The 112,312-nt window shown below is 56.4% G+C and carries 114 protein-coding genes (2 of these 114 cut by a window edge); 67 read left to right on the top strand and 47 right to left on the bottom strand.

The features are described from left to right. A protein-coding gene (locus ACGYLO_RS18480) for a type IV secretory system conjugative DNA transfer family protein (RefSeq protein WP_394377128.1) crosses the window boundary here: on the bottom strand, positions 1-858 show its 5' portion. The gene continues 99 nt to the left of window position 1, outside the view; 858 of the gene's 957 nt are visible here — the first part of the coding sequence; the start codon lies at positions 856-858; the stop codon falls past the left edge of the window. Positions 859-861: 3 nt separating this feature from the next. Next, on the bottom strand, positions 862-1,347 hold the full coding sequence (locus ACGYLO_RS18475; RefSeq protein ID WP_394377127.1) for a DotD/TraH family lipoprotein: 486 nt from the start codon (positions 1,345-1,347) through the stop codon (positions 862-864). A gap of 441 nt (positions 1,348-1,788) precedes the next feature. Between ACGYLO_RS18475 and ACGYLO_RS18470 the strand changes: the two genes are divergently transcribed. From ACGYLO_RS18470 to ACGYLO_RS18455, 4 genes are all read left to right on the top strand, one after another. Further along, the gene (locus ACGYLO_RS18470; protein ID WP_394377126.1) at positions 1,789-3,216 is read left to right on the top strand and encodes a hypothetical protein; all 1,428 of its coding nucleotides are present in this window, start codon (positions 1,789-1,791) and stop codon (positions 3,214-3,216) included. 156 nt (positions 3,217-3,372) lie between these two features. Beyond that, positions 3,373-3,813 (top strand): hypothetical protein, encoded by a 441-nt coding sequence (locus ACGYLO_RS18465; protein WP_394377125.1) that lies wholly within the window; start codon positions 3,373-3,375, stop codon positions 3,811-3,813. A gap of 17 nt (positions 3,814-3,830) precedes the next feature. Further along, positions 3,831-4,253, top strand: a complete 423-nt coding sequence (locus ACGYLO_RS18460; protein ID WP_394377124.1) for a hypothetical protein — start codon at positions 3,831-3,833, stop codon at positions 4,251-4,253. Positions 4,254-4,257: 4 nt separating this feature from the next. Next, positions 4,258-4,974: a hypothetical protein gene (locus tag ACGYLO_RS18455; RefSeq protein ID WP_394377123.1), complete on the top strand. Its 717-nt coding sequence runs from the start codon at positions 4,258-4,260 to the stop codon at positions 4,972-4,974. Between the two features lie 10 nt (positions 4,975-4,984). Here the strand turns inward: ACGYLO_RS18455 and ACGYLO_RS18450 are convergent, their stop codons facing one another. The 3 genes from ACGYLO_RS18450 to ACGYLO_RS18440 all read right to left on the bottom strand — a co-directional run bounded on the left by ACGYLO_RS18450 (position 4,985) and on the right by ACGYLO_RS18440 (position 8,182). Further along, on the bottom strand, positions 4,985-6,124 hold the full coding sequence (locus ACGYLO_RS18450; RefSeq protein WP_394377122.1) for a hypothetical protein: 1,140 nt from the start codon (positions 6,122-6,124) through the stop codon (positions 4,985-4,987). 77 nt (positions 6,125-6,201) lie between these two features. Then, positions 6,202-6,657, bottom strand: a complete 456-nt coding sequence (locus ACGYLO_RS18445; RefSeq protein ID WP_394377121.1) for a GNAT family N-acetyltransferase — start codon at positions 6,655-6,657, stop codon at positions 6,202-6,204. Between the two features lie 4 nt (positions 6,658-6,661). After that, positions 6,662-8,182: a YqaJ viral recombinase family protein gene (locus ACGYLO_RS18440; protein ID WP_394377120.1), complete on the bottom strand. Its 1,521-nt coding sequence runs from the start codon at positions 8,180-8,182 to the stop codon at positions 6,662-6,664. A 292-nt stretch (positions 8,183-8,474) separates the two neighbouring features. Between ACGYLO_RS18440 and ACGYLO_RS18435 the strand changes: the two genes are divergently transcribed. Next, on the top strand, positions 8,475-9,224 hold the full coding sequence (locus ACGYLO_RS18435) for a helix-turn-helix domain-containing protein (RefSeq protein WP_394377119.1): 750 nt from the start codon (positions 8,475-8,477) through the stop codon (positions 9,222-9,224). Between the two features lie 76 nt (positions 9,225-9,300). Here ACGYLO_RS18435 and ACGYLO_RS18430 read toward each other — a convergent pair whose 3' ends face one another. From ACGYLO_RS18430 to ACGYLO_RS18420, 3 genes are all read right to left on the bottom strand, one after another. Next, positions 9,301-10,512: a hypothetical protein gene (locus ACGYLO_RS18430; RefSeq protein WP_394377118.1), complete on the bottom strand. Its 1,212-nt coding sequence runs from the start codon at positions 10,510-10,512 to the stop codon at positions 9,301-9,303. A 115-nt stretch (positions 10,513-10,627) separates the two neighbouring features. Then, positions 10,628-12,223 (bottom strand): hypothetical protein, encoded by a 1,596-nt coding sequence (locus ACGYLO_RS18425; RefSeq protein ID WP_394377117.1) that lies wholly within the window; start codon positions 12,221-12,223, stop codon positions 10,628-10,630. Positions 12,224-12,256: 33 nt separating this feature from the next. After that, positions 12,257-14,905, bottom strand: coding sequence for an ATP-dependent helicase (locus ACGYLO_RS18420; RefSeq protein WP_394377116.1), 2,649 nt, complete (start codon positions 14,903-14,905; stop codon positions 12,257-12,259). Between the two features lie 226 nt (positions 14,906-15,131). Here ACGYLO_RS18420 and ACGYLO_RS18415 point away from each other — a divergent pair, with 226 nt between their 5' ends. The 3 genes from ACGYLO_RS18415 (at position 15,132) to ACGYLO_RS18405 (ending at position 18,392) form a co-directional block, all read left to right on the top strand. Continuing rightward, positions 15,132-15,395 (top strand): HU family DNA-binding protein, encoded by a 264-nt coding sequence (locus tag ACGYLO_RS18415; RefSeq protein WP_394377115.1) that lies wholly within the window; start codon positions 15,132-15,134, stop codon positions 15,393-15,395. Between the two features lie 56 nt (positions 15,396-15,451). Next, the gene (locus ACGYLO_RS18410) at positions 15,452-15,853 is read left to right on the top strand and encodes a hypothetical protein (RefSeq protein ID WP_394377114.1); all 402 of its coding nucleotides are present in this window, start codon (positions 15,452-15,454) and stop codon (positions 15,851-15,853) included. Between the two features lie 250 nt (positions 15,854-16,103). After that, positions 16,104-18,392, top strand: a complete 2,289-nt coding sequence (locus tag ACGYLO_RS18405) for a transglycosylase domain-containing protein (protein ID WP_394377113.1) — start codon at positions 16,104-16,106, stop codon at positions 18,390-18,392. Positions 18,393-18,469: 77 nt separating this feature from the next. On the opposite strand, the gene ACGYLO_RS18400 is transcribed toward ACGYLO_RS18405, so the two are convergent. The 8 genes from ACGYLO_RS18400 to ACGYLO_RS18365 all read right to left on the bottom strand — a co-directional run bounded on the left by ACGYLO_RS18400 (position 18,470) and on the right by ACGYLO_RS18365 (position 27,434). Then, positions 18,470-19,009: a hypothetical protein gene (locus tag ACGYLO_RS18400; protein ID WP_394377112.1), complete on the bottom strand. Its 540-nt coding sequence runs from the start codon at positions 19,007-19,009 to the stop codon at positions 18,470-18,472. 109 nt (positions 19,010-19,118) lie between these two features. After that, positions 19,119-20,603, bottom strand: coding sequence for a hypothetical protein (locus tag ACGYLO_RS18395; RefSeq protein WP_394377111.1), 1,485 nt, complete (start codon positions 20,601-20,603; stop codon positions 19,119-19,121). A 38-nt stretch (positions 20,604-20,641) separates the two neighbouring features. Next, on the bottom strand, positions 20,642-23,701 hold the full coding sequence (locus ACGYLO_RS18390; protein ID WP_394377110.1) for a hypothetical protein: 3,060 nt from the start codon (positions 23,699-23,701) through the stop codon (positions 20,642-20,644). An 11-nt stretch (positions 23,702-23,712) separates the two neighbouring features. Then, positions 23,713-25,167, bottom strand: coding sequence for a hypothetical protein (locus tag ACGYLO_RS18385; RefSeq protein ID WP_394377109.1), 1,455 nt, complete (start codon positions 25,165-25,167; stop codon positions 23,713-23,715). A 157-nt stretch (positions 25,168-25,324) separates the two neighbouring features. After that, on the bottom strand, positions 25,325-26,023 hold the full coding sequence (locus ACGYLO_RS18380) for an HNH endonuclease signature motif containing protein (protein WP_394377108.1): 699 nt from the start codon (positions 26,021-26,023) through the stop codon (positions 25,325-25,327). Positions 26,024-26,123: 100 nt separating this feature from the next. After that, positions 26,124-26,516 carry a hypothetical protein gene (locus ACGYLO_RS18375; RefSeq protein ID WP_394377107.1) on the bottom strand — a complete coding sequence of 131 codons (393 nt, stop codon included), beginning with the start codon at positions 26,514-26,516 and terminating at the stop codon, positions 26,124-26,126. 71 nt (positions 26,517-26,587) lie between these two features. Beyond that, positions 26,588-26,980 (bottom strand): hypothetical protein, encoded by a 393-nt coding sequence (locus tag ACGYLO_RS18370; RefSeq protein ID WP_394377106.1) that lies wholly within the window; start codon positions 26,978-26,980, stop codon positions 26,588-26,590. Positions 26,981-27,041: 61 nt separating this feature from the next. Next, positions 27,042-27,434 carry a hypothetical protein gene (locus tag ACGYLO_RS18365; RefSeq protein ID WP_394377105.1) on the bottom strand — a complete coding sequence of 131 codons (393 nt, stop codon included), beginning with the start codon at positions 27,432-27,434 and terminating at the stop codon, positions 27,042-27,044. Positions 27,435-28,271: 837 nt separating this feature from the next. Between ACGYLO_RS18365 and ACGYLO_RS18360 the strand changes: the two genes are divergently transcribed. The 7 genes from ACGYLO_RS18360 (at position 28,272) to ACGYLO_RS18330 (ending at position 38,590) form a co-directional block, all read left to right on the top strand. Then, a complete protein-coding gene (locus ACGYLO_RS18360; protein WP_394377104.1) occupies positions 28,272-28,631 on the top strand; it encodes a GcrA family cell cycle regulator in 360 nt (119 codons plus the stop codon). Between the two features lie 3 nt (positions 28,632-28,634). Beyond that, on the top strand, positions 28,635-32,048 hold the full coding sequence (locus tag ACGYLO_RS18355) for a CHC2 zinc finger domain-containing protein (protein ID WP_394377103.1): 3,414 nt from the start codon (positions 28,635-28,637) through the stop codon (positions 32,046-32,048). A gap of 19 nt (positions 32,049-32,067) precedes the next feature. Next, positions 32,068-32,700: a type IVB secretion system apparatus protein IcmL/DotI gene (locus ACGYLO_RS18350; protein ID WP_394377102.1), complete on the top strand. Its 633-nt coding sequence runs from the start codon at positions 32,068-32,070 to the stop codon at positions 32,698-32,700. 261 nt (positions 32,701-32,961) lie between these two features. Further along, on the top strand, positions 32,962-33,783 hold the full coding sequence (locus ACGYLO_RS18345) for a DotH/IcmK family type IV secretion protein (RefSeq protein ID WP_394377101.1): 822 nt from the start codon (positions 32,962-32,964) through the stop codon (positions 33,781-33,783). A 12-nt stretch (positions 33,784-33,795) separates the two neighbouring features. Next, entirely contained in the window at positions 33,796-35,073 is a 1,278-nt protein-coding gene (locus ACGYLO_RS18340; RefSeq protein ID WP_394377100.1) for a DotG/IcmE/VirB10 family protein, read from the top strand. Positions 35,074-35,115: 42 nt separating this feature from the next. Next, positions 35,116-37,950, top strand: a complete 2,835-nt coding sequence (locus tag ACGYLO_RS18335; protein ID WP_394377099.1) for a hypothetical protein — start codon at positions 35,116-35,118, stop codon at positions 37,948-37,950. A gap of 103 nt (positions 37,951-38,053) precedes the next feature. After that, positions 38,054-38,590: a hypothetical protein gene (locus ACGYLO_RS18330; RefSeq protein ID WP_394377098.1), complete on the top strand. Its 537-nt coding sequence runs from the start codon at positions 38,054-38,056 to the stop codon at positions 38,588-38,590. Between the two features lie 90 nt (positions 38,591-38,680). Here the strand turns inward: ACGYLO_RS18330 and ACGYLO_RS18325 are convergent, their stop codons facing one another. After that, positions 38,681-40,276 carry a UvrD-helicase domain-containing protein gene (locus tag ACGYLO_RS18325; RefSeq protein ID WP_394377097.1) on the bottom strand — a complete coding sequence of 532 codons (1,596 nt, stop codon included), beginning with the start codon at positions 40,274-40,276 and terminating at the stop codon, positions 38,681-38,683. 218 nt (positions 40,277-40,494) lie between these two features. Here ACGYLO_RS18325 and ACGYLO_RS18320 point away from each other — a divergent pair, with 218 nt between their 5' ends. From ACGYLO_RS18320 to ACGYLO_RS18310, 3 genes are all read left to right on the top strand, one after another. Continuing rightward, positions 40,495-41,907, top strand: a complete 1,413-nt coding sequence (locus tag ACGYLO_RS18320; protein ID WP_394377096.1) for a hypothetical protein — start codon at positions 40,495-40,497, stop codon at positions 41,905-41,907. A 76-nt stretch (positions 41,908-41,983) separates the two neighbouring features. Then, complete coding sequence (locus tag ACGYLO_RS18315; RefSeq protein WP_394377095.1) at positions 41,984-44,278, top strand: hypothetical protein; 2,295 nt, start codon at positions 41,984-41,986, stop codon at positions 44,276-44,278. Between the two features lie 124 nt (positions 44,279-44,402). After that, positions 44,403-46,232 carry a DNA topoisomerase gene (locus ACGYLO_RS18310; RefSeq protein WP_394377094.1) on the top strand — a complete coding sequence of 610 codons (1,830 nt, stop codon included), beginning with the start codon at positions 44,403-44,405 and terminating at the stop codon, positions 46,230-46,232. Here ACGYLO_RS18310 and ACGYLO_RS18305 read toward each other — a convergent pair. Continuing rightward, positions 46,227-46,802 (bottom strand): YcbK family protein, encoded by a 576-nt coding sequence (locus ACGYLO_RS18305; protein WP_394377093.1) that lies wholly within the window; start codon positions 46,800-46,802, stop codon positions 46,227-46,229. The two genes, ACGYLO_RS18310 and ACGYLO_RS18305, sit on opposite strands and share 6 nt — an antisense overlap. 188 nt (positions 46,803-46,990) lie before the next feature. Between ACGYLO_RS18305 and ACGYLO_RS18300 the strand changes: the two genes are divergently transcribed. The 7 genes from ACGYLO_RS18300 to ACGYLO_RS18270 all read left to right on the top strand — a co-directional run bounded on the left by ACGYLO_RS18300 (position 46,991) and on the right by ACGYLO_RS18270 (position 52,161). Continuing rightward, the gene (locus tag ACGYLO_RS18300) at positions 46,991-47,521 is read left to right on the top strand and encodes a hypothetical protein (protein ID WP_394377092.1); all 531 of its coding nucleotides are present in this window, start codon (positions 46,991-46,993) and stop codon (positions 47,519-47,521) included. Continuing rightward, entirely contained in the window at positions 47,496-48,023 is a 528-nt protein-coding gene (locus ACGYLO_RS18295; RefSeq protein WP_394377091.1) for a thermonuclease family protein, read from the top strand. Before ACGYLO_RS18300 ends, ACGYLO_RS18295 begins: the two co-directional genes overlap by 26 nt. Before the next feature lie 63 nt (positions 48,024-48,086). Further along, positions 48,087-48,620: a hypothetical protein gene (locus tag ACGYLO_RS18290; protein ID WP_394377090.1), complete on the top strand. Its 534-nt coding sequence runs from the start codon at positions 48,087-48,089 to the stop codon at positions 48,618-48,620. A 212-nt stretch (positions 48,621-48,832) separates the two neighbouring features. Further along, the gene (locus ACGYLO_RS18285) at positions 48,833-49,453 is read left to right on the top strand and encodes a hypothetical protein (RefSeq protein WP_394377089.1); all 621 of its coding nucleotides are present in this window, start codon (positions 48,833-48,835) and stop codon (positions 49,451-49,453) included. A gap of 204 nt (positions 49,454-49,657) precedes the next feature. Beyond that, positions 49,658-50,380 carry a hypothetical protein gene (locus tag ACGYLO_RS18280; RefSeq protein ID WP_394377088.1) on the top strand — a complete coding sequence of 241 codons (723 nt, stop codon included), beginning with the start codon at positions 49,658-49,660 and terminating at the stop codon, positions 50,378-50,380. A gap of 289 nt (positions 50,381-50,669) precedes the next feature. Then, complete coding sequence (locus ACGYLO_RS18275; protein WP_394377087.1) at positions 50,670-51,098, top strand: hypothetical protein; 429 nt, start codon at positions 50,670-50,672, stop codon at positions 51,096-51,098. Between the two features lie 7 nt (positions 51,099-51,105). Further along, a complete protein-coding gene (locus ACGYLO_RS18270) occupies positions 51,106-52,161 on the top strand; it encodes a hypothetical protein (RefSeq protein WP_394377086.1) in 1,056 nt (351 codons plus the stop codon). A 5-nt stretch (positions 52,162-52,166) separates the two neighbouring features. On the opposite strand, the gene ACGYLO_RS18265 is transcribed toward ACGYLO_RS18270, so the two are convergent. Next, positions 52,167-52,634 carry a hypothetical protein gene (locus ACGYLO_RS18265; RefSeq protein WP_394377085.1) on the bottom strand — a complete coding sequence of 156 codons (468 nt, stop codon included), beginning with the start codon at positions 52,632-52,634 and terminating at the stop codon, positions 52,167-52,169. A gap of 65 nt (positions 52,635-52,699) precedes the next feature. Continuing rightward, on the bottom strand, positions 52,700-53,074 hold the full coding sequence (locus ACGYLO_RS18260) for a hypothetical protein (protein ID WP_394377084.1): 375 nt from the start codon (positions 53,072-53,074) through the stop codon (positions 52,700-52,702). Between the two features lie 124 nt (positions 53,075-53,198). Between ACGYLO_RS18260 and ACGYLO_RS18255 the strand changes: the two genes are divergently transcribed. The 12 genes from ACGYLO_RS18255 to ACGYLO_RS18200 all read left to right on the top strand — a co-directional run bounded on the left by ACGYLO_RS18255 (position 53,199) and on the right by ACGYLO_RS18200 (position 61,254). Further along, positions 53,199-54,029 carry a hypothetical protein gene (locus ACGYLO_RS18255; RefSeq protein WP_394377083.1) on the top strand — a complete coding sequence of 277 codons (831 nt, stop codon included), beginning with the start codon at positions 53,199-53,201 and terminating at the stop codon, positions 54,027-54,029. Continuing rightward, on the top strand, positions 54,022-54,498 hold the full coding sequence (locus tag ACGYLO_RS18250) for a thermonuclease family protein (protein ID WP_394377082.1): 477 nt from the start codon (positions 54,022-54,024) through the stop codon (positions 54,496-54,498). Before ACGYLO_RS18255 ends, ACGYLO_RS18250 begins: the two co-directional genes overlap by 8 nt. After that, a complete protein-coding gene (locus tag ACGYLO_RS18245) occupies positions 54,498-54,698 on the top strand; it encodes a hypothetical protein (RefSeq protein ID WP_394377081.1) in 201 nt (66 codons plus the stop codon). The genes ACGYLO_RS18250 and ACGYLO_RS18245 overlap by 1 nt, the downstream gene beginning before the upstream one ends. Then, the gene (locus ACGYLO_RS18240) at positions 54,695-55,516 is read left to right on the top strand and encodes a metallophosphoesterase (protein ID WP_394377080.1); all 822 of its coding nucleotides are present in this window, start codon (positions 54,695-54,697) and stop codon (positions 55,514-55,516) included. Before ACGYLO_RS18245 ends, ACGYLO_RS18240 begins: the two co-directional genes overlap by 4 nt. Beyond that, complete coding sequence (locus tag ACGYLO_RS18235; protein ID WP_394377079.1) at positions 55,507-56,157, top strand: hypothetical protein; 651 nt, start codon at positions 55,507-55,509, stop codon at positions 56,155-56,157. Before ACGYLO_RS18240 ends, ACGYLO_RS18235 begins: the two co-directional genes overlap by 10 nt. Continuing rightward, entirely contained in the window at positions 56,154-57,641 is a 1,488-nt protein-coding gene (locus ACGYLO_RS18230) for an FAD-binding oxidoreductase (RefSeq protein WP_394377078.1), read from the top strand. The genes ACGYLO_RS18235 and ACGYLO_RS18230 overlap by 4 nt, the downstream gene beginning before the upstream one ends. After that, positions 57,638-58,045: a hypothetical protein gene (locus ACGYLO_RS18225; RefSeq protein ID WP_394377077.1), complete on the top strand. Its 408-nt coding sequence runs from the start codon at positions 57,638-57,640 to the stop codon at positions 58,043-58,045. The genes ACGYLO_RS18230 and ACGYLO_RS18225 overlap by 4 nt, the downstream gene beginning before the upstream one ends. Beyond that, positions 58,042-59,103: a hypothetical protein gene (locus tag ACGYLO_RS18220; protein ID WP_394377076.1), complete on the top strand. Its 1,062-nt coding sequence runs from the start codon at positions 58,042-58,044 to the stop codon at positions 59,101-59,103. The genes ACGYLO_RS18225 and ACGYLO_RS18220 overlap by 4 nt, the downstream gene beginning before the upstream one ends. 10 nt (positions 59,104-59,113) lie before the next feature. Next, a complete protein-coding gene (locus tag ACGYLO_RS18215; protein WP_394377075.1) occupies positions 59,114-59,404 on the top strand; it encodes a hypothetical protein in 291 nt (96 codons plus the stop codon). 132 nt (positions 59,405-59,536) lie between these two features. Further along, positions 59,537-60,349 (top strand): AIM24 family protein, encoded by an 813-nt coding sequence (locus ACGYLO_RS18210; RefSeq protein ID WP_394377074.1) that lies wholly within the window; start codon positions 59,537-59,539, stop codon positions 60,347-60,349. Between the two features lie 54 nt (positions 60,350-60,403). Next, entirely contained in the window at positions 60,404-60,772 is a 369-nt protein-coding gene (locus ACGYLO_RS18205) for a hypothetical protein (protein ID WP_394377073.1), read from the top strand. Next, the gene (locus tag ACGYLO_RS18200) at positions 60,772-61,254 is read left to right on the top strand and encodes a disulfide bond formation protein B (RefSeq protein WP_394377072.1); all 483 of its coding nucleotides are present in this window, start codon (positions 60,772-60,774) and stop codon (positions 61,252-61,254) included. Before ACGYLO_RS18205 ends, ACGYLO_RS18200 begins: the two co-directional genes overlap by 1 nt. Positions 61,255-61,289: 35 nt before the next feature. On the opposite strand, the gene ACGYLO_RS18195 is transcribed toward ACGYLO_RS18200, so the two are convergent. Both ACGYLO_RS18195 and ACGYLO_RS18190 read right to left on the bottom strand, forming a co-directional pair. Beyond that, positions 61,290-61,598 (bottom strand): nucleotidyltransferase domain-containing protein, encoded by a 309-nt coding sequence (locus ACGYLO_RS18195; RefSeq protein ID WP_394377071.1) that lies wholly within the window; start codon positions 61,596-61,598, stop codon positions 61,290-61,292. A gap of 149 nt (positions 61,599-61,747) precedes the next feature. Continuing rightward, on the bottom strand, positions 61,748-63,601 hold the full coding sequence (locus ACGYLO_RS18190) for a hypothetical protein (protein WP_394377070.1): 1,854 nt from the start codon (positions 63,599-63,601) through the stop codon (positions 61,748-61,750). A gap of 329 nt (positions 63,602-63,930) precedes the next feature. Here ACGYLO_RS18190 and ACGYLO_RS18185 point away from each other — a divergent pair, with 329 nt between their 5' ends. The 10 genes from ACGYLO_RS18185 to ACGYLO_RS18140 all read left to right on the top strand — a co-directional run bounded on the left by ACGYLO_RS18185 (position 63,931) and on the right by ACGYLO_RS18140 (position 71,150). After that, the gene (locus tag ACGYLO_RS18185) at positions 63,931-64,542 is read left to right on the top strand and encodes a hypothetical protein (protein WP_394377069.1); all 612 of its coding nucleotides are present in this window, start codon (positions 63,931-63,933) and stop codon (positions 64,540-64,542) included. 11 nt (positions 64,543-64,553) lie between these two features. Then, positions 64,554-65,429, top strand: coding sequence for a metallophosphoesterase (locus ACGYLO_RS18180; protein ID WP_394377068.1), 876 nt, complete (start codon positions 64,554-64,556; stop codon positions 65,427-65,429). Positions 65,430-65,442: 13 nt separating this feature from the next. Beyond that, a complete protein-coding gene (locus ACGYLO_RS18175) occupies positions 65,443-66,081 on the top strand; it encodes a hypothetical protein (RefSeq protein WP_394377067.1) in 639 nt (212 codons plus the stop codon). Beyond that, a complete protein-coding gene (locus ACGYLO_RS18170) occupies positions 66,074-66,814 on the top strand; it encodes a hypothetical protein (RefSeq protein WP_394377066.1) in 741 nt (246 codons plus the stop codon). Before ACGYLO_RS18175 ends, ACGYLO_RS18170 begins: the two co-directional genes overlap by 8 nt. 79 nt (positions 66,815-66,893) lie before the next feature. After that, complete coding sequence (locus ACGYLO_RS18165; protein WP_394377065.1) at positions 66,894-67,520, top strand: hypothetical protein; 627 nt, start codon at positions 66,894-66,896, stop codon at positions 67,518-67,520. After that, positions 67,520-68,008, top strand: coding sequence for a 3-hydroxyacyl-ACP dehydratase FabZ (fabZ, locus tag ACGYLO_RS18160; RefSeq protein ID WP_394377064.1), 489 nt, complete (start codon positions 67,520-67,522; stop codon positions 68,006-68,008). The genes ACGYLO_RS18165 and fabZ overlap by 1 nt, the downstream gene beginning before the upstream one ends. A gap of 93 nt (positions 68,009-68,101) precedes the next feature. Continuing rightward, on the top strand, positions 68,102-68,683 hold the full coding sequence (abiEi, locus tag ACGYLO_RS18155; RefSeq protein WP_394377063.1) for a type IV toxin-antitoxin system AbiEi family antitoxin: 582 nt from the start codon (positions 68,102-68,104) through the stop codon (positions 68,681-68,683). Beyond that, on the top strand, positions 68,667-69,566 hold the full coding sequence (locus ACGYLO_RS18150) for a nucleotidyl transferase AbiEii/AbiGii toxin family protein (protein ID WP_394377062.1): 900 nt from the start codon (positions 68,667-68,669) through the stop codon (positions 69,564-69,566). The genes abiEi and ACGYLO_RS18150 overlap by 17 nt, the downstream gene beginning before the upstream one ends. 98 nt (positions 69,567-69,664) lie before the next feature. Next, positions 69,665-70,423: a hypothetical protein gene (locus tag ACGYLO_RS18145; protein ID WP_394377061.1), complete on the top strand. Its 759-nt coding sequence runs from the start codon at positions 69,665-69,667 to the stop codon at positions 70,421-70,423. Between the two features lie 106 nt (positions 70,424-70,529). Next, positions 70,530-71,150 carry an OmpA family protein gene (locus ACGYLO_RS18140; protein ID WP_394377060.1) on the top strand — a complete coding sequence of 207 codons (621 nt, stop codon included), beginning with the start codon at positions 70,530-70,532 and terminating at the stop codon, positions 71,148-71,150. A 61-nt stretch (positions 71,151-71,211) separates the two neighbouring features. Here the strand turns inward: ACGYLO_RS18140 and tnpA are convergent, their stop codons facing one another. Next, positions 71,212-71,610: an IS200/IS605 family transposase gene (gene tnpA / locus ACGYLO_RS18135; RefSeq protein WP_394377059.1), complete on the bottom strand. Its 399-nt coding sequence runs from the start codon at positions 71,608-71,610 to the stop codon at positions 71,212-71,214. Between the two features lie 36 nt (positions 71,611-71,646). Between tnpA and ACGYLO_RS18130 the strand changes: the two genes are divergently transcribed. After that, positions 71,647-72,975, top strand: coding sequence for an RNA-guided endonuclease InsQ/TnpB family protein (locus ACGYLO_RS18130; protein WP_394377058.1), 1,329 nt, complete (start codon positions 71,647-71,649; stop codon positions 72,973-72,975). A gap of 127 nt (positions 72,976-73,102) precedes the next feature. Beyond that, positions 73,103-73,621, top strand: coding sequence for a hypothetical protein (locus tag ACGYLO_RS18125; RefSeq protein WP_394377057.1), 519 nt, complete (start codon positions 73,103-73,105; stop codon positions 73,619-73,621). A 43-nt stretch (positions 73,622-73,664) separates the two neighbouring features. Here ACGYLO_RS18125 and ACGYLO_RS18120 read toward each other — a convergent pair whose 3' ends face one another. From ACGYLO_RS18120 to ACGYLO_RS18110, 3 genes are all read right to left on the bottom strand, one after another. After that, on the bottom strand, positions 73,665-74,582 hold the full coding sequence (locus tag ACGYLO_RS18120; RefSeq protein ID WP_394377056.1) for a hypothetical protein: 918 nt from the start codon (positions 74,580-74,582) through the stop codon (positions 73,665-73,667). 175 nt (positions 74,583-74,757) lie between these two features. Then, positions 74,758-76,248 (bottom strand): hypothetical protein, encoded by a 1,491-nt coding sequence (locus ACGYLO_RS18115; protein ID WP_394377055.1) that lies wholly within the window; start codon positions 76,246-76,248, stop codon positions 74,758-74,760. Beyond that, complete coding sequence (locus tag ACGYLO_RS18110) at positions 76,248-76,820, bottom strand: LysM peptidoglycan-binding domain-containing protein (protein WP_394377054.1); 573 nt, start codon at positions 76,818-76,820, stop codon at positions 76,248-76,250. Before ACGYLO_RS18110 ends, ACGYLO_RS18115 begins: the two co-directional genes overlap by 1 nt. 287 nt (positions 76,821-77,107) lie before the next feature. On the opposite strand from ACGYLO_RS18110, the gene ACGYLO_RS18105 reads away from it, so the two are divergent. Next, complete coding sequence (locus ACGYLO_RS18105) at positions 77,108-78,268, top strand: hypothetical protein (protein WP_394377053.1); 1,161 nt, start codon at positions 77,108-77,110, stop codon at positions 78,266-78,268. A 64-nt stretch (positions 78,269-78,332) separates the two neighbouring features. On the opposite strand, the gene ACGYLO_RS18100 is transcribed toward ACGYLO_RS18105, so the two are convergent. The 9 genes from ACGYLO_RS18100 to ACGYLO_RS18060 all read right to left on the bottom strand — a co-directional run bounded on the left by ACGYLO_RS18100 (position 78,333) and on the right by ACGYLO_RS18060 (position 87,807). Beyond that, positions 78,333-79,301 (bottom strand): hypothetical protein, encoded by a 969-nt coding sequence (locus ACGYLO_RS18100; protein ID WP_394377052.1) that lies wholly within the window; start codon positions 79,299-79,301, stop codon positions 78,333-78,335. 330 nt (positions 79,302-79,631) lie between these two features. Further along, a complete protein-coding gene (locus ACGYLO_RS18095) occupies positions 79,632-80,099 on the bottom strand; it encodes a hypothetical protein (RefSeq protein ID WP_394377051.1) in 468 nt (155 codons plus the stop codon). A 3-nt stretch (positions 80,100-80,102) separates the two neighbouring features. Then, entirely contained in the window at positions 80,103-80,576 is a 474-nt protein-coding gene (locus ACGYLO_RS18090) for a hypothetical protein (protein ID WP_394377050.1), read from the bottom strand. Further along, positions 80,576-81,661 (bottom strand): hypothetical protein, encoded by a 1,086-nt coding sequence (locus ACGYLO_RS18085; RefSeq protein WP_394377049.1) that lies wholly within the window; start codon positions 81,659-81,661, stop codon positions 80,576-80,578. Before ACGYLO_RS18085 ends, ACGYLO_RS18090 begins: the two co-directional genes overlap by 1 nt. Positions 81,662-81,675: 14 nt before the next feature. Further along, the gene (locus ACGYLO_RS18080) at positions 81,676-83,727 is read right to left on the bottom strand and encodes a hypothetical protein (protein WP_394377048.1); all 2,052 of its coding nucleotides are present in this window, start codon (positions 83,725-83,727) and stop codon (positions 81,676-81,678) included. Next, the gene (locus tag ACGYLO_RS18075; protein ID WP_394377047.1) at positions 83,727-84,335 is read right to left on the bottom strand and encodes a hypothetical protein; all 609 of its coding nucleotides are present in this window, start codon (positions 84,333-84,335) and stop codon (positions 83,727-83,729) included. The genes ACGYLO_RS18080 and ACGYLO_RS18075 overlap by 1 nt, the downstream gene beginning before the upstream one ends. Before the next feature lie 37 nt (positions 84,336-84,372). Beyond that, positions 84,373-85,392, bottom strand: a complete 1,020-nt coding sequence (locus tag ACGYLO_RS18070; RefSeq protein WP_394377046.1) for a hypothetical protein — start codon at positions 85,390-85,392, stop codon at positions 84,373-84,375. Further along, positions 85,389-86,981, bottom strand: a complete 1,593-nt coding sequence (locus tag ACGYLO_RS18065) for an ATPase, T2SS/T4P/T4SS family (protein ID WP_394377045.1) — start codon at positions 86,979-86,981, stop codon at positions 85,389-85,391. The genes ACGYLO_RS18070 and ACGYLO_RS18065 overlap by 4 nt, the downstream gene beginning before the upstream one ends. A 4-nt stretch (positions 86,982-86,985) precedes the next feature. Further along, positions 86,986-87,807 carry a hypothetical protein gene (locus tag ACGYLO_RS18060; RefSeq protein WP_394377044.1) on the bottom strand — a complete coding sequence of 274 codons (822 nt, stop codon included), beginning with the start codon at positions 87,805-87,807 and terminating at the stop codon, positions 86,986-86,988. Positions 87,808-88,027: 220 nt separating this feature from the next. Between ACGYLO_RS18060 and ACGYLO_RS18055 the strand changes: the two genes are divergently transcribed. The 3 genes from ACGYLO_RS18055 (at position 88,028) to ACGYLO_RS18045 (ending at position 92,032) form a co-directional block, all read left to right on the top strand. After that, positions 88,028-90,385: a Hint domain-containing protein gene (locus tag ACGYLO_RS18055; RefSeq protein ID WP_394377043.1), complete on the top strand. Its 2,358-nt coding sequence runs from the start codon at positions 88,028-88,030 to the stop codon at positions 90,383-90,385. A gap of 70 nt (positions 90,386-90,455) precedes the next feature. Beyond that, a complete protein-coding gene (locus ACGYLO_RS18050; RefSeq protein ID WP_394377042.1) occupies positions 90,456-91,628 on the top strand; it encodes a hypothetical protein in 1,173 nt (390 codons plus the stop codon). Further along, positions 91,613-92,032, top strand: a complete 420-nt coding sequence (locus ACGYLO_RS18045; protein ID WP_394377041.1) for a hypothetical protein — start codon at positions 91,613-91,615, stop codon at positions 92,030-92,032. Before ACGYLO_RS18050 ends, ACGYLO_RS18045 begins: the two co-directional genes overlap by 16 nt. On the opposite strand, the gene ACGYLO_RS18040 is transcribed toward ACGYLO_RS18045, so the two are convergent. After that, positions 92,029-93,138 (bottom strand): beta-ketoacyl synthase N-terminal-like domain-containing protein, encoded by a 1,110-nt coding sequence (locus tag ACGYLO_RS18040; protein WP_394377040.1) that lies wholly within the window; start codon positions 93,136-93,138, stop codon positions 92,029-92,031. The genes ACGYLO_RS18045 and ACGYLO_RS18040 overlap by 4 nt on opposite strands. After that, complete coding sequence (locus tag ACGYLO_RS18035) at positions 93,135-93,425, bottom strand: hypothetical protein (RefSeq protein ID WP_394377039.1); 291 nt, start codon at positions 93,423-93,425, stop codon at positions 93,135-93,137. The genes ACGYLO_RS18040 and ACGYLO_RS18035 overlap by 4 nt, the downstream gene beginning before the upstream one ends. 257 nt (positions 93,426-93,682) lie before the next feature. On the opposite strand from ACGYLO_RS18035, the gene ACGYLO_RS18030 reads away from it, so the two are divergent. The 4 genes from ACGYLO_RS18030 to ACGYLO_RS18015 all read left to right on the top strand — a co-directional run bounded on the left by ACGYLO_RS18030 (position 93,683) and on the right by ACGYLO_RS18015 (position 98,649). After that, on the top strand, positions 93,683-94,471 hold the full coding sequence (locus ACGYLO_RS18030) for a hypothetical protein (protein WP_394377038.1): 789 nt from the start codon (positions 93,683-93,685) through the stop codon (positions 94,469-94,471). Between the two features lie 234 nt (positions 94,472-94,705). Beyond that, complete coding sequence (locus ACGYLO_RS18025) at positions 94,706-96,667, top strand: hypothetical protein (RefSeq protein WP_394377037.1); 1,962 nt, start codon at positions 94,706-94,708, stop codon at positions 96,665-96,667. Positions 96,668-96,856: 189 nt separating this feature from the next. Then, complete coding sequence (locus ACGYLO_RS18020; protein ID WP_394377036.1) at positions 96,857-97,624, top strand: hypothetical protein; 768 nt, start codon at positions 96,857-96,859, stop codon at positions 97,622-97,624. A 245-nt stretch (positions 97,625-97,869) separates the two neighbouring features. Further along, complete coding sequence (locus ACGYLO_RS18015; protein ID WP_394377035.1) at positions 97,870-98,649, top strand: hypothetical protein; 780 nt, start codon at positions 97,870-97,872, stop codon at positions 98,647-98,649. A gap of 46 nt (positions 98,650-98,695) precedes the next feature. Here the strand turns inward: ACGYLO_RS18015 and ACGYLO_RS18010 are convergent, their stop codons facing one another. Genes ACGYLO_RS18010 through ACGYLO_RS18000 form a run of 3 tightly spaced genes read right to left on the bottom strand, consistent with a single transcriptional unit; the run spans position 98,696 to position 100,566 of the window. Then, complete coding sequence (locus ACGYLO_RS18010) at positions 98,696-99,541, bottom strand: metallophosphoesterase (RefSeq protein WP_394377034.1); 846 nt, start codon at positions 99,539-99,541, stop codon at positions 98,696-98,698. A gap of 1 nt (position 99,542) precedes the next feature. Then, positions 99,543-100,202, bottom strand: a complete 660-nt coding sequence (locus tag ACGYLO_RS18005; RefSeq protein ID WP_394377033.1) for a hypothetical protein — start codon at positions 100,200-100,202, stop codon at positions 99,543-99,545. Positions 100,203-100,233: 31 nt separating this feature from the next. Beyond that, a complete protein-coding gene (locus ACGYLO_RS18000) occupies positions 100,234-100,566 on the bottom strand; it encodes a hypothetical protein (protein WP_394377032.1) in 333 nt (110 codons plus the stop codon). 217 nt (positions 100,567-100,783) lie between these two features. Between ACGYLO_RS18000 and ACGYLO_RS17995 the strand changes: the two genes are divergently transcribed. The 5 genes from ACGYLO_RS17995 to ACGYLO_RS17975 all read left to right on the top strand — a co-directional run bounded on the left by ACGYLO_RS17995 (position 100,784) and on the right by ACGYLO_RS17975 (position 104,850). Next, complete coding sequence (locus ACGYLO_RS17995) at positions 100,784-101,401, top strand: hypothetical protein (RefSeq protein ID WP_394377031.1); 618 nt, start codon at positions 100,784-100,786, stop codon at positions 101,399-101,401. 91 nt (positions 101,402-101,492) lie between these two features. After that, positions 101,493-102,002, top strand: a complete 510-nt coding sequence (locus ACGYLO_RS17990; protein ID WP_394377030.1) for a hypothetical protein — start codon at positions 101,493-101,495, stop codon at positions 102,000-102,002. 210 nt (positions 102,003-102,212) lie between these two features. Continuing rightward, complete coding sequence (locus tag ACGYLO_RS17985) at positions 102,213-102,416, top strand: hypothetical protein (protein WP_394377029.1); 204 nt, start codon at positions 102,213-102,215, stop codon at positions 102,414-102,416. Positions 102,417-102,442: 26 nt separating this feature from the next. Continuing rightward, on the top strand, positions 102,443-104,560 hold the full coding sequence (gene ligA, locus ACGYLO_RS17980) for an NAD-dependent DNA ligase LigA (protein WP_394377028.1): 2,118 nt from the start codon (positions 102,443-102,445) through the stop codon (positions 104,558-104,560). Further along, entirely contained in the window at positions 104,557-104,850 is a 294-nt protein-coding gene (locus tag ACGYLO_RS17975; RefSeq protein WP_394377027.1) for a hypothetical protein, read from the top strand. The genes ligA and ACGYLO_RS17975 overlap by 4 nt, the downstream gene beginning before the upstream one ends. An 11-nt stretch (positions 104,851-104,861) precedes the next feature. On the opposite strand, the gene ACGYLO_RS17970 is transcribed toward ACGYLO_RS17975, so the two are convergent. Continuing rightward, the gene (locus ACGYLO_RS17970) at positions 104,862-105,200 is read right to left on the bottom strand and encodes a hypothetical protein (protein WP_394377026.1); all 339 of its coding nucleotides are present in this window, start codon (positions 105,198-105,200) and stop codon (positions 104,862-104,864) included. 291 nt (positions 105,201-105,491) lie between these two features. On the opposite strand from ACGYLO_RS17970, the gene ACGYLO_RS17965 reads away from it, so the two are divergent. Further along, the gene (locus ACGYLO_RS17965; protein ID WP_394377025.1) at positions 105,492-105,800 is read left to right on the top strand and encodes a hypothetical protein; all 309 of its coding nucleotides are present in this window, start codon (positions 105,492-105,494) and stop codon (positions 105,798-105,800) included. 3 nt (positions 105,801-105,803) lie between these two features. On the opposite strand, the gene ACGYLO_RS17960 is transcribed toward ACGYLO_RS17965, so the two are convergent. Genes ACGYLO_RS17960 through ACGYLO_RS17950 form a run of 3 tightly spaced genes read right to left on the bottom strand, consistent with a single transcriptional unit; the run spans position 105,804 to position 106,911 of the window. Beyond that, the gene (locus tag ACGYLO_RS17960; RefSeq protein WP_394377024.1) at positions 105,804-106,115 is read right to left on the bottom strand and encodes a hypothetical protein; all 312 of its coding nucleotides are present in this window, start codon (positions 106,113-106,115) and stop codon (positions 105,804-105,806) included. 14 nt (positions 106,116-106,129) lie between these two features. After that, entirely contained in the window at positions 106,130-106,390 is a 261-nt protein-coding gene (locus tag ACGYLO_RS17955) for a hypothetical protein (protein ID WP_394377023.1), read from the bottom strand. After that, positions 106,387-106,911: a hypothetical protein gene (locus ACGYLO_RS17950; protein WP_394377022.1), complete on the bottom strand. Its 525-nt coding sequence runs from the start codon at positions 106,909-106,911 to the stop codon at positions 106,387-106,389. The genes ACGYLO_RS17955 and ACGYLO_RS17950 overlap by 4 nt, the downstream gene beginning before the upstream one ends. A gap of 205 nt (positions 106,912-107,116) precedes the next feature. On the opposite strand from ACGYLO_RS17950, the gene ACGYLO_RS17945 reads away from it, so the two are divergent. Beyond that, positions 107,117-107,287 carry a hypothetical protein gene (locus ACGYLO_RS17945; RefSeq protein ID WP_394377021.1) on the top strand — a complete coding sequence of 57 codons (171 nt, stop codon included), beginning with the start codon at positions 107,117-107,119 and terminating at the stop codon, positions 107,285-107,287. Between the two features lie 77 nt (positions 107,288-107,364). Here ACGYLO_RS17945 and ACGYLO_RS17940 read toward each other — a convergent pair whose 3' ends face one another. Continuing rightward, the gene (locus ACGYLO_RS17940) at positions 107,365-108,504 is read right to left on the bottom strand and encodes a hypothetical protein (RefSeq protein ID WP_394377020.1); all 1,140 of its coding nucleotides are present in this window, start codon (positions 108,502-108,504) and stop codon (positions 107,365-107,367) included. Positions 108,505-108,750: 246 nt separating this feature from the next. Between ACGYLO_RS17940 and ACGYLO_RS17935 the strand changes: the two genes are divergently transcribed. From ACGYLO_RS17935 to ACGYLO_RS17925, 3 genes are read left to right on the top strand one after another with little or no spacing between them, the layout of a single operon-like run. Beyond that, positions 108,751-110,493: an NAD+ synthase gene (locus ACGYLO_RS17935; RefSeq protein WP_394377019.1), complete on the top strand. Its 1,743-nt coding sequence runs from the start codon at positions 108,751-108,753 to the stop codon at positions 110,491-110,493. A gap of 5 nt (positions 110,494-110,498) precedes the next feature. Then, positions 110,499-110,837, top strand: a complete 339-nt coding sequence (locus tag ACGYLO_RS17930; RefSeq protein ID WP_394377018.1) for a hypothetical protein — start codon at positions 110,499-110,501, stop codon at positions 110,835-110,837. A gap of 53 nt (positions 110,838-110,890) precedes the next feature. Next, positions 110,891-111,181, top strand: a complete 291-nt coding sequence (locus ACGYLO_RS17925; RefSeq protein ID WP_394377017.1) for an HU family DNA-binding protein — start codon at positions 110,891-110,893, stop codon at positions 111,179-111,181. A 3-nt stretch (positions 111,182-111,184) separates the two neighbouring features. Here ACGYLO_RS17925 and ACGYLO_RS17920 read toward each other — a convergent pair whose 3' ends face one another. Together ACGYLO_RS17920 and ACGYLO_RS17915 are read right to left on the bottom strand one after the other, a co-directional pair. Further along, positions 111,185-111,898 carry a hypothetical protein gene (locus ACGYLO_RS17920; RefSeq protein WP_394377016.1) on the bottom strand — a complete coding sequence of 238 codons (714 nt, stop codon included), beginning with the start codon at positions 111,896-111,898 and terminating at the stop codon, positions 111,185-111,187. 18 nt (positions 111,899-111,916) lie between these two features. Beyond that, positions 111,917-112,312, bottom strand: the 3' portion of a protein-coding gene (locus tag ACGYLO_RS17915) for a hypothetical protein (RefSeq protein ID WP_394377015.1). 327 nt of this gene lie beyond the right edge of the window; the window shows 396 of its 723 coding nt (coding positions 328-723); its start codon lies beyond the right edge, outside the window; the stop codon is at positions 111,917-111,919.

Below are 112,312 nucleotides of genomic sequence, written 5' to 3'. Positions count from 1 at the left end.
CGGATTGGTCTCAAACTCGGCATCCGAGACAACCTTGACGGTCCGCGAACCGATGCGCATCTCATCGCCGCTGCCGGTGACGCCGAAGTCCGCATCCTGCAGAACCATACGGTCCATCATGCCCATCGACACAAGACGACGGTACTGAAGCATGCCCTCGTAGTCGCGGCGCAAACGGTCCAGGCGCGAGCCGATCTCTGCATCCGCCAGGCTCACACCTGCAGACCAACCCTCTTGGAAGGAGGTTTCAAACAGATCCTTTTCCGCGGCGCTGCGCGGATAGAGCGATTTGGCGGGCTCTTCTGGCGCGCCGGGCGCGAACAGCAGGTAGTCACGCCATGTCGGCTGAACCGGACGGATCTTGCCGGGCTCGATGATGGTCAGGTATTCATCTGCAACCGAGGCTTCGCGGCCTTCTGCGTCGCTTTGGAAAGCATCGAAAGAACGCGACACGATGGGCGGCAGCACATATCCGGCCTTTACCGGCGCTTCGCTGACGACACGCGAGAAGTCGAAGACCTGGCTGAGTTGCATGGAGCGTTTCTCGAGAAGCTTCTCGATCTCCCAGCCGCGGCGGGCGTAGCCCATCTGTGAGCCGTAGCCCTGTGCTGCTTCGAGAATGGCACGGCGACGGATTTCTGTGATCTCGCTATCCTCGTCGTCCGGATCATAGAGACCGATCTTTACGTCATTGGGCGAAGCCACAGGCTCAGCGCCTACACGCAGATTATCAAGCTCACCGATCTTGGCGGGCGCAGGCGCTGCTGGCGCATGATCGGCACCGGGGTATTGCGCACAGCCTGCCAGCAAGGTGATCCCTGCGACCGACATCATGAGAAGCATTTTTGTCGCGTTCATTGCTTAGCCCCCGTAACGGAGTTCAATTTTCTTGGAACCCGGATTGAAGCCAATGTCGGCATAACCGTGAACCATGTTCCCGGCGCGGCGCACGACACCAAAGAGCGGCTCGTTGTTTGCATTGATCGAAATCATCACCTGGTTGGCAGGAGCGCGACCGGTCACGACCAGCTCATAGCCCGCACGCTGCGAGATATCTTCAAGGAAGCTCTCGACGGGGCCGTTCCAGTCGACGGTGATCGGCTGAATGGATTCAGGTGGCAAAACCACATTGGCCGGGATCTCTGCGCCGGGTGCGGCGCGGACCGGCGCTGCCGTCGCAACTTCAACTTCCGCGATGGCCGTGTTTGCATTGGACGCCTTATCGACGGCTTCAGCGATCTTTTCTTCGACTTCGACGATCTGAGGAATATCCTCGGTCTGCTGGGTTGCACAGGCGGACACGGCCGCGGCTGCCATAAGGGATAGGATGAGGGCTTTTTTTGACATCGCTGTTTTCCGCTTGCTCGTTTGAATGAGTGGTGTTCCAGACAGACACTATCAATCTAACGCGTTGCGAAAAAGCTAACCTTTTGCCCAGCGGCCCCTTTTATGTGGATAAGCGGATATAGGCTCTCCCCATGCCGCGCCCTATCGCAGATGCTGCAAACGCCCCTGACTTTGCAGCTTCTACCGGACACATAATCAATGTGGACTGATTCATAATCAGGTTTGCCAGTTTCATAATAGGCGCCTATCTTGACCGAGAGGTAAGAAATTCAGGTCCAGGGTGCCACGGTCAGACAAACAAGCGGGCGCCGTCAGGATTTGAGAAAACGAAAGAAACGGTCAGGTTCGGGATGCGGGCCGCCAAGATCGACATGTATATATGCCCTGAGAGCGATCGTTATGACGTGTCGTTTAATAAGGGAAAAGGGAAGCGAGTATCATATGAACGACGTAGCAACCGACGACATTCGCGAGATCAGCGACGTCTATATCAATGACTTCAACCGCATTGCGAAAAGCGTAGATGCGCGCTGTGAACTCACCGGTGAACAGCCCTCCATCGGCGAGCTGGAAACCCAGATTGCTTTGAGGGCTTCTATCATGAAGATCTCCTCGCTGCGCCGCGAGATGACCTCCATGCGGGCCGTTGCCTCCTACTTCCTTGAGCAGGAAGCCTGGCCGGATGGGATCGATGAACGCGACTGGATCATGTCCGCCACGATGGAGGATGCCGGTCAGCTTCATACTGCCCTGATCCGCACCGCAAGCGAATTTGTCATCCTCGGTCGTGAGGTTTCAGAACGCCTTGTCGAAACCGCAATGCGCATGAACTTCCCCGGCTCCGAAGAAGATGCCGCCCGGGCCCTTTCAGGCATGAGCCCGGAGCGCGCGCAACGCAAGACACGCGACAAGAAGTTCATGCAGCCGATCACCGATCGGGACTTCATGGAGCTCGAGTTGCATCTGACCGACCACCCACATCAGAATGCCTTGAAGACCCTCAGCATGAGGCGCACGGACAGCAAAGCCCTGCTCCGGATTTTCATGCGCACAATCCGCCTGACCGGTATCCGTCCCGTGGAGGTCTTCAATTGCCGCATTCTGGTCGGCGATGAGAAGGCAACCTACACACCGGAAATGATCAACGACATCTATGAAGCGCCCTACCTCACAGCCCTTAAGGGGATCTTGATACCAATCGATGCGCTCTCACCAGAGCCGGGCAAGTCGCTCGCGGAAATGGTGCGCGATGCCGAGGCCGCCACCGGTGTGCCGGCCATCCTTATGATCGAGGCGGCCAAGACGACCAATGCCAATCCCGATCTTTTGAGGCCCTTCCGCGCACAGATCCTGACGGGCATCGAGGATGATGACCTCGAGGTGCTTTGCCTTGCGGCCCACCTTCATCACTTCAAGATGGACAGGAAGAAGTATTCGAACCTCATCACCACCATGACGCGCAACCTCACGGCCGCGGCCAGGGTCGTGTTGCCCAACCGCAAGGACGCGCTGAACCTCTATTCATTCCGCCATGATTTCGCGACCCGTGCGCGGCGCATGCTGCAGGTGTGGGAGGTCGCAGCCCTGATGGGGCATACAGCAAAAGCATCGACCTATGCCTATGGCAAGCGTGGCACCCGGAAGACCTCCTCTACGGACGGCGTAAAAAAGGCCAAAGGTGAGGACGGAAGAGCGCGCGTGGCAGCTGGAGGTTGGATGCCCACCCATGACGCAGAGTTCGCCGAGGCAATCCGCGAAAAATGGGGCGCCTCGTCCGATGGGGCCACTCAGGTCAACCCCCGCCAGGACCTCGCCACCGCCCTTGGTATTGATCTGCCGGACGCAACCCCGTTCCCAAGTCCATCTTAAGACGAAAAAAGACATTCGTTTTCCACAGGGAAGTATATCCTACCCCTCAAGAAGACCTCATGTGTGATTGTGAAAAACCTCGATGCTGCTAGTATCTCAAGTTATGATCGCGCCAGTACAACCGGATTTTATCCAAACTGACCCCAGGAGACCCCGATGATCGGATATTACGACCCAGACAGCCTCAAGGTTGGAGAGACTGACGGCGTCATCTCCTTCATCAACGCCTCGGACGCCAATGATGTGAAGGAAGTTCAGATCAACACGCCGAAGGTTGCGAAAAACGTCGTTGCTGCCCTGAAAGACCAAATGGCCCATGGCCTCGCCGGTCTGAACGGTCGGTTCCGCAAGGTCCAGGGCACCTTCACCCGCGTACCAGGCAGCATGACCGAAGGCATTATCGTGGACGCATCGGCGGGCAAGGAAGTCCCCGTTCGCATGGGCTTTGATGTCAAACCCGGTGATGTGCCGGCGCGCGGCGTCTGTATTGCCATTGGCGAAATGGTCGACGGCGCCCTGATGGTGGACCGGCTGACCCTCGCACCGATCGCGCCGATGCCCATGCCAAACCCGGGCATGCAAACCCCCGACAGCTGAGCTGAGTTGGACAAACGATGATCTTCAAGCTGCTCAAGAATATCATTAAGCTGACATGCAAGACGGTCATCAAGTTCATTGGTTTGATCGTCGGCATGGCCCTCGGGCCTGGCCTTCTGCTTCTCATGTTTCTCTATGAGCCGCATCGTCCGCTGCCCGCTATCCTGACAGATTTGCCGCAGGATGAGCTCGAAGCCTCTCATGTCATGCAAGGACGCGTAGATCGGGTCTTTGCTCTAAATACGGACGCCAGGATCGTTCGGGAATACTTCAACGATCTTGAGTTCACCGTGACCCCTCTTGAGCGCCATGCTGTCTATAAGCGACGCCAGCTGAACTGCATCGAGCACTACACTGTCGTTTGGACCGAAGAACGCCAGCGCCTTGAAAAGATCGCCTCCCTTGTTGAGCGGAAATGCTCACCTCTCTGGAAAATTTGACCCTATGAAAATCAAGCACCTCCTTGGCGCCGGCGCCCTGTCTTTGGCTGCGCTCGCCACGACCTGGGTGGTTTGGGACCCTGTGGTGACAATCGAGATACCGCATGAGCGCATTAATGCAGCACTGGACGAACAGCTGCCGCGTCAGGAGGAGCTCTCCGGCGCCAGGGTCACCATCAATGAGGCAAGCCTATTCACAGCCGAGAACGGCCGTCTGAATGTCGAGATACTCGCTGATCTGGATCTCAGCGGTATGGCGGGTGAAATCGAGATCACCACCTCAGGTATACCCGACTACAAGGACCTCAAAATATTCTTTCTGGATCCCGTAATTGAGAACCTGGAGTACGAATTTCCTAGCATGAATGTCTCTTCTCGAAGCGAGACTGCGGGCAGCGCCAATGCGCTGGTAACCTATATGCTGCCCTCGATTACGTCAAAGGCCGTAACACGCCTGCAAAGTGCCCCGATTGCGGATCTGACCCAGGATGGATGGAAGCAGCGCGCCGCGGCCGCGGTATTATCAGGCATTAAGGTCAAGAACGATGGATTTGATGTGATGCTGCACCCCGCGCGCATCGTGCCCCATACGCTCACCAGCCGACATACGCCTGTGATTCTGAGTATCATCTTGCTCTGCGGCTTTCTCGTCTATGGATATCGCTCAACCCAAGGGTCTGCTTATGGCAAATTGCGCAAGCCGCAGAACGGTCAGGTCTGATCAAGGCCGATTATCCGTCACGTTCAAGACGAATTGTACCGCCGGTGTTGCGTGGACAGCCGCCTCTGACTTTATTGGGCCCCCAGCTGCCCTCCAACACGGGAACTGACCCACTCTCATCGAGATTGAGAACCCCTGCAGCCATGCAGAAGGCTCCGTTCCCAGAGGTTTTCCAAATCGTTCCGTTCCAGGACATCGCCCTCCCATCCAGATGTCCCAAGAAGGCATAGCGAGACCATTTACCCTCATCTTTCATCTTGATGGAGATCGTCCCTTCGACACAGCTGCCCTGTTGGTCGATATCCCAGCTGTAATCCAGCTTTTGTGACCCGGCCAAAGCATATCCCGACCATGTGCCCGTAAGGCTGGTAAACTTGTCAGGCGTGGGCGCAACACTCTCTTCCATGTCACTTTTGAGCCGCCTCAATGCAGAACGCACATTCGCGCGGTTTTCCTCGCGTAGCGTGTTGGCCTCATAAGAAAGACGCATCATTTCATAGAAAATATCGCTGGTCATACGGGCGTCGGGCCGAAAGGGCATATAACTCTTGGGCGCCAAATCACCAACCATCATGATATACCCTGAGCTTGCGTCAAACCTCACCAGATTATCTTTTTTGCTCATGCGCAGGATGTCTTCGTGCGATAGCTCAAACGGGTAGGCCCGAGCCGTGCGATAGGCCACCTTTTGAAAAGCCATCCCTTTCTCATTAAGCATATCGGCCCACATCTTGATGGATATCTCGATAGGGAGCGCCGCCAATCCAGCAACGCTATTGGCCCCTTTCATGGCCTTGATAGGTGCGGACTTAGCTAAGATGCTCATGGATACGTATTTGGACAGCTTGCCGAAGGCATCCGTGTAATTCTGTGCCTTCAGGTCATGGAGAACCTCTTCTGCGGCCATGGCCGCCCCAAAGACATTCCACCACCGGACGCCGTGATAGGTGGAAATGCGATCGAGCATATCTTCTGTGAACGCATCAAGGCCCTCGGAAGTCGTTTTGAAGCGATTGAGGTAGATGAGGATCTCTTGGCGCTCAAATGCAGAAAGCCCAGATAGAGATATCTCTCCCTTGCTGCATGCGGCGCTCAGCGGCGCGGCCAAAGGTACCGCAAGAACGGCAGCTAAAATTGCTCTGAACAACATAAAACGCCCCCTTCAATCCCGCCATAGAACGAAGTGAACCAGTATCGGTCAAGAAAAACGATGAGAGCTGGGATGTCCTATTTCAGAGACTTGGAGAACCTTGGCCCCACCACATGATACCCCTGATCATTATAGAAAGCCGCTGTGCCGGGGTGCTTTGCGGCATCCGGCGCGCCGATCTCGATGGCACTGGCACCTTCTATGGCAGCGCGATCTTCAATGTATTTCAAGAGTTTTCGGGCCACACCCCTCCGGCGCGCCTCGGGCTGTACGAATAGTTCGGTGACCTGCAGAAAGGAGCCACCAGCATAGATGGCGAAGCGCTCGTCGATGCCGATATAACCCTGCAGACCGCCCTTCTGCCCGTAAGCGATGAAGCCCCGGTAGGCGGCGTGATCCAGGGCCAGGGTCAAAACTTCGGCGACCTCATCGGTCGAGCAGACGACCTTGCCATTCATTGCAGTCCTGAGATTGCGGATCAGCATCGCTGCATCCAAAACCGTCGACCGGGAAAGCGGCAGGATCGTCGTCATGTCTTCAGGGCTCCATCATCATGTCATCATCAGCCATCTCGGCTGGATCACGCAAGAGGTCGGCGGAGCCCTGCTCGACAACTTCCTCGATGGTGTCGGACAGACGTACCGCCTCATGCTTGATCTGGCTGACTTTCTCGGCATTCTTTTTCGCACGCGACAAGGAGAACTTCTCGCCGATGCCCGCAGCCGGGGTCACATCAACGCCGATCGCTTCAAGTGCCGCAATCAAATCGTCGACATTGAGCGCTTTCTTCTGCGGCACACCACCGGCGACCGCCATGTCTGCGACGAGATCCGGAATAACCGAGGGGTCTTCGCCATGGGCCTCAAAAATCTGCTTCAGAAGGCCCTCACCCTGATCGGCGTCGAATTTGCCGTTGCTCTGCATGAAGTCCTCAATCTCAAGACCGGCGGCCGTGGCCAGCTGCCCAAGCACCTCTTCATCCCATTGGCGTTTGCGATCGAAGGAGGCAAAGCCCAGGTCGATCTTACCCTCATTGAGCGCATGAGCGTCTTTGCCAATTGCCTGAATGCGCGAGAGAAGCTCTTTTTGACGGGTGGTCAGCTCATCGCCAATGACCTTCATCACGGCGGCCTGAAGCGTCAGGTTTTCCATCAAGCTGCGCGTCTCTTCATCATCGGTGTCCAGTGTGCCAAGGCCAGGCACCTCAGGGACCACGCCTTTCATAACGAACTCGTTCCACAGCGTGTCAGCGCCAGCGATCATTTCCTCTTCGAGGTCCGGATCATAGACGATCTCATAGGTAACCAGTTTGAAGTAGCGCGGATCGAAGCATTCGATGTCCATGCCATCAAACTCGATCCCGGACTCGCGCGAGAAAATGCCGTACTGGTGGACTTGGCAGACGTAGTCAAAGGAGACCATGCCCTTCTTCTCGTATTCCTCGTTTACCGCGGCCGAAGGGCATTTGTAGTCGATGATGCGACGGCGGCCGTTCTTGTAGAGGATCAGGTCATCAGGTGTGCCCACGATCTGCGGAGCTTTTTCCCAGCGAAACCCCTTCAAGACATCAAGAGCGCCCTCATCGGACACGCAGTCATGCTCCTCAAGATACATACGCTGCAGCCAGGGCTCCGCGCGCACGCCGCGGTTCATGGCTTCATCGCCTGCCTGGGGTGCCATGATCAGCAGCTTCTCAAGGGTAAGGTTGCGGGCGTTGGAGAAACCGCCGCGCTCGCCGCGGAAGTGACGCACAACGGTGCCGATTTCCGAACCGCCAATGGCCGAGGCCCGGCGGACGTGCCACAGGACATGTTCATGTACCGATGCGATCGTCGCTTTACCTTCGCCATGCTCAAGCTCCATGCGGGTGATTGCCATTTCGACACAGCGGTTCACCCAGCGCTCTGCATGCTTGTCTTCGATGACAGGACGCTGAGGCAAAAGGTCAATCAGCGCGCTGAGGCGGCGGATGGATTCCGTGAAATTTGCCGGGGCGGGCCTTTCGGCTTCCGCAATCGCTGCAGCATCGAACCGGTTGAAGACTTTAATGTCAGGCATGTGGTTTCCAATTCCTTGAAGTGTTGTTCAGAAGATATGCGTGAATTGCGAAAAACACCACTGCCGACCTTATCCAAAAAGAAGAACCGTAATAAAATATGTTTCCCGGACAAAATCCCGGACAGACCTTAATCCCCAACTGTTCAGCGTTATCCCCAAGACCCTTCAAAGCCTGAAGAAAACAACGCTTAATTGAAAAGAAGGTTCAAATATTTATTCGCAATATTGAATAGTAAGATCCCGGCCCGTAGTTTTGCGAAAAGGCTAATAAAAACCCCTCCAGGAGAACCAGATGCAAGCCCTCGCTCAAACCTACAAAGACGGCCCCTACGGAAACGCAGATACGATCGTGAACACCCGCGCAGTTTTCACCCTGCGCAAGAATGCCCGCCTCGAAGAAACACGCGACGTCTGTCTCGACATCCGCAGCGGCAAGGAACTGGTCGCCGTGGCGCGCGACACGGACGATCTGATGTCCTATGCCGTGGGCTCGATGATCGCCAAACTCGCAGACCGCGGCCTTGTCAAAGATGAGATGGAGGTCTTCGATACGCTCTCCTCCACATTCACCAAAGACAGTTTTAATCAGGCTGATGAGAAAAGGTTCAACCGCAGGACCGTATTTGAACATCTTTCCCTGAACGGCCTTGTCGGTAAGGGTCTTTCGATCCGCGAAGCAAAGCCCGCCGGCACCCTTCCGACCATCTCCGAGATCTCCAGGATCGTCGAGAACTACCGCAAAATCTCACTCGATCAGATCCAGTCCGCCGCGCGTTCGCGTGACATCGTCGACGCCCGCTTCATTGCCATATGGGCCATGCGCTATGTCTGTGGTCACTCTCTGACCTATATTGGCGAACAGCTGGGCAACAGGGACCACACCTCCGTCCTGAATGGCGTCAACCGCATCGTGGCCATCCGCGCCGGCGATGTTGGCAAGCGTCATGAAATCGACAACATCTGTGACGAGTCCGATGTCCTCGCGCTGCGGCGCCACCATGCCATTCTGATCAATCAGTCCAACGTCCGCCGCCTGTTCTGATAGACCTTGCGAAAAACATGACATGGAACGAAATAGGGCCGCGTCAGCGGCCCTTTCCACGTCTATGTGATCTGGTTCAGTCGAACCGAACCCTTTCAATGTCCTGATCCATGTCCGTGAGGTTCACGGCCTCGAGTTGACCCAGAACCTGGCTCAAACGTTCGATTTCATCCTCACCCGGGTCCTCTTCAGGAGACACATTAAGAACACGGCCTGCGTCTACATCCATTACCGGAATGCGCTCCGCGGTCGGCCAGGAGTAAACGAAGGCCACATTGTTCTTCTGTCCGACGTTATCTGAGATCGTCAGGTAATCTCGGCCATCCTCTGAGAAGACATCCATCTCGAAGCGATACCCCGGCATGCCACTTTGTGTGATCTTCTTTGCGCGCGCGCCGACCTGTTCGATCCACTCCCCGGACAGCTTGCGGTTGGATTTGTTTGTGCGCAGCTGGTCGAGACTGTCGAGGGGGATCATTGCGGCCGATAGCTCGCCCACAGGGGTGGCGGTCATCGCGCCAAACACATCCCGGCACATCCGCTCATTCGCCAGAACAATGCGCCGGATCGCTTCTTCATTGATCCGGGCCATCGCCGGGCTGCGTATTTCTGCGCCAACGCCGCTCTCACCGACCTCGATGCCGGCTGCGCTCAAGAGATCGCGCAGCGGGCGCGCGCTGGATATACCGTCCGGATGACGTGCATCGAGCATGCCAATCCGGGCGCGCAAGAGATCAGCTCTGGATTTGCGAACAAAGCCTTCCTCATCGATGGGCATATCAACCTCACCGAAGGCGTCTACCATTGAGGCCAGGTAAGACTGCGCGATGAGCCCTGCCGGGAAGCGATCGGTGTCCGGTGCAGAGGCGACCATCTCGAAGATCTCCTGTATCCCTTCGAGGGCCTTAGCCTGATCTTTGTCCAGGGTATCGCCTTTACGGGTGAGTGCGACCATCTCTTCTCGGAGTGGCAACATGCCAGCCGCGGAGAGGCACATCTCCTTACCTGCAACATCAATATAGAAAGGTGCATACTCACCGGGTGTGAAGACCCGGCCAGACGACGCGCCATCGGCACCACGCGAGACCGATACTATGGCGCCATAGGTGACATCGGGGTCGCCCTCACCGGATTTCATCGCCTCGTTGGACCGTCCAAGAAGGCGTGCCGCATCTACGGTGCTGCCGGTGACATAAGCAATCCTTGCTGGATGCGATACACCCTCATCGTCCTTGCGTATGCACCTTATGCCACTCTTCTCAAAGAGTGCCCTCACGCTTACTTTCATCTGGCTCTGCTCCCTTGTGGGTTTCTCAAGAACCCATCTGTTATTCTCTTATTTTTGTAAGCCCGCCCCATGAAAACACAAAGCGGGCTTGAGGTTAGTCAGCGCGACAGGCAGATCAAGCGTTCTCTGGCAGGCCCTGCTCTGCCGCTTCGCGTTCACGCAGTTTGCGCAGCGCCTCATCGTCCTTCGGGTCCTCATCAAAGGGGTCGGAGATGGAATCCGCCTTGGGTTCTTCAGCCGTTTCCGATGTCCGTTCCTTCGCGACCTCAGCACCCCCTTTACCAGGCGCCTGAAGCGGTCGACGCTGACCTTCCGGAGCGCCTTCTTTGCCTTTGTCGCTCATCAGCTCCCTATGCGCATCTTGTGTCTTCTCGGCTTCCGTTCTGAAGCCAGCAAGTTTGGGTGGGTTCGGCATGATGAATTCCGGGCGAGCGCTTTTCGAAAATCCATATTGCGTGGTGAGCTTGGCGCCCAGACCCGCAGCTAATGCGGCCTTTCGCGCGCCCTCGATGAACTCCTCACTGCCGGAGATGTTGATCGAAGTCCAACCACGTTCAATTGCTTCTTGAACAGCCATCTCGCCGGCCATCGTGCTGCCGTCGTCACCAAATGGGACGTGCATTCCCTCATCATTGGCAAAGAGCTTACCGCCGTCGATCAACTCGACGCAGTTATGCCCCCAGCGCCCGACATTGGTGAACCTTGGATCATCTGGCGAGGCATGGGGATCCAGTAGGGTGGCCCATTTGATATCCTTGAAGGGGTCTTCGGCGATCTTGATCCCCTTCCCCTTTTTGATGGAGGCAGCGTTCACCTTTTCAGCTTTGGCACGGTTCTTTTCGATGAGCTTCAGTTCACGCTTCACCAGAGGCTTGAAGATCAATTTGATCCGCTTCTCCTGAGCCATGATCTGCTCATTCTCTTCCATGATCCATGCATCAAGCTGGGCGGCCCGCGCCTGCATCAGTTCGCTTTGCTTCGCGAAGTTGGCGTTGAACTCTTCCTTGACCTCATCAGTCAAGCCTCCCTGCTCTTCGGCGTAGCGAATGGCGTCGAGATCTTTCTTCCGGGGAAACTTCATGAACTTCGGCCAAACTTCCGGGACTTCGATCCATTCCGGCAGGTTTTCGGCTCTCTTTTCCTGATGGATGGCGAGATGATCCTCGGCCTCCTTCTTGAAGGCCTCCTCATCCGCGATCTGCGTTACGCTGTTCACGACCCGTCCGCTGTCGACCTCGGAGATATGCCGATCCTCATAGCTCAGCCTGATCGCCTGCCCCTTAGGAAGGTCGAAATAAGATGCAGGCACCTGAGGGATATATGGGCTCAACGCTGAAGCCGTCTGCACAGGTCCGGCGCCTTGCTCTACAGCGGGTGCAGTACCCTTTACCGCCGCCGGGGCTGGCTCGAGGGGCGTTTCGACGGTTGGCGCAGCGGCTTTCACCACTTCGGGCGCCGGTTTATTGGCCGGCTTATCGTTCTTGGCATCCACAGGCGTATCTCCCTTATTTGCTTTGCTTTGCGCCGCATTTTCATTGGGCAGTGGCGCTGTATTGGTAGCCACGGGGGCCGGTTTCTGTTCCGGTTCTGCGACCTCCTTTGGCAGCGCCTCATCGGGGATATCCGCGACGTCCACATCTTCCTTACGGCCCGATGTATCAAGCCGAGGATCATCGTCTTCAGCCGTCTGGAAGGTTGGGAATATACTCATGTCTTACCTGCTCAATCTTGCTTTTCGTTGCGCTTAAAAGGGGGCCGGGCTGTCATCTTCGACAGGCTCGCGCTCAAACCCATCGAACATATCCTGCTCATAGGCTTCCATTGGCGGCATATCGTCGAACCGGGGATCATAGCCAGGATCACCATCAAAGGCGCCGCGGGGATCATCAGGCACCATATCCCCGTAATCCTCGGGCATGGGGGGTGGGGCATCTTGGAAGCGCTCATCGTAGGACACGCTCTCGCCATAAGGCCCCTGATCGCGAGGGAATTGGACTGGAATGGCTTTGCGCTCAACCGCATCTTCCTGCTTGGCGATCGGGGCTGCGAGATAACCGAAGCCCTCTGTCAGCTTGGCGTGACGCGCATGCTTATTGCCGGCGGCTGAAAGCTCATCGACGAAGCGGCTGATTTTCGCAAAGCGCTGCCGGATGAACGGACAGGCCGCAACTTCCTTGGGCCGCGAGATTTCTACAGTCTTGCGCGCGCGGGTGATGGCCACATAGCCCAGCCGGCGCTCCTCTTCGACCTCAAAATCACCGGCATCTACGGCACGGCCGTGGGGCATCACACCTTCCACCCAGAAGGGCAGACGAACGTGATCGAACTCGAGGCCTTTTGACCCGTGGATGGTCATGATCTGGATGCCCGCGGGTACTTGGCCGGGGCTCATCTCAAGCACGGATTCCTGAGCGAAGGCTTCGAGGCTGTCAAAGCCCTCACATTCATCCAGCAGCAAAGCGATATTGCCGATGCGGCGCACCGCCTCGGAGACCTGGCTGGCACGATCTGCAAGATCCTCACCCTCGAGCAGGCTGTCCTGCTTCTTTTCGTTGTTCGAGGAGTCTTTGTTGTTCTGCAAGACCCACATCAGGAAGGCTTTAGGATCGAGCTGGCGCACCTCACCCTCCTGTCGGCCAAGACCGGTCGACTTCAGGGCGTTATGATACATGTCATCAAGATATCCGGTCTGGCGCAGGACCTCCATAAGAGCGGCCTTGGCATCCGGCGCCGCGCGCACAGAGCTGGATAGCTCTGACATCATGTGACCAAAAGCCTTGGCAGATTTCACGAAGGCAGGCTTATAGGCTTCCCCCTCTTCAGGCAGGTCGATCCGGTCACGCAGAACAGTGTTTAGCTCTTCGAGAAATGTAGAGTCTTTCAACCGGGCGTTCTGCATGACTTTACGCAGAGAGGTCGGGCCAAGGCCGCGCGACGGCTTGTTGATGATCCGGCGCAATGGGACTTCGGCTTCTGGATTTGACAGATAGGTGACAAAGCCCATCACGTCTTTCACTTCCGCGGTCTTGCGCAGATCTGAGGATTTACCCTCCACAACCGGAAGCCCGGCTGCGCGGAAAGATTTGGCCACAGCCTTGGCGAGATCCCGTGTCCGGGTCAGAACAGCAAATTCAGATGGGTTGCCGCCGTCAGCCATATAGGCTTCAGCCTCGGTACGGATACGGACAATTTCTTCATCCGGGTTTTTCGCATGGAACATGCGGATCGGGCCCATGTGCTGAGCAGCGTCCGTCGGCACCAGGTCCTTGCCGTAGCGGTTCTGGTTGTTGGCCACCAAGCCATTCGATGCCGCGAGGATCGCAGGCTGACAGCGGTAGGAGGTTTTGAGGAAGCGCTTTTCCAGTCCTGGGAAACGCTGCTCGAGGCCACGCATGACTTCAACTTCAGAACCGCGGAATGCATAGATCGACTGATCATCGTCCCCGACGAAAGCGATGGTTGGCCGCGGGAATTTGCGCAGCCGGTAGGTGTTGATCTCATGGCCACCATTGGCAGCTTCACTATGCTCACTGGTCCGGGCATTTTCAGGGATCTCGAATTCACGACCACCGTCAGTCATGGCGGTAAGCCACGCGACCTGAGCCCGGTTAATATCTTGCACCTCATCAACCATGAAATGGCGGAAAGACGAGCGCCAGGAATTCCGAACCTCTTCGGATTGCTGCATCAGGCGCGTGGTGCGATTCAACAGATCATTGAAGTCGACAGCGTTCTGCTCCTGCAACGCACCTTGATAGCGGCCGTAGATCTCGATGAAGTTCTCGGAGGTGAAATGCCCAAGGATCTTCTTCCAGCGATTGATATCAGCTGAATTTGCATTGGGTGTGTCTTTGGCCGCATCGACCTTCTTCTTGCCGGCCGCCAAGAATGCAGGATCGAGCATACGCGCCTTTGCGGTCTCGATGTCGCGGAAGAACTCATCGATATCGAAGCTTTCGATGCCCATTTCCTCAATGACATCATTGGCCAGGGAGCGGGAGTCGGACTCGTCGAAGATCGAGAAGTTACGGCCCAAGCCCGCCTTGTCAGCCTCGATACGCAGGATGCGCAGAGACAACCCGTGGAAGGTCCCGATCCAAGGCTCGCCCTGGAAGGCGCCATTGTTGAGCTCACGCAGCTCTTCCAATAGGGGCTGGATGCGCTCGCGCATTTCGCGCGCCGCTTTATTGGTGAAGGTCACCATCATGATAGAGCCAGGATCCGCACCAAGACCACCCTGGTCGGTCGGCCCCACAAGATAGGCAAAGCGGCCCATCAGCATGCGGGTTTTGCCAGACCCAGCACCTGCGAGAGCGAGGACAGGCTCCTGCGTGAAGCGTGCCGCGGCCGCCTGCTCGTCTGAAAGACCGTCGATGAAGTCGCGAATTGCCATGAGTGGCCCCTGATTGATTTATGTCGATAGTCTGACAGTAAACCTCAGTTGCGAAAATTACGAATGCCTCATTTTATTTAGACAAACAGATCTGAAGGGTGGTTATCCCCAACTATCCAGCCCTGAAAGCGCGCCAAGCCCGCGACAATGGCCCAGTAATGTTGTAAGGATTTCATATTGTTTTCTGCTATGAAAACGATCCGACCCTTAACAAGAGAGTTTATACATGAACAAGAAAGACTTCACCGCGCGCGTCGCAGAAAAATCCGGCCTGTCCCAGGCTGACGCAGATGCAGCGCTGAAAGCCATGATCGACACCATCGTTGAGGTTGGCTCGGCTGAAGACAAGATCAACCTTCCCGGTCTTGGTACATTCGAGGGCAAGATGCGTGATGAGCGCCAGGCCCGCAATCCTTCCACCGGCGAGGCGATCACAGTCCCGGCCAAGAAGGTTCTCAAATTCAAGGCCTCCACGGCCCTTTCCCTGTGAAACCACGGGCAGGGGTCTTCGGCCCCTGCCCTCACCCTTGCATTGGAGATGCACTGATGAATATTCCGTCGTCCGTTAAACAAGCCAGCCCCGCCGGCGGCAGCCGCCCCATCATGCGCTCCGTCAATATCCTTATGACGTCCCAAATTATTGATGCGCTTGAGAGCGATGGTCCGGACTCCCGCTCCGCAGCCGTGCGCGATGCCGCCGAAGTGGTGATCCGCGCCTATGCCAAAGGTCATGAATGGGTCGTTGGTGTGGTCAAAGACCGCGTCGATGAAACCTCCCCGCGCAGGCGTCGTGAAGATGAAGAAGCTGGCATGAAATGGGAGAAGGCCATCGTCTGGATCCCGGAAACCATGTTGCGAGAAATCGAACGCTTGGGAAAGCCGAACGGCCTGCGGGTCTCGGAATTCCTCCGCGGTGTCGTGGTCTACGCAACTGAGACTTGCGAATAACCAAGTTTGATTCTTATCGCCCTCAAAGGGGAACGTAATGTCTGATATCGGGCTCTACGCGCTGACGAAGGTATTCGCAGGCGCTCTTTCGGCCGTTATGACCGGTCCCTTGGGCAGCACTGACCTGCCAGATGTCGATCTGAAAGCGGCGATCGTGGGTAATACCACCGGGTATTCTGCTCAGGTCTATGGCCCGGACGGTACCGAGCTGGGCTTTACCGGCCATGGCACCGGGGCAAGCCCCTCGGTCTTGGATCTGCCGGATCGCTTCATCCAGGCCCTCCTTTCTGTAGAGGATGCCCGCTTTGGCGCCCATCCCGGTGTCGACCCGGTTGCTGTTGCCGCCGCCTCGATCGACACCCTGCGCGGCAACCGTCGTGGGGGATCGACGCTGACACAGCAGGTGGTAAAGAACGCCATTACCGGCTCTGATCAGACCGTCGATCGGAAAGTGCGTGAAGCCATCCTCGCGGTGCGGGCTCAAGATACGATTGAGCCAGATCAGATCATCCAAGGCTATCTAGCCAATGCGTGGTTCGGCCGCGGCCAGGACGGCGCCATGGGCGCGGCGCGCGCCTGGTTTGGTAAGGAATGGGCGGATATTGACCTGCATGAAGCAGCCTTCCTGGCTGGCATCTTGAAGGGCCCGGCTTACTACGACCCGGTCAAGCATCCCGAGCGGGCCCGCGCGCGCCGTGACACGGTTTTGCAGATGATGCGCGCCCGCGACATGATCACCGATGAGGAGATGGCACTCGCCCTCGCGATGGATCTGGAAGTCATCAGTGCTGAGCAAAGCGATGAGCTCATGGGATCTCTGGCGCGCTGGACAGCCTCGGGCATTGAAGAGGACATGTCCCGCTACGGCCTTACAAACAGGTCTGATATCGCCTCAGGCATTCTCGAGATCACGACGACAATCCAACCCGATTGGCAGAAGATCGCAGAAGATGCCCTGATTTCTGGTGTCGGCCGGATCGGCCAGGCCGGGCCGGCAGCACGTCTGGAAGCTGTGATCCCTGCATTTGGAGAAGATCTGGACACAGAGGCCGTCGAGGCTTTGCGCCGGGAAGCGGCCAATGGCCTTGCGACCACCCGCAAATCCGGCCGCGCCGTGATTTCTTCGGTTTCCGGGAACACCGCTGCGGCCATCATTGACCGCGGCTATGGGGATCTCGAATGGGATCAGGTTGCCTTCGACACAGGTAAGCTCGGCTTTACCCCTAAGAAGGGCGACGTCCTGCCCTACAAGCGGGAGGATGACACAGTGACACTGCAGCCCGCGCCGCAGGTTCAGGGCGCCGTGGTTGTCATGGACCCCTGGAGCGGCGCCGTACTGGCCTCCGTTGGCGGCACTGACCCGGATCTCTATCCCTTTGACCGCAGCCGTGCCATGCGGCAGCCGGGCTCCGCCTTGAAACCTTTCCTCTGGGCGCGCGCCATGGAAGAAGGCATTCGGTATTTTGACATGGTCGAGGATATCGAGAGATCCTACCCCACAAACACCGGTGAGGTCTGGCGGCCGCGGAACTACGACGGATCCCAGTCTGGCCTGATCCCGCTTTTCGTGGCACTCGAAGAAAGCTCAAACCTCGTGGCGGCGAGCCTGGTGGACCGTCTTGGCGTCGACGCTCTGGGGCAGATCACGGAAATCGCCGGGCTCTATGAATGGGGCGGCATGCGCCGTCATCCCTCCTCGGCTTTGGGTGCTTCCGAGACCACATTGACCCGCATGGCGGCAGGATATTCAGCTTTTGCCAATGGTGGGCTGGTGGTGTCTCCACATCACATCTCGCAAGTCAAAAAGGATGGCCAGACCCTCTGGACGCCCCGCGGGCCGGATGGCTACGCGATTGCCACCCAATATACGACTGATGACATCTCCTCGATGCTTTATGGTGTGACCGCGCGCGGCACCGCCTATTCCGCCTTCAAGGATCTCAAGCTTCCGGTGGCCGGCAAGACCGGCACCACCCAAGATTACCGCGATGCTTGGTTTATGTCCTTCACCCCCGGCGTTGTCGTAGCCGTTTGGGTGGGGCGTGATGACTTCAGGCCGATCCCGGGCAATCTCTCAGGGTCGCGCGCCGCGGCACCCATCGCCAAGACGGTCTATGCGGCGGCTCTGAAGCAAGGTCTGCTTAATGCACAAGGGCACCGCCCGGATCAAACAGAGGTGAAACCCTGGCCCCCTGCTCTTTTGGACATGAACGGCCGCGGGGCTCAGCTGCAGCCATCCTATGTTGCTCAAGATCCTTTCAAGCGCCCCAGCGGCGGCGCCGTCTTCATTCGCCGCGAAGCTGGCACCACTGCTGTGGAAGATCTCCGCCCCGTGGATGACCTCGATGCCCTTCTCGGCGCTCCTCGACCCGGCGCCGTTGCAACAGAACCGCAGTCTCAGCCATGGTATGATGAGCCAAGCAGCAGTGGTGGATATCTTGATCAGAATGAGGATCCCAATAGCATCTTCAAAGCGCCCTCCAGAGAACTTTCAAGTTCACCCGCAACAGGGAATACGGTGTTCAGGAATCCGTGGTAAAGAACATCCAGACTTTGAAAAGAGAAACACCGGCCAATGGCCGGTGTTTCTATCAGTAAGCCTCGTCACTAAGAGCATCAGCTCATCAGATATCGGCGAAAGCCCATATCATTCACAAAGCCCGGCTTAACCATGATCGCGGCCACACCGCTCGGCGAGCGGATGAACTCGACAGCCCCATCCTTGATCATCGGGACCAGGCTGGCGCGGAGAAATGAGCTCGAGATGCCGCAGATGGTCGCCGCAGCATCAACAGGAATGGCCGCCGTGATGTCGCGACGGGTTTCACCGGTGCGCACCCAAAAGGCAGGCTTTGCCAAGTCAGAGTAACCTGCGGACGCAAGGTTGTCGAAGGTGCAAAGCACGCAGAAGATATCCAGAACGCGGCCGAGGTTCTCGATGCCGCCCGGCAGAACCGGGAATGCCTTGGCTTCGACAGCCTTGTAGAACTCCACCGTCGTGCGCAGCTTTGCCGTCAGGATATCATCGCGTCGAACCTGAAGTCGCTCACGCATGATCGTCTTTTGGATGTCGTTCTCCTCAACAGAGGCGAAGACACCAGCCCAGAGAGCGGCACTGTTCATATGTTCGTCATTCTGAGCCATGGTGTCCGACATGCGAATATATCCACTGTTTCTATTTTCAAATATAATATGATCCGATCTAGAATGGATCAATACATATCTGTCATAAACGGATGAAAGACACCATATATTGCTTTTCGCATCACTCTGAACTGTGGAGAACCACCTCAAGTCCGGCCTGTTCAGCAAGTTTGTCAGCGCCCATGATCCCCTGCATGACAATCGACATGACCGTCATTGGCGCCGCTGGCTTCATTAAGACCCGACCGCCACCCCTCAGAAGGTCAGAAAAGACCTCTGCCGCGGCATCGAGCTTGGTGCCAACGAACTCCGGTAGCTTGTCGTCAAGGCGCGCCTTAGCAAGCGCATAGTTCTTTTCGAGATGCTCTGCAGGCAACATGCCGGTGGTCGACCGGATGACCTCACCAATCCCATCATCCTCATAGGCAACCTCAAGCGCATGGATGCGCACATCGAGAATGGCGCTCGGCACGGGAAGTTTGTCGGCAATGAAACCGGGCAAGGTTACGTCCATGGAGGCCGGTAGACCGATATGAGCTTTGCCGAGCATCTCCCCAAGTCCTGGCAGATTAATATCCATATCAACCGTGACATCTCCCTCGGCCGCCGCGACTGCAAAATGTGCATCCCCTGAGATGAAGTCTTTATCCTCAAGAGAAAGAGCTTCGATCAGGTAGCTCGGAAAGAAGCCCTCTACGTCAATCGCGATCCCCTCAAGGGACAGGGTCTGGGACGCATTCGAGCGTGACAGCGGGTCCACGATATCGCTGGCCTCCTGGGAGAGCGTGACATCCATGATAGCCCCGTCCATAACGGTTTCGGACGTCAGGAGCCCCAGTTGGGCAGAGACCGCCCCATCGGCATTGCTGATCGCAATGTCCTTGAGCTGCAGCCGATCCCGGCTCACCACATCATCGCCCGCCATCCCTGTCGCGCTGTCAAAGATGTAGCCGGTTTGATAGACACCTGCGCCAATAACTATACGCGCCCCATCGGCCGCAAATACCGTCATATCCGATGTGCGCATGGTTTCCGTCAGCGTGCAGCTTGGCCCCTCCTTGAGGCTTTCCTCGGTGATCTCCATGAGACCGAAGGTTATGCGCTCTGCCTCCAGCAGACCCTCCGGCATGGCATCCCGATCACCTGTCACGTTCACGTTCTGCAAGAAGATGCTGCGCTCATCGCTGGAGCCTTGCGCTACACAGCTCTCAATAGGTTCGGTGGAGGGGCGATACCTGCTGTCCCCATCCAGGAGGCGCACGATACCGCCCAACGCTTGGATATCTGACAATGCGATCCTGTCGACAGTGATATCGCCGTCCCCGGCACCACCGGTGATGAGAACAGACATCAGGTCGATCTCGCGGCCGCTGTGGATCAAACGGTCGGTTTTGATCTCCCAGTCATCTGCTTTGATCGTGACATCCGAGAGGTAGACTGACTGCGTTCCAAGAGACCCAACCTCACCCCAGCTGATGCTAAGCCCTGCCGCGCGCATATAATGCTGCAGCTCTTCCTGGGCACTCTTGGGCACATCTTGAGAAGCTGCCGGCACCGCCCAGAGGGACAGCGCCGCCAGCAGCATCGTATTCACGGCGGTCTTCATTTTTCGCACCCTTTCAAGGTCACCTGTGAGGTCAGACCTCAAACATCATCATTGATCAGGTATGCCGCGCGTTTGAGTTCTTCAACCAAATCTCCGACAACATCGCCGCGCTGTTCAGTGCTGAGATCGCTTCCAGCCTCTTCCATGCGCGAGATGCGATTTTCGATCTCGGATTTCGCAGAGCCGCCAGGGAAGCGACGGGCCAAAACCTGACGGGTGAGGCGCGGGCCAATGCTCTCATAGAGCCTGCCACGCAGCGCCACATCTTCGGCCGTGGTCGAGAAAGCCCAAATTTCCGCGGGACCCAGGGTCAGGTTCAGCTTTTGACGGACAGAGCCATCCTTGAGCTTGAACATCGCCCAGATCGGCGCGCCCCGCGACGACGGACCGGTGAGCTGGTAGCGCATCACACGTTTTTCGCCCTCTGTCAGGCGGAACTGCCCGTCCATGTAGTCGATGGAGTTTTCCGAGCCGGCGTTGCAGACGATCAGCGTTGTGGCCACCTCGATCATGGAAGGCGGGAAATCCTCGATGAGCTGCGAAGCGATCTTGATGTCGATGTTGAACTTACGTCCTTCACGCGCATCCTGGATCACCTGCTCGACGATCATGTCGATTTTGCCTGTGCGGTGGAATTCGTCCATGCAGATCAGCTTGGGCAGCTGCAGGTTCACTCGCGCGCGTTTGACGTGGTATTCAAGAAACTCCGACGGCAGCGACCCTTTGGTCTCGGCCGTGCGGAAGTCCGCCTCATCAATGAAAAAGTCGCGCGTCAGAACCTGACGTGCCAACATGTACATCAAGGCGGTTTGTTTCTTGGCAGCCGCGGAGGCGCCCCCAACGGTGACATCCATGAGATCCAATGAGACAATCCGGGCCGAACCCACAGAGAAGCGGGTATGTGTCGACAGGATAGGATAGTCGCGCACAACCTCGGAAATCATCCGCTGGAAGGAGTTCATTATGGGCTGATTGGTATCACCGTCATTGGCAGACTCGTAGAGCGAGGCGACCTGATCGGCCTGGGAAGCCGTCACGAGATCCGCAAGCGTTGGTACCGCGTGGCGCTGGGCCACACTCGCTTCGTGGATCTTGTCGTTGACCATCAGAAAGTCGACGACTTCCCACCAAGCGGTTTCAAAATCCGCCTCAAAATCCAATTCATCAAGGGTCCGATCGATGTTCGGCTCCTCATTGCGCATATAGCGACGCGGTGTCTGGCTGTCCGCAAAATCGTAATAGACACGCTCCACACAGGCGTTGATCAGGCCGCGCATTGCCGAGGATGGTGGCTCTGTGCCATTGCCACAGATAAGCGACAGGAAGTTCACCAGGAACTGACGCTCGTTCGGTGTGGGCTCGCGCATGCCAAGCTGGGTGTCGAAGACGTTGATCGAGTTCTCGCGGCTCATCTTGAGCTTGCGGAACACGACCTCATGCCGGCGATCGGCCGGCAGGGCTTCCTGCAGCAATGAGATGACCCCCGAGGACGAGGTCCCAATGTCGATGATGGCCATACGCGGCAGGAGAGGCTCGCGCCCGCCCGCGGACGAAGGCGAGATGGCGGACGCAAAGTTGATCGAGTTCATCATAACGGATTTACCCGAACCCGGGGTGCCCACCATCAAGGTGACCCAGGTGTTTTGCTTCGAGCTGCCGGGCTGGTAGGGCCACGGCTTGCCGTCGTCCGTGCGGTAAAGCACCGATCCGAATTCCCAAGGAGATGCCTGACGCGCAAGCGGCGCCATCGCAAGCGCATGCTCAAGCGGGGCGGCCGCGACGGGCGCAGTGGAAGACATGGTCGCGCCGGGTACAGTGGAGAGCACTGTTGCCAGCTGATCTCCCGAGATGCCGTCGGCACGTGAGTTGCCCCACCGCTGTACCGCACCGGTCAGGGTCTGTGCATTGCGGCGCAGTTGTTCTGGATCAGAAATCGGCGACCATGTGGCAAAGCTCATGCGGAATTTAACCACTGTATCCATCTGCCCATCGATCTCACGCAAAAGGTCGATCGACTCCTTGATCCGCCGGTTGTGCGTCGGAGAGGCAAAGGTGAAAATACCGAGGAAGGTCGCCTTGAGCGATTGCGAGTGCATCCCACCAGCTTCGATCTTGATTGTGCAGCGCCAAGGGATCTCTTTGGATTTTGAGGTGACGTCCATAACCAGATCATTGAAGTCCGGAAGTGTTTCAGGCGGTACTGTCATATCGAATGAGGAGAACAGTCGGTCCCCGATCCGCACCGTGCGCGAATTCTCGATCATCGCATCTTCGGTGGCGAGCTGCCGGTCAAATTTCGGCTCGAAAAGATGGCTAAAGTCACGGGCTGCAAACTCAGCTGAAGTCTCGGGCATATTGACGAATTTCTTCATCGTCTTGTTCTGCTTGGCCCACTCCGGCAGCCGCGGTGTCCATTCAGCCTTGAAGGGCGCTGTTGTGGGATAAAGCGCCGCCCGGACCTCCTGCAAAAGGGCGGAGACTTCCAGCACATGGTTGAGCTGGCCCACAAGGGTGAAGGAACGGGAGATCGCATCGACCATGGCGGTATGGCGGTTATGGACCATATCCATCGCGTTTTCAGGATTGCCGGCACGCACCATGACCGGCACCTGCGAGATCCGCTTACCGACATTGGCCGCCTCTTCCTTCATCTCTTCTTTCGAGAGAACATTGGGCGTGGTGTAGACGGTGATCAAAAGCGTCTCGGCCACCATGCTGGAAGAGAAGACCCGGCGCCGTTCATCAAGAACGTCCGAAATATCCAAGCCAAGCGAGGAGGATGCGCGCTCCGTCTTGTTGATCAAGGTGCTCAGTTTTTCACGTGCGGAATTCGAATCCCGGATGAAGCTGAACTCGATCATATGGCCAGGGGTCGACAGATAGGGCGAGAGCGCGATGCGCAAACGCTCGATCATATCGGCAATTTCTGCCTCCCCGGGGGTGCGCAGCGCGCCCTCAAGGGCGATCATCGACATCATCGCGCCGTCTTTGGTGACGATCGTGTGGTCGTCTTCCATGGTCTCAATGCGGATCATGTCCGACAAGCTCTCCTGAAGGAAAGTGCAGACAATCCGTGCATATTGTTGAGAAAAGCTCATTGAAAACTCCGTTATCCGATAATGGCAGAAAAGATTTCCGCTCTTTTGTCTGTGTGTTCGTCCATGATCTCATCGAGCCGCCACATTGCATTACGCTGTCCGCGGTTGGAGATCTGACCGAGGATCAGGTCTTCCGGGGCGCCCCCATAGGCAGTGGGGTCAAAGGGGGGCTCGACACCCATGGCCATAAGCTGGCGCACAGTCCCGATCGGCATATGCAAACCTGCCTCCCAAACCGCATTCGCCGCCAGGGCGAGCATTTCGGGATCTTCCGGCACTTTGACGATGATCCCGCCCGCATAGGCCGAGACCAGAGTGGCCCCGCAGTCGAGCAGGCTCTGGATCGGGCGTGTCATCTCAAGGCGATCCCAGGCGGTCAGCCAGACACATTCGGGCGAGAGGCTCTCGGAACTGCTCAGCTTGCGAAAACCACCGCATAGTATGTTCTCGGCAGCGGCATTAACCGACCAGCTCGAAGAGGCTACGTCCCGGCCGCCGGATACATCGATCAAATTCGACACCATGCGACCGGTGACGGGCTTACGCCAGCCCGGACCCACAATGATCGAGTAGTCTTCAAAGGTGAACCAGGGCAGCAGCGCGATCACCTCGTCGAGCGTGTAGGAGATACGGCGGATGACCTTGGTATTGGGCCTCACCCAAGAGCTGAAATACTCATGCGGGATGCCGGGGCGTTCCTTGACGATCGCAACAACCATGACCGGCTTTTCCAGAGCACGGAGATCCGCGATCTTGTCATCCAGAGGCTCACCTTCAGGGATGCTGGCCTTCTGCCATTTGCCGGCGGAAGGAACCTCATGGTTCGTCACCCTCAGAGCATGGCTCAGACGGGGCACACGGCAATGCAACATGACCTCCCCTTCGGCGACGTTGAATTCTTGAAGCCGCGATACACCGTAGCTCAGGGCCTCCGAGATGCGTTTGCGCACCTTACCATCTTCCGGAACGGAGCTTTCCATCTCCGAGTTGAACAGATTGCGCAAACCGGTTGCCAGCGAAGGGCACCGCTCGATCGCGGCGTGGATCTCCCCATCTGAGCGCATGGTTGTGGCTGCGTTCTTGCGCGCTGTTTCAAGAGACATCTTGAAGACCCGATCGAAAATCGAGGCCGCAGCTTCAGCATTGGAAGCGACACTGATGTCGTCGATCCCCCACTCGCGGGGCATGTCTTCCAAAGCGATGCGCATCCAGCCGCTTAATTTGAGCTTCACGTCCCGGTTGGCTTCCTGATGTAGGCGCACTGTTTGGTAATCGCGATTGACCAGCCAAAGTGCCTCGGAAGGCAAGGCATCAAAGGCCCCCCTACCCTCCGAGCGGTGATCCAGACCCGGGCAGACAGCTGTCCAGCCTCCATCGTCATCCATGATCAGACAACCGATGCGGCTGCGTTCTGGCTCGGGCGCGATGTCATCGTCTTCTGCGATGTCGGTCAGTTCAATTGGCATTGGAGGGTGCTCGACTTTCCGTGAAAGGTTGTTTTTCGCTCCGAGACTAAAGGATCAAGCCGTCAGCACATAGATGGAAAGGCGGCTTTTCCACATGCAATTCAAGGCACTTGCAGCAGAACGCAGCAAAACTGGGTTTCAGACCTTGGTCGGCGGATCAAAGACGGGCTTTTAGCGCATCCCCCGCAGAACGCAGCGCGGCATAGCTAGGGAATTTCTCGGGGATGACGCGCTCTTGCCATCCTTCCTCTACAGCACGGAAGCCCCCGCGAGCCCAACCTTCGATCACCGGCTGATCCATGAAGATCGCCGCGGGGGCAATCTTGATATGTGCATCCATCTCGGTCAGCCGTGCGAGCACAGCCTCTTCACCCTTTGCGTCTCGAAGGGCATAGATGGCTTCAAAGATTGCCTCGAGGTTGGTGTGGCCAATCGCATCGAAGGCATCTTCTTGGCGGCTCGACAGATCACGCTGAAGCTTCTTTGCATCGATGGTAAAGCCTTCACGCTCTTTGTGTGTGACCATAGCCCAGGAGATCTGAGAAAGCTCTTCATAGCTGAGATCCGGGGCGTGGATGAGGGTGACGCGTTTGCGCGATGCGGCCCAAAGAAGGTGCTTGCGGTCATGACAGAACTGACAGATTGGCGCCAAGGCATCCTTTCCGGCGGGCTTATGCCCTTTGAGATGGTCAACCTCCATCATCTCCGGCATCCGTGTGCCACAGGTATTACAGTTCCAATCATGGGTTCTCATGGTCTGCACGATCTCATCGATCATCGTGGCGTTGAGCATGTTATGTGCTTTTGCGCTGAGCGTCAGGGAAGTCAGGGGGGACTGAATAAGGCTGGTGAACATCTCACGCTCCTGGAAAGTCTTTCATGGATATAGGGCCGACCGATGCCGGCCGGCCCTAGTGTTGTCTTTCACGACACTCCCTTTATCAGGAGGGCCGACTTCACTTGATCGCGGTGAAGCCGCCGCCGTCTTTGGTGAGGGTTGTGTTGTTGTTCGTATCGCCAAAGATCGAACCCACGCCCACGCCCATGACAGTTGGGACAGCGATCAAGGCCGCACCCACGAAGATCAAAATGAAGCCAGTCGAGACTTTGTTCGACGGATCATTGGGATTGGAAGCATTGGCTTTCAGCTTCATGAAACCCATGATCCCGAAGACGAAACCCGCGAGGAAGGCCACGATACCTGCCAGGCTGCCCAGGGCGATCAGCTGATCGCCGACCTTACCGGAAACACCGGCAACATCTTTGACCTGCGCATGAGCGCCGCTGGCCATAATCGAAGCGGCGGTTGCCGCTGTGGCCAGATGGGCCAGTTTGGTGAGTTTACGCATTGGGGTATCCCTCTTTCTGTTATGCGTGGGCACCGGGCGGCATGGTTGCGAATAGCGCCCGGCGTATCCTTTTACTTGATTGCTGTGAAGCCACCGCCTTTTGCGTCCAGCTTGGTGTTCTGGCCACCCTGGCCGAAGATCGAGCCAACACCCACACCCATAACGGTCGGGACCGCGATCAAAGCCGCACCCACGAAGATCAGGATAAAGCCAGTCGAGACCTTGTTCGACGGGTCATTGGGGTTGGAGGCGTTGGCTTTCAACTTCATGAAACCCATGATCCCGAAGACGAAGCCCGCGAGGAAGGCAACGATGCCGGCCAGACTGCCCAAAGCGATCAGCTGCTCGCCGACCTTACCGGAAACACCGGCAACATCTTTTACCTGCGCATGAGCGCCGCTGGCCATGATCGAGGCAGTGGCGGCCGCGAGGGCCATGGTTGTGAATTTGGTGAACTTACGCATATTTAGTCCTTCTTTCTCTAAGTTGATACGCCCGGGCGACATGGCCGCCGGAGCTCCGTGTTTACTTGATTGCCGTGAAGGGCTGGCTCGAGGTTGAGAGCTCCGTGTTCTGGCCGCCTGCGCCGAAGATCGAACCGATACCAACACCCATGACGGTGGGCACTGCGATCAACCCTGCCCCGATGAAGATTAGCATGAATCCCGTCGAGACTTTGTTCGACGGATCATTGGGGTTAGAGGCATTGGCCTTCAACTTCATGAACCCCATAATTCCGAAGACAAAACCCGTCAGGAAGGCGACGATACCTGCAAGACTTCCCAGGGCGACCAGCTGGGTACTGATATTGGTCGATACTTCTTTTAGGTTCGTGGCTGCCTGCGCATGTGCGCCGCCAGCCATCGATGCGAATGTGATGGTCGCAGCAGCTCTTGTTACGTGCGTATTGATCTTCACAAGGTCATCCTCACCTGCAGCTTTATCGGTTGTCGGCTGCGGAACTCATAGATGCGTACACAGTTCATTTTTCGCATCTCTGGCCTAGAAACCCACCGCCGTCTTCCTGCACATCTTACGGTAAGACTATGCAAGACACCTAGCGAAACAGCGGCGTTTTTTCGCATCTTGTGCAAATTCTGTGTGGAAAACCGACGGATCACATATTGTTTTTCGCAAACTGCTGCCTCCGCGTCACGAAGACATCTCTGAAGCGACATTACACCCCCTCTGGCCGCTGCCGTTACGCTTTGTAACGCGAAACCGTTTTGCCATAATATCGGTTAACCTATTGTTTTCACACAACCTTAAACATTATGCCCGCAACGGGTGAAACGCTCTGTTACAAACATATCGTTATTTATCAGTATCTTAGCTTTTGTAACGCATTACGCCAGCGAGAGTATTGCGCATGTGCAGGCATGTGCGTGGGTGTGAGGCGTATATACACTCTTTCTATATTTCTGTTACAAGTAACATATATATATATTATCTTAGAGAAATCAGAGACTTAACCCCGTTACAAAAAACATAACGTATCCGTTACGCTGTTACAGCACTGTTTTTGCAGTATATTTTCCATTATCCATCCGATTGGACCATCTCTCGAACTCCGGAAAAGGCTTCATATTTCATAGGAAATACCGGACGGCGATTGATTTTTCGCAAAGAAACCAAGGACATAGAGCCAATCCAAAATCATTTCATAGCGCATCTCGTTTTTCGCTTGAGGTGCAGCATGCGATCTGTGATATTGCCCAAGCATTTCCGACGCCATTTTTCGCAAGGGAACCCTCAATGGTAGCGACCAACTCAAGTGCCGCCGCGCACACAAAAGCCAAAACGACCTCCATTAGGTGGTCCGAAACAGATGTGGCCAAGCTTATTGAGCTCTGGAGCACCAATCTCTCAAATGCAGAGATTGCGAAAATCCTAAAAAGGGAGGAGTCCGCAGTTGCTGTAAAAGCTTCACGCATCAACCTTCCCCGCCGCAAGCAGATGAAGTCGAAAGACTCCAAGGCTCGGGTGCGTCCCTGCTTGCGGTGTCAGACGCCCTTCTACTCAGGTGGACCGGGTAACCGCTTCTGTGATCCCTGCAAGGACAGCTCGGATTGGAAGAACGGCAATGACCATTACTCAGCAGTTGGGGGCTACTGATCCATGAGCAGCGTTGCGAAAAAGACAGAATCACTTGAAGAACGCAGGCAGGCGGCTTTCGCGGCGTGGCATCAGTTCAAAGAGCAGGTGAAAGACACCTACCGGATCGACACGGCGATCGAAGATTTCTCCGGTACACGCCTGGATGGTCGCCCCGGCGGTGACCGCAAGGGGAAATGCCCTTTCCATAACGACACAAATCCTTCCATGTCCGTGCGCGCAGGGGCAACCGAAGGCTACTTCAAGTGTCAGACAGCGGGCTGCGAAGCCAAAGGCGACGTGTTCAAGTTTATCTCCGAATACCTTGGCGTGAGCTTCAAGCAGGCCGTTCTCCTGGCAGCCGAGAAGGTGGGCATCGATCCTCCTGGTGGTGCTGCGGATAAACGCTGGAAGGGTGCGAATACTGCGCCTTCCAAGCCGCGGTCGAACTTTGAAAACCAGATGAACCCCGCAAAACTCTTTGAATCGGATTTGGCACTGCCCTTCCGCGGACTGCAGGAGCCCAAGCCACGGCAATTCATGAAGGTTTGGCACCCTGGCGGCGGGCGCACGATTACGCCCTGTGTCAAGACATATAAACCTGAAATGGTTCACCTCTACCGCAATATGTCTCGCCAGCCGATTATGGCGGTCCTGCGTTGCAAGCACCGCGAGGGTGGCAAGTATTTCATGCCCATCCGGATTGGCGTCCTGCCCCAAGAGGCCCCGAATGTGGTTGTCGACGATATGGAAAACCGCCGCGGTTGGCTCGTCAAAGGCACCAGCGCCGGTCATCGCAAGCCGATCTATGGTATGGAGAAAGCTCTGCCTTGGATGAAGAACGGCGGCACTCGGATCCTGATTGTCGAAGGTGAGAAGACTTGCGATGCGACCCGTCGTCTGATCTCCGGTCTGGATGACGCAGACAACTGGCTGACCCTCTCGCCAATGGGCGGTCATAACGCCAGCCTCTATGCCGACTGGACCGAATTCATGTCTCACATGGATCAGGAGAAGCTCGACAAGCTGAGCTTCTCGGTCTGGCCGGATGCGGATCACATTAAGACCCGTCCCGATGGGACCGAGATCGACGCGCAGCAGCTCTATGTCCGTGATACGATCGGCGCATTTGTTACGGCCGCGCGCAAGGCCGGGCTTGACCCGACAAAAGCGTGCTACAGCCGCGCCCTGCCCGGGCAGTCTCGGGAGAACGGCTGGGACTTGGCGGATGCTGAGAACGAAGGGTGGGATGGCGAACGTGTTCGCCTTGAGATTGATGAAAAGGGTGCGAAAATGCCGATTGAGAAACGTTTCCTGGACTTGGACGTCAATATCAATGATGCGGATGATCCCGCCCCTTTTGAGGATGGTCCGGAAGCAATAGACGACCTCGAGCTTTCGGACCATGAATACGAGGAAGACGACCTTCACAATGGGGGGTCTGGCACCTCCGGCGAGAGCTTCATCCCTGATGAGGACGAAATCGCAGCACTCTACGAGAGCAACACCGCCCCCGAAGCCAAACGTGATGTCGCATCAGAGGTGAAGGAAACCCTCGCCATCACCAGCCAGCTATTGGGAGAAGAGGTAACCGATCAAAGCCATGTCGAAATCCTCGACAGGACACTTGGTGCCGACGATATGGTTGAAGCTGAGGACATGGATCAGGAACCTGATGAGGTCGAGACCGATGGCGGCGACGACAATGATGTCATCGATGGCAGGCATGCTGTGATGCGCAACACCAACTTCCGTTGTTTGGGATACCGCGAAGGGACCAACTACATCATGTCGCTCAGGTCCGGTCAGATCTTCGCGATCAACTACGCCGCCATGCGCAAGCAGGCATTGTTCAGCATTGCCCCAATCGATTTCTGGGCCGCGCATTTTTCAACACAAGAACGCGGAAAGACCACAATCGAATGGGATACGGCAATCTCGGCACTGATCGACGCTTGTTATGACTGCGGATATTGGGACCCCACCCGTGAGGCAGGCCAGGGCGCGCGCCTCGATGGGGGCCGTGTGGTTTTCAACTCAGGCGACCGTCTATGGATCCAGAAAGAAGTTGACGGTCCGGGCGTCGTCGATATCGCTGCGAATTTCAACGGTGATTACCAGTATACAGTGGGCGACTCTTGCCGCCTGCCCGCTTTCGACAATACTTTTCAGGCCGGCGATGCGGAACCACGTCAACTGCTCGATCTTATCAAGAAGCTGAACTGGCGTGAAGAGACCAGCAACCTCTCTGTTATGGCGATGTTCGGCTGGCTTTGCATTGGCCCGATCTGCGGCGTGCTGCCCTGGCGTCCGCACCTTTGGCTCGACGGCCAGCGTGCTGCGGGTAAATCCTGGATCATTGAGAACATCATCACGCCCTGTCTCGGTGACTATGCCTTGAGCGTGAAGTCCAACTCGACTGAATCGGGCCTGCGCAATATGCTGCATGGTCGCGCCTTCCCATTGGTTTTCGACGAAGCTGAGGGTGAGATGGATGGAGATCGCAACCGCATGGGATCGGTCATGCGTTTGGCGCGGCACTCTTCGACGCCTGGGGATTCCGTGGTGGCTCAAGGTGTGCCCGGCGGTAATGGTCAGAAGTTCTATTCCATCGCCTCGACATTCTTGCTCGCGTCGATCACCCCTCAGATCGAGTCCTCCGCGGATAAGACGCGTTTTGCGCGGGCTAAACTTGGGCCGGGCCATAACTCCGCCTATTTTTCGCGCGAAATCGAACAGCCTGCGCTCGATTTGCTGACGCCGGATTTCTCGTCGCGGATGATCGCCCGTATGGTCACCCGTGCCGCATCGATGATCAAGGTTCAGGCCTTGATGGTGCGCGGCTTGACCGCCTGCGGCATCGAGCGTCGTCTCGCTGACGTTTGGGGGACCTTCGCGGCTGGCGCCTGGCTGCTGCTGGAAGATGGCATACCTGAAGATCACGATGTTGCTATGGAATGGATCGAAGAGACCTTCGGCATCAGCACACAGATGCAAGAGTTTGCGGCTGAAATTGATGACGATAAGGACCACTCGCGCCTGTTCCGCGCAATTATCTCTCACGAAATCCGTTGTGAGACCCTGAACCTCGGGGCCCGCAATTTCACGCTGGGCTCGATCATCGACATGGCAATGAAGGATGATGAGGATGGCGATGAGGTGCTGGATCGCAATCAGGCTTCGAAACGCCTGGCCGAGCTTGGTATCCGTCTGGGCTACCAGGGAGAGCTGGCGAAGGCCGGAGATGAGCCGGATTGCCTGCTTATCCACAAGAATTCGCCACGTCTGGTCGAGATCCTTGCGAGAACGCCTTACGCAACATCCTATATTGATGTTATTCAACAGGCAGAGGATGTGAAAAACGGGCCGCCTGTCCGTTTCGGAGGTCTCGGTACGTACCGGTCAGTTTCCGTGCCGATCAAGCACTTCGGGATGTGATGCGAAAAAGAGGAAGACAATGGCGATAAAAGACAGATCGGGCGCAGTTGAGTCGCCATTGGCTCGGTATGAGACATACCAGAAGGCTTTCAGGGTTTCTGCCATCGGCAATGTAATCATGGCCGTCGCCACGACCGCATCCATCGCCATGGCTTGGGGGGCTTACAGCAGCCAGCCCGAACCGCGGTACTTCGCCACCCGTGAAGATGGGGGGATCATTCCCCTCGTCGCGGTTTCCTCGCCATTCTTGAACAACGGTCAGGTTACGAACTTCGCGGTTGAAGCTGTCACCCGCGCCCTGACTATGGACTTCAAAAACTGGCGCGAAGACCTGGCACAGGCCTCCGAGTATTTCCAACGGCCTGAAGGTTGGAACAACTTCCTGACCGCGATCGACAAATCTGGCACCTTGGACTTCGTGCGCAACAAGCGCCTGATTTCCAACGCTGTCGCAAATGGTGCAACCATCGTGGATGACGGTGTCGATGCGCTCGGTCGCTACAGTTGGACGGTGCAGATCCCGCTCAAAGTCACCTTTGAATCCGCCAACGAACGCAGTGTCGAAGATATGATGGCGGAGGTCATCGTATCGCGCTTGCCGACCTGGGAAAGCTCCAAGGCGGTTGGCATTACCCGGATCACCATGCGCTGATCAGAATAACAAGATGCAAAAGGCGAAAAGCGTCATTGCGAAAAACGGAGTTTCAGTAAAGTGGCAAATATGAAAATCAACACTGCGACCTTGGCCCTCATGACCTTGGCGCTTGGTGCAACAACCGGATACGCCCAGGAAGGCGATATTCTCTCGAAGTATCGCGCCCAGGGCGGCATGCTTCCTGTCGAGGCTGGTTCTCCCCCTGCCAGCCCCGTCGGGGATAAGTCCGGCTCCCCTACGGGGGGGCCGGACCGAGCTATGACTGACTTTCTGGCCACCGGGAAAGAAATGTCACAGGAAAAAATCGAAGGCTTCAATGAAGCTGTGGATCAGGCATTCCCGATGACGCCTGAGATGATCCGCCGGTACCGACAGATCCAAGAAGAGAACGAGCGTGCAGCGCAGGAGCGCCCTGCCCCGGATGAGGAAATCACAACGTCATTGATTTCGCTCGAGCCCGGCGAGCCTGCGCCCCTGCTGACCGTTTCTCCGTCGATCGCCTCGGTGATCGGCTTTTATGATGCCACCGGGGCGGCTTGGCCAATCGAGCAATACGTATTGGGCAACAACCAGGACTTCACAGCCATTCACCTTGGCCAGGACAGCAACAACATCATTCTGACCCCTCAGGGCCGTATCGGCTATACCAACATGGTGGCCAAATTGCAGGGCTTCGATAAGCCGGTCACTGTCCGCATCAAGATCTCCGAAGAGGTCGCTGATTATCGCCGCGACCTTCAGGTCATGCGCATGGGCCCCAATGCGGAGATCAACAATGCCTCCGGCGGCGGGATGACCCAGACCGTGGCTGAAGCTGGTGACGGTCTTCTGCTTGCCGCGATCACCGGTGTCGACCTGCCCAAATCAGCGCGCGCCGTGAATGTCATGGGTGTTGATGCCAAGGGCTGGGTCATTGAGGGCGACCTCTACCTGCGCTCGCGTCACGCCCTTCTCAGCCCCAGCTGGACCGGCTCCATGTCGGGCCCTGATGGTATCCGTGTTTACAAGATCAATCCGGCCTCTGTGGCCCTGTTCAGCGTTGGCGGTCAGATCATCCGCGCTGACATCAAGCTTCCATAAAAGGGGAAAGACATGAGCGACAAAGATATGAAAGACGAAGGCGTCGAAATCCCCGAAGCTGAAGCTGAGGATTTTGGCTCTCAGCGCGTCAAGAAGAGCATGAGCCCGGCGGTAAAATTCGGCATCGTTATCGGTGGCGTATTCGCCATCATCGGTGGGTCGATGATCATGAGCACCAACGAGATTTCCGAAGTGCAATCGACGATCTCTTCCGCGGGCGGAGATCTCGACGACACACCGGGTGGCGTCATTCAGTCCGAGAGCCCTCGGTACCAGGAAATTCTGGAAGCTTCGAATGACGAGGCTGCCGAAGAGGCACTTCGCACCGGCAAGACCTTCATTCCCACGCCTGAGCGCATTCTGCAGCCCATCGATGACCTGGAAGCGGGTGATCGGATTGAAGATGTGGAGCCACCGGTTGTTGTAGAAGAAGCTGTAGTGCCTCCTGCACCGGAAAAGCCGGCGCCGCGCGTTGCTCAGACGCCTCCGACACCGCCGGCTGCACCCGTCCGTCCCTCCGCGCCACAGACCAGCAATGGTGAAGAAACCGAGAACCGATATACAGCTGCGATGATCGGGCAGATGGGTGCCCTGTCGCGTAACAATGTCTCCGCAGGCCTGAGTAGCGTGCAGGTTGGGTCTGGTGAAACGCTCAGCTATGCCGAGCGCGTAGCTCAGTCCGAAGCTGAAGCCGCTGCTGTGCAGGAAGAAACTGTCGCCGCAGAAGAGGTTCAAACCCTTATCCCGGCCGGCGATATCATCTACGCAGAGACTCTGACCAGCACCAATTCAGACATCCCGGGCAGCCCGGTTCTTGTTGAGTTGACCACAGGTGAATACCGCGGCGCGCGTCTGATCGGTGCCTTCACGGTCAATCAAACGTCCGACAGCATGGTTATTCAGTTCTCTTCGATGACCCTGGCCGATGGCACCACGGTTGGCGTGAACGCCTATGCGGTCGATGGTATGACAGCTGAAGCAGCCGTCGCCTCTGATGTCGAACGTCGTTACCTCAAACGCTACGGCCCGATCTTGGCCTCGGCTTTCATTACCAGCTACGCCGATGCACGGTCGCAATCCGGTCAGACCCTGGCTTCCGTTGGCGATGAAACCGTCATCGTCGAGGGCACCCGTGACACGGAGCAGTCGCTCTACGCGGGTTTGAGCGCGGCCGCTGGCGCCATTGGTGCTGATCTGGAGGCCTATGCGCCTCGCGGTCCGAAGGTCACTTTGCGCGATGGCTGGCCCATTGCCGTGATGTTCACAGACACAGTGGTTGCCGGCAACTAAGCCGGCAACCCGCCATTTCGTATGGTTTTCAAGGGGGAAAACATGACAAATAAAACAGAGAACAAGGCCGCGCAGTCCGGCGGCGGGGATGAAACCCGGACCCTCGGGAAACGCTCCGATCCAAAGGTGAAGGCCAATAACCCGCAGCTGTCTGACAAAGATAAGTTGGGCAAGGCCGTCTCATCGATCGACGATCTGTCGGCGCGTATGGAGCAGCTGGATAAATCTTCCGGTCCCTTCGGCAACGATGAGGTTGATTTCAAGGCAGGCCGGGTTTCTTCGCTGCTTGATGATGTGCCTGCAGCCAAACCCGTTCCAGTCGCACGCGATGAGGAAGATGAGGTTTCGCTCGATGACATCCTGGGGAATAAATTGCCTCAAGAAGATGCCGGCGATGAGATGGTCGACCTTGCTGACATGGAAGAGGATAAAAGTGATCTCATCGAGACCACGCCCTTCATGGACAATGAGAAGGCCGCCCTGGAAGATGATGACTATTCCGCAGCTGTTGATGACTTCCTGAGCGACATCGAGGCTGAGGGGCTCTGGGAAGAAGAAGAGACGGATCCGATCGACGAAATGGTCGATGAAGATATTGCCACAGTCGATGAAGAGGAATCTCCCTTTGCGGCACTTTTCACGCCGGTTGACGGCGACGAAGATGCGCTTTTCGACGCCGGCGTACAAGAGACTGACTCAACAGAACCTGAAGGTTCCGTGGATCAGGAAACTGTGGATTTCGATGATGATTCCCTGTTTTTCGATGATGAAGTTGATATTCATGTATCCAAGGCAAGCAACGATCACGTGACCGCCACATTGCCAGGCGCCGGGACCTTTGCTGATCAGGAGGATGATGCAATTTACGACGATCTGAATAACGACGATGAAACCGGTTCGGGCGAAGAAGACCCCTCCTCCGGTCTTCCGCAACTCACCATGGGTGAGGATGACGGCATCTATGCGCCGGGCACGGACTATGCAGATGAAGAAGTTGCGCATACTTCGGAAGAAAGGGATTTCGCAGACAGCTTCGGCAGCGATGAAGATCCTGTCGAAACTGATAAGACCATGAAAAAGGATGACGCAATGGCCACCTCTGAATACGGGTCCGATGAGGACCAGACAAACCTCAAGACCCTGGAAGCCGTTGAGGATGGACAGGACGACAACACATTCGACGCCGATGACATCGATGCCTTCAAGGACGATGAAGTTGCCGCTTCTGATGAGGGGTCTTTCGAAGGGGATGATCTGGACGACCTTCTGAACGACAACGAAGCCTCTGCTGAAGATGAAGACGCTGATGTCGAGGATGCCGAAACATCCGAAGTAGAAGACGACACATCCGATGATGCCGCAGATGCCATCTTCGGTGACGACGATGAGGAAGACACTGTCGAGGCTTCGACAGAGGGCCCAGTCCTTGTTGCTGATACCCAAGAGCATGACACAGTCGCGTTGGAGAAATCCGAGCAACCCGCTGAAGCCGCCGTGGCTGAAGAAATCACCGGCGAAGAGGCACCGGCAGCACCTGCGAAAAAGAAACCCCTGAAGGCTGCTCTACTGGCCGCTGCGTCCTTCGCCATTCTTGGTGGCGTCGGTCTTGCTGCATGGAATGGCGCCATCCCCGGTGTGGATCTGAACCCGGCCGCAGGCTACCCGCCAAATGCGATCGAAGTGACCGACACAGGTGAGGCCATTGATGAGCCGGCGCAGGTCGCCTCGGTCGATATCGACCTTGAAGAGCCAATGAGCCCTATCACCCCCGAGGCAGCCAAGCCTGAGGGCAAAGGCACAATCCGCCTGGCAGACCTGATGGGGGCGAAGGCTGAAGACACAACTGATGAACCCATCGCGCCAACCGATCTGTCTGACTTGATGGATGCGGAAGAGCCGAGCGAAGACCTGGGCGATGCCGAGGTGGTGGCAATGGAAGAGGCACCGGTCGTTGATGTGCCCGATCTGGCGCTGATCAACGATGACACTGTCGAGATTGCAGACCCGATCGAGGTGGACGTCGCAGACATCGATGCAGATCTCGTCGACCCTGTGGATGCGCCTGAAGATCAGCCGGATCTTGTTGTTGTTGAAGCCGAACCCGCAGATGAGCTCGACCCGATTTCGGCGCTTGCGGCTGAAATCAGCAATGCCACTGGCAAGGTGGCCGATGAGCCCGAAGAAGCGGCTGAAGACGAAGCGACCAGCACGACCTCTGTCTTTGTTGGCGAAGAGCGTGTGGCTGAAGTCGAAGCCGATGTCTCTGAAATCAGCAAGAACATCGAGGCGCTGACCGAAGAAGTGTCCAAGATGAACGCGCTGATGGTTCAGACCATGGAGCGCAGCTCCACGATCGCAACACGCGTTGAGTCCAATGAACGCTCGCTTCGCACCGTGACCGCGATCCTGACGGAGTTCACTGGGGTTCGCGAAAGCCTGGACCAGACCCAGATCGTTCTGCTCGACATCGCAGCACGTGTGGGCTCGCTCGAAGCCTCCAATCCTGCCAATAAGCAGGAAGTGGGCAATGCGATCAAGGAGATCAACGGTGAGTTGAAACGCCTGACCGCCAATATGGCCATTCTGGCACGGATGACCGTGAACGGCGTAAGTGCTCTGGAAGCCCCTAACGCCTCTGCCGGCAACCACGGGGTTCAGACCAGCAACTCCGGCGCCTCCGGGGCCGGCACTGACAAGGTCTTCGCCGATGACACCGAGACCTTCCGCGCAACCACACCACCATCCGGCGTTGTGCCGGCGGACGTCGAGAATGGCGATTTCGTTGAAGGCTACGGCTACGTTCTCGATGTGATCCCCGCCTCCGGCAACCAGAACCTGGTGGTCATGGAGAATGGCTCGGTCCTGGTGCCCAAGTAACCCTGGGCGCTTTGCGAAAATTAGGGTTATCATAAGAGTATGAGGCGGGCTCCGGTCCGCCTCAGCCATATAAAGCCCCAGCAACCCCTGTAAGAGATGTGACATGGCAGACCTACTTCAAATCATTAGAAACATCGTCGAAATGATGGGAGAGTTCACCACAGTCGTGTCTGTGGTCTGCTTCCTGATTGGTGTGGTGATGCTGATTACGGCCCTGAAGCTTGCGCAGAAGCGTCAAGAACAAGGACCGGGACAGGGTGGCTGGAACTCCCCTATCGCTACCTTCATAATTGCTGGGTTGTTCTTCTCTTTGCCAACCCTGGTAGATGTGCTCAATGTCTCCCTATTTGGTGTTGAATCTCAATCGGCGTCCTCAATTTTCACCTACGCAAAGACAACCGTTGGCGCGATCAAAGGTGCGGAAGGCAAAGAGATGATCGAGGGTCTTGTCCTGATCGTGCAGTTCTTTGGTCTGATCGGTGTGGGTCGTGGCTTGTATCTTCTCAACCAGTCCGCTCAAGGCGGCCAGGGACCCAAGACCTTCGGTCCTGGGCTTACCTTTGTCATCGCAGGTATCGTGGCAACGAACTACCCATTGGTCGCGGGCATCATCCAGTCGCTGATTTCCACCCAACCCTGAGCACATCCGCCAAAATACAAAATGATGGAAAGAGAAAAGCGCCCGAGAGCATCGGGCGCTTCATTTATTTCAGAAGGTGAGAAATACCGTTTAACCCGGTTCGTAATCCTCATCGGGGCGCCGATCACGGTACCGAGCGGCCGCCTGGCCAGCAGCCTCCTCCTGGGTCAGCGCACCGGTGGGTTCTGGCACGGGCTGCAAGATCCGGCCGTAGCCTTTACAGCGCAGCTTGGCTCGGGTCGCGGCCACATAAAGCGTGTTGTAAGCCTCACGCGCCTGAGTGACATGCTTCTCTGACTTGAGCTCAGCGCCCTTGAAGCGGCTTTCCATCACATTGATATCCGGCCAATCCTCACCGAGCTGCACGGCATCGAATTCGAGACCTTTGGAACGGTGCGCTGTGTATACCAAAAGATGTACCTTATTCGCATCGGGGTTCTGCGCTTTTGCAAGGCGTTCGACGTCTGAAATGCGGTTCGTCTTGACCAGGCTGACCAGCTTCGAGAGACCGGGGTCCGAGCCCTCCTCCGCGGTCATCTCCATCTCGGTCCAGCTGTCGAATTGCTTCAACTCTGCGGACTTCACATCACCCAGACGTCCGTCCTTTAGGGCTTGCGCCGAACGGACATCGGTCAGGAGACCATCGACGTTGTCGACATGCACCTTGTAGCCCTTGTTGAGGTATTTGATCGCCTCATCGAGCATGCCGATATTGGTCCGGCAGATCACCGCACCCCGCGGCCCCTCTCCGGTCTCGCCGGGACCGGCGCCTTCAAGGCGCTTTTCCGGACCGCCATCGGGAATCTTGTCGAGGATCGTACGGGCAATGACCGCGATATTCTCACCAAAGCGAAAACTCTGTGTCAGGAAGAGCTCGCGTCCGGGAAGCTGCTGCAGGGCATTTTCTGCCCCGCGCCAAGAGTAGATCTGCTGGTAGGGATCGCCCACCGCGACCAAAGGCAAGCCAGTCTTGGTCAGGATGGACCGCTGGACTGGGTTGATGTCCTGGGCCTCATCGATCATCACGTATTTGTAGCGCGAGAAAGCATCGCGACGCAGATCATCATCAATGTCGAGCATCTTGAGATACATGTCATGGCTGTAGAGCTGGTTCTCCATACAGTCCCCCCAGTATTCAAAGGCCATCAACCTCAGAGGCTCGGAAAGCTTGTCGATCGTGTCGCGCACATATTGGGCTTTTTCCTCCGAAACGATGAAGTCAGGGTCCCCCAGGACCTCCATCAAGGCGGCCTCCGCATGACGGGACGAAAAATCAGCATCTGCGGATGCTGCGAATTTCGCCATCGTACTAGAAACGGCAGCCGCAACCCGGTAGTCCCCCCAGCCCTTCACATTCGGCACATGGAACCGGTCCATGATCCGCGAGGTCATGAAGCTGCGCGCATTAATCTGAGCTGGCTTTTCCATGTAGTCGCGCATAACGCCGAAGGCGAGACCGTGCATTGTCTTGGCCTGACATTTCGTCCGGCCCAGCTTTTCTTTAGCCTCTTTGGCGATCGAACCGTTGAATGCCAAATAGATGCCGCGATCAGAGCGGGCTTCTGCGCAGGCTTTCAGCGTGGTTGTCTTACCCGCACCGGCGAAGGCGATAACCTTGAGGTTCTCCCCAGCGCGCAGCGTGGCGACACCTTCCTTGATTTCGCCCTGTTCGTCGGTTAGCTTCATTTTTCGCTTCCTCTTATATGTCAGAGTGAACCTAACCCTCATTTGCGAAAACAGATATACGCGCATTACATTTTCAGTGGAAATCTGGGGATATCCTTGCGAAAAACCTTTCTTTCTGGCGTATTTCAGATCAAGTCTACGACAACAGAGTTTCACGTCATCAGATACGGCCGACTGACTGGTCTGAGAAAACCATTATGGAGAATAAGGACACCCATATGAAACACCCTAAGTTTACCCTCGCCGTCAGCATGATCGCACTCGCCGTTGCAGGCGGATCGATCCAAGCTCAAGATCTGGGCAATAACCCTTTCAAAGCAGTCAGCCCGACTACGCAGCGCGCCGCGCCGGCGCCGATGGCGATGACGGGTGATGACCTGGGCAGCCATATCGCAGGGCAGGTCCTGAATATGAACGGTTACAACATCACCAACCTCAAAGACCCCTTCTTTGAAGGGGATGCGGTGACGCTGGACTATTTCAACAAGAACAATGGCTGGGACCAGATTGCCGACGGCGATATTGATATGTCCGGCTTTACCCTGAAGAACCTCGGCGATTTGGATATGGAGGGTCGCAAGATCCATGATGGCGCTCTGGACAACGCCAAGGTGGTCAATTCTACCTTGAGCAACTCGATCATCACCAAGTCTACGATCGACAGCTCGGAGATCAGCAATCCGCAAGTTCAGGGCGGGGTCATGACCGAACCCACCCTGCGCGGCGCTGAGATCATCGGTGGCACCGCGCGTGGCCTCACCCTCTCCGAGTTGATCCTCGACGCTCCTGAGATTACCGGAGCAGTTTTGAATGGCGGCGAAATGGTAGATGCGACGCTAGACGCGCCGGTCCTGCATCAACCAACAATCAATGGCGGCGTTCTGTCTCAGACATCGACCGTTGATGCGACCCATAAGGACAGCACCTTTCAAGGGGACACGCTGATCGAAGGCGGTGTCGATGTGACTGGCAACCGCATCACCGGTGCAGGCGATGCCGCAGAAGACACAGACGTCATGAACCTGCGCAGCACGCGGGCCATGATCGAAGATTTCATCGCAAATATGGAAGCGCCCGCGGTTGTTGAAGTGGCGGTGGAGGAGCCTGCGGCGGCCCCGGCCCTTACGCTGGATATGACGGCACTTTCGGTCACCGATATCTCAATGGGGTCACCCGTCGAGGATGAGGTCGCAGCAGAGGTCGAGGTTTCTGCAAAGAATGATCTGTCTTTGCTGACCAAGTCTGAGAACGGTTTCGATCTTCCCGGTGATTTGCATGTTTCAGGCAATCTCGTGGTCTCCGGCGCATTGATGAATGTCCCCGCGATCTACCGTCCAACCCCTTCTGAAGAGGACGCTCTGGGTGTGCTCGACGGCGCGGATACTATTTCGGCGCTTTCGAATATCGCAGCTATGGTTTACAATCTTCCTGATGGTGGCCTAGCGATGGGGATCGATCCTGGAACCATTCCTGCTGAAATGAGCTTTGTCATGAGGGCAGGTGTGGGTGATGATGGTGCGAAAAACGAAAGCATCGATTACGTTCAGCTGATTTCCCCTATGATTGCTGCGATCCAGACAATGGACGCACGGATCACCGAACTGGAAGCGCAGATCGACTCTGCGAATTAAACAAAAGCGAATGCCTTCAATTGGCCTTCGCGTCAATTGAAGGCATGGGGGGGGTGCTGGATCGAAGGAGACTAAAATGTCTAAAAAGAGTGGCGCCAGTATACTTACTCTAATCCTTGTGGCCCTTTCTCCGCCGTTGCATGCTCAGGACGGCTCGGGTGAGCAGAGATCTTTCCAGCCACTTTCTTCGAGCGAGAACCTTAGTGAAGCTTTGGATGCGCCCGATTACTTTGTCCGGGATGCCATCACAGCTGAAGGGGATAATCTCGGGGATCACATTGCCATTCAGAACGTGGATATGGGCGCGTTCAACATCACCAATATGGCAGATCCGATCGAAGATCAGGATGCCGCGACAAAATGGTATGTAGATCAGGCAGTGGGCGCTGTGAGCGGCCCGACCGAGGGGGACAACCTTGGTGACCATGTCGCCACGACCAACCTGAACATGTCCCACTACAACATTAACAACTCAAAGATCATCAACCCCAAAATTTACAATGGCGAATCTTGGGATCTCAAAATGTGGGATCCCAGGATTTTTGATGCCTATATCAAAGATGCCGATATCAGCGATGCAAGCATCCGAGACCCGGACGTCAGTGGCGGCACCCACAACCATGGTGTGTTCTCAAACTCCACCATGCACCAGATGACGGCAGACTTCCTGACGACCTTCAACGGTTGGACCGTGTGGAACAATACGATCGACATGCAGGGCAATGACATCAAGAATGCCAAGATCAAGCTCCAGCTTGATATGGACAACAGTCCACTTATCAATGTGCCTGATCCCGTCAATCCACAGGATGCCGTAAACTTGCGCACGCTGGACAGCCGGATTGCGTCCGGCGGTGGAGATAACCTTGGGGATCACAAAGCCATCCAGACCCTTGATATGGGCGGCTTTACCATCACTAATATTCCAGAGCCGACAGATCCCGGTGATGTCACAACGAAGACCTATGTCGATACGGCTGTGGCCGGCGCCAGTGACAACCTGGGGGACCACAAGGCCACACAGAAGATCGACATGGCCTCGAACTCCCTCGTCAATCTATCAGATCCTGTAAACCCGCAGGATGCAGTAAACCTGCGCACGCTCGACAGCAAAATCATGGCAGCCAGTGCAGGCGATAATCTCGGGGACCACAAAGCCACTCAGAAGGTCGATATGGGCGGCTTTACAGTTGCCAACCTCCCTGCCCCCGCCCAGCCCGGCGATGCGGCGACGAAGGCATATGTCGATGCGACAGTGAGCGGTGCTGGTGACGACTTGGGCAGCCACAAGGCGACCCAGGGTGTCAATATGTCCGGTTTCAAGATCTCCAACGTATCGAACCCGGTCAACGCAAAAGATGCCGTGAACCTGGAAACACTCGACAGCAAGATTGCTGCGGCAAGTGCTGCTGGTGGTGATGACCTTGGTAATCACAAGGCCGCGCAGAACATCGATGCTGCGGGCTTCAAGCTCATCAATGTCGCTGACCCGGCTCTTCCTTCTGATGCTGTGAACCTGCGCACATTGGACAGTAAGATTACGGCCAGCGGTGGCGACAACATGGGTGACCATACAGCCACTCAAGATTTGGACATGGCGCTGTTCAACGTCAACAACGCCAAAATCCAGAACCCTAAAGTCTACGATGGTGAGTCGTGGGATCTGAAGATGTGGGACCCGAAGATCTACACCGCCTACATCAAGGACGCGGACATCTCGGATGCGAATATCTCAGACCCTGTTGTCAGCGGTGGTACCTTCAATGCCCCGCACATCAGTCATGCCACAATGGACCTGATGACCGCCAATTACATGACGGTCTTCAACGGTCACACATTCTTTAATGAGAATATTGATATGCAGGGTCATGGCATCAAGAATGCCCGGATCAAAACGCAGCTCAACATGGACTGGATGCCGCTCATCAATGTGCCGGACCCGGTTGATGAATATGATGCGGTAAACTTGCGCACCTTGGAGGCACAGATTGCATCAGTCAGCGGTGGTGGGAGCGGCCCGTCCAGCTCCGAATTCAGCGACCTTCAGGACCTGGCTAACAGCAACAAGAACCGCATTGGCTCCCTCGAAGGCAGGGTTTGGACCCTGGAGAATAGCGGCGGTGGTGGCGGCGGCGGCGGTGCAAGCCAAGCAGACGTCGATAAGAACACGCAGGACATCAGCGGGCTTCGTGGTGATCACGATAACCTGCGTAACTGGGTTGCATATATCGATGGTGAGTTCTGGGGGCTGAAAAGCCGCGTTGACAGCAACCAGGGTCAGATCTCAGGATTGAACGGCAATATGACCTATGCCCTTCAGGAAATCGAAGCCCTCAAGGATCGCATTGCGACACTCGAGGGCAAGCACTGATCGAAATGAGCCCGGCGCATCACCGCCGGGCTCATTCAATTACACCCCAAAACCCACAATTGATTGCGCCGCTCAACTTCCTTTTTTCATGGCTTTCGCCGATGATGTGAAAAAGGAAATAGTGATGCAGGCGCTGATCTTCATTGAGGCATTTGGCAAGGTCCCGGCTTGGTCGCGGATCTCCCATGCGCTTGGGATGAAGTCAGAGATCATAGCCACCTCCGGCCATCTTTGTCGCTATCCCGACAGCCTCTACCCGCTGGGGATCAAGGTGGCCAAAGGCCAGGCCATCGACGTGACGCGTGTTGTGCGCCCCGAAATCGATCGCCGCATACGAAACGCACTGCGGGCCCGTGACCCTGAAGCAGAGATCATCATCGCGACAGATGATGACCCAGAGGGGGATGTCATCGCCCTCGATGTCATGCGTGTCATCGTCGATGTCGATCCCATATTGATCGACAGCTGCATTCGGATCCGCCCAGGCGCCATCACTAAAGAAGGAATTGAGGTCGCCATTGCGAAGGCCCGCGCCAAAGAGGGCGGCATTGACGATCTGGTCTCACGCGCCGTCAGCGGCCGCACAAGGGCGCTGACAGACCGCTGGATGGGCGCCACGCTGTCTCGGTTGGCAAACGCTGGTTGTGGCCGCGTACGCGCCGGAATTCTGGGTGCGGCGCTGTGCTGGCGTAAATCGCCTGAGCTGGTGCGTGATCTGCCTGAAACCGGAGAGATGACTTTCCAATGCAGGTCCGGCGCCGGCGGCCTTCCTTTCACTGCACAGGTCTCACTTAAAGGCACCGTCCCGGAGGCTTTGGCTTCAGTGGCACGGCGCTATGCAGGAAAGCTTATACCTGGTCAGGTCAATCCGATGAAATCAGTCGGTGCCGCCGTAGCGCCGCGGTTGAGCAATGTCACCCCTTTCAACACTGGGGATGCGCTGGCTTATGCCTCGCGTTTTCACGGCGTGGGAACACGGGCTGCGATGGCAGGCTTACAGAGCGCCTATATGAAAGGGCGTATTTCCTACCCGCGCACGGACAACAGAACGATATCGCAGGCTTCAGCTGCGCATGTCATCCAGGCCGCGCGCATATGTGGCTTGCGGGATGTCGATATGCGGCATGCGGCAAAACATGCTCATACGGATGAGAACGACGGCATCACGGCGCATGAGGGGATATACCCCACGCCCCGGATGACGAAAGACGACATGGACCGCTTCCGCAACTTGGTGAAACGTCCCATCAAGGACCTGGACCCTAAAGATCCAGCACAGGTCGAAGACCTCATGGTCACGCTCGTGGCGCGTCGTATTTTTGAGGCACTTCGGGATGGAGAGATGGCGCCTGGCATCTTCCACCCACGCGAGGATAGCGATCTCACAGAGGCGGAGCGCGAGGCTCTTTCCGATCTGGAGTGGACGCGGCCGCTGGGGCAAAGCTTGCCATGGGGTCGTGCTCAAGCCACCGCGCTGCGCATATGGCCCCTGGCTTCTGTCTTGGTCGACGGCATGATGATCGAGCAGATCGGTCGTCCCTCGACATGGGCAAGCCATGCCGATCAGGTTGAGCAGTCAGGACAGATCATCATCCCCACTCCAGGCGCCCTGCCCGAGCCGAGCCCGCAAGGCATTAGGATACTCAAGGCCCTGCCCCGCGGCATATGGAACCCTGAGACCTGCCGTATGATCGAACATACGATGTCCATAGCTGCAGCAGATGAAGATCTGGGGGCCGAGATCACGCATCGTATGCGATCTCGGGTCGATGTCTGGTTCAGCGGCATATCCAGGGAGGTGCGCAATGCCCTTGTGGAGATGCTCAAATCAGAAAGTGAGAGTGCCGGCCGCGCGCCCAGCAAGGCGGCCGAGGGCATACGGCCTGTTGATGTCGACCCTGATCTCGACGCTTTTGCTGACGAAGAACCAGAAACAGTAGATATGGCTCTATGAGCCGATCCAGGTCCTGCGGTCGCCTGTGTCCATATGGACGAATGAGCCTGGGTAATGTCCGCATCCACCCACCTGAAGCCATTTCGCATATTTGAAGATGGGCTCTACCGGAATGCCGGGGAAGGAGAAATCAACGGCCTTGGCTTTGATGTGCAACGAGTTCCGCGCAGCACCCCCACCATTGCGTCGCAACATGTCATTGGTCGCACGGCTTCTATATCCCGATAGGAACCTGATCTCACCGGAATGCCCGTCGCCCACGGCCGCTTCGGAGATGGCTGCGAGGCCCCAGAGCAAATTCCTGCTGCAGGGTTTGATTTCTGCCTCGCGCCAGTCGCGCATAAACCAATCGATCCGGCGCAGTTCTTGAACGTCATATTGGCCATCTCGCCAGAATGTCGTCGAGATGCGTTCGTTGGTGTTTGCATTCCACATCCGAAGATGCGGCTTGATGATGGGCTTGAGTGAATCCAGTCGAGAAGGCGTTTTCGCAAACGCCATAGAGGGCAGTGAGCATGATGCGCCGGCAGAGGCGGCACCTAGAAGAAGATCGCGTCGGTTCAATCTCATGGGTGGAACTCCAAGTTTGATGGCATAGCACATAGCATAGTTATCTTGTTTTTCGCAATATAGTCGGGAACTTTTTCGGGGGATGGGCTAAGACGTGCTTATGGGGTCTCATTTAATCCCTTTGAATTTTCACGACATGCATCGATTCTAGCCTCGAGAAGTACAGGGCGTGATCAAGAGGATACGAGATGACTCACACAACGAGCCTTGCAGGACTGGCGAAAGCGCATGAGCTACATCCTCCCCTGCAGGATGCAATCACCCTGCATTATGATGCTGGCGTTGACGCTGATGGAGACCCGGTTGTCTTTGCGGTTCTGCATTTGGATGACCTCGCCAAACTGCCCACCGACCTATTGTCGGGACTTGGCATTGGTGCAGATCATGACGATGTGAACGGCGACCCAGCGTTTTTTGTTGGCGATGATCTTTCCATGAAGCTCTACGTCGACACGGATGCCTACCCTGCCTTCAAGGCGGATCTCATGGATATCGTCGAAGATCTTGGATTGGTGCTGAAAGATGCCCATGGTGATCTGCGCCTTTTGATGGGCGAGGGCAATGATATCGCCACCCCGGACATGCCGGCCTTTGTCCACGCTGGATTTGAGCGCATTAATACGGCGGAAGCGATCGAGATGCTCTACCGGGAGCGTCACCTGGAGCACGGATATGCGGCACGGAGGGATGACGATGGTTCAGGACCTCAGTTTTCTTGAGCGCCCCGCAAACATCGACCCGAAGTCCTTGGGTAGGGAGGATTTTCTTCTTCGCCCTGGACATTTTTCCGTTATCGATGGTGACACGATCTGGGCTCTTTCGAATAGTGAGGGTCAAGCAAGGCAAGGCAAATCTTTCAGTATGCGGTTTCGTACGATTGCCGCACCGGAGCGCCCGACAAGGCGCGGAACAGACGCAATCCTGAAGAATTCCGGCATTGACCCGTATTGGGATAGCCTTGGCCAGCAATCAACAGAACAACTAAAGGCCTATCTCGACGGACGCGCGCTGCTGGTGCAGCCCAGCGGTCAAATCGACCGGTACGGACGCATGCTCTGTGACATGGCGGTTGTTCCTTATACAGGCGGGGAGCCAGACCTCTCACGTGCTGTTTCGCTCGAGCGCTTAATGCTGTCGCAGAAAGTTGCCAACCCCTTTGACGGAAAACCGACGCCCCCACTTCATCCACAGTTATATACCCCTCCAGCACCTGAAGTCTGAAACACTGGTTGCGAAAATTGTCGTACAAGTTAGATTCTATACTGAGCAGGGAGTATTCATTCTATGTCAGAGCCAAAAAAAGGTTTCATAAGTCGCAGTTCTCGCGGCGTCGCGCGTTATGTCGGACGTCGCTTTGGCAATCAGTTTGTGAATGAGGTTGGGCGGGATTTGGTTACCAAAGGCTTCAACCGCGCCAAGGAAACCCTTACACCCGTAGAAATGGACCGCGATGATTTTCGTGCTGGGCTGAACGGCCGCTATGAAGATGGTGGCAAAACACGATTTGAAGAGGTCCTTCGCGAGACCAATACGAATAATCGGCAGCTTGCAGCACTTGCGCAGCATCGTCGCCGCGCAGCTTATGTGATGTTCGCAGCCGCTGCTGGCTTCCTGCTGTTCGGAGCGGTGATGATTGTTCGGGCTGGAGGCTTCAACGAGGCACTCTATGGCTTTGTCACCGCCTTCATGTCTTTTATCTTTCTTACCATAGGTATCTCACATGACTTTGTCAGGTGGCAGATCGAACAGCGGCGCTTTGGGGGTTTTCTGGAGTATTTTGGCAAGTCGCCTGAAGCGCACAAAACGTCCAAAAAATAGAATTCCGGCCGCACGGAGCACAAAAACTGGCATACCACATTCCGAAGCCGCGTAGTCGGCATCCATATGCAAGATCACCCCTTAGCACGGCCAGCATACTTTGCTGTTTTCGCAGGTTCCCCATAGGCTGTTCTCATAAGATGAGGGAATATGTCATGGCACATGATGCGAGATACCATGAGGTTCAAAAGCTCCTGAGATATGGGGCAGTCATGGCCTATGAGCTCGACGACCAATCGATCGGCCACGGTCTGATCGACCTGACCAGACGCGCCCGGAAAGAGATTGAGGTGATCGGCCTGCGTAACGGGCATAAATCTGTGCCCATCGAGAGCTATGAGGGCATGTTGCTGTATCGTGTCATGCCAGAAATATCTCGCAGATTGATCCAGAAAGGCGGCGCGCGCCTCCTGCACCTGCCTGGAGAGCAGCCTGGTCCAGACGTCACCAGTCTCACAGGCAATGCATTGCGTCGATTGGCCGGCACCTGTGTTGCGAAAAGTGCTTTTGATATCATTGCCGAGAAGGTTCGAGACCGTTTTGACCCGGAATTCAGAAATACTGGGACCTTCTTCGCCTGCGAAGCGGTTCAAAGGGATTGCCGTTCCGGCAACATTCTTGAGGTGGCGCTTTCAAAGCTGAATCCACCAGAGTTCAACCGGTCACGACCAGATTTTTTTGCCGACAGGATCTCAGATTGGGTGGAAAAATGCTCGATCCACCCCACAACCGACATCTGGACGCCAGCGATGCCAGAATATGACATTGAATTGGATGATTTTTTTGTGGAAGACGGCCAAAGTATGGCCTCATCCCAAATGGGTCCCACCTAACCACGAAAAATGCCCTATGAGGCAAAATTGCCACTATAACCTTTAGGTTAGGTTCTTCCCGCCATTTCAGGCATATTATCATTGATGCGAGAAACAGGATTGCTATGGTCATTCCAAGCTGAACAGGCACCCCCAACAAGGGTGTCGTTTTTTTGTGACCAAGACGGAGATCGCCGTCGGTCGAAATGATGCAAGGAGAACTTCATGGCGGAAAACCAGCAAACAATCGATATGACGCGCATGGCCTGCGATGCCTACCATATGTCGGATGCCAAGATGGCAACAACGATCTCTCTTATGTCAGCCGCATCATTGAAGCATTTGCGTGCCACCTATGAAGATGAAGAGGACCGTTCCCAACTGGATGCCATCCTCCCCCTGTTCGAGAATATCATGCCAGAGATTTCCGCGCGCCTCTTTGCGCGTGATGGCATCACGTTGAGGCGTCCCCGCCTTTCCACTTTGGAAGGCTTTACGGGGATGGATCTGCGGGAGGCCTTCATTGAAGCATTCCAGTCCGAAGCCTTCAGGAAATACCTCAACATCCTTTTTGAGGACCGATTGCTACGCTCAGACTTGCGACATTCGGATTTGATCACCTCTCCAGTTGTGAACGGGAACATCGTCGCCATTGCGCTTGATCGCCTTGAGCCCCCCTTGAGTGACGAGCCCGATCGCCTTGCGCGGATCGTCAAGATCACAGGCTCCATTCTTGGGCTGGAATGCGAAGATGGTATCTGGCGTCCGGAATTCACAGCACATCACCATGAAGGTGCCACGCTCACGCTGGTCTCCGATCAGGTGAGCGATATGGTGGAAGGTGACGACGACCTCGATGCGATGGATGATTTCGACCTCGATGAGCAGGATGAAGACTGCGGCGACATGGTAGAGACATCGGGACGCCAGTTTGAAATGGCGACTTAAGCGCTGAGGTTGAAGAACCTGGAATTCGGCACCATCCGACAGAGGCAAATTCTAGGCTGAATTGTATTTGCGAAAAAGCTAGGAATTTGAGACTTCACTATATATACACAGTAATACCCAGTGAAGGAGATCAATGCCCTTTGCTCGCCTGACCGGCGATCACCGCCGCAGGTCAAGGATATAGGGCACGGCCCCCTGAAGGTCCGCTTGTGGTGGCGGCATATTGTGAACCCGGCGTCTCGCTAGAACGTCTCCGGAAGTGGTAACCGGAATATAGGGGGAGAAGGTCATGAACCGAAGAGCAGTCATTCTCATGTCTGGACTTGTCCTGGTCGCCTGCACGCCTCAACAAGACCCCACCTCCCGGCCGCAAATCTCTACCCCCTCCCCTGAACCTGCGGCTCAGCAGGAAGCTCCTGCGAATATCGCAGATATTCAAGAAGGCGCAAAGGCCGGTTACGCTGGATCTGACAGTGGCACCTCTGGTCATCAAGACGCAGTGGCATCCCTGGGCAGCCCCTCTGTGCCCGGCCTCTGGGTTCGCGCCCCCTTCATTGAAGAGGGTAAAGAGGTCGAAGTCTTTGCGAGTGATACAGGCAAGGCTGTTCTGGTCACGTCGGGCCCAACAAGCGATATCGTCCAGATGTCTCTGGCCGGCTTTCAGGCTCTGGGCGTCAGCCCTGCTGAGCTCATCCCTGTAGAAATCAGAACTCCATGAGGCCGTAATGTCGAAATCCACTTTTCTCTACAATATGTCTCGCGCAGATCCAGACACATTCGAAGATGTGCTTGGGAGCGTATACGATTTTATCGAGGCACGCGCTTTTGGTGATGAACTTGATGAAGTTGCCGAAAACCTTCTTTTTGAGATGCAGAACGCTTCGCGGCCAAAGTACGATGACAACATGCACGCCGGTCTCGACATCAAGGTCGACAAGGTCTTCTCTGATATGCTCAAGGAGATCGAATCCTCTGAGGCCGCGGATGATCTTCGGCTTAAGATCAGCCTCCAGCTGCGGCACCTGCGCCAGATCGTTTCGACCGGCTTTGCCTATGAAGTACCCGGGCATTCCTATCATGTTGTTGGTCCAATCGAGGACATCTTCCCATATGAGAAAATGTCTGCTTCTTGGCGCGCCGGGGACCTGAGACGAGAGTATAATATCTCATGCCGCGAGCACCTCTATGAGGGTGGCTTGGACCGCGCGCGGGCATTGATCTTCGAAGCGCCTTTGAGCACAGCTGAGATCATGCTGGCTGGCGAAGCCAAGGCCAAAGGCTTGCAGATGGTCTTGATCGGTTCTGAAGAACTCCTTCCAGGCGTACCCACCTTCTCAGATCCCGAAGACGCTTTTAAAGATATCATCGCGCGCTGCATGCACAGCAGTGAGCTTACAGAGGACATCCCGGAGGAGGATCTCGAGAGATCCGCTGTCTTGGAGCCTTCACAGCCTGATGATGGTGATTATGCTGCCCTGGCCTTGCATGCAGGCATCTTGAGAACGCGGTGCCGGAATCTCGTGCGCAGCCTGACCTCGCGCAGTGACCGTGATGCAGCGCGCTATGCCGAGATGTACAAGATGATCAAAAGCGACATGGTGCCGGAGGAGGTCAGAAATGCATTCTTCCAGATCACTGCCAATGGCTCACGCACGGGAGAAAGCCCCACGGCCGCCCAGCGCATCAACACGATGCGTCACCAGATCGAAAAGCTCGAGGACAGGATCGAAGAGCTGCAAAAACCTGCAGAAGTAAACGAGGCGCCGACATATGAGGGATAGCCCTATCAGGCTTCAGGGCCGGGCATATCTTCGGGTTCATGGATGCTGTCGCGCGCATTGTCCCACATGGTCACTGCCTCATTCGCCAGGCGGTAAAACTCCCGTGTGAAAGCATCCTCCATGGCATCATAGTCTGGGAATTTGCTCGTATCCTTCGGCATGCCAATGGAATCAAGATGCCCTGTGAGCTTCTGAGTGTGGTCATGGACGAAGTCATATAATGCTTCGCCCCGCAGGAAGTCGTCCCGCTGCGGTGTCCCGAAATACTTGGTTTTACTACGACGCTTGTAGTCCCAAGCGTCGTCTGGATTGATCAGCTTGTCGAAGGCGATGAACTTTTCGCACAGGTCTTTGTGTACCTCCGCCTTTTCCGTCCCATCTTGCCGTCCGGGCGTATTGCACAGCAGGTAACGCGCGACGGAGAATGAGACCAAGAGATGGAAGCGGAAAAGATCGGGGTTCTTGGTGTGCATTGTGACGTCCTTCGGTGCTGCGAATATCGCGGGGTTCTTCTCGAAAATGCGCGCTCAGTCGCATTCTACAAGCCTTCAGGCCCGGGCTCTGGCCCATCCTGCATGATCTCTCGTTTCGGCTTCCAATAGGCCTCATCCTCATCTGGCATCGGATAGCGCAGGACATTCTCATAGATCTCGGGATCATCCCATTCCGGGTGGACCTCGATTTCCAGAAGCGTGCTTTCAGCGGCCTCGACCTCGATGATGCACATCGCATCGGGATTGCTTTCTCCATCCCAGCCGCCATCTGCGAGGTAATCTTCGGCGTCCGAAAGCTCAGAAAAAAGATAGACGCCGTAGCCGTCGTCGCCCCAGCTTCCAAGAAAGCCCTCTTCGATAATGCGCGGTGCGACGGCGCGAGAGGTCACATGCCAGACGGTGATTGTCTCTTCTTGCACTTCAGGAGCTCTCTACTGTTGAATTCGGGCCTCATATCAGAACTTAGTCGACCATTGCGAAAAACGGGGTTACTTTACATCCCATGCTATGCGAATAACATAGAGGAAAGCCAAAGGGGACGCCATGCCAATCATTGCACCACATCACCTCCCGGGCGGTCCGTTCCCGCCAAAAGCCCCCTACGACCTGCAATGCGCCTGGCCGGATGACTGTATGGTGCAATGGGGCGGCCAGGGTATCGTGCTGTCCGATAATGGTGCCCGCGGCACCGCATTCTTTGAGGCCTTCCCGGCCGGCAAGGGGTTCTTCCGCGGTGAAGGTAAGACCATTGAGGAGGCAGAGGCGGCCTGCTTCAAGAAATGGAAGGCCTTCTCGGTCTGCGATCATCAATGGGGCCGTGGCTTCATTGTTGAAACCAAAGGGGTGAAATTCAAACACGGCCGGATGCGACCCAAGCTGCGCGGCAAGACCTACTACACCAATGGTGGCGCCATCTGTAAAAAATGCAAAGCTTTCGCATCCGTGTTCAATCCGGTTCATTCTCTTGGCAAATGTATGGATGGTCCCAGCATCCATTCCCTGACCAATGCTGCTGAAGGCGGACTGCGCCCCAGCCGTTCAGGGCGCGATGAGGCTAGTTGGGCTAAACATGCGCGCGAAAGCGAGTTGCGCCTGCGCCGCGCCGGCATTGATCTTCCCGAGACACCAGACACACCCTCCCCCTTGGGACTTTTTGATGACCCAAATCTGGACCCCTATGCGGTGGCCTGCCGCCGGGCCGTGGTGACGTGGTATGTCGCGCATCGAGAAGCGCTTGCGAAAAATAACGGCTCTTTGCTCCAAGGGTTCTTTCAAAGCCTGGAGCAACGCACCATGGAGCGCCTTGTCGAGGAGGAAAGCAGCTATCGAGCCGAGCTTGAGGAACCTACTGTAAAGGATGCACTTGATGTTTGAGTATTTCGGATATGTGTTGGGCTTTTTTGCCATCCTTTTCGCGATCCAGTCCTTTCTGCCAGAAACCAAGAAATGGGTGATTTCGGATCCCCTGGTGATCGATGGGGACACGATCTTCACCAATGGCCAGAAGATCAGATTGCATGGCATTGATGCGCCAGAGATGGGCCAGGAGGGCGGCGAGGCCGCCAAGGCCCTACTGGACCATATGCTGAGCGGAGAACAGATCACGGTTCAAAAGACCGGCGAGGATAAATACGGCCGTATCGTCGCGAAGCTTCATACCCATGAGGGGGATATTTGTAAGCTCATGGTTGCTCGCGGCTATGCGGTGGCCTCCTTCCATGATGATTACACAAGCACCCAGAAGCGCGCCGAGCGCAAACGCCGAGGTCTCTGGAGAGGCAACGGGATCAGTGATCCATCCGCTTACCGGCGCACGAACCCCAATGCGAAAAAGACTGCTTGATGGACTACATTGGCATCACAGCAGGTCTGCTCCGTCTTTTATTTGCAAGCATCATCCTGATCGCGGGTGAGCGCGCCTATGAGGTCATGCTGTCATTCCTTTTTGCGATGGCCTGTGTCAGCCTGTATATGACTGCGAATATCCTGATGGCGATTTTCTATGAACTCCTGAATTGCAAGATGAGGCCCTCAAAATCATGAAGAAAAGCAAGTTCTTGATCTGGAGTGACATCCACGAGGAGTTCGAAGACTTCGATCTGTCCGAGCCCGCCCCGGAAGGTGTTGACGCTGTTCTGGTTGCTGGCGACATTTGGACCAAAGGCAGGTCGATCAAGAAGCTTGAGCGCATCGCGGCCTGGGCCGGGATCCCGGTCATCGCCACAGCCGGCAACCATGATTATTATGGCGACAGCATCATGAAGTCTGACCAGCGCATGGCGCGCATGGCCGAAGAGAGCGATTATGACATCCGCTTTCTGAACCCAGGCACTACCCAGGTGAATGATGTGCGCATCATCGGCGCAGCGCTTTGGACGGACTACCGTCTGCGCTGCCCCGACGGGGAGAACTGGATCGTGCGCAATGCCTGTCAGAATGTGATGAACGATCATAAGCGGATCCGCTGGGGCTTTGGGAACTTCCGGCCGGTCTCTGCAGATGACCTAGCCTCGATCCATCTACAGCATAAGACCTATATCACTGAAAAGCTCGCACAGCCGCATGACGGCCCGACCCTGGTCATGACGCACCATGCGCCCTCAGAGCAGTCTGTGAAGTACCGCGAGAAGGAAGAGCTGCATGACCACGCCTATGCCTCAAACCTCGAGGACCTGATCCTCGATGCGCGGCCAGATTACTGGATTCACGGCCACACCCATAATCCTGAGAGCTACCGCATCGGGGAGACGCAGGTCTGGGCCAACCCAAAGGGCTACCCAGGGGATAACCCGGAGTTTGACCTGATGAAGGTCTATGAAATCGAAAGCCCCAGTAAGGATGTCGATACACCATGCCCGTGATCCAGCATAAGCAAGCTACGGTCTTCATCGCACAAATTGACCACCGCAGTAATCTTTCGGTTGGCACTGTCACTGGCGTAATCTGGGCATTGGGTCAGACCGCCGTCTCGATCGCCCATGGCTATCGCACCATGCCCTGCCAAACACGGGTTCCCAATCAGAGCTGGCAGATGTTCTTGCCGATCGAGATCGATGGGTTGCGTGAGGCTATGCTGTTGCAGGCCACGGCGATTGCGGTGGCCGGGCCTGAACTTTTGTTACGCCTATGCGTAGGCAATGGGGATGCTGAGTTTATCGCCGCGGGTGAGATCCGCAGCGCATCCGGCTCCGCCTTCGTAAGCTCAGGCAGGCTTTTGGATGCAAAGAAGGACCGGCGCATCGATCATGCAGACCCTTTTCTATCGCGCGGTGCGTTTCGCAAGGCTGATAAGATCATTGCCGAGTGGAACACCACCCAAGCCAAAGTCATGCAGGTGGTTCTCGATCCGAACATAAAAGATATTGGCCAAGCCGCGGAATACCTGGGTTGGGATGTGAAGATCCTACGCAACGAACTGAAGCTGGCAAAGTTCGAACAGATCAAGGATATGGTTGGTTTGGGCGACTTCGATCGCGCAGCCAATTGGGAGATGGCGACATGAACAAGTATACCCGGCGGGGCGCGCTCTTGGGCTGCGGCGCCGTTCTGGGGGGACTGGCCGTGCGCCAGACCATGTCCAGCAATCCAAGCCTGGATGGCACGCGGCTCATTCAGCCAAGCGCTCGCAAGGGGGTAATGGATGATGCCAGTGGTTTGAGTGAGACCCCGATCTTCAAACATGTCGTGATGAAGCAAGATCCAGGCGACGCTCTGGTTTCGGCCATCAGATCTGAGCTCTCTGAAGCGCGCGCCGAGGGACGCCCGGTCAATGTCGGCGCCGCGAGACACTCCATGGGCGGTCAGGCCATCCCCCGGGACGGACACGCCGTGACATTCGAGAACGGTCTCGTTGATGTGGACCAAGAGCGCTCGGTTATGCGCTGTCATGCCGGCGCGCGCTGGAGCGATGCTATTTCAACAGCGGACCCCCTGGGGCTCGGCCCGAAGGTCATGCAATCGAACAATGATTTCGGAGTGGCTGCGACCTTCTGCGTCAATGCTCACGGATGGCCGGTTAAAGAAGGCCCTATGGGCAGCACAGTACGCGCCTTTGACATGGTCCTGCCGGATGGAGATTTGATCACCTGCAGCCCCAGTAAAAATACAGATCTCTTCGAGATGACCATGGGAGGCTACGGGCTGACCGGCATCATCACGCAGATGGAGGTCGATTTGCTGCCGAACCAGCGCCTCCTCCCCAGCTTCGAGCCGATGCCGGCCGAGCGTTTCGGGACCCGGTTCATTGAGGCCCTTTCAGATCCTGAGGTCACCATGGCCTACGGCCGGCTCTCGGTGGATCGCGCCGACTTTATGTCTGAGGCTTTGATGATCACCTACCGCGCCGCTGAGGACCAAAGCGACCTGCCCGCGGCCGCGGGATCGGGGGCAGCTTCCCGGATCGCCAGCCGCATCTACCGCGCGCAGCTCGGTAATGAACGCATGAAGCGTGTGCGGTGGTGGTTCGAGAAGGATCTTGCCACATGGATTGGCGGAGGACCGGTGACCCGGAACTCCTTGATTAATGAGCCGGTGGTCACGCTGGATGACCGCAACCCTTACAGAACAGACATCCTGCATGAGTATTTTGTCTCCCCGGACCGGTTTCCAGAGTTTCTTGATATCTGCCGACAGGTCATTCCGAGCTCCTATCAGGAATTTTTGAACGTTACGCTGAGGTACGTCGGATCCGACCCCCGCAGCTGGCTGTCCTACGCCCCTACCCCACGGATTGCGGCGGTCATGTCCTTCAGCCAGGAAATGACGGTCCGGGCGGAGGCAGACATGCGGCGTATGACAGAGGCGCTCATTGAGGGCGTGATTGGCCTCGACGGGACTTATTACCTTCCCTACCGGCCCCATGCACGCCAGGACCAGCTGACACGTGGCTACCCCCGCGCGGCCGAGTTTGCTACCGCAAAGCGGGCGCTCGACCCGGACCTGCTGCTGCGCAACAACCTTTGGGATCAGTATTTGGAGACCCTATGACCCTCATTCAGAAAATCGCTCTGGGCTACTTCGTGGTGCTGCTGGGCGCCACCTCGCTCAATTATATCCCTGGGCTCACCGATGAAGATGGTCTGGCCTTCGGCATCTTCGCCTTGGATATCTTTGATGATGCGCTGCACCTCGCCTCTGCACTCTGGGCGCTCGCGGCCGCGCTCATCTCACCCCGTGCCAGCAAGATCTTCCTGGTGATCTTCGGCACGCTTTATCTCGGGGACGGGATTTTCGGATTCTTTACCGGCTACGGCTATCTCGATCTGGGCATCTTCACCAATGGCTCCGATGGCCTGTCCTTCACCCTCTTCAGGGTGCTCGCGAACCTACCGCATATCGCTCTGGGCGGCGTAGCACTTGGCGCAGGACTGAAATTGGGCCGCGGGCTGTGAGACGTCTTCTGAGGGGGCTTTGGAAGCTTTTCAAATATGCTTTGGTCACCGCGCTGCTCGTCGTGGCGGGCCTTGCGGCGCCGGTCGCCTACATCGAGACCAGCTGCGCTCCGAAAGGGGAAGTCGAGCCATATGAGGCACTGCTCCCCGCGGAGAGCCATCGTGCGGAAGGGCGCAGCCTGCTCACCTATCCCGAGTGGCACATCGTTCATGCCTATGAGGAATATGCGGAGGTGATCCGGACGGAAGACCCGCATGACTTTAACTACCTGTCGTCGATCGGCGGTTTCTGGTCATCCCTGTGCAGCCTGTCGGAGGCCTCCGGACCGCAGGGCGGTTTCCCGGGTGAATTCAAATCGACCATCTATACGATCGGGGTGAGCTTCACCGCGGAGATGCTGGCCAAAGCGGCCTATGAGGAGACGATTGGGCGGGCGACGGCTTGGGCGCGCGGCACGCCGCGGGCCGCTCTCGACGATCTCTCCGCCTCTCAGGCAAAGGACTACAGTCAGTTCCTCCGCCAGACCCCCTGGTATAAATGGGATTTCATTACAGACGCAGCGGCCCTCGAGGCGCATCCCGCCGACACACCGCGGGACGCTGAGCGCCGCATCGCTCTGGGACTGGAGTATAAAGCAAAGGCCAAATATGCGCGTGTGATCGCGGGCGCGGTCGCCAACATGAAGCCCGATGCCTTGCGACTGCGCATGATGATCACCGGGCTTAATGCGATGGAGATCGGGGCTTATGAGGGGGTGCGCGTTATCCAACGGCGGCCTGAAGGCACCGTAATCGAGACACCGAGGTATCGCGCACTGACAGGGTTGATGAAACGCATGGCTGATGATGGCGCTAATTTCGTGGAGATAGCCGGCAATGATGACATCCTGCTCTCGGTTCTCTCTGACGCGCCGCTCGAAGGGGCTCTCTACAGCGCGCCGCGGCAAGGCTTTGAGGACATGCGCCATCTGATGATCACCAAGGTCACAGGCCTTGCGCAGCTGCTGCGCCAGCTGGAAGAGCGTGATCTGCAGCTCGAGCACATCCATGACTATTAAGGCCTGGGTCATGAGCTTTGCGGGCGTGATCGCCGCTGTCTTCGTACTGCAGCTTGCGGTGATGTATTTCACCGACGAGGCGCCGGGCGCGGTAGTCCTCTTCCCATCCGAGGGTTTCATCTCATCCATGCCAGCAGACATGGCTGTTGTTGGGATGGGTAAAGGGTGGGTCGCGGTGAAGTCAGACGGCGACCGCTTGGGCAAACGGCTTTATCAAGCTGGCGCCCGCCTGGTGCTGCCGGCGGGCCTGCCCGGCTGCCTGCCTCTGCCCAAGACAAGTCGACAGAACATACAGGATTAGACCGGATTCGCGTCGAGATGCTGATGGTGCTCTCTTTGCTCTTTATGATTTCCGTGGATAACCTCGCCACCATCTGCGAAAAATACAGGAATATCCCTTATAGTTGACCTCAAACAGACGTGAGGTGCCGCTATGAGCGACGAGATTATCGACAGCCAGGAAACCGCCTTCGGCAAGGTTGAGGTGTTGCAATACCCGGCCCTGTCCGGATCCTCTGACGCGCGGTCGGCCGAAAGCCTCTTTTACGTCTCACAGGCTGGGATGCGGCTGAAGAAGGTGCGGATCACACTGCCCGCCAAATCATCCAAAGTCCGTTTCGAGCCCGGCGCGCTTTACTACATGCACGGGGATCTGGAGATCAAAGCCTCCACCGGTGGTGGTCTGATGCGCGGCCTGGCGCGGAAGGCGTTCACCGGTGAAAGCCTCTTCGTCAATGAGATCCACGGCCGCGGCGTGATCTATCTCGAGCCGACCTTCGGGCATTTTCTGCTGGTCGATCTGGATGACGATGAGATCACCGTCGATAAGACCATGTTTTATGCTGGATTGGGTGATTTGACGATCGGCGCCTCAATCAACCGGACCGTCGCCGGTCTGGCAGGTGGTGAAGGGTTCTTCCAGACCAAAATTTCCGGCACCGGCATCGCGGTGCTCTTCTCGCCGGTCCCGATGAGCGAAGTGCAGGTCTTTGAGTTGAACAATGACAAGCTCTCGGTCGACGGCAACTTCGCGTTGATGCGCACCAAGGGTGTCGATTTCTCGGTCGAGAAATCCTCCAAGAGCTGGGTTGCCACATCGGTCTCCGGCGAAGGGCTTCTGCAGACCTTTAAAGGGACCGGCACGGTCTGGATCGCGCCAACACAGGGTGTCTACGACAAACTGGCCACGCCTTCCGGGCTTTCCGAACTTGCAGGCCCTCCGGGCGCGCGATCGACCAACACCTAAACCCTAAGCAGGACAACGAAAGCGCTGCTGCGCTGAGGCTGGAAAGAGAAAATAATGGCGATCGATGATTTCAAACCGGTAGAGCGGGAAGAACCCCCGCAATACCACGACCAGAAGAAGGCAATGGCGCGCGAGGACAAGATCGTTCTGACCGCCATCATCGCTTTGATGAGCGTGCTTTTCATTGGCGGCCTTATGATGATTAAGGCAGGTCTCGCCTTTTTTGGCTATGCCACGGAAAGCATGTCAGATGGGATCGGTCTGCGCAGCGCATTCTTGGCCAGTCTGGCGATATCCTTTCTCTTTATGATCGTATTCGCCAGCGTTGCAGGTGACGGCGTCGTGGGCGAGCTCGGCCTGATGTTGATCGGATATTTCGCCATGCTTATCTTTTTCACTGTATCGATTGCCGTGATCCTCTGATGGGAATCCCTGAACTGACAGGTCGTCGGGCCGCCCTCATAATCGGCGGAGTCTCGACCGCATTACTTCTCGGCGCTTTAGGCTTCCAATACCTGGGCGGATTGGCGCCCTGTCCGTTGTGCATGCTGCAGCGCTATTGGCATTTGATGATTGTTGCGGCCGTTGGGCTCTATATCGCGCTACCTCGGCGGCTCACTGCAGCATTCGGAGTGTTGATGAGCTTCTGTGCTGCGGCTGTGGCTTTCTTCCATGCGGGCGTGGAGCTTAAATGGTGGGAGGGGCCACAGGGCTGCTCTGGTGTCGCGGAGAATATGACAGCCATGGGCGGTGCTGCGCTCCTGTCGCTCGACAGCGTGGCACCCATCGTGAAATGCACCGAGGTCGCCTGGTCCTTCGTCGGGCTCTCCATGGCGGGATGGAATGGGGTGATCACTCTGCTAGTGGCAAGTCTTTGGGTGATATGCTGGCGGCGTTGCTCCTGATAGCCGCGCCGACGGGGGAAGGCAGCGAAGGATATTCAATTACCAACGAAAGTCTTTAGATCCGCTTCTGTGAGGTCTTCCTCAAAAAACAAGTCGACCGGAATATCAGGTGATGCTCTATTTACAATGCGCTCGACGGCGGATCTGGACATTCCGCTGTCTCCCAACCTCACCATGAGATCAATGTCGGAATGGTTCATGAAACCTCCCTTGGCCAGAGATCCGAACAAAGTTGACTCCAGACCAAGGGCTTCAAGTTCCGACTTGATCGAACCCAACGCGACGAGCGCCTTCTTGCGGCGGTCAGCGGCTCTCCTCTGGATGATATCAGATGTCTTGGTCATGTTTCGCCCCTTCTCGATGGTTTAAGCGATCCGCTAACCTATTGCGAGTGAGATGGAGTGGGGAGTAGACGGGGTATCTCAGTTCAGGTGGGTCGGGGGGGGCACCCCCCCCTTCCAAAGCACCGCATCTGCGCGCGTAGAGATGAGGTTCAGGAAACCTGCATCATCTCATCAAAGGTAGGCAGCTTCTTACCCTTGAAGCCCGTGACAGCTTCCATGCCATGCACATCCACATGGGCACGGTATTCGTCCCATGTATCGAGAAGCAGACCAAGGACCTGGCGGCGTGTCAGCGAACCGCGCTTGCCGATCAGTTTTGAGCGAACCTTGATCAGCGGATTACCACGCGAAAGACCCTCCCCGTCCATCATCTGCTGCAAGAAGATTTCAGAAAGCTGATCGTCCTGGCGCCGGATATGCGCGATGAAGAATGTCAGGATCCCCGCGGAGCCGATTTCCTGCATCTCTTTTTTGCGCGAGATCGGGAAGGCTTCCATCAACTCCGGATGTGCGCGGATGGTCATCTCAATCTCCGTGGAGGACGGCGCGCTGCGGTCTGCAGGCGCCAAGTTATTGTCCACACGCCACTGAAGCTTAGCAGCTGCCGCAAGAACACGCTCATCGCCTTTGGCGATATATTTGCGGTGCGCATGACGTGCATGCATGTCGAAGGTCGCAAAGGCTTCCGGGGCAATTCCGGTGGCGATCATGACCTCGATACCGGACTCTGCCTTAACGACCGCCTCCAGACGGTGCTGACCGTTCAGCAGCTGGGCGTCACCCGAGAAGGGGTCCCCCGCAAATGCGATCGGCTGTGCGTTCATCATCCAGTTGCCGGAGCGAATATCGCGGGCGATGGAATTCACATGGGTCATCTGGATGTTGCGGTTCGACGTGTTGAAACGCTCCAGCCACTGGGCGGCAACATCCGGGGTCAAATAGACCAGACGCAGATCCGCATTTACCGGCACGGCATTGCCCTTTGAGCGCAGCCCATCAATCATTACGGATGTGGCATCCATGACCTCGGCTCCCAAATCAATGCCCGGGTAACCCACGAACAGAGGCATGCGCAGGTTCGGCGGCGTGTCTTCCATAAATGCCTTGCGGCTCAAAGGAGCACCATCGTCATCAAGACGACATTCACCATAGTCCCGGGTCCAACCGTATGGAGCGTCCGGCGTGGTACCGGAATCAAGGTCGTTCAAAGCCTGAATACCCATGACAATCATCTCGTCCACTACGGGCTTCATGCCCTGTTGACGGTCATGCGCCAACTGTAACGCAAGCTCTTTCGCCGGGTGCCCGGCTTCGAGGAGTGCGTGGTCGATCATGGCCTTGAAAAGGTCCAGCGCAAGCTGTCCTTTACCCGACTGCAGGGCCATGAACGCGACGACTGGACGCGCTGTGGAATGCAGCGGGCAGCCACGGGTCATTTCAGACATCTCGACGGCGTCCATGATGCCCGGGTTCAGCTCGAGCACCTGGTCATAACGCGCCCAGCTGGCCGGGCTATCCGGCTTGCCAAACGTACCGCGCTCAATGCGGATCAGTTTCGCCATCGTGCGGATGAGGGAGCCGGCATGCTTAATGCCACGCGCTTCGAGAACACCGGCATAGGAGCGGCGACGGTGCTGATCGATGGTGTGGACGGTGTCACGCTGGATCCCGTTCACAATCAGGGTGCGAAAGCTCTCACCGGAGATCACAGAAGCCATCAGGCGCTTGCGGCCATCGAGGAGCTTACCCTCGGTGTCGAACAGAATGGGCTGAGCGTTATAAATCCACGCCCGAGCCGTCATCGCATCGGTATAGGTCTTCACAGCCTGCCGATCGACCTCTTCATTGCTTGGATTTGCGCTCAAGATAAGAGCGGCACAATCAGGCGTAATGCTCCGGACTTCGTAGCTCAATGTGCTTTTCGCAGGGTCCATAAGATCACGCGAAATACGGTGAGCATCAAGGGAGATCGGCTTAACTTTTTGAGCGTTGGCGGAATACATAATGGTCTCCAAAAGGTACGAGTAACTAAGTGCTGGCCCTAAACTGCCGCATGGTAAACATCTAAGTATTATAAATTTTCGCATATCAACTATGGGTGGTACTCTTTTCGGTACCCGGTACCTTTTTTTAAACGCAAAGAAGGATGTTCGTGTTATTTTCGCAACGTGTAGTGAAGGTTGCGCATGATATTTTGTTGTAAATGCAAACGTCTGAGCATGCGAATAGTGGGTAAACGCGTTGTTTGAGAAAAAACAAAGTGATTCGGACTATGCTTTTCACAAACTTGGCATAGCCTTCCGGGTGAGCTGCTAGAATACAGGAAGAACCGATGAGAAAACCGATTATCTATGACTGCGATGGCGTGCTGCTCGACATCATTGGGGGATTGAGGAAAGCCCTATGGGAGATCGACGGCATCAAGACAAACGGTCCGGTTCCTCTTTCATATGACTTGAAGGAGTGGATGGGTGTTGATGATCAAGCCTTCGTTATTGACCGTATCCAACGCTTCAACAGTGGTGAAGGCGAATATTTTGCCAACCTTGATCCCCTCCCAGGTGCCGTAGATTTTGTGAAGGCCATGCGCGAGCGTGGGTATGAAGATTCCGTTCTCACTGCGGCCGGTACGGAAGCGAAAATCAAAACGGGCCGCGCCTCCAACCTTGAGCGTGTTTTCGGTGGTTTTGAGAAAATCCAATATGTCGGACTGGTTGAGTCCAAGAAGCCTTATCTTGAGGATATGCCGTCCTCCTGGTTCATCGAGGATAATATCGTCAATGCGCATCTGGGAGCCGCTACCGGCCATGACACCCTGCTGATCGAATATGAGCACAATGCGACAAAGACCGATGACGAGAAGTTCCGCCGCGTGACTGGCTGGAACGAGATCCGCAGTATCTTCGATGCCGAGCACGCCCCTGCTCCTGCCTATATTTTGTAAAGGACCTCGATATGAGTGAATGGAAAAAGCTGCCGGGCGCGCCCCTGCAGGAGCAGGTCTTCGCGATTGGTGACGTACATGGTCAGGCGAAAGCTTTGCGCCGCGCCTTGGCGAAAATCAAAGACACGCCGCGCAATGGCATGCCGTCGCATCTGGTCTTTACCGGAGACATCATCGACCGCGGGCCCGAAAACCTCGATGCGATCGAGGCCGTCCGCACGGCAGCCGAACTTGCAGGCGTCGACAAGGTCACCTTCCTCCCGGGCAATCATGAGTTGATGCTCTTGGAGGCCGTACTGCAGCCTCACTGGGGCATGAACCTTTGGGCTCAGAACGGCGGCATGGCAGTCATCAATGAAGTCGACCCCCAAGGCGAACATAAACGCATCGACGATATCGCAAAGATGCTTGGTGAGGCGCTCGAAGATTTCATGCAAGTGATCGATGATGCACCAGACTATCTTCGGATGGGTGACCTGCTATTCGTTCACGGCGGCATTAGCCCGCATGTTGATATGCAGGCCTTCCTTGATCAGGGCCGGGACATGCCATCCAAGATGCGGGACCACTGGGCCTGGATCCGCGATGAGTTCCTCTATCATGAGGGTGGCTGGGACGAGGCAGGCAAGCTGGTCGTTGTACATGGTCATACACCTCACAATTTTGGCAAACGCATTGATCCTGCCATCGCGGATCAATATCTGGACCGCGTCGACACGCATAAGCGCATCTGTGTCGATGCAGGTGCAGCCGGCATGGACCAGGTCGCCCTGTTGGAGTTTTCGGGTGATCAGTACAGGATCACAGTTGCCCATGAAGTGGCGTTTAACCCTGCGCTCGAAGAAACGGTGATGCCGGACGAGTGCGAAAACGAACCGCACGCCTGAAAGAAGGACTGACATGAAGATGAGCTCCCCTCTGGCCGAAGTGCCCTGGTCTCGACTGCAGGGCACAGAGATCTTCATTGCGGCGATGACGCATCAGGCCGCGAACGCGCGCCGGCACTACCATAACGCCGCACATGTGCAGCGCCTCTATTGGCATGCTGCTGTAACTTTCCAACTTCCCTACTCTCGCGCACTCGATCTCGCGATCCTGACGCATGACGTCATCTTCGACTGCCGGCAGGACCGTGAGTTGCGCTCGATCGACTGGCTCGCCGCTCATCTGCCCGACGGAGAGGATGATCCGGACTTCCTCGAGGCCAAGAGGTATATCGCCTCCACGATTGATCATCGCCTGACGGAACATCCAGAGATGGTCCTTCTGGATCTGGCCGATTTCATCGATCCGAAAGTCAGTCTCGAAAACACGGACCTGCTGCGCAAGGAAGCGCGGGATCTGAATGGCGTGGCGCCCGAGATCTTTGCCATGGGCTGCTCGTCCTATCTCGAAGGGCTGCATGATCGTTTCAAACAGGGCGCCGCGCAGCTTCCCGCAACGCTGCTCTACATTCATACGCAGATTTGTCGCGGCATCCTCAACACCCGAAAAACGTTGCATGATGCCTGCAAGCAAATGGAACGCTCATATGTCTAACGGTCGCATTTCTGAACTGAAGCCCTCCCATACACGCACCAGTGACGGCAAGAAGATCGACAGCTGGCGGGTAAACCTGCCCGATGGCCATGATGACATCACAGTCTCCATGCACTCCAACAGTGAGGGCATCCACTTCAGTGCCAAGGGAGACCACAATTGTCTGAAGGGTCTTCGCTGGGAGGGCACGGATCTCGCCGAGCTGCGTAAAGAGGTCATGGAGGATGTAGAGAAGGCCGCACAGCGTTACTACGCCACGGACTGGGAGCCGGCCGTTGCTGTTGAGGTTAAACTCTACAACCGGGCCCACAAAGAAGCGGCCAATGTTCAGATCGAGCTGAGCGTCATGGATCTTCATACGGATCCCACGAAGCCCGTCGGCAACCGCGGTGAAACTCATGTGCTTAAGAACAGCGTGCCGACCATCATGCTGCAGCGCGCCCACGACGAGAAGTTTGAAAGCGGCAAGGGCCTGGACCAGGAGAATATGCGCTTTTACAGGGAGAAAGGCGTCATCGCTTCACGAACCATTCTCGGGGACTCGGCACGCCCTGAGGCCATGCTTCTGGCCAAAACGCTTGAGGACTTCTCAGTCCGCCTGATGCGCCGCACGGCACCGGATGTGGTGCGTCTGGAAGGGCTGCCCTCGCCTGAGGACCTTGCCATCATCCTGCGCGAAGCCATCGATGAGCCCGAGGAGTCCTCTCCGGAGCACGACGATCCCTTCCTGTGATGCGAAAATCTTTATTGTAATATTTGGGATATCTCATACTTCATGTAAAAGAATGCCTCAGACGATAAGGACAACCTGAATGCAAGATGCCTCCCTCGCCGAAGCTTCCGTGGAAGAGAAAACCGCAGATCAGCTCTTGATCGAAGATCTGATGGACAAGATCGAAGGTTTGACGGCCGATCTGGAAGACGCTGTCGAAGTGGCCGTCTCCCGCGGTGCCGTTGAATGGGCCGCGCTCAATTACCCTGATCACCCGGCGTTGAAGTCAGAAGCCCGCCCGATGACAGTTGTCGCGGCCGCGGGAGTCAGCGCTCTGAAGGTGGCGCGGGCGAAGGCTCTTGCTGCCGTGGCAGCAGCCAAGCGACAAATCAGGGGACAGGGGCCTATCGAAGGCGTGTTCACCGAGATGGACGCGGAGGATGTCGAAAACTTCATGGTGTCCAATGCGGCTTTGGCAGCGGCCCTTGAACGTGAGATCCGTGACTTCATGCCTGAAACCCGCAAAGCTCTCTTGGAGAAGCAGCATGTCGTTGCGAAAAATATCGCTGCGGCGGAGCGCGAAGCCTGCATTGCCGCCGTAGCGCGGACGGTCGCTCCTGTTGTGGGCACGCCCTACAGCGTCGGGCCGCGCAAGTTTAAAGCGGCCATCGCTAATCTTGAGCAAACGGATATCTCCGCTTTCATCGGAAATGAGGACCTATTTTGATGCAAGAAATGCCGACCCATGCGGACTTAGCATTGATCAAAGAGACCATCCCCCATCGCTCGCCCTTCCTGATGATCGATGAGGTGATCAACATCGATAGCTATAAGTCTGGCGTGGGGATCAAGAATGTTTCGAAGGATGATCCAATTCTGGCGGGTCACTTCCCGGAAGATCCGGTCTTCCCGGGCGTCTTGATTATTGAAGCCATGGGTCAAACCGCCGGCCTTGTCGCAGGACTTGGCATGCGCGCGCTTGGCGCCGGTGGTCCTGCCGGCCGTGTGGCCTTGATGACGATCGACAAAGTCAGGCTCAAGCATCCTGTCTATGGCGGCGACCGTCTCGAGCTGCACATGCAGACGCTGCGGGGCGGTCCTGGTGCCCGCATCTGGACATTCCAGGGTGAAGCCCGGGTGGGCGACAGGATCGTCTGTCTGGCTGAATTCAACGGCATGCACGATACATCTCAGGGCAGACCACCAGAAGCATGATCTGAAAGGCGGACGCGCTTTGCGATCGCCTTTTCTGCTTTTCGTATGACTTGAGTATCTTGGCAGGACCAAACCTGTCGGAGAACGCAGATCATGCGGATGAAAGAAGCCCTAAGCATTTTTAAAGAGATGGACCAGGCCAAGCGTCGCGTGTTCACTGCCGACGACCTGCGCAAATTCTTCCCTGAAGACAATGACCGAGCAATCGCTGAGGGTGTGAAGCGTCTTTTGGTAGCAGGTGAGATCGAGCGGCCGGCGAAGGGCACCTACGTCTACGCCAATTCAGTCCATCCACGGACGCATCTGGTTTATGAAGTCGCTCGAGCACTGCGCCGCGGCACCTATACCTATCTCTCGCTGGAGAGTGCGCTCTCAGAATACGGCGCAATCTCTCAGGTCCCAACCGGTCACATCACCTTTATGACCACCGGCCGGCGCGGTGAATTCAAAACCCCTTACGGCACGATCGAGTTCACCCATACCATACGGGACCCCGCGGACTTTGCCATGGATCTGATCGACAACGGGCGCCCCCTGCCGATCGCCACATGCGAGCGTGCCCTCATCGATCTCAAGCGGACCGGTCGCAATCTGCACCTGGTTCAGATGGATGAGGTCGAAGAGGAAATCAGGCGTGCGAAATCACTGGAGGATACCGATGCAGAATTTTGCTAAGCTCGTTGATCTCGCGATCACCCCGGGCGCAGAGGGCCTGCGCCCCGTCATCGAAAAAGAGATCTTGCACTATGACATCCTCTTCGCACTGGATCGGGAGAACCTCCTTGGGGATTTGACCTTCCAGGGCGGTACCTGTCTGCGCCTGTGCTACGAGTCACCTCGGTTCTCTGAGGACCTTGATTTTGTCGGGGGCTTTGACTTCAGCCAAGAGCGGCTGATGAAAATACGGGAATGTGTCATGGACCACATCGGTGCGCGCTATGGCCTCGAAGTTGACGTCAAAAACCCAAAGCAGATGAGCGAAGAGAAAACCTACTGGGGTTTGAAAACCGACCGCTGGCAGGTCTCGGTCACCACCAATGCAGGCCGGGCGGATCTCCCGCGGCAGAAGATAAAGCTCGAGGTGGCGAATGTGCCTGCCCGCACCAACACCCTACGCGCGCTGAACCGCAACTATTCCTTCTTGCCTGCGAGCTACCAGGATCTGCTGGTGCCGAGCGAGACCAAACATGAGATCATGGCGGACAAGGTCGTATCCCTTTCTGCATGTCGGCATTACATCCGATACCGCGATATCTGGGACCTCCAGTTTCTCAAGCGCAGCAAGGCGGTTATGGACCCCAGTCTGATCGCAGACAAGATCCGGGATTACCAATCCGAGGATTTCGAGACGTCCCTCGCCGAGATGCGCGACGAGGTTCGCACCATCGCGACCTCAGAGACGTTCCGGCGTGAAATGATCCGCTTCATTGAGCCGGATGCCCGCGCGCGCACATTGGACAAACCGGGGTTCTTCGAATTCCTGGGTGACTCGGTGAGCGAGATCCTCGCGGATGCATATCAGGCGCTTTATGAACCCGCGAATGAATTCGATTACTGAGGCTGGCGCCGTCCTGCGAAAAGTCGTGGACAACTGTTTGTGAGAAGCTCTTCGGTCCAGTAGACTTCCGGGAACTGCCACAATCCATAGATGACCCGATGCGTAAATATATTTCTGCTCTTCTGTCGGCAGCGGTGCTTTTCACCGCGCTTCCCGCTCAGGCCGATGCTCAGCCTGGCGTGACCTACAGATACCTTGATCGTCCTTTCCTGGAACTCTTGGGCTATCTTGAGGGCCCTCAGGGGTACAATGACATCACCGGCTTCACCAACCTGCGCCCCGTACGGCCGGTTTCCCAGATGACGATCCAAGAGGTCTTGGAGTTCCAGATGATGCTGCGCCAAAAGGGCGCCAAGTCTTCTGCCATGGGCCGGTATCAGTTCATCTACAAAACGCTCGATTATCTCGTGAAGCTGCATGACATGGATACCAATCAGCTCTTCGACAAACGCATGCAAGACCATCTGGCACGTTTGGAGATGGCCCGCTGCGGCTTCTATGACCGCACGCTGGATGTGCGCGAAGTGGGCGACTGTCTGGCGCATACCTGGGCCGCCCTGCCCCTCCTTTCCGGCAAGAACCGCGGTAAGTCGCGCTATGTCGAGACCGGGATCAATTCAGCACGCACCTCTCCTGAAGTCATGGAAGCCATCCTGCGCGCGCGCTCAGTACGAGATGTGCTTAAAGTGGCTGACGCCACCCCCACACAGGCAGGGTTTAATGTCTCGGGTCATGTCTACCAGAATGGCACTGCTCCGCGGCGCTTGGCACGGGTGCGTCGGGCGGCTGATATGGATGGTCCGAGCCGGCAGGCGCCGCGCAGCGGTCTGCGACCAGAGCCCCGCCCCGAACAATAACAAAACTGTGGATAGTCCGGCCTTTTGTTTTGAGAAGCTGCGCGCCAAGCCGTAAACCTAATATGACAAAGAAATTCGCAACGCGAGGACCCCGATGAAACTGAATATGCGCACCCTTCTTCTGATGGCCGTGGCGCCGGCCGTTCTTGCGGCATGCGACAACGCCGACCTGACGGCCCGTACGGTCTTCCCCGAACCGGCAAATCACCCCTATGTGGCAGAGCCCACAGGATCGCAAATGATGGCTGAAGCCCATGGTCGCAAACGCGTGCGCGATCTGCGATCGGAAGTGACCGGCAACATCGCCTATCTGCGTAGCCATTTGGGCGAAGAGCGCTCCTACATCCTGGACATGCAGGACAGCCTCCTGGTCACCATCCCCGGCGCTGGCGCCTTTGATGCCCGTACTGCGAACCTCAGCGACAGTGGCATCGATGCCGTGGCGCGTGTTGCCGCCTCGATGATCGAATTCCCGCATACCCGCATCGCCATCGCTGGCCACGTCCAGGGCTCCAAATCCGACTACGCAGATCAGATCCTTTCCGAGCGCCGCGCCGTGGCGGTGAAGTCGGTTCTGATGTCGCGCGGGATCGACGAATGCCGCATCGGCGTGATTGGCAAGTCTGCTGATGATCATGTGGCCGCCCCGATCACCGAGCGTCGCAATCAGTACAACGACCGCATCGAGATCATGATGAAACCCTACCAGGATGGCGCCTGCGTCTGATCTCACCCAATCCCCCGGGAAGCCCCGTCTGTTCACGGCGGGGAGGGATAGGGGCGATTTGTCATGGGGCTGATCTTTGATTGGCCACATAATTCCGCACGATCTCGATCGGAGCGCCCCCGCAGCTGGCTGCGAAATAGGACGGGGACCACAAACCCTTGGCGGCATGGGCCTTCAGGTCAGGCCGATCCCTCAAAAGGATCCGGGACCCGACCCCTTTCATGGAGTTGATGAGGCGCGACAGCGCCACGGTCGGGGGGTATTCCACCAGAAGGTGGACATGGTCTTTCTCGCCATCGCATTCCACCAACACCGCGCCGAAACCTTCGGCGACGGAAGTGAAGGTGCCGCACAAGCGCGCCAATGCATCATCGTCGAGCATTCCGTGGCGGTACTTTGTTACAAAGACCAAATGCACATGCAGTGATGTAACTACATGTCTTCCCGTACGATATTCCATCTTGCGCTTCCTCAGACCAAACCTTACCTTTGATATATGGAAGTGATCAGAGCCCATGTCTATACCCTGCGCCCGACGCCAGAGCAGAAAATACTCCTGGCGCAGACGGCCGGTGTGGTGCGTCTCGTTTACAATCTCGCCCTCGAGCAGCGGCGGATCTGGAGCGGCAAGCGATATGCAGGCGGCGCCCGCCGCAGCTTTGGCGCCAAGGGGTCTTCGCGCGAGCTCAGCGAACTGCGCGCTGCCTATGACTGGGTCGGTGCCGTCAGCCAGACCGCACAGAACCAGGCGTTGATGGATCTCGATCGCGCTTTTGCGAATTTCTTCGAAGGCCGCGCTTCTTACCCGATGCCGCGGCGAAAAGGTGTAAACGACGCCTTTCGACAGGCGGGCCGCGAGATCTCGGTGCGGCAGCTCAATGCAAAATGGTCCGAGGTCAGGATCCCCAAGATCGGATGGATCCGTTACCGCGACACCCGGCCCTTGCGCCGCGGTGAAAGGGGCGCAGTCGATATCCGCAACGCCACCCTGCGCCGCGGCGCCGGTGGCGGCTGGGAGGTCTCGATCTCGCATCGCTGGGACATTCCCGAAGACGATATCCCTACGGGTGCTGTCGGTGTCGACCGCGGTGTCGCAATGCCCTTTGCGATGTCGGACGGCACTCAGGTATCGCTGCCAGCGACCATGGCAGCGCGCGAGACAGCTCTGCGCCGTGCGCAGCGCAAAATGTCGCGCAAGCGACGGGGTTCGCGACGTTACGCGAAAGCCCGGGCCCGGGTCGCGCGACTGAAGTCGAGCAACGCCAAAGCGCGCAAGCATTTGGCACATGTTACCTCCCGCTCCTTGGTGCGGGACTATGGCTTGATTGCGATTGAGGATCTTCGAACAAAGAACATGGTCGCAAGCGCCCGTGGCACACTGGCAGAGCCAGGTCGGAATGTGGCACAGAAGCGCGGCCTCAACCGGGCCATCCTGAACGTAGGTTGGCACCAGTTCGAGACGATGCTTGGGTACAAGCTGGAGGAGACCGGCGGCGTGCTGGTCAAGGTTCCTGCCGCATACTCGAGCCAGGAATGCGCCGCTTGCGGGCATGTAGACAAGGAAAACCGCAAGAGCCAAGCGGTCTTCGTCTGCATCGCCTGCGGCGCGGCGGACAATGCCGATACCAATGCGGCAAAGGTGATCCGCGACCGCGCCCTCCGGGGCGAGGCGGCGGGAAAACGGCGGTGGAACACACCGTTGCTGGACGTGGAGGGGATCGCAATAGCGCCCGTAGAAGCGTCAACTCCCTGCGCAGGCAAGGGGCTCAATGTCCCATTGCATGCGTCGGAAATCCACCTCTCTTCAGTGGGTGGAAGATGTTAAGATCTCAGCTACCCGCGTGTGACATGAAGGCCCCTTCGGGGGCCTTTTTCGTTTCGCATGATTGATTTCCCGCCTCGGTTGATATCGAGTTCATGGCATCTTGATCAGTTATTTTCTCGGAGACGTTATGAAATTTACCCACTCCCTTGCCATCGCATTGTCTGCTTTAGCGCTTCCGGCCTTGGCCGAGGTCGTGCAGCTTCAGGACGGCCGATCTGTAGAACTGAAAGAAGATGGGACCTACGCATTTGTGGAAGCTGAAGCCCCGAGGGGCGATGCTTATGTGGAGTTCAAAGAGAGCTTCTTTACCCACCACGTGAGCGAATACAAACAAAAGTCCGTGCGCTTTATGCCCGTTTTCAAGAATGTTGGCGAAAAGCGGATCGCAGGATTGAAGTTCAAAGCCGTGTTTTTGAATGCCTTTGGGGAGGAGATTGCATCCCATGAGGGGGATATCGACGAACAGATCAAACCTGGTCAGACATCATCTGCGAACATCTTCTATGTCTTTAAGGACAACCAGTTCCTGGGAGGCGAGATGTATGACAAGCTTTTGCCTATGGTTACGAACAAATCTGGGTCAATCAACGTAACGGCCACGATGATTGCCTTAGAAGGAAATGAGGTCATTGATCTGTCCAAGTAGGCTTGCGTGATACGAACTGACCGGCGACTGCCGGTCAATCCTTTTACGCTACCTGCTGCTCCTCACGGTCTTCCAGCATGGTCTCCAGGGTGATCACATGGGCATGATCGAAATCGAGGCATGAATCCAGATCCTGCTCATAGATCAGATTGAAGTCGTCGATGACCGCTTGGGTCCATCCGGAATGATCCACTTCAAACTCCGTTCTACCATAATCGACATTCTCGATAAGGTAGTCGGACAGGAGGCACATCATGGCGTACTCTGATCTGGGAAGGATCTTCCTGATCCTGACCCCAAGCGCCTCGCGCGCGCGGCCATCGAGGACTGCCCCCGCCATATGCAATCCCCCAGGAACCGCGGTGCCATCGGGTTTATCCAGGACCTCACGCAGCACTGCAGGCCAAGTAACGGGTGTGTCCTCATTGGACCACAAGACGACCGGAAGGTCGGGATGGTGCTCCTCCAGTCGCTCTACGAGCTCAGACCAAAGGGGACGCCTCTTGGAAAGCTCTTCGGCGCGCGCGGCATCCAAGGCACCTGAGTTGAGCATTGCCGCCATGACTGCACCGGGGTTTGCCGCACTGAAGAAGAGCGACATTTCCCGATTGGGAAAGAGCTCACGCAGATAGGCAATACGCCTTTGCGCTTCACCATAGATCACACCGCCAGAGAAGACATCGGAAGGTGAGGCAAGGAAATCATTGAAGGAGAGGATCAGCAGTTCAGCTTGCTCATCGAGAGCCTCTGACATGCGATCGACCTCGAGCGGCATGAAAGCCCCGCCTTCGGCGCCACGGACCTTCCTTGAGAAAATCTCGCGATAGACCTTGGGATCAGGGATCGAGATATTCGTTTTTCGCAAATTCGGCGCAATCTCTCGAAGAGACCTGATCAGCTGATCCCCTGCGTAAAATGGCACTGAAAAATGGATGTGAATGCGTCCGTTGCTTTCAAACATTGTCGTCTCCTTGGCATCTTTCCAAGCAGCTATGCCGCATTGTTTCGTTTTTCGCGGTTAAGGTCACAAAAGATCCATGGTTTCGCCACTTTTCTCGCAGTGATAAAAATCACAAAGGCGACCCCGGGGAAGGGCCGCCTTTGCTCCTGACACTGGCAAGGGGGGCTTACCGGTATCAGTTCCCGATGATGGACGGACGCACCATCAAAACCATGCGGGTCCGGGTCGTATCGCCATCGCGACTGTCACGCACGCCCATGGAGCCCAGGATGCCGACACCCTTTTTGCTGCTGGACGAGGCGCGTTCCTGCTCATAACCACCCATGACGAGTGTCTCGCCCGGCGACATGGTCAGGGTATATTCGACCGCGCGCTGATCTGCATCAGGCAGCTGCACGAAGCCCTGCCCAGTGTCGAAGGTTTCCAGCGAGTTCAGCTCGGATTGGGTGACCCAGACAGACAGGTGGATCTTGCCGTTCTTCATCAGACGCGGCAGCGCGTAGATGGCGATACCCGAGTTGATGTCGTCGGTTTCGATCGAGGGCGCTGAATCTTCGGATTCCAGTGAGATCTTTGAGACGTAGGCTTTCGAGTTGGTCAGCACGACCGGTGCAACAACCCCATTCTGCGCCACGGTGTTCGACATCTGGTAATCTGCCACGGCCTGGTTGCCCGACAGATTGCGCAGATTGAAGGATGCCGAAACATCCGAACCAGAAATCACGCCGATACCGCCCTGCATCGCGGAGGCCAGGCTCTGACCCAGATCTGCCGACAGGCGACCCGAATTAACCGAAACGCCAAGATCAGCATTCAGCTCCGCGCTCTTGGAGGTGTCGACATAGAAGGTCGCAATCTCAAGACCGATACGCTTGGAGAAGAGGTCGTCAAAGCCCTTGATGACCTTTGCGGCTTCCGCCTGACCCGAGGCCGAGGCGAAGACGGTAACCTGACCACTGTTAGCTGATGTCGTGACTGTGGCTGAGTCATCCAGAACGGCTTCAAGAGCTGCTTTCAGCTCTTCCCAGGGATCCATGGAGACATTCTTTGTGGAAGACACGGAGTTGCCCGCGACGTTTACGCCACCAAGGGAGGTCGAGAGAGCGCCTTTCGACGACGGCAGTGGCAGATCATAGGTTCGCGTCGCCATACGGTCGAAGGTGATGGTCTCACCATCGAAGGACCAAACCAGATCATAGCGCGAGGCGATGGTGCGCACGAGCTCGGAGAGCGGGCCTTTGTGATTGATGCGGACCTTGCTGTTGATCGGAATATCCAGTTGCTCATCGCCGGACTGGTAGCGGGTCCGGATGACGACGTTCAGACCTGTCAGCTCCTGCAGCAGAAGTTCAATCTGCTTTACGCTTGCAGGTTCGGGTGTGACGATCTCAAGCGCGTCGGCGCGCTCGAAAGCGGCGGGGAAAGGCACGCCGTGATCTTCGGCATACTGGTTGGGGGTGCCATCCAAGTTCCGCCCAAGGAAAGAACGGCCCGCGTCAACGGCGCCGCCGCGGCGCATCACTTCGCCTTTCGCGCCCAGCGCTTCGGTCTGAGCTGTAATCGCATCATTGGTGCCACTCTCGAAGCCAACCTCCCTGTCGGCGCAGGCGGCCAGGGCGAGCGAGGACGCCAGGCCGAGGAACAATGTTTTCTTAAAGGTTTTCATCAGTGGACTCCGATTGTCATAACGTTGTTGGTGTAAAACACGACCACCGGGGGGACAGCCGCAGTGGAGAAGCCCGCGATGACCTCATCAACCGCGCCACGGAATGCGCCGTCGTGAGAATAACCCACGCCAAAGCGCCAATCAGAGTTGTGGTTGACGATCACGTCATACCCAGCCTTTTCACCCCAGCGCACCAGCACAGGCACGAGGAATTCACCCGGGAGGGCTTTCCATCCTGCGATGGCCACAGGTTTGTCAGCGAGATCTTTGGTGATCAGCCCGCAGGGTAGGTCGAGGATCATTCCTGGTACAATCCTGTCGGGGCTCGACATCACATCGCGGTTCAGATCGAAAATGGCTGCAGCAGCACCGCTGGTGCCGTGGGCGCGCTTTGCGATCGAACCCAAAGTGTCGCCGGATTTCACTGTGTAGGCTTCACAGGCAGTGACATTGGAGTAGGCCCCCATGTTGCCACCCTCCCCTGCCATCGCCGAGGTCGCGCTCAGACCTGTCATGCCGGCTGCAAGCGCCAGAAGGCCCGCTGCGAATTTTGAAAAGGGTTTGTTCTTCATGTTGGTCGTGCCTTCCAAGAAGTCGTGTGACGTTGTTTTTCTCAAGCTACACTAGATGAAGTCTTTCAGTTTTTCATTACTCAGAATGCAGAGCTTCAGGTGTTTTATGTGGACAACCGTCTATCATCGAGCGCCCGGCGGATGATGAAGCCCACCCTTATGGCGTGCTATTTTCCACATGTTTTGATCGAGCGATCCTCATTGTCTGTTTATTCGCAAATGCGCTCGGTGATAGTTTTGGCAGGAATTCCCGATCTCGGGAGCCATTTACATTCCTGGAGGGATACATGAATTATACCGGGACCATCGCCGGCATCGAATGTGCGTTTGGCGCGCGTTGGGATGATGCGAAAGACTCTGCGCGTCTGAAAACAAAGTTCAGCGACACCGTTGGTTATTACGACAGCAAAGCTGTGACCAAGAAGCATGTGCCGGCCCCGGCTGTTGTAGATGCGATGATCGACACCGAAGATAAGATGGCCGCCTATACGGTCTTCTACCATGACGACGAAGGCGAGATCTTTGGCTCGATTATCTACTCGGCTGGACAGATTGCCCCGCTCTCCGAGACGATCTATGAATCTTCCAACGATTGGATCCTGGCAATCGGTCGCGCTACGGCGGATTCCAATATCGACAAGGTCTACTTCCCCCTCGGCACTGTCGAGATCAGCAGTGACAAGCACAGCGCCTATGAGATCGCCACGGAGGTGGACAAGAAGTCCCTGCCCCAACTGACCAGCAGTTCCAGCATCGGCACGATCATCATCGTTCTTCTGATGGTACTCGTGCTGGCAGCGATTCCGATCGGCGCCTGGATTTTTATCGCCAAGCCCTTTGAAAAGGCCACGACCGAGGTTCAGTTTGTCGTCGAGAAGATCAAGCCGAACTACACCAAAGTGCTCGAGCAGTGCAAAGAAGATCTTAATGAGCCTTGGCCGGCACCACCGGAGTGGACATTGCGCCAGGAAGGCTGCGTAGGCGCACCCGAGCTTGCTAAGATCGCCTTTCCAAAGCCGACGGATCAGCGGCCCTACGCATACCGCTTTTATGATCTGAACACCACTGAGTGGGACGACTATCTGTCGCGCGCGGCTTTCCTGAAGATGGCGGAACGCTTCCCCGGTCAGCTTCTCGAAGGGACCAACCAGTTTGTGCTCTACATGCCATATGACATCGAGCGCGACACAGTGGACGACGCCTACCTGCCTGACACAGATCCGATCGCGATCGTCCGCAGCAACTTCGTGGGTGCTGTCAAACTTAGTGGCAATGCTGGTGTGGGCGGGACTTCAGCCTTTACCGATCTCGAGCTGTCACGGGTTCTTAGCCGCCTGTCGGAAACACGGGTGACCCCGAACCATATCTTCCGCGTTCTCGACAATCAGCAGACCGGCATGGAGATTGGCCCGGAGCGCCTTGAGACACGCCAGGTGCGCGTCGAGTAAGGCTTCTACCTTCTCTGTATGGCACCACAAGGCTCCGAGTGTCTCGGGGCCTTTTTTCTGTCCTTCACATACAGGTTCTTGGCAAGACGTGGATCCCGTCAAAGTCTTCCGGCAGGATGAAGCTGAGGGAAGACGCAATATCGTTGGCATGGCGGCTCGACCAGTCCTCAAAGTAGAACTGGTCCCGATGCACGAGGTCCTCGATCGGACCCACAAAGCGAAACCGAAAGCGCCCGGACGTGCCGCCGTCACTGCGCTGCTCGAAGCTTTCTGAAATGAGCTTCACGGCTGCACCCTCTCTTAGAGAGACCGCCTCCAACAGGTGCCACCGCTGATGTGCATCAACATCATAACGGCCGGGCCATTCAAGCGATGCAACCATATGCAGCTCAGCCTCGCTGCAAAACAGCTCCAAGCGGTAGTCACCCTCCCCTCGGGTGAAGGTTATTTCTGTGACGGCCACGCCGTTCTTGTATCCGGTCAAGGCTACGTCCTGTTCAGAACCGGTGTCGATGGCGACACGTCTCAGCTCTGCCTCCGTTAGGTAATGGATGTCCCGGGGATCCGTCGCCGCGGCCAACTGAAGGAGTTCTGCTGAGACGCCCATCTCGGAGAGGTAGCCGAGCAGTATCGCGACGATCCTCTGGTCCGCAATTCTGTCATCTGCACTCAGTGTTACAGCAGAGGGATCAGTGAGCGTGCTGGGTTCATAGAATTGATGGACACCCAGCCGACCCAGGGATTGGAAACCTACATCCGAGCCAGGGGTATTCTCAGAGGCGTAGCGATTGACGCCGCCAGCAAAGGCAAAAACACAGGCGGAGCTGCATTCTGACTGGGTCGATGTTCCCACAAGGTGTATGCCACTGTCATAGACATCAGTCACCTCGGCGGCAGAAACCGCTGTGTTAACCTGTTGCAGTCGGAAGGCCATGCCCAGTCGCAGACCTCCGATCAGGTCCCCGCCAGGGGAGTTCAAGTGGACCCGAAGACCCCGGGCGTCCTGAAGCTCTTCGCGCGACAAGAACGCCATGAAGTCCTCATGGGTATCGGGGCCTATGGCTCCCTCCCCCACGATCCACCCGCAGTTCGCGCAATTCCCCCCGTTTGTCGCAGAGTAGAAGGTCATAGGATCAGAAAAGCCTGCCATGGCGCGACATGCTACGATCACCAAGGACGTGGCCAGAAGGCCAGCTCGAAATAAAGACATCAATCATCCGTTTCAAATGCACTAAGTCAGGGGGCCGCAATATTCGAAACCCATACAACATCCTGCAAATGAATTTGTGGCATGGTCAAGGCGACGCGGGCACCACCAGCCGGTCACAGCGTGCCTTTGATGCCCTTTGGGGCCTCTGCCTTGTCAGGCCCAGGCTGTGAGGTAGACAAGAACCCCAGAGACCAGCAGGGGCGGTGCTGCGGGGTACATGGATTTGAAGAGCCGTTTGCCGCGGCGCATGGAGTACCACGCACAGGTCATGAGCATCATCACGGCCGCCAGGATTGCCCAGTGCAGCACATAGGGCGCGATCATAAAGGCAATCACCCCGATCAGGGGAGGATCACCCGCGCCGAAACGCGCGAGACCTGCAACACGCATGCTGGAGAAGACCAAAATGCCCCAGAAGGCGAAGCCTGAGAAAAGCCGTATGCCCGTTTCGAACAGGTCGACAAAGAGCACTGACTGAAGCAATGCAAGCCCGGCCATTGCGGCAAGTGTCTCAAGCTCGATCTCGAGACGCCGGTAATCGACCCAAATAAGACGTAGGGCTGATACCACGATACCCATAGTGAGGACATCGTGTAGGCCCGAACCTGCTGTGATCGACATGGATCAGTCTTCTTGCAGAACGATTGTGCGTTGCTGGAAGGAGTTGGTCATCGAGTTGCAAAACCGGCTTTCGATTGCATATTCGCAAACCGATGTCGGAAGGCGCGATTTATAGGCCGCGGTGGGGTCGTCCTGCGCAAAGCTGATCAGATCCTTCTGCAGGTTTGCAATCTGCAGCATCAAAGCGCGCTGTGTATCCAGTTCCTTTGCGATCTTTTTGATCTCGAGGATATGGACAGACTCCCCTTCGTCGCCTGCAAAGAGGCTGAGGCCCTCGCTCGAGGAGCCGTTTTCGGTCTGCTCTTCATCTTCACCCCGGACGATGTCGGATACACGATCCTTCATCTGTGAGCCCAGAGCATTGAGATTGGTGGGCTTCATTGCACCTTCAGGAAGTTGACGTGAAATGTCATCCTGAGCAAGGGCTACCCCCGCGCTCAAGCTGAGTGCGAAAATGGACGTGATAAGGTTTTTCATTAGTTGTCCCCGACGAAAATGCGGTCTGCAATGACCTGTTCTGCGTTGATCCTTCTGGCATTGATCTCAACATAATTGCCTGTGGTCAGAAAGATAGATCCCCCCGAGAGAACATCTGTGGAAAGCTGGTTAAAAGAGGCGTCCTGCCCTGTGAAGCTGCCCGTCGCAAAGGTCCGAGAGACAGTATTTACTGCTTGAACTGTCCCGCTCGCTGTCAGGTTTCGTGTCGCGATTTCATCGCTGTCCAGCTCATCCGTATCCACTTCCGACACCACGGCAGATCCAGTGGACGTAATACCATTTGCCGTCAATCTTCCGTTGACTGCGAGTTCGTCTGCGACATTGAAATTCTGCGTGTCGATATTGCGGGCATTGTTGATATCGAACCCCCCCATATCCAGGTTGGCCTCCATCTGATTAAGGTCCGGCCGGCCTGGGATGGCAATCCGGTGCAGATAAGGGTCAACGTTCGCATCCATCGAAATATAGCGCATCACGCCGATGTTGCCGTTGAGGTCTTCCCCGGTGAGGGCAGCAATCTCGGGCACATCGAGTGTAAAATCCCAACCATTCAGGCTGTTCGGGGCATTGCGTTGAATGCGGCCCGCAAACTTGGTGTTGGGATCAGGTTTTGGCGCATAGGTAGATGCTGCCCCATCAAAGGACATGATGACCGAATAGACCGTGTCACCCCGAAGGGTGAAGAACAGCCTAAGATCGCCACCATCCGGAGACACGGGGATGTCGTTCATCGAGATCAGGTTGGCGGAGATCAGGTCGCTCCAATCCCGCTCGATCACATTGTCAGGTGCCGCATTCAGGTCCGCCAGAATGGTGAAATAGTTGCGATCCATATAGGTTTGGACGTCATCAGCCATCCGGCTCATGTTTGCTGCTGTTCGCTGCGTGATCTGACGTTTGGTGTGCGAGGTCGCAACCTCGATACCAGTCTGTAGGATGAAGGCAGAGACGATGAGAACAAGCGTCATTTCCGCCAATGAGAAACCCCCACGCGCGCGGCGTGGCAGCTTCTGCATTTTGGTTTCACCGATAAGCTTTTCCAGTTTTCGGACCAGCCGTTTCATACCTGAATTCCCCATTATTGTTGTCTAACCAAGCCGCCGTAGATGCACGACCCGGCCCCATAGCCATCCGCTTGGCAGTCTTGCAGGCTATCGTAGTAAAGCCGTGGCAGCAGTGGTGCGCAGAGATATCCGCCACCATCTGCCCTGCATTGTTCATAGGCAGAACCCACGGTTCCCGGATCATAACCTGGAACATTCTGCTCGATAATAAAGCGGCAGTATTGAGCGCCCTGGTCAAACTGAGACAGTTGCGCATAGCACTCAATCATATCCACTTCTGGTCCGCGCGAGGACGCAAATCCATTGGAGAGAATGCCGCAAATGGCCGGGTCTTCCCCATAGGCAAGGCAGGTGTCATAGGCAGAGGCGGGCGTGTTCCAATCTGTTTGCATGACCGGAAATTCGATCAGTGGCGCACAAGTGTATTCCGATCCCCCTTGCAAGAGGCACATGCTGTGCGGTGTTTCACCATTAAACTCATGAGGTTCATAGGTGTCATATGCACCGCCACCATCAAATACGACGAACTTGCATGCCTGAAGATCGAAAAACCAATTGGGGTTGCCATCGCTGCCTGCAAAGGCATCATTGGCGCAGGTTTCAGCGGTCCCATCATAACCGCGGCTCAACAACCCACATATGAAGTCCTGATTGCCATTGCGTACACAGGTCTCACCAGCAGTGTAATGACCATCGTCCACCGGTTTTTCCGGGACATAGGGCTCCGGCTCATACCGATCGAGCAACGTGCAATAGACGGGGTCACGCCCAGACTCCACGCATTCATCGTAGATCGTATCATTGTCCGTATCACCGGATGTGATGTATTCACAAAAGAGTGGCGAGCCACCTTGATCGATGCATTGGTAGTAAGGCGGCAGACCTGAACCTGTGTCGGGATCGAACCCGCCAGAAATTACTTCACATTCGAAGTTGGTGCCATTTGACTCCATGCAGAGCTCATAGATCTCCTCAGGTGTGAGGAACTCAGGCACCGTATCGCCACCCCCATCGGAGCCGCCAGTGTCACCCGTTCCAGGCGATGAGCCGCCACCATCGCCATCGCCGGTATCATCACCGCCAGTATCACCACCAGGTTCATCCGGATCGGTAGGGGTATCCGGCTGACCGGGTCCCGGAGCGATGTAGACATTCTCGTAAAGGTCCGCGACACGGATGCCACTGGCATTGAGCTGGTCGAATGTAATCGACATGCCTGCGCCATCAAAGCCATCAAGACCATTGCCAGAGGCCAGCTGGCCGGACAAAGCGATATTATCGATCCGGGAGGTGCGCTGAGATACAGGGATCGCAGTGCCATAGGGCAAATGATTGACCAAGAGGTCACCATTTCCATATGCGCCATGGCCTGATGTACCGGAGACGACAACAACATCAGAAACGACAGATTCATTTGCGATGACTTGATCAGCCACCGTGTCGTTCTCCACGACGGTCTTATCTGTGCGCAACCGCACCACCTCGAACCTGTCCGTTTCGATCAAAGTCGTATCAATGCCGATGAAGCGATTGGTATCGCCAAATTGCGCATCACCCGTACCGGTGCGCAGCGTATTGGTGTTGTCGATTGTGTCGCTGGTGAGGTTCGTAGCCATCCGGTCGCCGGAGCGCAGCGTGCGCTCGGGATATTCACGGCGGATTTCAGAGGCGGCCAGCGTGCCGATGTTTTGTGAGTTCTCGATGTTCACATATCCGCGGAGCTTCTGATCAAAGAGGCGCGAGGCCCGTTCATCAGGATCGTCGAACTGAACATTGACCAGACCACCGGTCCGGGAGACAGACACATATCGGCTGCCTGCAGACAGGTGCGGCATATCCGCAGCATTCGGCAGGTCGCTTGTAATCTTGAATGTGTCGAGGTTTTCCTTGGTGATGCTGAAAGCAGCTTCGGCCTTCGCTTCGGTCGTTTCCCGCACCATCTGACCGATCACGGCCTGGATCAGGATGGAAACAAAGAACAGAATAACAACAAGTGAAGGTAGGCCGTAACCACGAGGGTTACGACCTTTGTTGTTGCGGATCGCTTCTGTGACCCGCGTCCGCATTAACGGAACTCGAGGGCGAGATCGCCAGCAGCACAGGTGCCGTTGATCGAAGCCACAGTGGCCGGGATCGCGAATGCTGTACCGTTCGACTGGGCGCCGAGAAGGCCCGACTGTTCCAGTGTGCGGTCAACATAGCTCGACATGAAGTCGATGCAGTTGGCGCGGGTGTAGTTGGTCAGGGTGATGGTGAACGACTGACCCGGAACACCGGTTGCACCGCCAGCCACGACAGTCACTTCTTCACCGAAGGGGGTGAAGAGCTGCTCATCGCCGGAATCCGGAACACCATCGGGGTCACGGCGGCCGATTGGCGGAACCATCTCGGCGCCTTCGAGGATCGGAAGAAGATCCGTGCCGTCAGCGCCGTAGGAGGTTGCCGAGCGGTGGAGGTCCTGAATACCCGAGTAGGTCTCGTTCACAAGGTTGGTGGTCTGGGTCTGCTGCGAGTTGGTCTGCAGCTGATAGAAAGCCACAATGACAGCGGCGATCAGCAGAGCAACGATGATCAGGTAAAGACCCAGCTCAACAATACCGAGGCCGCGGCGCTTGCGGCGGGGGGCATCCAGGCGTGCGTTCAGCTTTGCCTTTGTTTTCTCAAGTGACTTCATTTTTCGCATTTCCTTTTGTTATGCTTTTTGCAGTTGGTTAGTTGATGACGTTGACGATACCGAAAATGGTCTGACCCACCACGGCGATGAAAGCGGCTGTGATCATCATCAAGACGATGTTCAGCGCGGAAACGGCGGTTTTCACCTTCGCTTCCAAGCGGCGCAGCCAGGATTCCGCGTATGCACGGAAACTTGATACCCAGTTCTTTTGTTCAGCATATGCCTCCAGCACTGCGTTAAGTTCAGGGTCCGGAAAATCCATTCCGGCTTCGATTGCAGCAGCCCCGATATTCATAGAGCTGATGTTTTTCTCAATTGCCATAATACGGCTTTTCGCATAGCGAGAGGAGTCTTTTGACAGCGTTCGCATCAAATTACTGTTGATAGAGTTCCCCACGGCGGCGTTTTCCAACACAACGAAAGTGAAGGTCGCGCCAACTTTAAGGCGATAGAGCGAGAACGGCGGGATGCGGTCCAGACGGGTTCGAAGTGGACCCACATAGTTCAACTGAACGACTTTATATACCGCATAGGCAATCCCCAGGTAGATGAAGATCATGAAAGGATTGTCCGCCACATAAAGTGCTGCAGAAGCAACGGTTTGCCAGGTTCCTGGCCACTCCTCCATAGGGGAAACAAGCATCAAGGTGGGGTAGAAGTCCTTGCCGAGGAAGAACAACAAGACCGTCATCATGATCAGAATGAAGACCGGGCGGAAGATGGCCGACATGATCGCGGAGTGGATCTCGGCTTCCACCTCAGCAATACGACCGGCAGCCCGGAAAAGGTCTGCATCAGAACCATGTCCGAACTTCGCAAAAATAAGCGACTCGGATTCTGGCGTATATTTGCGAACCACCTCTTTGAAGCGATCTGATGCTAAACTTTTTCGCAACTCTTCCAGGATCGACTTGATCCCCGGCCCGCGTTTCTCGAACGTCTTGCCGACGAGATCAAGTGCGCGGCCGAGTTCCATGCCTGTGCCGGTAAGGTCGGCAAGCATCAACCAGACTTCAGCCCGCATGCGCCGATTGAAGAAGAGACCTTTGAGGTTCATGAGGACTTCCTTTTATCCATAAGGTTCTGGATCCAGCCCACATAGACAGGATCGATCTGGAGATCGGTTTGAACCGTTTTGCCAATTGGTGCGCCCTTCTTGATGGCACTCTTAGGATCGATCGCTCCCATATTCACCATATACGAGAGCTTCTGTTTCAAGGTGATACCACCCATGCCGCCCTTCTCGACCGGTGCCTCCCAATAGTTTTTGGCACCGATGGCGTCATTGGCGCGGATCTTCTCCAGATAGGTATCATCAGGCTCAATATATTCCGCCAGGGCGACAAGGCGCTGGAAACCGGACCAGGCCTTCTCGGCCTCGGACCCTTTCACCTTCGACCGACATACAGGACAACCTTCGAGGTTGCGGTGCATGAACCCATCATCCCCCCGGGTCGCGCAGACGCAAAGCAAAGGCACGAGCGTTTGCTTCATCATCAGCTTCAAGGAATCTGGTTTGGACAATTCGGTTGGCTCGATGCCCATGTCGATCAATCTGAACGGAATGGAGTTCACAGAGTTGATGTGGATCGTGGTCCACACCTGGTGGCCTGTTTCAATGAACTGAAGCACCTGCCGTGCGGCTTCTGCGTCTCGGACCTCGGAGACCACACCGACGTGCGGGTTGATCCGCACAAAGTGCATAAGCGCTGAACGGTAGTTCTTCGTCCGCTGTGCCGCGTCACCTGAAGATTGGATTGGGATCTGGATGATGCCCGGCTCGTCGAGCTTATATTCCACGGGGTCCTCGACTGTAACGATAGAGATGTTGCCATCATGCTCTTGGTACTGACGTTTGATCGCTGAGATAATCGTCGTCGATTTACCGTCGCCCGTCTCACCACCAATCATTACGGCACCCTTCATGCCGTCGCGCGCACGCTGAAGCGCCTCAAGAACTTCAGGATCGAGGCCCAATGACTCCAGAGATGCCATCTCTTCACTCTCACGGTAGAAGACACGAATGGCCAGGTGGTCCATGATATCGGAGCTGGTTTCGTGGAAGCCCTTTTGGCAGCGCAGCTTGAGAACATTCTCAGGCAGCACGAGACCTTGGGACTTGTTCTTGGAGGAAGATACCGAAAAGCCCTGGAATTCACCCATTGTCTTTGTCGAGTGACCTGCCCCTTCATCCCGCGCGTCGAAAATATAGGAAATCAGAGCGTTACCCTCGAGCGACGTCACCGAGGCGCCGTAATCGATCTCCTGACCTGCGATGATAAAACGCACCACCGTCCGCTCGGGGGTCCGGATGATCTTGATGTCCGCAGCCTTTGAATTGGCTGCGTCCCGAAGAATGCGGTCAGCGATCCGCTCATGGCTTTCCAGTTTGTCGCCGGTGCCATGAGAGACCACGGCATGATAATGCGCCATGACATCGGAGCCGGAAACCTCTTCCAGTTTCGGATCGACGTTCAGTTCCTTACGCACATAGGTCTGGGCATCGCGCACGAAGGCGTGGAACTTCTTGCCGGTGGCGAAGAAGATGTCACCATTCTCGTAGACCGCCACGATCTCGCGCCGCTCTTCAGGTGCATCGATCAGGCCGTTCTTGTAGATTTTCTTGGAGGATCCAAAAATCGACATGTGATTACTCCAGGAAATGTGTGTTGCCGGCCTTCAGGAGCTCAACGACGCCCCGCTCAATGCCGACCACGCGACTGCCGTCATCCATCTTGTCGCCGGGGCGCACTGTGAAGATTGCATTGCCGTCTACAAGCATGGCCTTCCAACCCATCGGGTCTTTCATGACCGCGGCCAAAGTATAGGGCGGAGGCACGATAACCGGCTCAGGCTCGACCTCTTCAACGATTTCGATGTCGATCTCTTCGAGCTCAAGATCTTCGATCGGATCGGGCATCTGGATCGGGTCAGGCGTGGGCAGATTGCGGGGCGGGACATCCGCATTGGGCAAAGAAGCGATCTGGTCGATGGCATCCTGAGCCGCTTCGGGCGCCGGGGGTGCAACGGGCGCGATGATGGGCTGGAAAAGCTCCTTCAGGCGCATCTCATTCTCGGCGATGTTGATCAGCGCGCGTTGGCTTTGACGGCAAATTGCCAAGGTTTGCTTCTCAATAGCAAGAGCGACGAGCGTGTCCTCAGGGTTCACCAGGTTGGAATATGCATTCCGGATTTTCTCAATGGGGCACTTGAAAGGAACAAAACCATCTTCCTGCTCCAGCTGTGAGGTGGCGATCGTCGAGATGACAACCGGCTCTGCAAGGGTTTCGGCGGCTGCAGCTTCACTGTCAGGCGCATCCTGCGCGGCAGCCAGTACAGGCAGAAAAGCTGCGATTGCCGCCAGCGTGTATGTTTTCATTTTCATGTGTAAGACCTTAATCCGCGAGTTTTCACTGCAAACACTAGAGGATCTCGATCCGCTTTTCTCTATGCGAATTTGAGTAATCCACATAAAACAGCAACCCCGCAGACATGTTGCGTGGTGCTCGAGGGAGCCTATGGCGCCAGAATTACGCGTAAAACAATCGTAACAAGCTGCGTATCCTCCAGCCCCACCCCCGCTCGGTCTGCCTCAATCCCCACCAATAAGAGATCAAGCTACACTTTTCGCTGAGTGTTAAGCTTGAATCCGATTAAGATTATCTGAGCAAATATATGAAAGGCTGAACACTATGATCAGGAAAAACCTGCTCTTGACTGCTTCGGTAGGTGCCATTGCTGTGACTGGTGCTTTCACGGCAAGCGCGCAGACCGAGGCGATGAAAACCGATGCCTTCACCAGTGACGGCAAAGCACGCACTGCATCGGAAACTGCGGAGCTCTACACGAGCACCATCGCCTATTTGATGGAAACCATCGAAAAGGACATCCGCAATGATGCGGGTGTTGCTGTCATCAATGCGATGCGCAGCGGCCAGCTCAACCAGCTGCCCTCGATGGACAGCAACACCTTGAGCCTCATCGACGCTCTGGGCATTCGTGCCGTCGTTGTTGACGCCGACCCCGCCCCGGATGTCGAGGACGAGCGCATCGTGGTCTATGTGACTGACGAAAATATGCGTCAGAACATCTCGCGCGCGGATGTGGAAGCTGAGGCGAAGCGCAACGACTATAATGGCATCATGCGCATCCAGAACGGTGTGGTGATCGGCCCCGAAGGGCAGTTCGATCTGCCTTCCGACATGCCTGGCGGCGTGCCGACGGCGGCTATCGGCGCCTATATGGGGATCAGCGGCAACGACAAGGTCACCTCTGGCGGCAGTGGTTCTGTCGAAGTACGTACCTTGGCCTGTGAAGCGGGTTACTATGGCACGGGGCGTGTCTATGAGTATGAGATTTCCCGGACGACAGACCTCGGCGGCAATACGACCGACATTACCGAGTCCGATGCAGACCGGAGGTTAATCTCCGAGAACTGCTCACCTGAGTCTGTGGAGCTGGTCCGGTATTTCGATGTATGTACTGCACCCGATGGCACCACCGGGCAGGCACTCTATGAAGCAGACCAATATGTCCGTCAGAGCGCTTCGAACCCTTTCGAGACTGAAGTTTGGATCGATAAAGCCAATGGTGTCCGCATCAATGATGCCGAATGTTTGGCTGGCGATCGGATCTCCGACACCCAGGACATTCTGATCACCGGCAACGGCACCGCGCCGCGCGAACTGCAGTTGAAAACAAATGCCACTGCGGGTGATATCGGGACCGGTGCCAACCGGGTGCCAGCCGATCTTCACGGTACAGGCGACTACACGATCCCTTTCCTGCCGAACGCCACTTCGGACTTCCAGTTCAGCCGTAGCTGTGCGGCTGAATATGGCTCCGTTGGCATTCCTGGCGGCTTCCGCGGACCAAGCATTTTCAGTGGTCAGTCCCGGTATTTCCGCGACTATAACCGTCGGGAGACCTATTTCTCCGACGATCCGACCGAATACATTCTGAACTACGATCTTGTTCGGGATCCAAACCCCTACGGGCACCCCTCGAAGGGCCGCGGGACGATCAATACGGCTTATGGTAGCGCACCATCGGGTGATGGCTGGTACAAAGGCTCTGAAAACTGTCAGCGTCAGCTGACACGCGATGAGCGTCAAGATCGGACAGTCAGCTGTGCAAGTGGCTACCCGAGCCACCCCAATGGTTCTTACAGCCAGCGCCGTACTGGTGAAGGCTTCTATACGCAGCGCCCCGGCCGCTCGCCCTCCCTGAATACGATCGCTTGGAACCCCTGGTATGAGACCGGGAACAGCTGCTATTACACCAGCGTGCGCCGCACAACCGAGAGCCGCACCGTGCCGACAACTTCCGGCGGGCAGGACTGCGATCAGCCTCAAACGCGGACATTGGTTGTGACCACGGATTATTTCCATTCGGGAGGCAGCAACAGCTCGTCGCGCTACGATCCGAACTGGACAAACAATGGCGGGCCGACCAATTGCATCGCACCGCCACCTCCTCCTCCGCCACCACCCCCGCCATCGACTGGTGGTGGGGGTGGTGGCGGAGGAGGAGGCGGTCAGAGTGCCGATGCCTCCTGTGGCTGTTCGGACTCCGGTGATGGACCCGGCACGCCCGGTTATGGCGGCGGTGGTGGCGGCGGCGGTGGTGGTGGTGGCGGGTGCTTCGCCCCTGACACGCCTGTGACCATGGCTGACGGAACCACAAAGCCGATCTGTGAGATCGAAATCGGTGATGAGATCGCCGAAGGCGGCATCGTTCTGGTGCTTGGTGAGTTCTACGTCAACGACGTCTACCACCTCGAAGGTGTCCGTGTGACCGCCTCGCACGTTGTGAAGAACGACGATGGCTGGATGCGTGTCTCTGAAGATCCACGCGCGGTCGCCGAGCTGCCGCGTTGGCAGAAGACCTGCAACCTGATCACCTCGAACAACCGGATGATCTGTGGCGGCATTCTCTTCGCCGATCAAACCGAGTTCGGTGGTGTCTTCCTTGAGGACATGATGGCGATGGATGAAGACAAGCGCCTCAGCGAGATGAACGCAGAAATCGTTCAGCGCCAGGTGGCATAATTCGCACCAGCGCATAGATGAGAGAAAGGCGCCCCCGGGCGCCTTTCGAATTTGAACGGGGGGTCAACTCATGGAACACGAAAAAGAAGGCATCTTTGCCTCTATTGAGCGGTCTGACACGGGTGTCACCGTCAAGGATTTCGAAATCGAGGAAGGGCTGCTCATGGCCTTTGGCGAGGAGCACTACCTTCCCGCCTTCAAAGAGTTCCTCGTCTTTGTCGAAAGCGGCAATGCGAAAGAAATTCGCTTCGAGGTGACCCGCAGCGGATATCGCATGCTTCTCGCCCGCTTTGGCTATGCTCTCGTCGATGGGGTGATGATCAAGCGCATTGGCGATGTGGCCTTGACCCAAAAAGCCAACTTGGCCGCGGCGACCTTTGACAGCATGTCAGGCAGCGCCTTCGCCGCGGACGCGCTGATCAAAATGGCAGATGGCAGTGAGATCCCCGTCTCAGAGCTTGAGGTAGGCAATGAGGTCGCCGCAGGCGGCATCGTCACCACAATCCTTCGAGGCCGTCAGCGCAGTATTACTGATATTGGCAGTATCCGCTGTGGGTCTGGATCTGGGATCTTTCATGACGGCCGTTGGATCCGCGCGCGCGACCACCCGGATGCCGTACCGGTCTGGTTTCGTGATGGCATGGAGGGGTACACCATCGGGACAGTGAACCACCGCATGATGGTCAACGGTGAGATGTTCTCGGACTTCTATGAGACCATCACGCGCTACAAGGAGCTCTCCGACTTCTCGGACCAGGCGGTCTCCATCATGAATGCGATGCAGGAGGATGACGACAAGGCAGGCTGGACCACGCGAATGTGGCGCCGGGAGGAGCTAGACATTGTCCGCCCTTGGTGGGGGAAGATGAAAGAGGCGGGCTACGGCGATTGGGGGGATGGTCCCGCGATCGATGAGATCGGCCGTATCGGCTTTCTGGCTGAACTCGAGGGCCGCCCGGTCGCCTGTGTCTTCCTCTATTTCCCGCCCTCGGCACGCTATGCCGCCATCTATTCGGCGATCTGTGATGTCACAACCTCATACCATGCCTGTTTTCGGGGGATTGCCCTGGCTGCCAAAGCGTCGATCGAACACTGCCGTGAGGTTGGTGTCGAAGAGATCGTCAGCTACGTTCACACGCCGGCAGTGGTAAAATCATTCGAGTTGGCCGGTTACCGGCATGACGAGAAGCAATACAACAACATCTATCTCAGCGAGGAGATTATCCCATGGCTGGAACCCTGATCTGCCGCGAAGACACGCCTCACGATCGCCCAGCGGTCCTCGATCTAATTGAGGCGGTCTACAATAAACGAACGGGCGACAAGATCTTTCCGGATGATCGTTTGGTGGTCGAAGAGAATGACAGGATCGTTGGCTTCGCCGCGCTCTACCGTCTTGATGATGTGGTCATTGGTGCAGTGGATTGGTGCGCCATTGAAGAGGGTCGCACTGAGGAAGATATGGTTGCCATCCTCGGCGCCCTCATCGAGGGGATGCGCGATCTCAAGGAGCGTTACGCACTGCGCGCAATCATGCTCCACACACCCTACGACGAAATCCGCCAACACCTGGGTGCGGCGGACTTGCAAGTCGGTGAGCAAAAGATCCGGCGGCTCGGGTTCACCAATCCGCCCCCTCAAGCCTAAATCGGCTTGAAGATGGCGGCCGAGTAGATATTGCCCATGCCCGCGGCAAGCGACAGGATATTGCCCTTCGGGGCATCCACTGCTTTGGAAAGATAGACCGCATCATCACTGGTCCGGTTGGCGATGGCAGGCACTTTGCCGCGCTTCATGTCTTCTAGCAGCAAGATTGTCTCCAGCAAGCCGCTGGGACCCATCGTATGACCGATCTCGGGCTTGTAGGATGTCGCCACAAAATCGGTGAGACCTGCAGCCTCAATGCCTGCCTTCTCAGACTGGTTGTTCAGATCGGTCCCGGTGCCATGGGTTTTGATCACGGAGATCTCGCGCTTGGAGATCTGCGCCTTATTCAGCGCCCCCTCGATGGCATCGGTAAAACCCTGACCGTCCAGCCGCTGGCCGATCGAATTGTCCAGCACCTCAGAGGCGGTGAACTGGCCCAGCATCTGTGCCATGGGATTTTCCATACCATCATGACCGCGATCGAACACGGCCAGTGCTGCCCCCTGCCCCAGCCGAAAGCCGCCATTCACGCCATCAAAGGCGGAAGGGAGCAGTCCCTTTGCTTCATCCTCGATCGTCACGCTTGCGCCGGCTTCTCCGAAGATGTTGAGCTGCGTGTTGCAGACCACATCATCCACAGCCACCACGACCACGCGGTCGAACCCATAGTTCTCGATCAGATTGGCAACATCCATCATCACTTTCAGAGAGGACGCGCAGGCCGAGCCATCTGTAGAGACATGGCCCGTGGCCCCAAAGCGCGACGCCATGCGTCCCGCGTAAATCTGGGTCATCGAGATATAGGGCAGCTTGAGCTTGTACTCGAGTTTTGGATCCTTCTGAGGAAACCGCCCTGAATCGTGGATCCAGATCTGGCTGCCGGTCGACAAGATCAACGCCGTCTTGCCGCGGTTGCTTTCAGCGATCATCTCGCAGAACGGCTCATCGAGGCATTTTTCCATCAGGTTGTGCGGTGGATAGGAGATGCCGAGCCTGGCCCGCTTATAGGTGTCAGGGAAGAAATGCGCGCGCTGGGGGACATTGATGTCATGAAATTCATGCAGGTCACCCCCGGATATGGTGCGGGCGTGGGTGAGGTAGATCATTCGATATACCCTTCGGCTTCCTCAAGTGTTTTGGGAATGCGTTCGCCATGCTTTTCCATGAACTCTTTCATGTCGCGCACGGTGCGCATGTCGCTTGCTTTATCGAGGACGTTCATAGGAACCTGATAGACTTCCCCCATGACGGTGATAACCAACGCCATGTCGAGACTGTCGAGACCTGTCCTCTCCTCCGAAAGGTCGGAGGCCAGCGACTTGGGTTTCTTGAACTTTGAAAAGTCCGGCTTTGTCTCTCGCACAACGGCTTCGAGAAGGTCGAGGAAGTCCATATTGCATCTCCTTGTACATTTGCGAAAATTGTAATCGCCGCAGTTTAAATTACCACTCCCCATACGGCAGATCGCAACAATTCATGTGGAAATCCTAGCTCAGAAGGTACTTTCCTTAACAAGGAGACAGGCGCCTCACCCGGATTGATATATTTAATGGGCGCTATCACAATATGTGGAGTTGCGAATAATGCAGGTAGCCTTGGAGGCGCGTGTGTGCGAAAATGCAAAAAACTGACTACGTCAAAGGACACTCCATGTTGAAGAAGCAGATCGCGCTCGCAGTTGCGCTGACCCTCACTGCGGCCGGCGCCGCCTCGGCGCAGAATGAGCCTTGGGAAGAGCCGCGGCCATCTGGTATGACCGATGCTCATACCGCTTATGCGGAGGAAGCGCATGAAGCGCATCTCGCAGCGGGCCTCGACAAGTTCGGATTTGATCCTCTGAAGGCAGAATGGGACTATCAGGTGAACCGTTTGCCTACGATGCCGGTCTCGAACATGTCCGTTGCCAAACTCAACTCGCTGATGAATGGCAGGTATTTCATCTATGACAACCAGAACCCGGGCTGGAGCGTGATGTATTTTGCCCCGAATGGCGAAACCCATTTCTGCGCAAATGCGCCTGATGGCAGCTACAATGAGTGGAAGGCAGATCGATACGTAACATCTACGCCGTTTGGCTTTGCTGGCATGCTGCACTGGGATCCAAAACGCGCGGAGACCGAGAAACCTCCTGTGCTTGCGACCAAAGGCTACCCCTTCGTGGCTGATCCAAATACCGGGATCGTCTCCAGTCCGCGGCGCGTATCTTACGGATGGCAGGCCCAGACTGGCTGGTTCCAGGATGACTACGCCACAGTCTTCGCAGAGCACTGCCGTGACCTGCCGCGCGTGTCCAAAATCAACTACAAGCAGGAAGGCGCAACGGTCGAAGATCTGGCCAAATTCGCCAACCCGGTCAAGGGCTTCAAGGTCGACTTCAGGAACGACCCGAATAACCCTCTGACAGCGGGCATGTACTACCACCTCTACCCACCACAGTAAGATGTAGACAGGATTGGGAGAGGGCGCCCCTCGGGCGCCCTTTCCCTTTGCTATACGATTTGTTCAATAAGTGAATTTCATTGTATTTTTTTACTGCATATCAGGAGAGCATATCTGAACTCCAAATAATCTCTGGATGAATCGCGAATAATACCCTGTCTTCCAAAGTATTGCCTGACCCAAGGGCCATCTCCGCGCTACCCTAAGGTGAGACCTATAGACAGGACGGCCGGTATGCTCAGCAAGAAATTCCTCATGACAGCGACCGCCTGCGCCATCGCGATGAGTGGCGCCACAGCGGTAAACGCACAGACAGAAGCGATGAACACCCGAGGGGTTGTGACTGACGGCAGCGTCCGGACAGCCTCTGAGACCGCTGAACTCTATGCGAGCACAATCGCATATCTTCTTCAAACGATCGAGAATGACATCACCGCAGACACAGGCACCTCAGTGATCGAGGGGCTGCGTGCAGGCCGCCTTGATGGCCTCCCGTCGATGAACGCCAACACCTATGGCTTGATCCAATCTCTGAACATCAGAGGTGTCGTCGTTGATACGGATCCAACCCCGGGCGTCGAGGATGAGCGCATCATCGTTTATGTCACCGATGATGACATGCGTCAGAACATCAAACGCGCAGACATTGAAGCCGAGGCCAAGCGGAACGAATTCAACGGCGTCATGCGGATCCAGAATGGCACCGTCATTGGGCCAGAGGGACGTTTTGACCTTCCCCGCAACATGCCCGGTGGCGTGCCCGTCGCGGCTGTAGGTGCCTATATGGGCATCAGTGGTAACGACAAGATCACGTCCAGCGGTGCGGGCTCAAAAGAAGTGCGCGTCATTGCCTGTGAGGCGGGTTACTACGGCACCGGCCGGGTCTATGAATATGACATTTCTCGCACAACCAATCTCGGCGGAGATGTTCAGGATGTGACCGAAGCGGATGCAAGCCGCAGGCTGATCTCCGAAAGCTGCGCGCCGGAGTATGCACAGCGGACCCGGTATTTCGATGCTTGCACGGCATCCGATGGCAGCACCGGCCAGGCGCTTTATGAGGCGGATCAATATGTCCGCCAAAGCAGTACGAACCCCTTTGAAACCGACGTCTGGATCGATCGTGCAAATGCGGTCCGCATCGATGAGGGTGAGTGCCTAGCAGGCGACCGTATCTCGGATGCGCAGGACTTCTTGATCAATGGGCGCACACAAGCTCCTGTGGAGCTCTCTCTGAAGAGCAGCACGTCCAACAGCGATCTGGGCAATGGGCCGAACAGGGTCCCCGCGGTTGTCGACCCTGCCAACGGCTCTGCGCAGGCAGTGAGCGGCATCCCATTCACGCCCAACTCGACGTCCGATTTCCAGTACACGCGCAGCTGTGCCGCTGAATATGCGCCGATCTCACCTCCGGCTGGGTATACGGGGCCAAACAGCTACACAGGAACCGTCTCCTACTTCCGGGACTATAACCGTCGCGAGACCTATTTCTCGGACAACCAGGCCGAATACATCCTGAACTATGACCTGGTGCGCGATCCTAACCCCTACGGCCATGCCCCCAAGGGTCGCGGTCCGATCGCATCCCCGAATGGCACAGCCACGCCGGGAGGTGATGGTTGGTACAAGTTCACCGAAACCTGCACGCGTGATCTGACACACCCAGAGGTTCAAACCCGCCAGGTGACCTGTGCCGCCAGATATGCTGCCTACCCCAATGGCAGCGTCAGTGAGCGCCGTGACGGGATCGGTGATTATCGCCAGACGACCCCGGACAACCCGGCAGCGAATGGTCCGACATTGCTTAGCATCACCTGGGATCCTTGGTATGAGACCGGCAACAGCTGCTCACGCACGACTGTGACGCGGACGAATGAGAGCCGCACCATTCAGACGACTTCTGGAAACCAGCGCTGTGACCAGCCTCAGCAGCGCACGCGGGTGGACACTCTCACGGAGTACCAGACCGGCGGCAGCAACACCAATACCAGCTATGATCCTGACTGGATCAACAGCGGCGGCACGTCGAATTGCACCACAATCAGCACTGGCAACAGTGGTGATGGCGGCATGAACGAGAACGCGCCGGGTACGAGTGATTCAGGCCAGAGCGACTACGGTGGCGATGGGGGCACCGGGCCGGGTGGTTCTGGGAATAGTGGTGGTGAGCCGGGAGGCGGACCGCCAGCACGCTAAAGCGACAGCCAGGCCGGGCATCACTGCCCGGCCTTAACTTTTGGTGTTGGGTTAATTTCCATAGAATTCATTTTTCGCACTTGATCTGTGAAAAAATATTACCAAATTGAGAACAGCAGCCCCAAAGACGGTGGCTCCGAGGACCAGGTTGTGCGAAAAGCGAGCCAAATACGAAATGGGAGACCTTGAATGTTGAAGACCTTCAAATATGCAGTTGCCGCGCTGGCTCTGACCGCTACAGCAGGCATGGCCGCCGAGCCCTGGAAGGGTGCGGCACCCCGAGGCACAACCTCTGCACACCAGCAAATGGCCGCACAGGCCTCGCGTGTGGCAGCCAGTGGCGTGAACTTCGGACTGAACCCTCTTTCCGTGGAATGGAATGGGGAGAAGAACCGCTTCGAAGGTTCTCCCGTGTCGAATGTTACTGGATCTTCGTTGAAGCAGGCAATCACAGGGCGCTACCATGTCTACCAAAGCCCGGGCCAGGATAAGTGGAGCGTGCGCTACTACGGCGCTGATGGGGTGGCCTACTTCTGTCGAGCTGCTGGGCGCGGCAAGCATCGTGAAGAGAAGAAGCACTATGGCGTTTCTCCATCGGAGTTTGGTCTTTATGGCATCCAATTCTGGGGCCTGACAAAAAACAAACCTACTGGAAAGCATATGTATTCTTGGCCGTTGGTTGCGGATGCGGCCACAGGTGAGGTCGCGGATTACAACTTTCATCGTCGTCGCTGGAAGCCGCAAGTCGGGTGGATCCAAAGTGAGTACGCCCCCGCCTTTGCAGAGCACTGCCCGAAACTGCCGCGTGTGAACGCTGTGTCGAACCAAACGGGTGATACGCTTCAGGAGTTGGCTCGCGGCGCTCGCCCGGTGCGCATCCAGCCGGCCTTCACCAGCAGCACACGGGCTCCCTTGACCGCCGGAATGTACTACCACTTCAATCCGCCGGTTCACTAAGGCAGGCTTCAGGTTAGAACAGAGCGGCGCCTACGGGCGCCGCTTTTGTGTGTCGCCCGTAGATAACGGAAGTCCGCTGATCGGCTGCCCCAACAGGGTAGAGCCCATCGATTTGTGGATGCTCAACCACTGGTCTTGTTTTTAGTTCAACAAAACAATCTATGTGTTACTCTTTTCGCAAAGAGACACCCTTTACTATGGACCCTCTGATGCTGGGTTCGAACAACACGGCAAGGGCACAATTAATGAAGCTTACGATCAGATCGATAATGGCACTCTTGCTTGCGGCCGGCGCTGGGCAAGCCAACCCTTGGGAAATGCCTGCGCCTGCCGAGATGACCCAGGATCACACCGCCCTTGCCGAAAGCGCGAACCGTATTCAGAGCAGTCTGAAAGAAGGGGGTTTCGGCTTACCCCCCGAAGAGATCAACTGGGCGAAAGATTACATCATGCTGAGCATGCCGATCTCGAATCTCTCTGTGCCGCAGTTGTCACAGCTGACTACAGGTCGTTATTTCGTTTTCGGTCTGAAGTCAGTCAATGCGCCCTGGGCGGTTCGGTATCATGACCCGAATGGCAAAACATACTTCTGCGAGCCTGTTCGTGGGGAATATCGAGAATGGGTGCTGGACCGCCATATCAAGCAAAGCAGTGTCGGCCTCGGCGGCATCCTGTATTGGAACTCAACTGGGGACCGACCACCCAGACCAACAGAGGGGAACAGCTGGGGCTGGTCCATAGTTGCCAATCCCGATACTGGCGAAATCGGCAGGTATCACCTCAAGGGTGACGAATGGACGATCGAATATGGCTGGTTCCAGGATGAATTCCCATCGGAAGCTTCTGTCCACTGTCCCAGGCTGCCCCGCGTAAGCGCAGTAAACACGCGGCAATCAGGGGCCACGCTGAAGGACCTCGCAAAAGCCGCCAAACCGATCCGCGGCTTCAAAGCGTCTTTCAAGAATGACCCAAGAAAGCCGCTTACCGCAGGGATGTACTATCATCTCTACCCGCCGCTGCGCTGATCGACAGATCCAGATAGAACAAAGGGCGCCTTGCGGGCGCCCTTTCTCATTCTATCATATCGTTGGGCTCATGCTCCAGCCGCGGCAGAACCTCGACCACACGTCCCGGATCAAAGGCACAGCCCTCCTTTGGATAGCCGCGCGCATTGCTGATGAAGGGAATGTCGCCATGGTACCCTTCGATCACCGCAGAGCGGTTGTCATGGGAGTGCCCACAAACCCATAGATCGATGTCTTTCTCACGCAGCTGCCAGCCCATATCCGAAGCAAAGCCTGCATTGGAGACATAGCGCGCTGGCGCGCCGACCTCGCGCAGCGGATGCACCATCTCCCGGACAGGAATATGGTGGGTCATCACGACCGTCGGTCCATCGAAGGGCTTATCGAGATGCGCCAGCACCGCCTCGCGGTCTTTCCAGTGCATCGCAAGCCAATCCTCGATCTCGAGGTGCCGTGTGGGGGTTATGCGGATCTTCGAGAAGTCATTCATCGCCTGGTAGACCGCAACGCGCGCCTGGGCCGACATTCCAGGGTAGAGATCAAGGTCCGTCCAAAGCGTGGCACCAATGATGCGCGTGCCGGCCACTTCGGTCACATCACCATCGAGTAGACGAATATCGGCACCGGCCGCATTCATCTTGGCGATGCGCGCCTGCTCTTCTTCAATGAGCTCAGGGATAACAGAACCATAGAACTCGTGGTTGCCGCGGACCATGATCACCGGCTTACGAAGCTGGTTCCACAGAAGCAAAGCCGCATCGACGTGACGGCCGTGGGTCGAGATGTCCCCGGCGAGCAAAAGTGCGTCTACGCCCAGCGCTTCATCAGGGATCTCGGGAATCTTGTTCCAGAACTCATCGTGCAGGTCCGTCCAGACCAGAAAACGTGCCATATCAGGGCTCCGGTTCATCGGGGGCGCGTTCACATGCCTCCCGTGCCTCTTTGATTTCTTCAACCGAGAGCTCGATCGAACCCAGAGGCTCATCCATCTCATAGCCGGCGACAAAGCTGGTGATCTGAACGCCCCAATCCTGTTCATAGAGCCGAACGGCGGCGCCGCCAATCTCGATCCAGGCACCTTGACCATGCGGGATGCTGAAATTTTCATCGTCCAGCGTGCGGACCGGCACATCCCCCTGCACTTTGATCACCAGATCGCTGTCGCTGATCTTTTCGGGGTCGACCGCCCAGAGGCGCGGGCCGACATGCATCTTCAGCAGGTCACCATCGAGCTCCTCGGGCATCTCGGGCTTGCCGTATGTGTCCTCATACCACGGCAAGTTCAGATCGCGCTCGGCATCGACGTCAAAGAGAATCCAGTCGAATTTATTCGCATGGGCAAAGCGCAAGATATGAATGAGATCTGCGGGCAGATCAGGCTCGCTCTTCCAGTTATCTTCCGCGCCGAGATAGGTGCTCATGGCATAGCCCGTGTCTCGCGACATGAAGCCACGCTTTTCACGGTTCTCGGCGCGCTCCAGCCAATTGCGGGTCGATACACTGAGATGCCCGGTCGAGCAGTCCATCATTTGAAGGGATACTGGTTTTGTCATCTGGTCTCTCCGATTTGTGGATGGGGTAGCCTCATGGGCCCGTGGGCGCGCTTTCCGCATCTCCGAAGATGGTCTGCCGGATATAGTCTTCCGAACAGCCCTCTCCGATCAGGTAGGCGATCTGCGCTTCATGACCTTCATTGTTGATGCCTGATGCATCGGCGTCAGCTTTGTCATGCAGATCATCGTAGTCATCATTCCCGCGCGTAGTATTGCCGGTCTCGGCCGCCACATGGTTGGCCATTTCAACCACCATCTCGTCGAGCTCCTCGGAAGCATCATCTGTGAGCGGATGGGCTTCCAGGAAAGCGGCGGCTCGTGCTTGAATGGCGGAGCTTACATCGGAAATTCTCGTATCGGTCATGCGAAATCCTTTCGTGTTATTCGCATCATATATGAGTGATTTGAAAATGACAGGGCCACACGCGCAGGTTATGATTATCTAAAGTATTTTCGCAACACATTTGTTAACATAAGCCTACCAGCCCAAAGGAGGCAAAACAGAGATGGTTCCGGGCCGCCGGTGTCGTCGAGGTCAACGATAAAGAGGCGCTAAGCCCCCTGGAGCACCGAAAGCGAAGATGACGACACTGACACAGACCTACAGGATGCAGCTAGAGTTCATAGATGACCGCCGCTTGAAAGTCGGCGGCATAAGGTTTCTGAGCCCCCAGTCCTTTGTGCTGTTGATCATCTTATCACTGCTGCCGGGCATGGCGAGTGCGCTCACCTTTGAGTTCCTCAACATCAATCGACCGGATCTGATTATCCCTCTCGTCCTGGCCCTCGAGATCCCTTTCGCCATATGGGTAAGCGGCTTTATGGGCGCGGAAGACAGGCAAACTATCAAGCATACCTTCACTACGATCCTGTCTCATGACTTTTCTCATATGGGTCCCAAGGACGTTATGAAGACGATCTTTTGGGGCGAGAACTCAGTCGTATTTTTCATCTTCAGGATTTGGGTGGCGGTGGTGGCTGGCATTCTGGTGACGGTGATCTTCGGCCAGATCGAACCCGTCCTTGCCTTGCGCTTCGATATGCCTGGATATCTGATCCTCATCATCAGTTTCTCGATGTTCTCCTATATCTTCATCCGCAATCTGTGCGAGGAGACAATCCGCGACCAGCTCGGCCACGCGATCCTGGCCTGCACGTTTTCAGCCTTCATCTTTGCTTGTGTCTATTACCTGACATAAGTCGATTTACTGCGAAAAACTTTATGTCAGCCATTGGAATTCGCAACAATCTAGCGTATCTGAAGACCAACAGATATGCAGGGGAATGGCCATGAGCGACACGCAGGAAACCAAGTCTGACAAATTTATTCGCTTGAGCACCATGCGCCTTCAAAAGGTTCTCGACGGTCTCCGAATTCTGGCCAACACGACCAATGTGCGCGACTACGATTACACCCCTGATCAAGCTTGTGAGATCGTTGATACTCTCTATGACAATATTGATGAGCTCTCCACCTCTTTCGGGGTCCCTCCGCGGGGCAAGATGGTCGCACAGGCCGCGGTAGAGGCCGACGGTATTCAGGCAGATGAAACGCCAGTGGCAGACCCAATCGTGACCGCTCCCAAGACCGCGCCCAGCGCCAGCGGTCCGATCGACGAGCATGGGCCCAAAAGCCGCATCGTTGAGATTGACGGTGAGAAGCTGCGGGTTGGCCCGGGTGAATGGTCCAGCCTCGAGCTGCTGCGTGCCGGCCCACATCTGGGCCTGGCGATGGAGGCCGTGATGGACGGCAATAACGACAAGGCGCTCGAATACCTCAAGAAGGTCATGATCGCGTGAAGACGCCCCTGATCACAGCATCGGAGAATGACACCAGAGAACTGCGGACTTTCTCGCGATTCCTACAGGAGCGCGCGGCCCATAAAGAGCTTGAGCGCGTGACCGGCCGTGAGCTTCCCATGGAGACCGCAACTGTCGATCGAGAGTGGTGGGACCCCCGTGGGGAGTTCCCGCGCGCGCCCGAAGCTGGATCCGAACCCGGAGGCCAGCATGAGTGAGGAATGTGAACACTGCAACTGGGAGTTTCCTGAGCCAGGATTAGCCGAGGCGGTTTTCGGTTCGCAGGAGTGCATGAACTGCGGCCTGACCAGGTCAATCGACAAAGATGATCGCCTTGAGGCGATCCAGTCATATGAGCAAAAGATCCACAACTGCGAGCAAGAGATTGCGCGCCTCACCGGACAGTCCAGCTGAGCCCCTATTTGATGAAAGATACCCCCATGTCCGAAGCTGTTTCCCTTGAGATGAAAGAGATTGCCCAGCGCCTTGAGGCGGCCAACTTGGCCTACCACCGCGATGATGCACCTGAGATCGATGACGCTGAATATGACGCGTTGAAGGCCCGCCTGCTGGAGCTTGAGGCGCAGCACCCTGACCTGAAGGACGCAGACACACCGACCGAGAAGGTTGGCGCGCCTTTGGCTGCGGGATTCGGCAAGATCACCCACAAGGTCCCAATGCTGAGCCTCGGCAATGCCTTTGAAGAGGATGATGTCTCCCGCTTCATTGCTCAGATCCGTGCTGTCTCGCGCGACGCCATGCTCACAGCGGAGCCGAAGATCGACGGTCTCTCCCTTGCCCTGCGTTATGAAAGCGGCGCGCTGGTCTCGGCCGCCACCCGCGGCGATGGTGCTGTCGGTGAAGATGTGACCGCCAATGCCCGCACGATCACTGATATCCCTCAGCGGCTCACCGGGGCGCCGGAGGTGCTCGAAGTGCGCGGCGAAGTCTTCATGAGCCACGATGATTTCGAGGCGCTGAATGCGCGTGCTGCGAAAAATGGCACCAAAAGCTTCGCCAATCCGCGTAATGCGGCCGCGGGCTCCATGCGCCAGTTGGATGCCAGCATCACGGCCGAGCGTAAGCTGTCTTTCTTCGCCTATGCCTGGGGTGACATGTCCGAGCCTTTGGCTGCGACACAGTCCGAGAGCATTGCGCGGCTGGCCGAGCTGGGCTTCCGGGTGAACCCATTGATGCGGCGCACCCAGCCCGTTGCAGAGGCCGGCAAGTCTTTGGTCACGCAGTTGACCGACTACCATGAAGAGGTCGCTCTGGCGCGCGCCGAGCTTGGCTATGACATCGATGGGATTGTCTACAAGGTCGACGATATCGCCACGCAGATCGCTCTGGGCTTCCGCTCCACCACGCCCCGCTGGGCTGTGGCGCATAAATTCGCCGCAGAGCGTGCCTGGACACGGCTGGAGGCCATCGAGATCCAGGTCGGCCGTACTGGTGTCCTGTCACCCGTAGCACGCCTCACACCCATCACAGTGGGCGGTGTCGTTGTCTCCAATGCCACCCTGCACAATCTTGACTATATCGCGGGTCGCGACAGTGCCGGTAATCCAATCCGCGGCGGCAATGACCTGCGCGTCGGTGACCGGGTGGAGATCTACCGTGCCGGTGATGTTATTCCGAAAGTGGGGTCTGTCGACCTCGACGCGCGCCCCGGCGATGCGGCCCCCTTCGTCTTCCCGAGCATCTGTCCGGAGTGCGCCTCCCCCACGGTGCGGGATGGCTCCAGCCTGCGTTGCACCGGTGGCCTGGCCTGCCCTGCTCAGGGTAAGGAGCGCCTGAAGCATCTGGTGTCCCGCGAGGCTTTCGATATCGATGGCTTTGGCGACACGATGGTCGACACGTTCTGGGGCGACGATGCCCTTCCCGTCCGTCAGCCTGTCGACATCTTCACCCTGCCTGCGCGTGACGCGGAGCTGGCGCGCAATGAAGCGCCTGGTGAAAACCGTGCCCTCGCCACCCGGTCGGGCTGGGGTCCCTCCTCTGCGAACAAATTGTTCTCTGGCATTGAGGCGGCGCGCTCTGTGCCCTTGGACCGTATGATCTTTGGCCTTGGCATCCGGCATATCGGCTCGACCACAGCAAGCCTCGTTGCGCGGACCTTCCTTGATTGGGAAAGCTTCTTTGCGGCCGCCACGGCCGTGGCCGAGGGCTCAGTATCTGAAGCGGCGCGTTTCCGTGCCGTTGATGGGATCGGCGATGCGGTGATTGGCGCGCTGCGCGAGACCTTCATGCCCGGCCCGGAGCGTGAGGCGATCGAGGCAATGGCCGCTCAGCTCGACATTCAATCTCTTGAGGCGCCCAGCACCAAAGACAGCACTGTTGCTGGTCTGACGGTGGTCTTTACCGGGACACTGACACAGATGACACGTTCCGAGGCCAAAAAGCAGGCCGAGAGTCTAGGCGCCAAGGTGGCGGGCTCTGTGTCGAAAAACACCGACATCCTCATCGCCGGGCCCGGCGCGGGTTCAAAAGCTGACAAGGCAGCGGCACTGGGCGTGAAGGTCATCGATGAGGCGGCCTGGTTGGAGATGATCGCGTGAACACTTCCCGAGTAGACCTTCCCACAGAACTGCCATGGCAGGCCGCTGAACAAGAGAGCTGGCCGGAGACGATTGTATTTGGCAGGCTGCGCTGGTTCCGTTACACCTATTTTGTCGAGGATACTCGCAACCCTGAAGGGCGGGTGATCGAGATTCACGGCCCGGATGGAACTCGGCTCTACCGCGGCGAAAGCGATGTCTGTGCAGACACGTTGGTGCGCATCGATATGATGGCGAAATATGAACGAAGCTGGAGGCTTAAGCGCAGAACGCTCATGGTTTCCCGATAGGCGGTTTGGGTTTAGAAACCTCCACCGCCGTCAAAGCCGCCACTGTAACCTCCTCCATCATAGCTCGAAGAGCTGCCGTTGTCGTAGTTTGAAGAGCCACTGTCGCTCGCGGCCGCATCGGGCGTAGTCGTTTCTGTCGGTGTGTCAGTGGCCGCCATCGCCAGTAGAACCGCATTCTGATCAGCAACACTGCGACGTTCGGCACTCGCCTTGCTGTCCCGGGCCCCCTCACGCGCGCTCCGACGCGGAGCTTCCTTGCGGGGCTCGACAGGGAAACCTGCAGACCTGAATGAAACCGGATCCAACTTCTCTTTTTCAGCGTTGCGTTTGCTCTTGAACCAGGAAAACATATTGCACCTCTAATATTTGACTTGTGGCCATTTTCACACGCAACTGTGTAATTCGCAAATCTGCCACATAGGCATAACTTGACCAACGAATAAGATGCGGTCAGGCTCAAAGAATGATGCCGCATTTCTTCATCAAGGCGACCGCCCGAATACACTGCTGATTTAGGCTGGGTATTTGGGAGTGCGCTGGCGCGGGTGGAGGATTTATAAACCTTTTGCAGCCGATTACTGCTGATCCGAGAGTTCGATTCTCTCCATTCCTACCAAACTATTTTTTAAAGTATGCCCATTATGATCATCATCGCCGTAGGCCTTTGGTTCGCCTTCGGAGACCCGCCCGAAACAGTCGCCAACTGGTTCTGGAAGGATAAAGCCGCGCCTTGGGAAGAGGTCGACGCTTATTATTTCCCAAACCGAACAAACATCACTGTGCATCAAGAGCGATTTGGTCTGGATGACGTCCAGGCCTGCCGCAACTGGGCTTACGCCCTTGCTGGTGCGCATCGTGACCGCTCGATGAGTAAAGGGGATTACGAATGCGGCATCGGCAGAATAGACGGCCATGATGGGCTCTCGGTCTACCGCATCACGGTGCGCTGACCCTCAGGGTGCAATCTCTTCCAACTCAGGATCACCCTCTTCCCGCCGACGTCCTGTATTTGGGTGCCTATGCCAGCCATCGGGCTCGCCGGACCCATCCCAGGTTTCCAGTGCCGCGGCGGCTTTCTCGTAGCCTGCGTAACACCAGCGATCCTCATACATGTTCTTGTCGCCAATGCGGCCAGTGATGATTGCATGGGTGAACATCAACGGCATGATGGCAGCGTAGCGCCCATCTCCTAGATCGCGTGCGTCTAAATAATTCGCCTCGTTCTCGAGCCAATGCAGGAAGGTGGCGTTCCGGGCTGCGGTCATTGCATTATCTGTCATCAGAAATCGATCTCATCGTATTCGAGCGGCTCTTTCTCATCGGCGCCATCCCCTCCTTCCTCGAACATCTCGAGGGCATCTGCAAGATCCTGATCTTCCGCAGGCGGTTTCTCGAGGTCGGTACGCTCCGCGAAGGGCGTTACCGAGTAATTCTCCGGGAGATCTGGGTAAAAGCTCATCTCGTATTCCCAGCGGCTGATCTCGGTACCGTCCGAAAATATCAGGAGATCCTTGATATGATTCTCGGCCACTTCGCTCACGGCGATACTTCCGCCTCAATGCTTTCAGGGGCGAGAGACGCCGGGTCGACCGGGCGACCGTCGTCGCCGGTGAGCTCTTCGTTGGTCTTCTCTCCAACCTTCCAACCCCAGAAAGTGATGCCAGTGGAGGGATCGAGGAGCACATCACCGAAAGCACGGACGCCGGTCGATACCTCAGGGACCTCTTTGAGGATGACGGCAGTAGCCACCTTCTTCAGAGCGGCTTCGAAGTCGTTGGCGAAGCCTGTAGTCGAGAAATTCACCTCAAGGCAGACATCGTCGTTGTCGAAGTGGAGGGCCGCATAGGTGCCCATGGATTTCAACGCGATCGAGAGCTGCTCGTAAAGCTCCGGGATCGTTATGTTCTCGTCGAAATGATCGACGCGCTGATCCACAGGCGTGACCTCGAAGTCATCCGATTTGTGGTTCCAGTCCCCTCGGTCGTATTCAGACCGCTCGGCGGTCTCGCCATCGGGCCAAGTCAGCAGGTCTTCGGGATGTTCATTGTTTTGATCGGTCATGCGGCGCTCCTCGTTTGGGCATAGTCTATGGCCGATCTGCGAAAGTTTCGTTCTCCAACAGCATTGCTATGGGAAGAGAGTTGTCCCTCTGCTATATTTTCGCAATATGCCGATGACAAATCCAATCAGTCGAGAAGTCGTCAAGAAGCGCCCCACAGTCGCCATTCTCGTTGCGCGTTTTTGCCGACAAAAGAACTTCGCATCGGTGAGGACCTATGGCGATGTTATCTCAGATAAGATCACCGAGCTTTCCGGTGATGAGGTGACGCTCGATCGTACGGAAGAAGTTCTCGTCTCGCTCAAGCGGCAAAAGGTGATCTCAGGTCGCAGGTTGGTCACGCTCTTGGGCCAGCATCAGCGTGAGACTCGAGGCTGATCACCCTCCTTTGGGTCTTTCCAGATGTAGCCCGCGCCGCCCTGTGCGATAACGGCAATGCTCAGCGCTTCCCGAGGTTAGCCTCTCATATCTCGAAAGTCACAAATCTCGTACCCCGGAGGCCCCCATTTGGTACGCCGGTAGAACTTTCCCCACTTTTTGGTGACCGGTCCGTACAGCTCTTCCATATCTTTTGAACTTGTGCGCCGCGACGGTGCTATCGAAATGTCCAAGAATGCGGCAAGGGGCGACCCTTTGCGTGCAGCGTGTTTTTCAACAGCATCCCAGTCTTCGAACCCGGCCGCCTTGGCGGTGAACTCCCAAGCCATTTCGGGTTCATAGCGCCAGGTCATGGATGAAAGCATGTTGAGCCTGCTTTGAATTGTCACAGCAGCCGGTCCGATCGCAGGCTCCCATGTCCTTACCGGCTCAAGGGGTACATGGACTTGTTTCATCGCGTCATTCCAATGGCGGTAAAACTCCCCAGCTTGGAGGTGGTGGAAGGCCGAAGCATCGACCCCCAAAAGGCTTGAGGATTGGGGGCAGAATCTTCCTTGAAAGACGATGTCTTGACCCAAGATCTCCTTGGGCAATTTATCAATGGACTGACTTGAAACGATAACCAGACAGCCCCCGATTTCATGAAGATTTTTCGCAATCTCACGGATGCGTTCAAAGTCCAGCACCCACATGAGGGATTTGACGTTCAAACATAGCATTGTGTGCGCGGGGACCAATTCCGAGAGTGTATCGACTACGCGAGGCCAGAACGAGAGGTGATCCGTATGCAAATGCGTGGCCACCTCAACATGCGAAAAGGCCGCGCCTTGGTCCAAGAGAGCAGCAATCTCTTCGGCGTCTCGCTTTTCTTCCATCATTGCTTCTGTAATCTTCAAAGCGACACTGTCATCCATTGATATCCGATAATCACGATCGTCATATGTCGAGAGTGTCAAAACACGCCGCCCCGACCTCACGGCATCGCGCTGAAGGGTATTGGCCATATAGCATGCGCCCGATCCAGCCCAGCCTGAGACCCATAGGATCGGGTTGGACTCAACGGCGGGAGGAGCGAAAGGGAAAGGGATATGAGCATCTTTTCTCAAGCCCGCTCGGACTGCCTCACGGTGGGCATTTAAATGACCACGATGCGCGTCAAAGGCTTTCGCCATATCCTTCAGCCCCAACAGGGAAAATGTATCACGCGTGCTTTTCATATTATTGTCCTTCGCTGATCCTCTGTTTTAACGGGTCAAACAAGGTAGGTCATGCCAAGGGGATCGGTTATCCACAGAAACCTGTTTCCCTAAACGGCGTATCGCGCATCTATTAAATTGTATCGTGCAACTTATTATTGACTGCAGATCATATCAGCTCTAATGTCTGATTAACGGGTCTTGGAAACGGGATCGCGTTACAAATTTCGCAAGTTCGCCCGGATCGGGTGGAATAGGAGAACGACCATGTCCCATGAACATCTGAATCTCACAATCGTGCAGGATAATGCCACGGTTGGTGACATCGACGGCAACACCCAGATGGTGCTTGACCATCTCGCGCGCGAAAAAGACGCTGATCTGGTCATTTTCCCCGAATGCTTCCTGACCGGCTACCCGCTTGGGGATCTGGTCACCCGTCCCGGCTTCATTGCCAGCGTCGAGCGCGGTATCGACAAGATCCGCAAGGCTGTTGCCAAGACCGGTGGCGCAGCCGTCCTGATCGGCGCCCCCTTGGCGGGCTCCAACCTTCCCTACAATGCTGCTTTCCTGATCGAGCCCAGCGGGGCGATGCGCACGGTTCGCAAGCGCGAGCTCCCGAACAACGATGTCTTTGACGAGCGCCGTACCTTTTCGATGAGCGACGAGCGCCCGACCCCGCTCAGCTTCCGCGGCTTTAACCTCGGCATCCAGATCTGTGAAGATATGTGGCATGCGGATGTCTCGCGGGGCCTCGCCGATGAGCTGGCTGATGTCCTGGTCGTCCTGAATGGATCGCCCTACCAACATGGCAAGCAAGACACGCGCACCAAGGTTGCCCGTGCCCGTGTTAAAGCCACCGGCCTGCCCCTGATCTACGCGAACCTCGTTGGCGGGCAAGATGAGCTGGTCTTTGATGGCGCATCCTTCGTGATGAACGCCGAAGGCGGTCACATCGGTGCCGCCGCTTTTACTCCGGATGTTATTCACCTGCGGATGACGCGTCATGCAGAGGAAGGCGTAAAACTCAGCTTCGAGAACGACTTCAAGATGAAGGACTACCCCGAAGATACCATTGCGGCAGACTACAATGCCTGCGTGCTGGGCCTTCAGGATTACGTCAAGAAGACCGGCACACCCCATGTTGTCGTCGGCGTCTCCGGCGGGCTCGATTCCGCTCTGGTGCTGGCCATGGCCGTGGATGCGCTCGGGTCAGATCGGGTCATCGGGATCATGATGCCGTCGGAATATACTGGTGATGAGAGCCTCGGCCTTGCGGATGATTTGATGGACCGCCTGGGCGTTCACAAACAGGTTTTGCCAATCGGCGGCATGTTTGATGCGGTGCGCGGCGCCACGCTGGACAACTTTGCCGAGATGGGCGAAAAGATCGGCCGCACCTCGGACCCCAGCACCACCCAAGAGAACTACCAGGCCCGCCTGCGCGGTCTGACCTTGATGGGTGTGACCAATGCTCTGGGCGGGATCGTTTTGTCGACCGGCAATAAATCCGAGATGTCGGTGGGCTATGCCACCCTCTACGGCGACATGAACGGCGGCTTCAATCCTTTGAAGAGCGTCTACAAGAGCGATGCCTTCCGCATGGCTGAATGGCGCAACACCATCACCGATCTGGCCCAGGGTCCGGTGATCGCAGATCCCATCCCGTCGGGCATCATCACCCGGCCGCCCAGCGCGGAGCTTGCAGAAGGCCAAACCGATCAGGCGTCCTTGGGGGATTACGATATCCTAGACGCGGTGCTCTACGCGCTGATCGAGCAGAAAGCCGATGCCCCCATGGCGGCGCGGATCATCACTGCCAAATTCGGCAAAGATGATGTCTGGATGCGCACTGGGGGATACAATCCCGAGCCCTATGCGGAAAAGATCGCAAAACTGGTGCGCGGGGCGCAGTACAAGCGCGATCAGTCCTGCCCTGGGGTGAAGCTCAACCTCACCGACTTCGGCCTTGGCTGGCGCATGCCGATCGCCGGGCGTTACACCCTGTGAGCCATATGGACGACACCACCACGCCCGGCTGCGAGTACAGCGGCCGGTGCGAGGTCTCTGATGAGGACGAAGCCTCTAGCGCCGCTGAAGCACAATGCATCCATTGTGGGGGATGGCGATACCGCGACCACCCCACGGCTGGCAATTGGGGCACTTGGACGCCGGAGGTGGCGCGCCGGGGTATGGACGTCGCTGGGTACGAGCGCGGTGTTGTGGGGCTGCCGGACCGTCTGCGCATCTATGCTGAGACAATGGGCGGGGTCGTCTTGACGCTCAATAAAGAGCAAGCCATCCTTCTGGCGGATGATCTTGAGCGCGGTATTGCTGCGCGGGCTTCTAAATAGGGTTATTGATCCACAAACATGATGGCATCGCAGAGTTCCATCGGGAGGCTAACGTGAAAGACAACGATCTTTTGGTTAAAGTCATCAGATCAAATCCGGACCTGTCATACCGAGAAGCGGTAGGTGGGATGGAAGCTGTCTTCAATGCGATCACAAATGCGCTCGCCGCGGGGCAAAGGGTAGAACTGCGCGGATTTGGATCCTTCGCCCCCAAAACACGCGACTCATATATAGGTCGCAATCCACGCACCGGTGAACCTGTTGCAGTGCCAGAAAAGGTTTGGCCCACCTTTAGAGCAGGCAAGCCGCTCTTGGAACGTCTGAACTCAAAGAGCAAACCCTGATGCTCAGAACTCCGGGCGATTTTCCTGAGGAGGAATGATCCAATCCGGCACGGGTTCATTCTCATGCTCCCGGCCGACATCATCCAAGGCCGGCACCTCTGGCTCTTCAGGGTAGAAGGGATCTTCAACCTTTTGCAGCCGCGCCATATCAGCAAAGGGGTTGTTGGTCATCTGCGAGGGATCAAATGCAGCTTTCGGCTCGCGCGCCGGGCCGCCGACGGCATCATGAAGGTCTGAGCCCTTCATCATTTCGACGTCGTTCTTCTCATGCCAATGATAGTCCTTCATATTCAGGTAATCGCCGGCCTTCGTCATCAGGTCATAGACACCAAGGGTCACGGCAACGCTGAGGGCTGTTTTTGTGCTGTTTTTCAGCGTGTCGAGAGCGAAGGTTCCAGGCTTCATAACCTCTTTGACCGCGGTCGAGGCGGTCTCACCATATTCGCTCTTGATGATCCGGTCGCGGGCCTGCTCAGCCAGAAACTTGGTTGGCCCGTCCGAGGATAGACTGTTTGCCATATCCGCTACATTAAGCCCTTTCAGTGCGGCATTGCCTGCAACGCGCGCCGCTGCCACATCGTCGAATTCCTTGATGTCACCCGGGATGAGGTCCGCGAGGGTGTTGAGAATTGCGGCCGTTTTGGGGAAACGGTCTGACATGCCGATACCGTCGGATTTGCGATGGAAATACTCTTCCCAGAAGCCAAGTTTATTCATGGTCGTTTCCTTATTTTCTTACATGTCTGGCCTGAGATCAGCCTCAGGGTCTTCGATTTCCTTGATGAACATTAGCTCGCCCGGATAGACCGCTCTGCAGCGCCCAGCGGCGATCTCTTGCAGCATCGGCATGAAATCTACCGGCATATCACCCTCAGGTGTCACGACGATGCTGGCGGCGTCACGTTTGGCTGATATGCGTGCCGTGCCGAGCACCTCGGCGCTGGGACTGAAGCTTGTCATGCTTTTGACAGAGGCCGCTCCGTCTTCATTTGGGGAGAACCGCAAGATCGCCCCGTCTGGCCTGCGCAGCTGGCCGCTGCCGTAGAGGATCGCACCGATCTCAACCGGTGTCTCCGGCAGGGGTGGAAATTCCAGCTCGCGTCCCATCGCTTTTTCAATGCTGCGTTTCAG

This window comes from Sulfitobacter sp. 1A13353, assembly GCF_043557255.1.
In the GTDB taxonomy this organism is placed as follows: Bacteria; Pseudomonadota; Alphaproteobacteria; order Rhodobacterales; family Rhodobacteraceae; genus Sulfitobacter; species Sulfitobacter faviae.
This window is presented reverse-complemented; position numbering and strand designations above follow the sequence as displayed.

What these genes read in the sequence shown, in the direction of transcription:
- ACGYLO_RS17965 (WP_394377025.1), top strand. Translation starts at nt 105,492, where the DNA reads ATGATCATCATCGCCGTAGGCCTTTGGTTCGCCTTCGGAGACCCGCCC.
- ACGYLO_RS18035 (WP_394377039.1), bottom strand. Translation starts at nt 93,425, where the DNA reads ATGGACTTCCTCGACCTTCTCGAAGCCGTTGTGCGAGAGACAAAGCCG.
- ACGYLO_RS18185 (WP_394377069.1), top strand. Translation starts at nt 63,931, where the DNA reads ATGAGAAAACCGATTATCTATGACTGCGATGGCGTGCTGCTCGACATC.
- ACGYLO_RS17985 (WP_394377029.1), top strand. Translation starts at nt 102,213, where the DNA reads ATGAGTGAGGAATGTGAACACTGCAACTGGGAGTTTCCTGAGCCAGGA.
- ligA (WP_394377028.1), top strand. Translation starts at nt 102,443, where the DNA reads ATGTCCGAAGCTGTTTCCCTTGAGATGAAAGAGATTGCCCAGCGCCTT.
- ACGYLO_RS18050 (WP_394377042.1), top strand. Translation starts at nt 90,456, where the DNA reads ATGGAACACGAAAAAGAAGGCATCTTTGCCTCTATTGAGCGGTCTGAC.
- ACGYLO_RS17950 (WP_394377022.1), bottom strand. Translation starts at nt 106,911, where the DNA reads ATGACCGATCAAAACAATGAACATCCCGAAGACCTGCTGACTTGGCCC.
- ACGYLO_RS18120 (WP_394377056.1), bottom strand. Translation starts at nt 74,582, where the DNA reads ATGTTTGAAAGCAACGGACGCATTCACATCCATTTTTCAGTGCCATTT.
- ACGYLO_RS18225 (WP_394377077.1), top strand. Translation starts at nt 57,638, where the DNA reads ATGACCCTCATTCAGAAAATCGCTCTGGGCTACTTCGTGGTGCTGCTG.
- ACGYLO_RS18400 (WP_394377112.1), bottom strand. Translation starts at nt 19,009, where the DNA reads ATGTCGGACACCATGGCTCAGAATGACGAACATATGAACAGTGCCGCT.
- ACGYLO_RS17990 (WP_394377030.1), top strand. Translation starts at nt 101,493, where the DNA reads ATGAGCGACACGCAGGAAACCAAGTCTGACAAATTTATTCGCTTGAGC.
- ACGYLO_RS18330 (WP_394377098.1), top strand. Translation starts at nt 38,054, where the DNA reads ATGGCAGACCTACTTCAAATCATTAGAAACATCGTCGAAATGATGGGA.
- ACGYLO_RS17960 (WP_394377024.1), bottom strand. Translation starts at nt 106,115, where the DNA reads ATGACCGCAGCCCGGAACGCCACCTTCCTGCATTGGCTCGAGAACGAG.
- ACGYLO_RS18025 (WP_394377037.1), top strand. Translation starts at nt 94,706, where the DNA reads ATGCTCAGCAAGAAATTCCTCATGACAGCGACCGCCTGCGCCATCGCG.
- ACGYLO_RS18315 (WP_394377095.1), top strand. Translation starts at nt 41,984, where the DNA reads ATGTCTAAAAAGAGTGGCGCCAGTATACTTACTCTAATCCTTGTGGCC.
- ACGYLO_RS18475 (WP_394377127.1), bottom strand. Translation starts at nt 1,347, where the DNA reads ATGTCAAAAAAAGCCCTCATCCTATCCCTTATGGCAGCCGCGGCCGTG.
- ACGYLO_RS17970 (WP_394377026.1), bottom strand. Translation starts at nt 105,200, where the DNA reads ATGTTTTCCTGGTTCAAGAGCAAACGCAACGCTGAAAAAGAGAAGTTG.
- ACGYLO_RS18010 (WP_394377034.1), bottom strand. Translation starts at nt 99,541, where the DNA reads ATGGCACGTTTTCTGGTCTGGACGGACCTGCACGATGAGTTCTGGAAC.
- fabZ (WP_394377064.1), top strand. Translation starts at nt 67,520, where the DNA reads ATGCAAGAAATGCCGACCCATGCGGACTTAGCATTGATCAAAGAGACC.
- ACGYLO_RS18000 (WP_394377032.1), bottom strand. Translation starts at nt 100,566, where the DNA reads ATGACCGATACGAGAATTTCCGATGTAAGCTCCGCCATTCAAGCACGA.
- ACGYLO_RS18295 (WP_394377091.1), top strand. Translation starts at nt 47,496, where the DNA reads ATGGTTCAGGACCTCAGTTTTCTTGAGCGCCCCGCAAACATCGACCCG.
- ACGYLO_RS18470 (WP_394377126.1), top strand. Translation starts at nt 1,789, where the DNA reads ATGAACGACGTAGCAACCGACGACATTCGCGAGATCAGCGACGTCTAT.
- ACGYLO_RS18380 (WP_394377108.1), bottom strand. Translation starts at nt 26,023, where the DNA reads ATGTTCACCAGCCTTATTCAGTCCCCCCTGACTTCCCTGACGCTCAGC.
- ACGYLO_RS18040 (WP_394377040.1), bottom strand. Translation starts at nt 93,138, where the DNA reads ATGATCTACCTCACCCACGCCCGCACCATATCCGGGGGTGACCTGCAT.
- ACGYLO_RS18340 (WP_394377100.1), top strand. Translation starts at nt 33,796, where the DNA reads ATGAGCGACAAAGATATGAAAGACGAAGGCGTCGAAATCCCCGAAGCT.
- ACGYLO_RS17930 (WP_394377018.1), top strand. Translation starts at nt 110,499, where the DNA reads ATGGACGACACCACCACGCCCGGCTGCGAGTACAGCGGCCGGTGCGAG.
- ACGYLO_RS17940 (WP_394377020.1), bottom strand. Translation starts at nt 108,504, where the DNA reads ATGAAAAGCACGCGTGATACATTTTCCCTGTTGGGGCTGAAGGATATG.
- ACGYLO_RS18355 (WP_394377103.1), top strand. Translation starts at nt 28,635, where the DNA reads ATGAGCAGCGTTGCGAAAAAGACAGAATCACTTGAAGAACGCAGGCAG.
- ACGYLO_RS18270 (WP_394377086.1), top strand. Translation starts at nt 51,106, where the DNA reads ATGTCGAAATCCACTTTTCTCTACAATATGTCTCGCGCAGATCCAGAC.
- ACGYLO_RS18230 (WP_394377078.1), top strand. Translation starts at nt 56,154, where the DNA reads ATGAACAAGTATACCCGGCGGGGCGCGCTCTTGGGCTGCGGCGCCGTT.
- ACGYLO_RS18195 (WP_394377071.1), bottom strand. Translation starts at nt 61,598, where the DNA reads ATGACCAAGACATCTGATATCATCCAGAGGAGAGCCGCTGACCGCCGC.
- ACGYLO_RS18445 (WP_394377121.1), bottom strand. Translation starts at nt 6,657, where the DNA reads ATGACGACGATCCTGCCGCTTTCCCGGTCGACGGTTTTGGATGCAGCG.
- ACGYLO_RS17920 (WP_394377016.1), bottom strand. Translation starts at nt 111,898, where the DNA reads ATGAATAAACTTGGCTTCTGGGAAGAGTATTTCCATCGCAAATCCGAC.
- ACGYLO_RS18080 (WP_394377048.1), bottom strand. Translation starts at nt 83,727, where the DNA reads ATGCGGACGCGGGTCACAGAAGCGATCCGCAACAACAAAGGTCGTAAC.
- ACGYLO_RS18150 (WP_394377062.1), top strand. Translation starts at nt 68,667, where the DNA reads ATGCAGAATTTTGCTAAGCTCGTTGATCTCGCGATCACCCCGGGCGCA.
- ACGYLO_RS18395 (WP_394377111.1), bottom strand. Translation starts at nt 20,603, where the DNA reads ATGAAGACCGCCGTGAATACGATGCTGCTGGCGGCGCTGTCCCTCTGG.
- ACGYLO_RS18235 (WP_394377079.1), top strand. Translation starts at nt 55,507, where the DNA reads ATGCCCGTGATCCAGCATAAGCAAGCTACGGTCTTCATCGCACAAATT.
- ACGYLO_RS18430 (WP_394377118.1), bottom strand. Translation starts at nt 10,512, where the DNA reads ATGAAAGTAAGCGTGAGGGCACTCTTTGAGAAGAGTGGCATAAGGTGC.
- ACGYLO_RS18390 (WP_394377110.1), bottom strand. Translation starts at nt 23,701, where the DNA reads ATGAGCTTTTCTCAACAATATGCACGGATTGTCTGCACTTTCCTTCAG.
- ACGYLO_RS18210 (WP_394377074.1), top strand. Translation starts at nt 59,537, where the DNA reads ATGAGCGACGAGATTATCGACAGCCAGGAAACCGCCTTCGGCAAGGTT.
- ACGYLO_RS18240 (WP_394377080.1), top strand. Translation starts at nt 54,695, where the DNA reads ATGAAGAAAAGCAAGTTCTTGATCTGGAGTGACATCCACGAGGAGTTC.
- ACGYLO_RS18410 (WP_394377114.1), top strand. Translation starts at nt 15,452, where the DNA reads ATGAATATTCCGTCGTCCGTTAAACAAGCCAGCCCCGCCGGCGGCAGC.
- ACGYLO_RS18115 (WP_394377055.1), bottom strand. Translation starts at nt 76,248, where the DNA reads ATGAAAACCTTTAAGAAAACATTGTTCCTCGGCCTGGCGTCCTCGCTC.
- ACGYLO_RS18100 (WP_394377052.1), bottom strand. Translation starts at nt 79,301, where the DNA reads ATGGCGTTCTTGTCGCGCGAAGAGCTTCAGGACGCCCGGGGTCTTCGG.
- ACGYLO_RS18215 (WP_394377075.1), top strand. Translation starts at nt 59,114, where the DNA reads ATGAGCTTTGCGGGCGTGATCGCCGCTGTCTTCGTACTGCAGCTTGCG.
- ACGYLO_RS18030 (WP_394377038.1), top strand. Translation starts at nt 93,683, where the DNA reads ATGTTGAAGAAGCAGATCGCGCTCGCAGTTGCGCTGACCCTCACTGCG.
- ACGYLO_RS18110 (WP_394377054.1), bottom strand. Translation starts at nt 76,820, where the DNA reads ATGAAGAACAAACCCTTTTCAAAATTCGCAGCGGGCCTTCTGGCGCTT.
- ACGYLO_RS18005 (WP_394377033.1), bottom strand. Translation starts at nt 100,202, where the DNA reads ATGACAAAACCAGTATCCCTTCAAATGATGGACTGCTCGACCGGGCAT.
- ACGYLO_RS18140 (WP_394377060.1), top strand. Translation starts at nt 70,530, where the DNA reads ATGCGCACCCTTCTTCTGATGGCCGTGGCGCCGGCCGTTCTTGCGGCA.
- ACGYLO_RS18370 (WP_394377106.1), bottom strand. Translation starts at nt 26,980, where the DNA reads ATGCGTAAGTTCACCAAATTCACAACCATGGCCCTCGCGGCCGCCACT.
- ACGYLO_RS18090 (WP_394377050.1), bottom strand. Translation starts at nt 80,576, where the DNA reads ATGAAAAACCTTATCACGTCCATTTTCGCACTCAGCTTGAGCGCGGGG.
- ACGYLO_RS18095 (WP_394377051.1), bottom strand. Translation starts at nt 80,099, where the DNA reads ATGTCGATCACAGCAGGTTCGGGCCTACACGATGTCCTCACTATGGGT.
- ACGYLO_RS18375 (WP_394377107.1), bottom strand. Translation starts at nt 26,516, where the DNA reads ATGCGTAAACTCACCAAACTGGCCCATCTGGCCACAGCGGCAACCGCC.
- ACGYLO_RS18450 (WP_394377122.1), bottom strand. Translation starts at nt 6,124, where the DNA reads ATGTTGTTCAGAGCAATTTTAGCTGCCGTTCTTGCGGTACCTTTGGCC.
- ACGYLO_RS18045 (WP_394377041.1), top strand. Translation starts at nt 91,613, where the DNA reads ATGGCTGGAACCCTGATCTGCCGCGAAGACACGCCTCACGATCGCCCA.
- ACGYLO_RS18255 (WP_394377083.1), top strand. Translation starts at nt 53,199, where the DNA reads ATGCCAATCATTGCACCACATCACCTCCCGGGCGGTCCGTTCCCGCCA.
- ACGYLO_RS18170 (WP_394377066.1), top strand. Translation starts at nt 66,074, where the DNA reads ATGTCTAACGGTCGCATTTCTGAACTGAAGCCCTCCCATACACGCACC.
- ACGYLO_RS18020 (WP_394377036.1), top strand. Translation starts at nt 96,857, where the DNA reads ATGTTGAAGACCTTCAAATATGCAGTTGCCGCGCTGGCTCTGACCGCT.
- ACGYLO_RS18300 (WP_394377092.1), top strand. Translation starts at nt 46,991, where the DNA reads ATGACTCACACAACGAGCCTTGCAGGACTGGCGAAAGCGCATGAGCTA.
- ACGYLO_RS17995 (WP_394377031.1), top strand. Translation starts at nt 100,784, where the DNA reads ATGACGACACTGACACAGACCTACAGGATGCAGCTAGAGTTCATAGAT.
- ACGYLO_RS17935 (WP_394377019.1), top strand. Translation starts at nt 108,751, where the DNA reads ATGTCCCATGAACATCTGAATCTCACAATCGTGCAGGATAATGCCACG.
- ACGYLO_RS18165 (WP_394377065.1), top strand. Translation starts at nt 66,894, where the DNA reads ATGCAAGATGCCTCCCTCGCCGAAGCTTCCGTGGAAGAGAAAACCGCA.
- ACGYLO_RS18180 (WP_394377068.1), top strand. Translation starts at nt 64,554, where the DNA reads ATGAGTGAATGGAAAAAGCTGCCGGGCGCGCCCCTGCAGGAGCAGGTC.
- ACGYLO_RS18320 (WP_394377096.1), top strand. Translation starts at nt 40,495, where the DNA reads ATGAAACACCCTAAGTTTACCCTCGCCGTCAGCATGATCGCACTCGCC.
- ACGYLO_RS18350 (WP_394377102.1), top strand. Translation starts at nt 32,068, where the DNA reads ATGGCGATAAAAGACAGATCGGGCGCAGTTGAGTCGCCATTGGCTCGG.
- ACGYLO_RS18435 (WP_394377119.1), top strand. Translation starts at nt 8,475, where the DNA reads ATGCAAGCCCTCGCTCAAACCTACAAAGACGGCCCCTACGGAAACGCA.
- abiEi (WP_394377063.1), top strand. Translation starts at nt 68,102, where the DNA reads ATGCGGATGAAAGAAGCCCTAAGCATTTTTAAAGAGATGGACCAGGCC.
- ACGYLO_RS18425 (WP_394377117.1), bottom strand. Translation starts at nt 12,223, where the DNA reads ATGAGTATATTCCCAACCTTCCAGACGGCTGAAGACGATGATCCTCGG.
- ACGYLO_RS18345 (WP_394377101.1), top strand. Translation starts at nt 32,962, where the DNA reads ATGACTGACTTTCTGGCCACCGGGAAAGAAATGTCACAGGAAAAAATC.
- ACGYLO_RS18460 (WP_394377124.1), top strand. Translation starts at nt 3,831, where the DNA reads ATGATCTTCAAGCTGCTCAAGAATATCATTAAGCTGACATGCAAGACG.
- ACGYLO_RS18455 (WP_394377123.1), top strand. Translation starts at nt 4,258, where the DNA reads ATGAAAATCAAGCACCTCCTTGGCGCCGGCGCCCTGTCTTTGGCTGCG.
- ACGYLO_RS18205 (WP_394377073.1), top strand. Translation starts at nt 60,404, where the DNA reads ATGGCGATCGATGATTTCAAACCGGTAGAGCGGGAAGAACCCCCGCAA.
- ACGYLO_RS18130 (WP_394377058.1), top strand. Translation starts at nt 71,647, where the DNA reads ATGGAAGTGATCAGAGCCCATGTCTATACCCTGCGCCCGACGCCAGAG.
- ACGYLO_RS18245 (WP_394377081.1), top strand. Translation starts at nt 54,498, where the DNA reads ATGGACTACATTGGCATCACAGCAGGTCTGCTCCGTCTTTTATTTGCA.
- ACGYLO_RS18440 (WP_394377120.1), bottom strand. Translation starts at nt 8,182, where the DNA reads ATGCCTGACATTAAAGTCTTCAACCGGTTCGATGCTGCAGCGATTGCG.
- ACGYLO_RS18015 (WP_394377035.1), top strand. Translation starts at nt 97,870, where the DNA reads ATGAAGCTTACGATCAGATCGATAATGGCACTCTTGCTTGCGGCCGGC.
- ACGYLO_RS18305 (WP_394377093.1), bottom strand. Translation starts at nt 46,802, where the DNA reads ATGAGATTGAACCGACGCGATCTTCTTCTAGGTGCCGCCTCTGCCGGC.
- ACGYLO_RS18265 (WP_394377085.1), bottom strand. Translation starts at nt 52,634, where the DNA reads ATGCACACCAAGAACCCCGATCTTTTCCGCTTCCATCTCTTGGTCTCA.
- ACGYLO_RS18385 (WP_394377109.1), bottom strand. Translation starts at nt 25,167, where the DNA reads ATGCCAATTGAACTGACCGACATCGCAGAAGACGATGACATCGCGCCC.
- ACGYLO_RS18465 (WP_394377125.1), top strand. Translation starts at nt 3,373, where the DNA reads ATGATCGGATATTACGACCCAGACAGCCTCAAGGTTGGAGAGACTGAC.
- ACGYLO_RS18275 (WP_394377087.1), top strand. Translation starts at nt 50,670, where the DNA reads ATGAACCGAAGAGCAGTCATTCTCATGTCTGGACTTGTCCTGGTCGCC.
- ACGYLO_RS18285 (WP_394377089.1), top strand. Translation starts at nt 48,833, where the DNA reads ATGGCCTATGAGCTCGACGACCAATCGATCGGCCACGGTCTGATCGAC.
- ACGYLO_RS18335 (WP_394377099.1), top strand. Translation starts at nt 35,116, where the DNA reads ATGACAAATAAAACAGAGAACAAGGCCGCGCAGTCCGGCGGCGGGGAT.
- ACGYLO_RS18190 (WP_394377070.1), bottom strand. Translation starts at nt 63,601, where the DNA reads ATGTATTCCGCCAACGCTCAAAAAGTTAAGCCGATCTCCCTTGATGCT.
- ACGYLO_RS18065 (WP_394377045.1), bottom strand. Translation starts at nt 86,981, where the DNA reads ATGTCGATTTTTGGATCCTCCAAGAAAATCTACAAGAACGGCCTGATC.
- ACGYLO_RS18145 (WP_394377061.1), top strand. Translation starts at nt 69,665, where the DNA reads ATGCGTAAATATATTTCTGCTCTTCTGTCGGCAGCGGTGCTTTTCACC.
- ACGYLO_RS18280 (WP_394377088.1), top strand. Translation starts at nt 49,658, where the DNA reads ATGGCGGAAAACCAGCAAACAATCGATATGACGCGCATGGCCTGCGAT.
- ACGYLO_RS18055 (WP_394377043.1), top strand. Translation starts at nt 88,028, where the DNA reads ATGATCAGGAAAAACCTGCTCTTGACTGCTTCGGTAGGTGCCATTGCT.
- ACGYLO_RS18360 (WP_394377104.1), top strand. Translation starts at nt 28,272, where the DNA reads ATGGTAGCGACCAACTCAAGTGCCGCCGCGCACACAAAAGCCAAAACG.
- ACGYLO_RS18290 (WP_394377090.1), top strand. Translation starts at nt 48,087, where the DNA reads ATGTCAGAGCCAAAAAAAGGTTTCATAAGTCGCAGTTCTCGCGGCGTC.
- ACGYLO_RS18250 (WP_394377082.1), top strand. Translation starts at nt 54,022, where the DNA reads ATGTTTGAGTATTTCGGATATGTGTTGGGCTTTTTTGCCATCCTTTTC.
- ACGYLO_RS18060 (WP_394377044.1), bottom strand. Translation starts at nt 87,807, where the DNA reads ATGTGGATTACTCAAATTCGCATAGAGAAAAGCGGATCGAGATCCTCT.
- ACGYLO_RS18310 (WP_394377094.1), top strand. Translation starts at nt 44,403, where the DNA reads ATGCAGGCGCTGATCTTCATTGAGGCATTTGGCAAGGTCCCGGCTTGG.
- ACGYLO_RS18070 (WP_394377046.1), bottom strand. Translation starts at nt 85,392, where the DNA reads ATGAACCTCAAAGGTCTCTTCTTCAATCGGCGCATGCGGGCTGAAGTC.
- ACGYLO_RS18105 (WP_394377053.1), top strand. Translation starts at nt 77,108, where the DNA reads ATGAATTATACCGGGACCATCGCCGGCATCGAATGTGCGTTTGGCGCG.
- tnpA (WP_394377059.1), bottom strand. Translation starts at nt 71,610, where the DNA reads ATGGAATATCGTACGGGAAGACATGTAGTTACATCACTGCATGTGCAT.
- ACGYLO_RS18325 (WP_394377097.1), bottom strand. Translation starts at nt 40,276, where the DNA reads ATGAAGCTAACCGACGAACAGGGCGAAATCAAGGAAGGTGTCGCCACG.
- ACGYLO_RS18075 (WP_394377047.1), bottom strand. Translation starts at nt 84,335, where the DNA reads ATGAAGTCACTTGAGAAAACAAAGGCAAAGCTGAACGCACGCCTGGAT.
- ACGYLO_RS18420 (WP_394377116.1), bottom strand. Translation starts at nt 14,905, where the DNA reads ATGGCAATTCGCGACTTCATCGACGGTCTTTCAGACGAGCAGGCGGCC.
- ACGYLO_RS18415 (WP_394377115.1), top strand. Translation starts at nt 15,132, where the DNA reads ATGAACAAGAAAGACTTCACCGCGCGCGTCGCAGAAAAATCCGGCCTG.
- ACGYLO_RS18175 (WP_394377067.1), top strand. Translation starts at nt 65,443, where the DNA reads ATGAAGATGAGCTCCCCTCTGGCCGAAGTGCCCTGGTCTCGACTGCAG.
- ACGYLO_RS18085 (WP_394377049.1), bottom strand. Translation starts at nt 81,661, where the DNA reads ATGAAACGGCTGGTCCGAAAACTGGAAAAGCTTATCGGTGAAACCAAA.
- ACGYLO_RS18125 (WP_394377057.1), top strand. Translation starts at nt 73,103, where the DNA reads ATGAAATTTACCCACTCCCTTGCCATCGCATTGTCTGCTTTAGCGCTT.
- ACGYLO_RS18200 (WP_394377072.1), top strand. Translation starts at nt 60,772, where the DNA reads ATGGGAATCCCTGAACTGACAGGTCGTCGGGCCGCCCTCATAATCGGC.